Below are 113566 nucleotides of genomic sequence, written 5' to 3'. Positions count from 1 at the left end.
GATGGTCAACCGCTGTGTGGCCGAGACCAGCTGCTCGAATTGCCCGCCCCACCCGATCCAGTAGCCCGCAGGGAGTTTTATCTTCTCCCCGATCTGCCGCTGCGCGTCCCCGACGAAGGAACCCAGGTCGCGTCCACGCACGTTGGCCGACACCACGATCCGCCGCTTACCATCTTCACGACTGATCTGGTTCGGACCCGGTGCGATGTCGATCTGGGCAAGTTCGGATAGGGGAGCATAACGGATCTGGGCCAGCGGCGAGTTCGTCCAGGTCGCGCGGACGGTCTTTGCCTGGTTCTCCAGCGGCGGCAGGGGGATTGGCAACGACCTGATGGCCTCGACATCCAACCGAAGGTGTTCGGGCAGCCGGACGACGAGGTCGAAGCGGCGGTCGCCTTCAAATACCAACCCAGCGGTTTTGCCGCCGACCGCGATTTCAACGAGGTTCTGGACGTCGCCGACACTAATTCCATAGCGCGAGAGCGCCTGCCGGTTGAGCTTGACTGTCAGCACCGGCAAACCGGATACTTGCTCGGTCTTTACATCCGCGGCGCCCTCGATCGTCTGTAGGACGGCTTGCACCTGCCCCGCGACTTGCGCCAGAACGCCGAGATCGTCGCCGAAGATCTTCACACCGACATCGCTGCGCACACCCGATATCAGTTCGTTGAAGCGCAATTGAATTGGCTGAGACAGTTCATAGGCGCTGCCTGGGATTTGTTCCGCGGCTTCCTCGATCTCCTTCACGAGAGCCGACTTGGGCTTTTTAGGGTCCGGCCATTCCTCGCGCGGCTTTAGCATGACGTAGCCGTCTGAAATCGACGGCGGCATCGGATCGGTCGCGACCTCCGCCGTGCCGGTGCGCGCGAACGCTTCCTTCACCTCTGGTAGCTGCAGCAGACGCTTCTCAAGCATCTGTTGCATCTCCAGCGATTGCGTCAGGCTGGTTCCTGGGATGCGCAGCGCCTGCAGCGCGACGTCGCCCTCGTCGAGACTTGGAATGAACTCGCCGCCCATCCGCGACGCGGCGAATCCGCTAATCACTATTAGCGCTGCCGCCACGACAGCGACAAAAGCGCGATTTTGAATCGACAGCGAGAGAAGCGGGACGTAGATGCGCCGAGCACCACGCATGAACCAGTTTTCATGTTCTGAGACACGGCCCGTCACCAGCATCGCCACTGCGGCCGGCACGAACGTCATTGAAAGGATGCTGGCGCCTAGAAGCGCCATCAGCACGGTCAACGCCATCGGCGTGAACATCTTGCCCTCGACCCCTGTGAGCGTGAGGATCGGCAAGTAGACGACGGCGATGATCAAGGTACCGAACAGGCTCGGGCGGATGACCTCCCGAGATCCGGCCAGTATCGTCTCGAAGCGTTCCTCGCGGTTTAGAACCCGTCCCAAACGTTGCTGCTCATGCGCAAGCAGCCGCAGACAATTCTCAACGATGATGACCGCGCCATCGATGATGATCCCAAAGTCGATCGCGCCGAGACTCATCAAATTGGCGCTGACCTTGTTTTCGAACATTCCAGTGATGGTGAAGAGCATCGAAAGCGGGATGACGAAGGCCGTTGCGATAGCGGCTTTGAAATTTCCGAGGATCAGGAATAGAATGACGATGACGAGCAGCGCGCCCTCGACCAGATTTTTTTCGACGGTCTTGATCGTCGCTTCGACCAGGTGGGTTCGGTCGTAGATCGCCCGTGCGATCACGCCCTCGGGCAATGAGCGGCCGATTTCCTTGAGCTTTGCCGCAACACGTTGCGCAACCGCGCGGCTGTTCTCTCCGATCAGCAGCATGGCGGTGCCGAGCACGATCTCTTTTCCGTCGAGAGTCGCGGCGCCGGTCCGTAAGTCTTGCCCTTCCCGGACGTCGGCCACGTCGGCGATGCGGACCGGAACGCCGTTGCGCGATCCGATGACGACCTCCTTAATCTCATCGATATTCGCGACCTGGCCGGGCGTCCTGACGAGATACTGCTCGCCGTTGCGTTCGATGTAGCCCGCACCGACGTTGGCGTTGTTCGCCGCGAGCGCCGTCATCACGTCGCGGAAACTCAGCTTGTAAGCCATCAACTGGGTCGGATCCGGGAGTACATGAAACTGCTTCTCGAAGCCGCCGATGGCGTTGACCTCGATGACGCCGGGCACGTTCCTCAACTGAGGTTTGATGATCCAATCCTGAATCGTGCGCAGGTCACTCGGTGTGTAAGTCTCGCCGCCGGCCTTGCGGGCTTCGGGCTTGGTTTCCACCGTGAACATGTAGATCTCGCCGAGCCCCGTTGATATCGGGCCCATGGCGGTTTCGATCCCGGCCGGCAACTGATCCTTGACCTGCTGGATGCGCTCGTTGACGAGCTGCCGGGCAAAATAGATGTCGGTGCCGTCCTTGAAGACCACGGTCACCTGGCTCAGCCCATAGCGCGACAGCGACCTGGTGTTCTGACGGTTTGGCAAGCCGCCCATGCCGGTCTCGATCGGGAAGGTTATCCGCTGCTCGACCTCGAGCGGTGAGTAGCCAGGCGCGCGGGTGTTGATCTGGACCTGGACGTTGGTGATGTCGGGCACGGCATCGATCGGCAGGCGCGTGAAATTCCACGCGCCGAACGCGGCCATGAGCAGGACGCCGATCATCACCAGCCAGCGCTGGCGGATCGAGAACGAAAGGATGCCGTCAATCATCGCGTTTCTCCGGATGCCGGCCGATCTCCCTGATGCGGGCGAACGTGTGGACCGGCGTCGTGAACACGACACCGTCGCCCTTCCTGCCGGTCCAGGCGGCCGACGCGATGCGATCACAAATCTCGCCGACGAGCTCGCTTCGGCAGACCAGCCGCAGTTCGAGGAATTGGTGGTAGGTCAGATCGGTGTCGCTCGAAACGTAGGAGCCGCCCTGTCCCCGGCCGCTTCCCTGTCCCCGGACCGCGGTGAACGTGAAGCCGGGAAACTCGGGAAGCTCATGAAGGCTTCGCACGACATGTTCTTCCATGTATGGCCTGATGAGAGCGGTCACCAGGATCATTTCACCATCAATGCTCATGTTCGGCCGAGCCTTTCGCCATCTCTGCTTTGACTATGAAACTGTTGCGCGCGGCGTACGTCTCGCCATCGATGACGCCAAAGGTGATTTCGACGAGCTCCTTGTCACGATCACCGATCTCGACATCGCGCGCCTCGAACTTCTCGCCGTTGCGAACGAAAACGACGGTGCGGTTTTCCACCGTCTGCAATGCCGACGATTTCACCGCAACATTGACCTTCTTTGCAGATAGCGTCAGCCGACCGGTGATGAAGAGACCGGGACGTAGACGCTGGTCCCGGTTCGATACGATCGCCCTCGCCAGCGCACTTTGGGTATCACTGCTGCCGACCGGTGACAGATAGGAAATTTTTGCTTCGATTGGCTGCCCGCCATCAGCGGGATCAAGGAGCACCTCGTCACCGATACTGACCCGCTTCAGGTCGCGTCGGTATACCGAAAAATCAACCCAAACAGTCGACAGGTCGGCGATAACGAACGCTGGCTTCTGCTCGGAGACGTATTCTCCCAAAGTGGTCTGACGATCGATCACTGTGCCGGCCAGCGCGGCCTTCAGTTCGTATGGTGTCAAGCTCTGATTGCTTTCGACGATCGCCAGGATATCGCCCCGCTGGACGATATCACCGATGCGCTTGCGCACATCCCTAACAATGCCGGGAAAGCGCGGGGTAACCTGGACCAGCGCCTCTTGGTTCGGCTGAACGATGCCGTTCAGCAACAGGCTGTCTCGCAGCACGCCGGGCGAGGCCTTCGCCAGCTCGATTCCGGCGGCTTCGACCTTGGCGTCGCTTAACGCAATGCCCTCTGATTCCTTATGTTCTTCTTTCCCCGCCTTTTCCGCCGGCGTCGTCTTTGACGTTGCCGGAAACATACGGTAGCCGCCATAGGCGACACCGGCTGCAATTAAGATAAAGGCCAGATACCGAATGAGCCGACTCATCATCTTGAGGTCTCGCGAGTGAGCGTAAACGGGTTACCGACAAGGCCTTCGATCGTGGCAATTGCGATGTGGAAGTTCTGCAGAGCTTCCTGTTCACGGAGCAGTGCCTGCAGGAACGTTCCCTTGGCGTCGAGCAACTCAAGCAGCGTAAACCGACCTTGAAGATAGCCATCCTGAATCGTCTCGGAAGCACTGCGCGCGTTCGGGATGATCGATGACCGCAGCAGCTTGATTTCGGCCAGGGCGCCGGTGAGCGTGTCGTAAGCCCGGCCCACGATGCTGGTCAGGGCGAGTTTGTTAGTTGCGCGTTCTGCATCGGTTTTGGCGAGCGTCTCCTGGGCGGCGATAATGTTGCCCGTATTCCGATCGAACACCGGCAGTGGGACCGATACGCTCAGGCGCACGGCATTGTCATTGGTATCCTGGAAGTTCCGCCAGCCTACTGAAATGCGCGGGTCCTGAATTACCTTCAGGCGCGCGATCAGAAGCTCGGCGTTGCGTTGCGCGGCGACCGCCGTCCAACGCATCAACTGCGGATTGGCTTCGATCGCCTGAAGTATCGACCGGAACGGCGGTGGGTCGCCGATATTGGTCAATCTCCCTACTGCTTTCCCAAAACGAGGGCTGCTGTCGCCCATCAGGATCGCGAGATCGCGGCGCGCCAGGGCCAACTGCGTTTTCGTACGCTGCCGCTCGACGCCAAACAGGTCAGCCGCAACCTGGGCCCGCAACGTCTCTGCTGGAGACGACGCGCCCTCCTGGACGCGCCTTTGAAGCAGCGGTATCAGGGTATCGAAGCTTGCGATCTGCTCGTCGAAGATCTCGATGCGCCGCTGCGCGCTGATGATGGTGATGAACGCAATCGCCGCTTCCGAAAGCACCTGCAAGCGGGTGGCGCGCCGCTGCCAGACGGCCGCGCCGATGCCGGCCTCGCGCGCCGCGATCCGCGCCTCCCGTTTGCCACCCAGTTCAACAAGCTGGCTGAGCTGTAGATTGGTCTCGGCTGAGCGGAGGCCCTTGTAGGGTCCTGAGCCCAGTGCATTGTCGAGCTCGAACTGAACATCCGGATTTGGCAGAACCCCGGCCTGGATCCGGAGTCCACCGGCAATGCCGATGTCCCGTTCGGCAGCCGTCAACCGCGGATTCGCCGCGAGCGCCCGCTGCAGCGCCTGCGGCAGCGTGAGCGCTCGCGCACGCTCCGCCGCCCGGGCGGGAATGGTAACTACAAGCAGCGCGCAAGCGACTCGCAGCGCGAACCCGAATGAATGCATGGCTTAGACCTGAAACGCGAATAGACGACGCGCGGCAGAACCGCACGCAGTGACTGTGTTCAGGTCAGGTGCTTGGGGGGCGGCGTATCAAGCCGCGGATGGTCTTCGACCAGGAAGTTCGGCTCGGCGGAGGCCGTCTTCAGCACGTGGGCCGACGGAGCGGCGACGCGCGCAAACGGGGGCATGAGCATCGGCGCGCAAATGTGACAGTGCTCGGCCACCACCGGAGACTTTTTGGAACCGCCGTCGTCGGATCCTACATTGGAGAGCGATTCGACATTTGCCGCGATCGCGGCGACCGCCTCGTTCGCGTGGGAGACGGTATGGACCAGGCCGACGAAAAGATACGCAAAGGCAAGAAACACCAAGAGCGCCCGACGGGCACGCGAGGTCTTCCGAGAGCTGTATCCAGCGCGGGGTTCCATTTCCCACGGTTAGCAAATCCAATATATGAATACTATCACAATGTTCGCTACGCCTGTGGGGAATCTTTTGGAGGCGCGCCCGAACACCTTCTCGCGCAGCAGTCCTTCGGCTCCGCGCGAGGCCGCTGCCGCCTTGCTCGCGAAGCGAATCTAACGGCCAGTCGAGCTTCTTGAACTCCCCCTGGACTGTCGCCGAGGTAGCGCCGATGGCTCCTGTTGCAGGATTTCCCGCCCCTTCAAGCGCGGCGTCGGGCGATAGCCGACGCGCAAATTTCCAAGGAAACGCCCGGGGGCTGGAGACTTCCTCCATGCCGCCAGCGTGACGCGGCGCAACAACTTTCTGTTGCCAATCTGCTGGTACCGTGTCGAGTTCGAGAACTGGTGGGCGGTCGGCGCAATGAAGAGGATGGTTCTAGGCATATTTCTTGCGGCCGGCGGCGCCGCCGAAGGTCTATCGGCAGACGTAGGCAAGGCGCGCAATCCACAGGCCGTCGATTGGACCGGGCCCTTTGTCGGCAGCCACTTCGCCTATGGCGTCGGAAGCTCGCGATATTCATTGGCCGGACCGGGAACGCCCCAGTCTTTCGGATCCTTGGACCTGACGAACCCGTTCAGCGCGTTCAAGGGAACCGGCTCCTATGCGATCGGACTCAGCGCCGGTTACGACTACATGCTGCCATCGCGTGTGGTTTTCGGTGTCGAAGCCGATGTAACCTTTCCGAATACGATCTCGGGCAGTGCCACCCTCGTCGGCAAGCAGGGCTCGGCAATGTTCAACGAGACCGTTCTGACCTCCGGGACGCTGCGGGCGCGCATCGGCTACGCGCCCGGTTCTTGGCTATTCTACGCGACCGGCGGCTTCGCCTGGAGTTACAACCAATTGAGGCTCGGGCCACCCGACGGAGCCGACGGCGACAAAATCGGTTTCACGCGACTTGGCAGGGCTTTGGGCGCGGGCGCGGAAGTTGCGTTGTCGAGCGATTGGTCGGCTCGTTTTGAATACCTCTACACAGGTTACGGCTCGAAGGACAAAGCGATAGCCGGCGGTGCGCAACTGGCTTCCTCCGATCTCGCCGTCCACGCCGCTCGCTTGGGATTCAACTACCGCTTCGGGAACAATGGGCGGCAAGCCCTGCAGGACGGCTTGAAACCGTTCGAGACCGATTGGTTCAGTCTGCATGGTCAGACCACCTATCTGCAGCAGTACGCGGCGCCGTTCCGCTCGCCTTATCGCGGGCAGAACAGCCTTGCGCCGAACCAGACCCGCCAGACCTGGGACGTGACGCTCTATGCCGGTATCAGACCGTGGGAAGGCGGAGAATTCTGGATAAATCCGGAGATCGATCAGGGCTTCGGTTTGAGTTCGACCGTAGGCGTTGCAGGCTTCACGAGCGGCGAGGCCTACAAGGTCGGCGCCGCTGCGCCATACGCTCGGATTCCGCGCGCCTTTTTCCGTCAGACCTTCTATCTCGGAGGGGAAACGAACAAGGTCGATGGCGACATCAATCAGTTCGCCGGGACGCAGACCAACGATCGCGTCGTCCTGACGGTCGGAAAGTTTGCGGTCACCGACGTTTTCGACACGAACAAGTACGCACATGATCCCCGCAAGGACTTTATGAACTGGTCGGTCGTGGATACCGGCACCTTCGATTACGCCGCCGACTCTTGGGGCTTCACCTATGGCGCCGCGGCCGAGTGGTACAAGGGCGATTGGACCTTCCGCGGCGGCGTGTTCGATCTTTCCAAAGTGCCCAACAGCACCGAGCTGGATCCCGGGTTCGCGCAATTCCAGTGGATCGGAGAAATCGAGCATCGGCACGCAATCTGGGGCAAGCCCGGCAAAGTCGCCGTCACGGGTTTTCTATCGCGCGGCTGCATGGGACGCTTCGACGACGCCGTCGCGCTCGCGCAGGCGACGAACGCGTCGGCCGACATCGCTCTGGTCCGGCGCTATCAAAGCCGGGCCGGCATCAGCGTGAATTTGGAGCAGGAAATCACGTCCGATCTGGGCGTATTCGCTCGCGCCGGCATCGCCGACGGCTCCAAGGAATCGTTCGAATTTACGGACATAGACTCTACCGTGGCAGCCGGTCTGTCGCTGTCCGGATCGCGCTGGAACCGGCCGAACGATACGTTCGGCCTCGCCGGCGTCGTCAACGGAATCTCGCAAGCGCGCCGGACCTACCTCGATGCAGGAGGTCTCGGTATCCTCGTCGGCGACGATCGCCTCCCTAACCCAGGTCCGGAGAAGATCATCGAAAGCTACTACAGCTTCCCGGTCTGGTCGTGGCGCGCGACCTTGAACTATCAACTCGTCGTGAATCCGGCGTACAATCGCGACCGCGGTCCGGCTTCGATCGTCGGCGTCCGGATGCGCGCGCAATTCTGAGGGCGAACGCCTACTTCGGGTCCGACTTTCCACTCCGCCTTTGCTGCGGAGAAGATGACACGACGGGGGCGGGCACCGATCCCCGACCGTCTGAAGAATTCGGTGATCGTCCGCATCTTTCCGTGATGTTGCTCAGGAACTCTCCAGCGGCAAGGAACGTCGGCCGTCTCACGACCACCAGGCGAAACGGGCGCTCCCCAGCGGCAGATCGGTGAGATGTCGCTGATATCGGCTAGGGATCCGCTCAGAACTGGCTCGGAATCCAGGACAGAGACACGTTTCGCTCGTGGGACGGACGCGAGCCGGCGCTTGAACTTCATCAAAAGTGCCGCAACCAGATGCTTCCACCAATTCGACGGCGCCGGGCAACTGACCGGGGCGGCTTCGCGGGTAAACGGTGCCGTCAAGCCAGCCTTAATGGCGGTTGAGGCGTTCGGCTATCCGACGCAGCGGGTCCGCCATCTTGCACATATCGCACCGGTGAAGGCCGCCTTGTCGGGCCTGCAACTCTAATGGAATGAGCCTACTTCCGGGAGGCGCACGCCTCTAACCTGAGGGCGGAGTCGCAAGAAGTAATCGGAGCACGCACTCTGTTCGCTCTAGCAGTCTGCTGAAAAACCTTGAAATGCAGAGTTTTTTTATTCTCACCGGTCGTTGCTGGGGCGGCGCAGTGGAGTTGGATGTCATTTTCAGCCTAGTGTTGGGTGTACCCAACGCGGGGTGGCTAAGCGGCAAGCAGTTTGGGAATGCGGATCAGGTTATAGGCGATCAGATTGAGCAGGAAGTCGGCGGCGACGCGAGCGATGCCACGATGTTTGGTCTTGCGCATGGTGCCATGCTGCTTGCCCCATCCGAAAATGCACTCGACCATCGCCCGTCGCGATTGCGACATGCCATAGCCTTGATGCCGGGTAGTTCGTTCATCGATGGCACTGGTGCGGGTCTTGCCGGTTTTGGTGACGGCTTGGTTCTGTGTCACATGCGGCGTCACGCCGATGGCGCGAAGATTGGCGACATGATCGGCCGTATCGTACGCCTTGTCCTCACCGGCCGTGATGCGGCGGCCTGCGGCTTTGCGTCTCGCCTTCAGCATGGTCTCCGAAGCCCGGCGTTCGGCGGTGCCATTGGCATGCGTGACCCTACCGGCCACCGCCAGCCCATGCCGGTTCTCCATGGTGGCGTGGCCCATATAGCAAAGCTTGGCCTCCCGTCCGGCCGCCTTGCGATAAAGCCTGCTGTCCGGGTCGCTGGTACTCGCATGGGTGTCGTTCTTGCGCTTCTGGCCGTGGAAGTTGGCGCCATCATCATCGTCGCCGCTGCCGTCCTTGGGACGAAAGCTCTTCTGCGAAGCCCAGGCTTCGATCAGCGTTCCGTCCACCGAAAAATGCTCATCCGACAATAGCGGCTTGACCTGCGGATGGTTCAGAAGCCTGGTCATGAACTTCGTGAACACATCGCCGTTCTGCAGCCGTTCCCGGTTCTTGGTGAAGGTGGTCGGGTCCCAGACCGGATAATCCGGCGAAAGCCCCACGAACCAGCGGTACAAAAGATTGTAGTCCAGTTGCTCCATCAACTGGCGTTCCGAGCGATGCCGTAGAACACCTGCAGCAGCAAGGCGCTCAGCAATTGCTCCGGGGGGATCGAAGGGCGTCCTTCGCTGGCGTAGAGCCTCCCAAGGCTGCGGTTCAAATCACTCAAAACATCCCGGACAAGTTCCCGGACCTTCCGCAGCGGATGGTTCGCTGGCACACGCTTATCCGGAGCGATGTACGAAAACAGGCCGCCCTGATCCGTAAACCTCCCGCGCATGATCGTCTCCGCCGATTCGAGATGATAAAGTGAATCATCAAGCCCCCTCCGTGGCGAGGGGGTTCTTCAGCAGACTGCTAGATGCTTGCGGGCCTCTCTCCGCGGCGCAAAAGCCGGCAGCGCGCTCCCGTAGCAACAATCGTGTTTTGCGATTGGTGTTTGCCCTCCTCAGCTTGACCGCCAAGGAACTATTGCGCCAACGTCTGAGACAGTTCACTTCCATCTCGGTCTGGACCATTTTGCCGAAACCGCGCTTGTAACCTTGGTATTGCCGCACTGCTGTCCTCACGAGATTCCATAGACACAGGACCGCGTCAGAGGGAATTCTTGCCTCCGCTTTCAGCTTCGAGAACGTGCTCATGCGATAGGCATTGGAACTGAAGGCATGCGCCGCAATCATCCAGATGCAAAGCGAAATGCGAACCGCTCCAAGACGCCAGAGGCGTTCGTCCGGCCATTCGAACAGCGTCCACGTCAATCCCCTTACACAGGTGTGAAGAGATCATTTTGAAGCAATTTGACGCGCTTCTTATAGGATGGTTTTTATTCGTCTTGGTTCAGTTTGCGTCGGAGAACCTGCGAACTCGAACCTGCTGCGACGTTTGCATGATCGAAGATCACTCCGGCACGCAGTCGCTCGGCTGACATCCCATCGTCATGCATCAACGACGAGCTGCTGGAACAGTTCGATCTGTCCCCTTGTGTGTTGCCGGGTCCGCTTCGAATGCTTGCTTCCCCTTTGCGGCCCATAGCTCGCGCGCCCGTTCGCCCTGATCGCTTTGGAGCTTGTCGGCCATCCAGAGCAGCGCGCCGAGGATGGTGGCGCGATCATCGCCGGTCAGGTCCACGATCCCGGCCTTGACGACAAGGCCGCCCAGTTCGATCAGGTGTCGCGTGCGCTTGCGGCGCTCGACCTGCCAGGCGCGCATATCATGCCGCGCCCTTGCTGCCTGTTGACGGTTGTGCGCCGCCCGGTTGCGCCCGAGCGCCGCCCGTGTGGCGCTCAGCTGCCGGTGCAGTTCGCCGCGCCCGGCTCTGAAAGAACGCGGCCCCACGTTTTGCCCATGCCTCCTTCCTTGCAGTGTCCTTCGTTTCGGCCAGCATGATCAGCGCGCCTGCCAGTTCGTCGGCGCTGAGGCTATCTGCCCCGGTGGCGATGACCAGTTCGCCGAGCTGCTGCACCTTGCGGCTCTTGAGGTCGCGCGCCTTGTCCTGAAGCGCTTTCAGTTCCCCGTCGAAGTCCCGCGGCTTGCGCATCCACGTCCTCCAGCAATGTTGATGGAGCGATGATAGTCGAGCCCTAGGCATAATGCTGTAAGGTTGCCAGGACGGTTTGAGACGGCGTAATCCCGCCCGAGAATTTTTCGAGGGAGGGCGCGCTTATACGTCGTTCCGACGTGCGCTTCGCTGTGCCACTGATCTGATCGCGATGGCGATCTATCATCTTCACGTCAAGGTCATTGGCCGCAAGTCTGGCTCCAGCGCGGTGGCGTCAGCTGCCTACCGCTCGGGCTCGCGGCTGCGCGACGAGCGGCTTGATCGCAGCCACGATTTTTCCGCCAAGCGCGGCGTCGTCCATTCCGAGGTGGTGCTTCCTGAAAATGCGCCGGAGGCATGGAGCGACCGTGAACGGCTCTGGAATGATGTCGAGGCGTTCGAGGTCAGAAAGGACGCCCAACTGGCCCGCGAGGTCGAGTTCGCCCTTCCGCGCGAGATGACGCAAGCACAGGGCATTGAACTCGCCCGCGACTTCGCGCAATCGGAGTTCGTGGACCGGGGTATGATCGCCGATCTCAATGTGCATTGGGATCTGGGCACGGACGGCATGCCCAAACCCCACGCCCACGTCATGCTGACGATGCGGTCAGTGGACGAGAATGGCTTCGGCCCGAAAGTGCGGGACTGGAACCGCACCGAAATGGTCGAGCGTTGGCGGGAACGCTGGGCCGAGCTTGCCAACGAACGGCTAGCCGAACTCGACATCGACGCGCGCATCGACCATCGCAGCTTCGAGGCGCAGGGCATCGCGCTGGAGCCGCAAAGCCAGATCGGCGCACCCGCACAACGGATCGAGGCTCGGGGCATCGAGGACGAAGGGATCGAAGCCGCCGACCGCGCGGAGATGCACCGCGAGATCGCGCGCAACAACGGCGCACGGATCATCGCCGATCCTTCCAGCGCACTGGACGCCATCACGCATCAGCAATCGACCTTCACGCGCCGCGACATGGCGAAGTTCGCGCACCGGCACAGCGACGGGATCGACCAGTTCAACGAAGTGATGGGCGCGATGCGCAGCGCGCCCGATCTGGTCGAGCTCGGCGAGAACGGACGGGGCGAAGACCGCTTCACCACCCGCGACATGATCGAGACCGAACGGCGCCTGCACCATGCCGCTAAACTCATGGCGGAACGGGAACGCCATGAGGTGAACGACGCCGACAGACAGGCGGCCCTGGCGCGTGCCGAACAGCGCGGCCTTGTCCTTTCCGGCGAGCAGTCCGATGCGCTGGTGCATATCACAGACGGCCGCGATCTTGGTGTCGTGGTTGGCTACGCCGGGACGGGAAAGAGCGCGATGCTGGGCGTGGCGCGGGAGGCCTGGGAAGCGGCGGGCTACGAGGTCCGGGGCGTGGCGCTGTCCGGCATCGCCGCGGAAAACCTCCAAAGCGGATCGGGTATATCTTCCCGCACCGTCGCCCGCATGGAGCATGGCTGGGGCCAGGGCCGTGACATGCTCAGCGCGCGCGATGTTCTGGTGATCGACGAGGCCGGCATGGTCGGTACGCGCCAGTTGGAGCGCGTGCTGTCCCATGCGGCTCAGGCCAGTGCCAAGGTCGTGCTGGTCGGCGATCCGCAGCAGTTGCAAGCAATAGAAGCGGGCGCGGCGTTCCGCTCGATCCATGAGCGTCACGGCGGGGCAGAAATCGGCGGGGTGCGTCGCCAGCGGGAAGACTGGCAGCGCGATGCCACGCGCGATCTGGCGACCGGCAGGACCGGCGCTGCGATCCACGCTTATGACAGCCACGGCATGGTGCATGCGGCGGCGACACGCGAACAGGCGCGCGACGATTTGATCGACCGCTGGGACCGCGACCGGCAGGCGTCGCCCGACCGCAGCCGGATCATTCTCACCCACACCAGCGACGAGGTGCGCGCGCTCAACGAAGGCGCGCGCGAGCGGATGCGGACCGCAGGCGATCTCGGCGAGGACGTGCGCGTCACGGTCGAGCGGGGCGAACGCAGCTTCGCCGCGCGTGATCGCGTCATGTTCCTGCAAAGCGAACGCGGGCTTGGCGTCAAGAACGGCACGCTCGGCACCATCGAACAGGTCAGCGAAAAATCGATGTCGGTGCGCACCGACGATGGGCGCAATGTCTCGTTCGACCTGAAGGACTATAATCGCATCGACCACGGCTATGCTGCGACCATCCACAAGGCGCAGGGCATGACGGTGGACCGGACCCATGTGCTGGCGACACCGGGCATGGACGCCCACGGCAGCTATGTCTCGCTGTCGCGGCACCGCGACGGCATGGATCTGCATTATGGCCGCGACGACTTCGCCGGTCAGAACCGACTGGTTCGCACCCTGTCGCGGGACCGGTCCAAGGACATGGCGTCGGATTACGAGCGCGCCGATCCAGCGCAGAGCTATGCCGAGCGGCGCGGTATCACCTTTCGCGAGCGTGTTGCCGAAATTGTCAGGAAGATCGTGCCGGAGAAGGTGCGCGGCATGTTCGACGGCCTGCATCCGCGCGTAGATGGTGCGCCTGGTCCAGACGCGGTGCAGCAGCCGGAAAGAGGAAGCGCGGGTGTGGAGGCGCGGCGCGAACCCGCAGGGCCCGCGAGGGAGACGACCGAGGATCGGGAGGCCGTGCTACGTCGAGCCCGAACCGATGCGCTGAAACGTCATGCCCGCGCTGTGGACGCGATCTTCCAGATGCAGCAGCAGGGTGGCAAGGCCAGCCCGGAGCAGGTGAAGGAATTGCAGGGGGCCCGCAAGGTCTTCGAAGAGGTGCGGCCCTATGGCTCGCACGATGCCGAAGCCGCCTACAAGAAGAACCCGGAACTCGCCCTGGAAGCCGCTTCGGGCAACCCCGCCCGCGCCATCCGCGCACTCCTGTTCGAAACCGAAATCCGTACCGATCCAAACCGGCGCGCCGACCGCTTCGTGGAGCGCTGGCAGAAGCTCGACCAGACCAGCCAGCGCCAGTATCAGGCGGGCGACAAGGCCGGCTACAAGGCCATGCGGTCGGCCATGGGCGACATGGCCAAGAGCCTCGAACGCGATCCGCAACTGGAATCCATCCTCGCCAACCGCAAGATCGAACTCGGAATCCAGTTCGAATCAGGCCGCCGGCTCGGTCTCGAACTCGCTTTTAATCACGGCATCGACCTCGGCAGAGGTCGGGGCCTCGGACTTTAACTCCGCCTATTTTCCGCCGCCTGTACCCCACGGTACGACGACGCGAAAAACGCGCTTGCGCAACCGTCGCTCCTTGTTCTGTCTGGATCAGCAGCAGTCAGAAACAGCCAGCAGGACCCAGCGCAACCATGCGTGAGCCAGACCGTATCATCCGCCTCAAAACCGTCCTTGCCCGCACCGGCCTGTCCCGGTCCACCATCTACCGCAAGATCAGCGAAGGGACATTCCCACCCCAGATCAGGATCAGCATCCATGGCGCTGGCTGGCGCGAATCCGACATCAACCGCTGGGTCGCCGATCCGGTATCCTGGCGTCCGAAAAGCGAGGTCGATGAGTTCTGTTGAGGCCGATACGTACTTCCTGGAAGGGCCGGCACTCATGCCGATGACGACGAGGATGGCAATGTGTCCCATCTCCCGCGCGTTCGGTCCCTTACAGCATCGGAGCCGCTTGAAGCGCTATTGCTATCCTCCTTCCATGCCTATCCGGTTTACACCCAAACGGAGACTGACACGATGGACCAGCAGCTCGTAGCGCGCATCAAGCGACGTAGCAAATACTGGGGCCAGACCGCACCCAATCAATGGTTCGACGTATGTGTCGTAGAGGACACAAGCTACCGCCTCAGAGGCAACAACAATAACTACCGATTGGACGACGTGATTATCGGCGTGCGTCTCGCCAATGGCTTCATCGTCGATCTCGTCAACGGCAAGGTTAGCCGTGGGTGAAAACCAGATAGGCACACTTCCTTCTTGCCGGCGGCAGCGGCGGCACGGCCTCGTCTGCTTGCGGATATGGAACCGGAGCGCCGCCATCCGGTCAATGCCGAGCCGCTTCGCGGTGGCGCTCCGCGCCAGCATTGACCGGATGCCGCCGCCCCGGTGATGGCTTGTCAAGCAGACCAGGGTGGATTGTGAGCGCGGTCGCGCTCCCATCCCGGAACGAAGAAGTAGCGGCGGGGTGGAAATCATCCTTGAAAAATGAGTTATAGGGTGGTACAAAGACTCTGAGTTGGAGTGACGGAATGATCGTTGGCTTTCGGGATGGCTGGTTGCGGGCTTTCTTCGTGGACGATGCCCATTCCCGTAACATCCCGCCCGATCTTGAAGCCCGGTTGTTCAGAAAACTCCAGATGATTGACGACGCCGTGACCGATCAGGACTTGCGCATGCCGCCAAGCAATCACTTCGAGAAGCTGCGCGGCAATCTGGCGGGGTTTCATTCGATCCGTGTCAATCAGCAATGGCGGCTGATTTTCCGCTGGGATGGTGAGCGCGGCGAGGCGGACGGGATTTATCTGGACGATCACAGCTACCGATGAGAGCGAGGCAACCATGCTGACCACCAAACGCAAGCCGGCGACGGTCGGAGAGATTTTGACTGAAGAGTTCATGGAGCCGATGGGCCTGACGCAGGGCGCGCTCGCCGAGGCGATGGGCGTTCAGCGCAAGCACGTCAACGAGTTGTGCGGCGACCGCAGGAACGTTACCGCCGCGACGGCCTTGATTCTGGCCCGCGTCTTCGGCAACAGCCCCGACTTCTGGCTCAACGTGCAGCGGCGCAGTGATCTTTGGGAGGTGATGAACACTCCGAAGGAACGCAAGCGCGTGGAGCGCGCACGTCCGTTGAAGCGCGCGGCATGAGTGACGTGATGCGTATGGAGCGACCTACGCAAATGCCGCCGTTCGCAAGTATTTGCCGGCTCCTGTACGACGAAGGGAAATCAGGTCTTTTCATTCCGGCTTCGCCGCCGCTTCATGCCTGTTTGTCTCGAAAAACAGTGCGGGAAACGGCATGGAAGACGACACCGAGCCGGAACGGTTCAAGCCGGCGAATGACAATATCGGCGAGCCGGACGCCGAGAAGCCGAGCGCGGAGACCTGGCGCAAGATCGACCGGGTAGCGCAGACGCTGGCCCGCATCATTGGCCGCCGCATGGCGCGTGAGGATTACGCGGCGCTCACCGCCGCAAACGACAACCGGTCTGTTGCTTCCGAAGGATCGGAGGGCGAGGCCGACAAGGAGTGAAAGGATCGCCCCGATGACTACCCGTCCAACGCCCCGCGTTGCACTCTATGCCCGCTACTCCTCCGACAACCAGCGCGATGCTTCCATCGAGGATCAGTTGCGCCAGTGCCGCGAGCGCGCCGTCCGCGAGGGCTGGACTATTGTGGATTCCTATTCCGATCGCGCCATATCCGGCGCTTCCCTCATCCGTTTGGGCATCCAGTCGCTGCTTGCCGACGCGCAGGCCGATCGCTTCGACATGGTGCTGTCCGAGGCGCTAGACCGCATCAGCCGCGATCAGGAGGACGTGGCGGGCGTCTTCAAGCGCCTGCGCTTTGCGGGGGTGACGATCTTCACCCTGTCGGAAGGCGAGATCAACGAGCTTCATGTCGGCCTCAAGGGCACCATGAATGCCCTGTTTCTCAAAGACCTCGCCATCAAGACCCATCGCGGCATCAGGGGGCGCATCGAGGCGGGCAAGATTGGCGGCGGCAATGCCTATGGCTACCGCGTCGTCCACCAGCTCGACGCGCGCGGCGAGCCGATCCGGGGCGAACGCGAGATCATCGAGGAACAGGCCGAGATCGTGCGGCGCATCTTCCGCGAATATGTCGCCGGCAAGGGACCGCAACGCATCGCCGCAGACTTGAACCGCGACGGCATCCCGAGTCCGACCGGCAAGCGCTGGAACGACACCACGATCAGGGGCAACCGGATCATCAGTTCCGGCATCCTGAATTGCGAACTCTATGTCGGCGTGATCCGCTGGAACCGGCAGAAGAAGCTCAAGAACCCCGACACCGGCCACTTTGCGTATCGGCTCAATCCTGAAAGCGAATGGATACGCTCCGAGGCTCCCGAGCTTCGCATCGTGCCGCAGGACCTATGGGACGCCGCCAAGGCGCGGCAGGACGAATTGACGGCGCTCTACAAGAACCAGATCGAGGCGTCGCGCGAAGGCACGAAGCGCAGCCTCGCCAGGAATGGCGCACTGAACGCCACCCATCGCCCACGCACCCTGCTTTCCGGCCTGTTGTTCTGTGGCTGCTGCGGAGGCTCCTATGCCCGGCGCGGGCAGGACCGCTACGCCTGCACCAACCACGTATTGGGCAGCGGCTGCGACAATGCCCGAACCATCGCCCGAGAGGCGCTGGAAGCCCGCGTGCTGACCGGCCTGCGCGGGCGCATGATGATGCCGGAAATGGCGGCGGAAGCCATGCGCGCCTATACGCAAGAAACCAATCGGCTCAACCGTGAGCGCCGCAATACAGCCGACGCCACGCGCCGCGAGCTTGCCGAAACCGGAAAAGCCATTGCCGAGATCGTGCGCGTCATCGAGCAAGGCGGCTGGCACCGCGCCCTGTCCGAGCGGCTCACCGAGCTTGAGGCCAGACAGGACAGCCTTACCGCCCGCACGTCGGACGCCCCGCAGGACGCTCCTGACATGCACCCCGGCATTGCCGAGACCTACCGCCGCAGGATCGAGCGCCTGACCGCCGCGTTCGACCACCCCGACGACGCGGCGGAGGCGGCCGAGGCCATCCGCGAGATCATCGACCGGATTGTCATCACGCCCGGCCCGACACGCCGCGACCTCTCCGTCACCCTGCAAGGCGAACTTGGCGCCATTCTCGACTGGATCGACCGCACCGGAAAACCCGGCTACAAACCCGCGCCTGACACCGCCTCATCCCGATTGTCAGTTTCGGTCAAAGCCCGGGCTTGTCCCGGCCATCCACGTCTTTGTGGCAGGCAAAGAAAGGCGTGGATGCCCGGGACAAGCCCGGGCATGACGCTGAGTGTGGGGCACGCCCATCATGCACCGGCCACCTTCAGCCGCAGTTCGACGCTGGCGCGGTGGTGCGCGTGGGTGATGGCAATCGCGAGCGCGTCCGCCGCGTCGGGGGATTTCGGATCAGCCTTGGGCAGAAGAATCTTCAGCATGACGGCGATCTGGTTCTTGTCGGCATGGCCTGCACCGACCACCGTCTTCTTGACCTGGTTCGGGGCGTATTCGGCAACCGATATGCCGAACATCGCGGGCGCCAGCATGGCGACACCGCGCGCCTGCCCGAGTTTCAAGGTGGCGACGCCGTCCTTGTTGACAAAGGTCTGCTCGACCGCGGCCTCAGCCGGCTGGTAGCTGCCGAGCACGGCGGCGAGCCCCTCATGGATGGCGAGCAGGCGGCTTGCCAGCGGCAAATCGTCCGGCGGTTCCACCGACCCGCAGCCGACGAAAGTCAGCCGGTTGCCCTCGGTCTCGATGATGCCCCAGCCGGTGCGGCGCAGGCCCGGGTCGATGCCGAGGATACGGACGGGTTGGCGAATCGGAGGCGGTGCCATGGCGTAGTGATAGCGCCACAGTGACGTGAACGAAACATAAAGAGAACGCCGTCCCCTGCCCCCGGTCGTCATACCCCGCGAAAGCGGGGTATCCACTACGCCGCAGCTTCAGTGGCAATCTCGATGTCCCGGCGTGCTGGGTCGCCCGGTCAAGCCGGGCGACGACAGGCCTACCCGCCCATCTTGGCCATCAGCGCGTCGGACACCTCGAAATTGGCGAAGACGTTCTGCACGTCGTCGTGCTCGTTGAGCAGGTCCATCAGCTTCAACAACTTTTCACCGGTCTCGTCGTCGACCGCGATGGTGTTCTGCGGCTTCCAGGTCATCGCCGCCTTGCGCGGCTCGCCGAATTTGGCTTCCAGCGCCTTCGCCACCTCGCGGAACGTGCCCTGCGAGGCGTAGATTTCGTGGCCGCCCTCGCCGGAAACAACGTCATCGGCGCCGGCTTCGATGGCGGCATCAAGCATGGCGTCGTCGGACGCGACGCCACGGTCAAATTCGATGATGCCGGTGTGGTCGAACATGAAGGACACCGAGCCGGTTTCGCCGAGATTGCCGCCGGATTTGGTGAAGAAGGAGCGGATGTCGGAGGCCGCCCGGTTGCGGTTGTCGGTCAAGGCCTCGACGATCACGGCGACACCGCCGGGGCCATAGCCCTCGTAGCGGATCTCGTCATAGTTCTCGCTCTCCGAGCCCAACGCCTTCTTGACGGCGCGCTCGATATTGTCCTTGGGCATGTTCTCCTGCCGCGCCGCCAGCATGGCCGCGCGCAGCCGGGGGTTCATCGCGGGGTCCGGGGTCCCGAGCTTGGCCGCGACCGTAATTTCCCGCGCCAGCTTGCCGAACAGCTTCGACTTCTGGGCATCCTGCCGCCCCTTGCGGTGCATGATGTTCTTGAATTGGGAATGGCCGGCCATTGCTGGGTCTCGAGATTCGACGGGGAATGTTGGGTGGAAAGCGCGGCCTTATAGGCCGCAGATTGGGCAAAATCAAAGATTGCTGCGGCTTTTTGGCGCCTTAGCCAAAGGTATGCCCAGTAATGGGGCACCGTTAACCATGACTTCATGCACGGATGAGAGGATGCGGCGCGAATTTCAATCACCAAGAGCACCCCATGGCGTTTGGCCTGTTTCGAAAGCGTCCGCTGGAATCTGCTGTGCTTGCCCCGGAATCGAAGAGCGAGCCAAAGTCTGCGACTACCACCATACCGGCGAATGAGCCGGGGGCCGGGGCCGAAGGCGATGCGGCGCGAGCCGTCCTCGAGCTCTTGGAGCTCGAACTCGGCGCCATGATCGGCCAGCTCGAGCGGGCGGCGAGCGCGGTTGCCGGCGGCGCGGAGGCTACGGCCGCCACGCTGACCACCATCCGCCAGCGCACCGATGCGCTGACCGACCGCACCAGCGCCGCGCAATCCACCGCCACTACCTTCTCGCACGCCGCCGACAAGTTCACCCATTCCGCCCAGGGCATCGGCGCGCAGGTGCGCGACGCCGGCAAGCTCGCCGACCAAGCCAGCGCTGCCGCGAGCGAAGCCCGCGCCAATGTCGACCGCCTGCGGGAATCGTCCGCGGCGATCGGCAATGTCGTCAATTTGATCGCGCAGATCGCGCGCCAGACCACGCTGCTGGCGCTCAATTCCACCATCGAGGCGGCGCGCGCCGGCGCCGCCGGCAAGGGCTTTGCGGTGGTCGCCGTCGAGGTCAAGGCGCTGGCGGTGCAGACCCAGAACGCCACCGAAGAGATCACCAAGAAGATCGAGGCGCTGCAGCGCGACGCCGCCGGCTCCGCCGATGCCGTGCACCGCATCTCGCAGGCGATCGAGGCGATCCGTCCCGTGTTCGAGAACGTCAATGGCGCGGTGGCCGAGCAGAGCGAAACCACCGGCGAGATGAGCGGCAACGCCGCGTCGGCGTCCAGCTTCATCGCCTCGGTCGGCGAGAGCGCCGCCGAAATCGACAGCGCGACCAAGGAGGCCGAGGCGCATGGCATGAGCGTCGCCAAGGCCGGCCAGGCCGTTACCACGTTCGCCAAGAAGCTGAAATCGCGTTGCGCCGTGTTGCTGCGGCAGAACGAGCGCGGGGCGCAGAAGCGCGAGCGGATGCCCTGCAGCCTCAAGATCGAGTTGAAGACGCAGCGCGGCACCGTGACGGCGTCGGTCTACGAGATTTCGCTCGACGGCATCCTGATCTGCGGACCGGAGGCGGAGAAGCTGGTCCACGGCCAGAGCTGTGAGGCCACGCTGGCCGAGATCGGCGACTGCCGCATCCGGATCGGCGACAAGACGAAGGGCGGCACGCAGGCGCAGTTCGAGCGGCCCGCGCCCAAGACCATCGAGAACATCGAAGACAAGCTGTGGGCGCTGCAGGACGCCAACACCGAAGCAGTGACGCGGGCGATGGAAGCCGGCCGCGAGCTGACGAAGATTTTCGAGGACGGCGTTGCCAGCGGCGCGGTCTCTCTGGAGGACCTGTTCGACACCAACTATGTCGAAATCGCCGGCTCAAATCCGGTGCAGCACCGCACCAAATTCCTCGAGTGGGCCGATCGCGCGCTGCCGCCGCTGCAGGAAGCGTTCCTCGCCAAGGACAAGACCATGGCGTTTGCCGCCATGATCGACCGCAACGGCTACCTGCCCGTCCACAACAAGATCTACTCGCACCCGCAGAAGCCGGGCGACGTCGCCTTCAACACCGCCAACAGCCGCAACCGCCGCATCTTCAACGATGTCGCGGGGCTCGCCGCCGGCCAGAACACCCGCGCCTATCTGATCCAGACCTATGCCCGCGACATGGGCAACGGCAACACCGTGATGATGCGCGAGATCGACGTGCCCGTGCGCGTGCGCGGCAGGCACTGGGGCGGCTTCCGCACGGCCTACCGGCTGTAGGGTGCAGCGACGATCAGTCGAGCCGTGACGCGAGACACGCAGGGCATCGGATGCCTCGGCGCGTCACTGCAGGCCGTATTCCGTCGCAACCATCTTCGCGACTCCGGGCCAGATCGCCCTTGCCGCGTCGAAATCCTTGCCCGCAGCCAAACTGTCGCCCGCCCTCCGTCTGGCAAGGCCGCGTCCATAAAGCGACACCGCCACCTTCGAATCGATCGTCAACGCGGCGTCGAAGTCCGCGATCGAGCGATCGAGTTCGCCCAGCCTGAGATACGTGTATCCCCGCGAACTCAGAATCCAGTTGTCATTCGGCAGAAGGTTCAGCGCGTTCGTGCAATCGGCGAGCGTGCTTTGCAAGTCGCGGCCAACCACCGAGCGCGTCTGGCAGCGTTTACTCAATGCGGAGGCAGTCAACTGCCCCTGCGGCTGCATTGAAAGTACCAGAGTGAAGTCGGCAATCGCGCGGTCGTATTGCCGTGTCCGATGATAGGCGGTGCCTCGATTGAGGAAAGCGAGCGGCCCAATGGGATCGAGGCGGATCGCTTCGTTGTAGTCGGCAATCGCGCGATCGTACTGTTTCTGATCGGCATACGTCTGGCCGCGGCCAACGAACGCGTTTGCATTCCCCGGCTCCAATCGGATCGCTTCGGTGAAATCGGCAATGGCCTGATTGGTGTCGCCTCTCGCGCGATGCGCCGATCCCCGACTATAAAAGGCCGGGGCCAAGGCAGGATCCAGCCTTATGGCTTCCGAGCAGTCGGCGACGGCGCGGTCGTACTCCTTCTTCAGATAATAGAGGCTGGCTCGGTTGAGGACAGCGCGCGCATCGTTGGGATCGAGGTGGATCGCTTCGGTGCAGTCGACCAGTGCGGATTGCAAGTCGCCGCCAACGAGGGAGCGCGCCTGGCAGCGATTACTCAATGCGGAGGCAGTCCATTGCCCCTGCGGCTGCATTGAAAGTACCAAACTGTAGTCGGCAATCGCGCGGTCGTATTGCTTTTTCTGATGATGGGCGGCACCTCGATAGTAGACAGCGAGCGGCTTATTGGGATCGAGGCGGATCGCTTCATTGAAGTCGGCAATCGCGCTATCGTACTGCTTCTGATCGACATACGTCTGGCCGCGGCCAACGAACGCGTTTGCGTCCCCCGGCTCCAAACGGATCGCTTCGGAGAAATCGGAAAGGGCCTGACTCGTGTCGCCCCTCGCGCGATACGCCGATCCCCGACCATGAAAGGCCGGGGCCAAGGCAGGATCCAGCCTTATCGCTTCCGAACAGTCGGCGACGGCGCGGTCGTACTCCTTCTTCTGAATATAGACGCCGCCTCGATTGAGGACAGCGCGCGCGTCGTGGGGATCGAGGCGGATCGCTTCATTGTATTCGGCAATCGCGCGATCAAAGTCTCCATTGAGCTTGTACACGTTGCCGCGAACGCGGTGACCGGAGGCGCTGTCCGGATCGAGAGCGACCGATTCCTCAAAGTCGCGTATCGCACGATCGCGCTCGCCCTTGTTTTGGTAGGCCACGCCGCGGCCGTCATAGGCGCGTGCGAGGTTCTCGCGTGTTTCGTTACCCGATTCGATGATGCTGGTGCACGCGCTCAGCCGTTGATCCAGGGTCGGGTGACCGCGACCGGAACACCATTCCCAATTCTGTGATTGCCGAGCGGCTGCCGGCGAGCTCAGCAACGACCCGACGCCGAGCAACGCCGCGACAGGAACGCCGAGCAAAGACCGATGCGCGCGGGCAACCATGCTTTCCCCCCAGTCGAAGTGCACCATTCTTGCAGAACTGCCTTGACATGCAAGGCGCGAAGGCGACGGACCAGCCGACGAGGCCATCTTATCGTGTCCTTACGAGCCGCCTCGCAACGCTGGCCGCAGCGTCGATGTAGTTTCGCCCGCCATGTATCAGTGTGAGTGCCATCGCACCTTCCGTCAGCAGCATGATCTCGCGGGAGCGTTCGCGCGCGTTCTTCACGCTCGCTTTTGCCAGCCGTTCAGCCAACCATAATTCGGTCTTCGCCTTGGCGCGGCGGGCGATGGCGCGGGCGGGATGACCGGGCAGATCGGCGAGTTCGACGACGAGCCTGGTGAATCCAGAGCCCGACCAGCGCGGCGTGGCGCTCGCCCATCCGCCCAACTGACCGAAAAAGGAATCGATCAGCCCGATGCGGTCGGCAGGCAGGCGGTCACCAATATGCCCGAGCCGCAGTTCGGCCAGTTCCTCGTATCGCTGCAGCACGGCGGCGAGCAGATCGTCCTTGCTGCGGAAGTAGGCGTAGACGGTGCGCTTGGTCAGTCCGGCACGCGCTGCGATGGAATCAACGCTGGCTCTCCTGAAACCCAGCCGCCAGAACGACTCGTAGGCTGCGTCCACGATCCTCATGCGGACTTCCGCCGTCTGCCTTCGCATCCCGGCCTCCGATCTATAAGTATACCGGTGAGTACATTTACAGTTTATCGGCCGCTTGCAAGACTGAACGCGATATTGCGCCCGGCAATTTTTCCGTCCAGCAGGAGGTGCCTCGTCATGCGACCGGCCTCGCTCACCTTCAGGTCAATCAAGGCCCGGCCCATCGTGCTCAAGCTGAAGCGGCCGGTCGTGGCAAGGATCGCCACCATCACGGACTGGCCACTGATCCTGATCGACCTCGTCACCGAGGAAGGCATCGTCGGGCGCAGCTATCTCGAGCCCTACACCGTCAAGACGATGCGCTACCTGGTACCCGCCTTGCACGATTTCGGCGAGATGCTCCGGGGCCGCCGGGTCGCACCGGCCGAATTGTACGAGCTGGCGCGCAAGTCGCTGCATTTCGTAGGCTACGAAGGCCAATCCATGATTGCCGTTTCCGGACTGGACATGGCGGCGTGGGATGCGCTCGCGAAAGCCGCCGGGATGCCGTTGTGCGTCCTGCTCGGCAGCACCGTCGGACCGGTAAAGGCCTACAACAGCAACGGCCTGTGGCTGCAGCCGCCGGAGCAGCTTGCCTCCGACGCCATCGCGCTTCGCGACGAAGGCGGCTTTGCCGCGTTGAAGATCAGGCTCGGTCGCGACCGGCCGCGCGACGACATCGCCGCCATCGAGGCCGTCCGCTCGACCGTCGGCGATGGCGTCGAACTGATGGCCGACTTCAACCAGGGCTTGAATCTGAGTGAAGCGCTGCAGCGCTGTCACATGCTGGACGATCAGGGACTCGCCTGGATCGAGGAGCCGATCGTCTACGACAATCTGGACGGCTACGCGCAGCTCACCGCCGAGATCGATACGGCGATTCAGATCGGCGAGAACTTTTATGGCCCGCGCGCCCTGCACGCGGCGCTGCAGGCAAAGGCTTGTAACCTCGTCATGCCGGACTTCATGCGCATCGGCGGCGTGACCGGCTGGCTGCGCGCCGCCGCGATTGCCGGTGCGTGGGGGACGCCGATGTCGACGCATCTTTATCCCGAAGTCGCAGCCCATGTGATGCGCGTGACCGAAACCGCGCACTGGCTGGAATGGCAGGATTGGGCCGATCCGATATTGCAGAAGCCGTACGAAATTCGCGACGGGCTATTCCATATTCCCGACGCACCCGGCATCGGGCTGGAGTGGAACGAGGACGCGGTCAGCCGATATCTGGCGGACGCCTGAGTGCTGTCGCGAGGGACGCGTCAGGTCCCGCGCGCGGCCGGCTTTGTGGCCGCAAGTACAATCAGCGCAATCACCGTGAAGGCGGCCCCTGCGAGAAAGGTGCCCTGCGATCCGATGCGATCCCACAACTCACCCGCAAGCACGCTTGCCGCCAGCAGCGCGAGCCCGGTCAGCAGGTTGAACATGCCGTAGGCGGTGCCGCGCAGTTCGGCCGGAGCGGTATCGGCGACCAGGGCCGCCAGAAGGCCTTGCGTGAGGCCCATGTGCAATCCCCACAACGCCACGCCGGCGACGATGCCTTCGAGGCCCGCCGTGAACGCAAGCACGAGATCCGCCGCGACCAGCAATGCAAAGCCGGCCTTGAGCACGGAGACTCGGCTGGTGCGGTCCGAGAGCGCGCCGGCGGGATAGGCCGACAGCGCATAGGCCACGTTCATCAGGACCAGCACCAGCGGCACCAGCATGGTGGCGAGACCAACCGCCTGCGCCCGCAGGATCAGGAAAGCTTCGCTGAAGCGCGCCAGCGAGAACACAACGCCGATGGCAACAATCTGCCAGTAAGCCGGACCCAGCCGCTTCAGCTCCGCAAGGCTGAGCGGCCATCTCGAATCACCCGGCGCGGTGCGCGCGGGTTCGGCCACGGCGAAAACCAGCAGCGCCACGGACAGAAACGCCGGGACCGCCGCCACCCAGAACACGGCGCGAAAATTGTCCACCGTGAGCCACATCAGGGCCATGGCAAGCGCCGGCCCGACGAAGGCACCCACGGTATCGAGCGACTGACGCAGCCCGAAACTCGCGCCGCGCAAATGCGGCGGCGCGATATCCGCGATCAGCGCATCACGGGGCGCGCCGCGAATGCCCTTGCCGACACGGTCGACAAAGCGCGCGGCCACCAGCCATCCGACCGAGGAAGCAAGCGGAAACACCGGCTTGGTGCAGGCCGCCAGGCCATAGCCAATGACGGCCAGCCATTTGCGCTTGCCCATCCAGTCGGACAACGCGCCTGAAAACACCTTGGTGATCGAGGCGGTCGCCTCGGCGATCCCCTCGATCAGTCCGACCGTCGCCATGGAGGCGCCCATCGCGGTAACGAGATAGACCGGCAGCAGGGCGTGAATGATCTCCGAAGAGACGTCCATCAGCAGCGAGACCAAGCCCAGCGCCCAGACGGCCGGGGGCACCTCGCGCAATCCACCAGGCCGGGGGCTTTCAGCATTCGCAGCCATGAGACATCCGCGCGGCCATGCAGTCCGCTAACCGTTCCAGAACTCCGGCATCGCTGGCGCCAGCCGCCCGCCCTTGCGCACCGGCGCGATCTTCGTCGCAAGGCCGGTCGCATCGTCCGTCTCCACCGCCACGGCCGACAGCGTCGCTTCGCCCGCGGCCGGTTCGAATCGCGCCGAAGGGATGCCGGTGGTGAAGCGGCGCAGCGGTTCTTCCTTCTGCATGCCGATGACCGAATCGTAGTCGCCGGTCATGCCGGCATCGCTCATATAGCCGGTGCCGCCGGGCAGGATCTGGTGGTCGGCGGTCGGCACATGGGTGTGGGTGCCGACGACGAGGCTGGCTCGGCCGTCGCAAAAAAAGCCGATGCCCTGCTTCTCGGATGTCGCCTCGCCGTGGAAATCGACCACGATGGCATCGGCCGCCTCGCGCAGCGGACAGGCGGCGAGCTCGCGCGACAGTGCGGCGAAGGGATCGTCGAACGGCGTCATGAAGACGCGCCCGATGGCGTTGACGACGAGCGCGCGCTTGCCGCGCCTCGTGTCAATCAGGGCGGCGCCCCGGCCGGGCGTGCCGGGCGGCATGTTGACCGGGCGGATCAGCCGCGGCGCGCGCTCGATGAAGACCAGCGCCTCGCGCTGGTCCCAGGCGTGATTGCCGAGCGTGACGGCATCGGCGCCGGCATCGAGCAATTCCTGATAGATGGCTTCGGTGATGCCAAAGCCGCCCGCCGAATTCTCGCCGTTGACGATGACAAGATCGAGCGACCAGTCCCTGATCATGCCGGGGAGATAGTCGATGACGGCGGTGCGGCCGGTGCGGCCGACGACATCGCCGATGAAGAGGATACGCAAACCTATTTGCTCCGGAAATCGAACACGTCTTTTTCCGTTAGCACAAAATCCAGCGCCACGTCGTGCGACAGGGCGGGGATGGAGGGGATTTCCTGCACCGAAAAGGCGAGCCCGACGCTGGTCACGTGATGCGATTTGCGCAAATGCGCGAAGGTGTGGTCGTAATGGCCCGCGCCATAGCCGATGCGGTGGCCGGCGCGGTCGAAAGCCGCCAGCGGCACCAGCATGATGTCGGGGATCAGCTCGGCGGCGGCCGGCGACGGCTCGGGAATGCCGAGCGATCCCAGCACCAGGCGATCGCTGGGCGACCAGGCGCGGAACGTCAGCGACTTGCCGCGTGCATTCACCACCGGCAGCGCCAGCCGGGCGCCGGCCAGAGCGAGTTTCAGCATCAGTGGCGCCGGATCGAGCTCGTTGCGGATCGGCGAATAGCCGGACACCACGGCACCCGGGGCGATCTCAAAGGGCAGGCCACGTTTGGCGATCTTGTTCGCCGCCGCCTCGCGCTTCTTGTCCCCCAACGCATCGCGGGCCGCCAGCGCAGCGGCACGCAGGTCGGCCTTGGAAGGTTCAGCCTTGGAAGGTGCTGCGTCCATGGTGCAAACGGCCAATTTGCAAACGGCCAAAGTAAAAGTGCGAAGCCGCAGATGCCGTTGAAGCGCTCGATCCCGGAGTTCCCTACGAAAGTAGGTGGGCACCATATGTCCGAGCCCACGGGCCCGGCCAGGGACAGTTCCCTAAAGGATCGATAAGGCCCCGGGGATATATGGCTCCTGACGCGCAACGCAGCTTCGCGGGGGTAATGTAGCTATGAAGCGGGGGAATCGCCAGCGGTAAGGGGTCGCGGCTGTGTAGCAAGCGGCGGCAAGCCGGTTTTACGCCGGAGCAAGCGCCAGAGCGCCGGAAGCGACGAAGCCCTCTGGGGCTACCGGCTGCTCAGACAGTGTTTCACGAAGCCAAATGGTCAGCAGGTCTATCAGCGCCGCACTTCCGACCAGGGTTATCTGCTCGCCGTTTACTCGGAACGACGAGAAGCTGGAGGCGGCGGCTTAGACGACCTTGAGACCAAGATGCTCTTCCATAGGTGCAAAATCACGATCGTCGTGCAGCAACGCGTGGCGATGTTCGATGCAAAAGGTGCCGATGATGATGTCGGCTGTTTTCCGGATCGTGATGCCCAGCTCTCTCAGCTTGCGGTAATTTCTGGCGGCACGGGGGGCTAGATGGGCATCCAGCAGGGGCACGATCGCGTACTGGCGCAACGCGCGTTCGATGCGCGTGGCATGGGCGTCGTCCCGAGCGCCCTGAAGGATTTCGAGCAGCATCAGATCGCCAACCAGAAGCGGTTCCCGTGCAACGGCTTCTTCCAGTTTGCGGGTCGCCAAAGTGCGCTGCCCGCGCAAATGCGCGATCCAGACGGAGCTATCGACGAGAATCACGGCCGGCGTTGCGGGCGGCCCTGACGCATCGCCCCGAGATCGCCCTCCCAACCCAATCCCTCGAGTTCCGCCAGCGCCTTTGTCTGCTTGCGCAGCCGGACGAGCAGCCGCAAACCCTCTTCAACCGTGGCGCGCTTGGTCGCCAAACCGGTCGCCGTCATCGCCTGGGACAACAACTCATCATCGATTTCGATGTTGGTTCGCATGCGGCTGGCTCGTTCGAGCAGTGTGTATGGATTAACCATTTTATACACACTCAAAGTGCCAATGCAACATCAATTCAGGGATCGTCCGCAGCAGATCGCCCTTCGCCCAAGCAAGGTGCTTGGTCCCGCCTGGTAGACTTGGTCAGACAGTGCCATGTGACGTTTCGGTCTGGAGATTATGAGCGCGATCCGATCGGCTTTCGCGAACGGTCCCAGCGAATGATGTTGGCTAGCGGTTGAGATAAAGCCTCACCCGATCGCGATCCCGCCGCCGATGGTGCGGTTGAGCACCTGCGTGGTCTTCTCGATGCGGTCGGCTGCGGCATTGAGCGCATTGGCCACCGCCGTCTGCGTCGTCCGCGCGCGGTCGACGGCGGCGGCGCGCAGGCTGCGGGCGCTTTCGAGCTCCTGCTCCATCGCGTGCAGGCGCGCGGTGACGTCGAGCAGCTCGTCGCAGACGGTGAGCGCGGCCATCACGGTGAGGCGCGCATCGCCGATCTCGCCGAATTTGCCGCGCAGCTCGGTGACCCGCGTTTCCAGGCTCTCGGCGAGCTTGAGCAGGCGCACCTCCTGCCCCTCCTCGCAGGCCATGCGGTATTGCCGGCCATTGATGGTGACGTTGATGTGGCTCATGCCTCGTCTCCGCCTTCGAGCACGGTGCGGATGGTACCGATCGCCGCGTCCAGCCGTTCGGCGATTTCACGGTTGGTGCGCTCGAGCTTGCGCGTTTTCACCAGCGAATTGTCGAGCTCCTGCGCCAGCCGCGAGCGGTCGACGCCGAGCGCCTGGATGCGGCTGGCCAGCTCGTTCTCGTCGCGGTCGGAATCGCGGCGACGCTCGACTGCGCTCTCCAGCGCTTCGAGCGCCGCCATCAGCCGCCGTGTGGCGGCCTCCAGATCGAAGGCAGAGGTGTCGGCCATGCCGGAACCGTTGGCGGGGCGCTCGTTCATCCCAAGACTACACGCACATTTTGATCGGCCCGCCACTCCGGTAAAACTACGGTTGGGCAAGCGCTTAGACGAAGAACTTTACGTGGCCGAATCGGCCCGCGCAACGAGACTTCCAAGCTATGCACCGATTGATCTGGGGCATGATCTGGTCGGAAAACCGGTCCCCACTTTTTCCGGATCATGCCGTAAGCAACTTTTCCGGCGAATAGCGCGTTTCCTCGCCTTGGACTCGGGGAACCGAGGTGCTATCCAGCGGCCGATCTCCCCGGCCTTCCGGCCCCCAACCAGCGCGTTCGCGAGCGTTGCGTATCACCCACAAGCATCTCATTTCAGGCGGATTTTCATCATGACGCAGGTCGACCACACCCGTATGGCCAATGCGATCCGCGGGCTCGCAATGGACGCCGTGGAGAAGGCGAAATCGGGACATCCCGGCCTGCCGATGGGCGCCGCCGATATCGCCACCGTGCTGTTCACGCAGTTCCTGAAATACGACGCGGCCGATCCGAAATGGCCGGACCGCGACCGCTTCGTGCTGTCTGCCGGCCACGGCTCGATGCTGATCTACGCGCTGCTGTATCTGACCGGCAATGCGGAGATGACGCTCGACCAGATCAGGAATTTCCGCCAGCTCGATTCGAAGACGCCGGGGCACCCGGAGAACTTCCACACCCCGGGCGTGGAAACCACCACCGGCCCGCTCGGCCAGGGCATCGCGACCGCGGTCGGCATGGCGCTGGCGGAGAAGATGCTGGCGGCGGAGTTTTCCAAGAAGGTGGTGAGCCACTACACCTATGTGCTGGCCTCCGACGGCGACCTGATGGAGGGCGTCTCGCAGGAAGCGATCGCGATGGCCGGGCACTGGCGGCTCAACCGGCTGATCGTGCTGTTCGACGACAACGGCATTTCCATCGACGGACCGCTCTCGATCGCCGACTCCGTCGACCAGGTGAAGCGCTTCAAGTCGGCCGGCTGGGCCGCCGAGCGCATCGACGGCCATGATCCCAAGGCCATCGCTGCCGCCATCGCGCGCGCGCAAAGATCCGGCAAGCCGTCGCTGATCGCCTGCAAGACCACCATCGGCTATGGCGCGCCGAACAAGGCGGGCACCGCCAAGGTGCACGGCGAGGCGCTCGGCGCCGACGAGCTGAAGGGCGCCAAGGACAAGCTCGGCATTTCGCAGGACGCCTTCTCGGTACCGGCCGACGTGCTGAAGGCCTGGCGGGCGGCGGGTGCCCGCGGCGCGGCGGCGCGCAAGGAATGGCAGGAAGCGTTCGCCACGCTGTCGAACCGCAAGCAGAACGAATTCCAGCGCCGCATGCGCCACGAGCGGCCGGTGGCGCTCGCCAGGGCGATGCGCGCGCACAAGAAGGCGCTGCTGGAAAAGCCGCTGGTCGCGGCCACCCGCAAATCCTCGGAAGCCGCCATCGAGGCGATCGTGCAGGCCATGCCGGAATTCGTCGCCGGCTCCGCCGACCTCACCGGCTCCAACAACAACAAGGCCAAGTCGGCGGTCGCCTTCTCGCACAAGACGCCGAAGGGCCGCTTCATCCATTACGGCATCCGCGAGCACGGCATGGCGGCGGCCATGAACGGCATCCATCTGCACGGCGGCTTCGCGCCGAACGGCGCGACCTTCCTGGTGTTCACCGACTATGCCCGCGGCGCCATGCGGCTTTCGGCGCTGATGGGCGCCGGCGTGGTCTATGTGATGACCCACGATTCCATTGGCCTGGGCGAGGACGGCCCGACCCACCAGCCGGTCGAGCATCTCGCCGCGCTGCGCGCCATGCCGAACATGCGGGTGTTGCGGCCCTGCGACGCCATCGAGGTGGCGGAGTGCTGGGAGCTGGCGCTGAACCGCACCGATGGCCCGACCGTGCTGGCGCTGACCCGCCAGAACTTGCCGCAGCTGCGGACCACGGCGCCGAACGACAACCCCTGCGCCCACGGCGCCTACGAATTGGTCGCTGCCCAGGGTGACGCCAAGGTGTCGCTGTTCGCCTCCGGCTCCGAGGTGGAAATTGCAGTTGCGGCTCAGAAGCAACTTGCCGAGCGTGGCATCCCAGCGCGGGTGGTCTCGGTGCCCTCGCTGGAATTGCTGCTGGCGCAGCCAGCCGAGCGGAAAAAGGCCATCATCGGCAACGCCCCGGTCAAGATCGCCATCGAAGCCGCCGTGCGCTGGGGCTGGGATGCCGTGATCGGCCCGGATGGTGAGTTTGTTGGCATGACCGGCTTCGGCGCCAGCGCCCCTGCAAAGGACCTTTTCAGGCACTTTGGCATTACCGCCGAGGCTGCGGTTAACGCTGCCCTGAAACGCTTGGGGTGAAGGGCTGATTCGGTTGAGATCGGCGGGAAAAAGGAATAGGAACTCCCCCATCTTGACCGTTCCCGCCCGGCCGAACCGGGCGTTCCGCCGCAACAACTCCGCGAGGGTATCCCTGCGGAGCGGCATCAGCTTTTAGAAGGAGAAACGAGCATGGCACTCCGGGTCGCGATCAACGGATTTGGCCGCATCGGCCGCAACGTATTGCGCGCCATCGCCGAGTCCGGCCGCAAGGACATCGAAGTCGTCGGGATCAACGATCTCGGCCCGGTCGAGACCAACGCGCACCTGCTCCGCTTCGACTCCGTGCATGGCCGCTTCCCCGGCACCGTCACCGTCGATGGCGACTCCATCAGCCTCGGCAATGGCAAGATCAAGGTGTGCGCCGAGCGCGACCCGTCGAAGCTGCCGTGGAAGGACCTCGGCGTCGACATCGCGCTGGAATGCACCGGCATCTTCACCGCCAAGGACAAGGCTTCCGCGCACCTGACCGCCGGCGCCAAGCGCGTGCTGGTCTCCGCGCCCGCCGACAACGCGGACGCCACCATCGTCTACGGCGTCAACCACGACACGCTGACGAAAGCGCATCTCGTCGTCTCCAACGGTTCCTGCACCACCAACTGCCTCGCGCCGGTGGCGAAGGTCTTGAACGACACCGTCGGCATCGAGACCGGCTTCATGACCACCATCCACGCCTATACCGGCGACCAGCCGACGCTCGACACCATGCACAAGGATCTCTATCGCGGCCGCGCGGCGGCGATGTCGATGATCCCGACCTCGACCGGCGCCGCCAAGGCGATCGGCCTCGTGCTGCCGGAGTTGAAAGGCAAGCTCGACGGCGTCGCGATCCGCGTGCCGACGCCGAACGTCTCGGTCGTCGACCTGAAGATCGTCGCCAAGCGCGCCACCGACGTCAAGGAAATCAACGCGGCGATGAAGCGCGCCAGCGAGCAGCAGCTCAAGGGCATCCTGGGCTACACGTCGGCGCCGAACGTCTCGATCGACTTCAACCACGATCCGCACTCCTCGACCTTCCACGAGGACCAGACCAAGGTCATGAACGGCAACCTCGTGCGCGTGATGTCCTGGTACGACAACGAGTGGGGCTTCTCCAACCGCATGGCCGACACGGCTGTCGCGATGGGCAAGCTGCTGTAACTGATTTCGTCGCGGGCATCCTCATTCCGGGATGGTCCGAAGGACCAGACCCGGAATCACGAGATTCCGGGTTCGATGCTTCGCATCGCCCCGGAATGACACCGTCAAAACGCCCAGGGCAAGCGAGCGCCAATGACAAAATCCTTCCGCACCCTCGATGACGTCGATGTAAAGGGCAAGCGCGTGCTGCTGCGCGTGGACCTCAACGTGCCCATGGAGAACGGCCGCGTCACCGATGCCACCCGGCTCGAGCGCGTTGCGCCGACGATCACGGAGATCGCGACCAAGGGCGGCAAGGTCATCCTGCTCGCGCATTTCGGCCGGCCCAAGGGCCGCGACGCCAAGGACTCGCTGAAACCGGTGGCGGAAGCGCTCTCCAAGGTCGTCAAGAAGCCGGTCGCGTTCGCCGAGGATTGCGTCGGCGAGCCGGCCGCGAAGGCCATCGCCGCGATGAAGGATGGCGACATCCTTTGTCTGGAAAACACCCGTTTCCACAAGGAAGAAGAGAAGAACGATCCCGCCTTCGTCGCCGAGTTGGCAAAGCTCGGCGACATCTGGGTCAACGACGCCTTTTCCGCCGCGCACCGCGCGCATGCCTCGACCGAAGGCCTCGGCCACAAGTTGCCGGCCTATGCCGGGCGTACCATGCAGGCCGAACTCGACGCGCTCGGCAAGGCGCTGGAAGCGCCGACCAAGCCCGTCATCGCCATCATCGGCGGCGCCAAGGTGTCGACCAAGATCGATCTGCTGGAAAACCTCGTCACCAAGGTCGACGCGCTCGTGATCGGCGGCGGCATGGCCAACACTTTCCTGCACGCGCAGGGCGTCGCCGTCGGCAAGTCGCTGTGCGAGAAGGACCTTGCGCCGACTGCGCTGCGCATTATCGAGAAGGCGAAGGCCGCCAACTGCGCCATCATCCTGCCGGTCGACGCCGTGGTCGCCTATCATTTTGCCGCCAATGCGCCCTCGCATGCCTACGGGCTGGATGCGATACCCGCCGACGGCATGATCCTCGACGTCGGCCCGCAATCGATCTCGCGGATTCATTCGGCGATCGACGATGCCGCAACGCTGGTCTGGAACGGTCCGCTCGGCGCCTTCGAGATGACGCCGTTCGACCGCGGCACGGTGGTCGCGGCCAAGCACGCCGCGGAACGCACCAGGGCGAAGAAACTGATCTCGGTCGCCGGCGGCGGCGACACCGTCGCGGCCCTCAACCAGGCCGGGGTCGGCGGTGATTTTTCCTATGTCTCGACGGCAGGTGGCGCGTTTCTTGAATGGATGGAAGGGAAACCATTGCCCGGCGTCGAGGTTCTAAGAGCAAGATAGTCCAAGCAAATCAGCGCTGCACACCGCGCGCGACAACCCGGAGAACAGGACACATGGCCCGTATCACGTTGCGTCAATTGCTCGATCACGCGGCGGAACACGATTACGGCGTGCCCGCGTTCAACATCAACAACATGGAGCAGGCGCTGGCGATCATGGAGGCCACGTCCTCGCTCGATGCTCCCGTCATCATCCAGGCATCGCGCGGCGCGCGCTCCTACGCCAACGACGTGATGCTCCGCCACATGATGGACGCCGTCACCGAAATCTACCCGCAGATTCCGGTCTGCGTGCATCTCGACCACGGCAACGAACCCGCCACCTGCATGACGGCGATCCAGGCCGGCTTCACCTCAGTCATGATGGACGGTTCGCTGAAGGCCGACGGCAAGACCCCCGGCGACTGGGACTACAATGTCGGCGTCACCAAGACCGTGACCGACATGGCCCATCTCGGCGGCATCTCCGTGGAAGGCGAACTCGGCGTGCTCGGTTCGCTCGAGACCGGCATGGGAGACAAGGAGGACGGCCACGGCGCCGAAGGCAAGCTGTCGCACGACCAGCTGCTGACCAATCCCGACGAAGCCGTGAAGTTCGTCAGGGAGACCAGGGTCGACGCGCTGGCGATCGCGATGGGCACCTCGCACGGCGCCTACAAGTTCACCCGCAAGCCGGACGGCGACATCCTCGCCATGAACGTGATCGAGGAAATCCACCGCAAGCTGCCGAACACGCATCTGGTCATGCACGGCTCCTCGTCGGTGCCGCAGGATCTGCAGGACATCATCAATGCCAACGGCGGCAAGATGAAGCCGACCTGGGGCGTGCCGGTGTCGGAAATCCAGCGCGGCATCAAGAACGGTGTGCGCAAGATCAACATCGACACCGACAACCGCATGGCGATGACCGGCCAGATCCGCAAGGTGCTCAAGGACCATCCGGAAGAGTTCGATCCGCGCAAGTACCTGAAGCCCGCGATGGAGGCGATGACGAAACTGTGCAAGCAGCGCCTGCAGGAGTTCAATACCGCAGGCCAGGCCAGCAAGATCAAGAAGGTGCTGACCCCTGCGGAAATGGCCAAGCGCTACGCCAAGGGCGAACTCGACCCGCGGGTGGCCTAGTGCCTCCCCCTCGCCCCGCTCTTCGCGGGGAGAGGGTTGGGGTGAGGGGCTGCATCCACGACAACGGAAACAATCGGAATCGCGGAGAGTCCCCCTCACCCGCGCCTCCGGCGCGACCTCTCCCCGCAGGCGGGGCGAGGTGGACCGAGCCAAGCTCACCCCATTGTGTTCCCCACAGTTCTCTCCCCTCCTGCGACGAACGTAAATCTCCTCATTTGCCCGAGAACCGTCTATTTTCAGCGGTCAAAGCACCTTACGCCGGGAGAACGATCCGATGAATCTTGCCGAACTCAACAAAATCGCCGTTGCCATGGTCACGCCGGGCAAGGGCATTCTGGCTGCCGACGAATCGTCGGGCACCATCAAGAAGCGATTTGACGCCATCAAGGTCGAATCGACCGAGGACAACCGGCGCGACTACCGCGAGATGCTGTTCCGCTCGACGGAAGCGATGAGCAAATATATCTCCGGCGTCATCCTCTACGACGAAACCATCTGGCAGAACGCCAAGGACGGCACGCCGCTGGTCAAGCTGATCGAGCAGGCGGGCTCCATCCCCGGCATCAAGGTCGACGAGGGCACGCAGGCCCTGCCGCAATGTCCGGGCGAACTCGTCACCGTCGGGCTCGACAAGCTCGCAGAACGCCTGAAGAAGTATTACGAGCGCGGCGCGCGCTTTGCGAAATGGCGCGCGGTGATCGATATCGGCAGCGGTATCCCCACCATGACCGCGATCAGTGTCAACGCGCATGCGCTGGCCCGCTACGCCGCGCTGTGCCAGGCGGCGCAGATCGTGCCGATCGTCGAGCCGGAAGTGCTGATGGACGGCGACCACGTCATCGACCGCTGCTACGAGGTGACGCAGCGCGTGCTCAACAAGACCTTCCAGGAACTGCGCGTGCAGCGCGTCGAGCTGGAAGGCATGGTGCTGAAGCCGAACATGGCGATCTCGGGCAAGAAGTGCCCGAAGCAGGCTTCCGTCGCCGAGGTCGCGGAGAAGACCGTGCGGATGCTGAAGGCATGCGTGCCGGCAGCCGTGCCCGGCATCGCCTTCCTCTCCGGCGGCCAGAGCGACGAGGAGGCTACCGCCCATCTCGATGCCATGAACAAAATCGGCAATCTGCCGTGGAAGCTGACCTTCTCCTACGGCCGCGCGCTGCAGGCCGCGCCGCAGAAGGCATGGTCGGGCAAATCGGAGAATGTCGCCGCCGGCCAGCGCGCCTTTGCGCACCGCGCGCACATGAACGGGCTCGCCAGCAGGGGCAACTGGGAATCCGGCCTGGAAAAGAAGGTGGCTTGAGCTTGGCCGCCAAACCCCCTCCGCCGCGTCCGACGCCGCGCCTTTATCTGGCGACGCCGGAGGTGGACGATCCGTCGCATCTCGTCAGCGTCCTGCCGGACTTGCTCGCGGCCGCCGATGTCGCGGCCGTGCTGGTGCGGCTGAAAGAGGCCGACCAGCGCAGCATGATCTCGCGCATCAAGGCGCTGGCGCCCGCGATCCAGAACGCCGGCGCGGCGCTCCTGGTGGACGGTCATTTCGAGCTGGTCGCGCGCGGCGGCGCCGATGGCGCGCATCTGACCGGCATCGCGGCGCTGGAAGAAGCGCTTCCGTCGCTGAAGCCGGACCGCATTGCGGGCGTCGGCGGACTGGCGACGCGCCATGATTCCATGGCCGCGGGCGAGCTGGGTGCGGACTACGTGCTGTTCGGCGAGCCCGATGCGAAAGGCGAGCGGCCCTCGGCGGAGGCGATCGCCGAGCGCCTGCAATGGTGGGACGAGCTGTTCGAGCCTCCCAGCGTCGGCTTTGCCGCTTCGCTCGAAGAGGTTTCGGAGTTCGCCGCCGCCGGCGCCGATTTCGTGCTGGTCGGCGATTTCATCTGGGCCGATCCGCGCGGTGCCAAAGCGGCGCTGGTCGAGGCCGCCCAGGCGATACGGCAGGCGCATCGCTCCGCTCACGGACGAGTCCAGGCCGGATGAGAATCTTGCGGCCAATAATGCTTGTTGCAGCGAGCCTAATGCTCACGCCGGGCGCATTCGCGCAGGTGCAGCTCACGCCGCCTGCCGCCGACAGCAAGGGTGCCCCGAAGAAGGAGGGGCCGAAGGAGAAGAAGGCGCCGGCGGCGGCCAAGAAGCCGGCTCCCGCCGCAACACCCAAGGCTGCGCCTGCGGCAACGCCAACTCCGGCGCCGACCGCCACGCAGGCCGCGCCTTCCGTCTTCGATGATCCCAATGTCGATCTCGTCTACGGCGCCTATCAGCGCGGCATGTACAAGACCGCGTTCGACCTCGCGATGACCCGTGCGCAGTACAACGGCGATCCCAAGGCGATGACCATGCTGGGCGAACTCTACGCCAACGCGATGGGCGTCAAGCGCGACTATGCAAGGGCGGCCGAATGGTACAAGCGCGCCGCCGATGCCGGCGACCGCGAGGCGATGTTTGCGCTCGCCATGATGCGGCTTTCGGGCCGCGGCGGCAGCACCAACCGCGAGGAGGCCGTGAAGCTGCTCGCTTCCTCCGCAAAACTCGGCAATCCCAAGGCGGCCTACAATCTCGCCCTGCTCTATCTCGACGGCCAGACGCTGCCGCAGGACGTGCGGCGCGCCGCCGAGCTGTTGCGCGTCGCGGCCGACGCCGGCAATCCCGAGGCGCAATACGCGCTGGCGACCTTCTACAAGGAAGGCACCGGCGTCGAGAAGGACGCGGAGAAGGCGGTGCGCCTGCTGCAGGCGGCCTCGCTCGCCGGCAATGTCGATGCCGAAGTCGAATATGCCATCGCGATGTTCAACGGGTCGGGCACGCCGAAGAACCAGCCCGCCGCCGTGGCGCTGCTGCGCAAGGCCGCCAGGCAGAACAGTCCGATTGCGCAGAACCGACTGGCGCGCGTGCTCGCGTTCGGAACCGGCGTGCAGCAGGACAAGGTCGAGGCACTGAAATGGCACTGGATTGCCAAGAGCGCCGGCAAGGGCGACCCCGAGCTCGACGAGATCCTGGCCAGCGTCCCTGCCGCCGACCGCGCCAAGGCCGAGGAAGCCGGGCGCAAATGGCTCGGCAACAAATGATCCGCCTTGACGGCGCTGGCCCGGCAGGGCACCCAAGGCCGCACGGATCGCCCTTTCCCCTCATTCCTGCCGCGTGATTGCATGCTCTATTCCGCCCTCATCAACGTCATGGTCAAGGCTGCGCGCCGCGCCGGCCGCAGCCTGAAGCGCGACCTCGGCGAGATCGAGCATCTGCAGGTGTCGCTGAAGGGGCCGGCCAATTTCGTCTCACTCGCCGACAAGCGCGCGGAGGAGATGCTCTATACGGATCTGGCAAAGGCGCGGCCCGGCTACGGCTTCCTCGGCGAGGAAGGCGGCACGCGCGAGGGCAACGACAAGAGCCACACCTGGATCGTCGATCCCCTCGACGGCACCACCAACTTCCTGCACGGCATTCCGCAGTTCGCGATCTCGATTGGCCTCGCGCGCGAGGGCACGATCATCGCCGGCGTGATCTACAATCCCGCCAATGAGGAACTCTATATCGCCGAGCGCGGCAAGGGCGCGTTCCTCAACGACCAGCGGCTGCGCGTCGCCGGCCGGCGCAAGCTCAACGAATGCGTGATCGCCTGCGGCCTGCCGCATATCGGCCGCGGCGACCATGAGCTGTCGCGCCGCGAACTGGCAGCGCTGCAGGACGAGGTCGCAGGGCTGCGCCGTTTCGGCGCCGCCTCGCTCGATCTGGCCTTCGTCGCCGCCGGCCGCCTCGACGGCTACTGGGAGCGTAATTTGAGCCCCTGGGACATCGCGGCCGGACAGATCATGGTGCGCGAAGCCGGCGGCATCGTCTCCGGCATCGAAGGCCACGACAACGCGCTCACCACCGGCCACGTCGTCTGCGGCAACGAGTTCGTGCACGCCGAGCTGGTGAAGATATTGAAGCCGTTGTAGCGGATCGCGATGCGCAAGCTCGCCATATCGGCCGCGGCGGTCCTCTCCGCTCTGGCGCTGGCGATCATGCTCTGGCGCATCGAACCGCTGCTGCCCGAACGCGGCGGCACGACCTGCTTTGCCGCCGAGTACAGCCCTCCCCGCCCGATCGACCTGTCCTCGCCGAGGCGCGACCAGAAGAGCGTCGGAGATGTGAAATCGATGCGGGTGGAGATCTGGCTATCGCCGGATGAACGCCCCTTCCGCGGCGAGCGCGCCGGCCGCAGCTACGACTGGCGCTACAGCTTGCGGCTTCAGGCCCGTTTGACCGACGCGAGCCTGCTTTCGACCGGCGCCATCTGCGAATGGAGCGACACCTTCGTGGACCGCCTGATGCCGGTCCTGTCCTGCTACATCGACTGCGACGGCGGCAGCGTCTCCGTGTTCCGCAACATCGGTCAGAACGCGCTCTCGGTGCGGTTCGAGGCCGGCGAACGGCTGCGAACCGGCCAAAGCTGCGACGGCGGCGGCTCGGTGTTCATCGGGGCGGAGCGGGAGGCGCGGAGCTTGCCGGTGGAGCAACTGTCTCGGCAGAAATGCACGGAGTGATTGCTATTCCGCCGGTGCGTGTGCGCGGCTCTCAGCCTCGGCTTTCTTCTCCGCCTTCTCCCGATCCCCCGCCAGCACGCGCTGCACGGACACGAAGAACACGGGCACCATCAGCAGCGCGAGGATGACGACCGCGATCATGCCGCCCATCACGCTGGTGCCGAGCGCCTGCTGGCTGGCGCCGCCGGCGCCGTGGGCGACCACCATCGGCAACACGCCGCAGACGAAGGCAAGGCCGGTCATCAGGATCGGGCGGAAACGCAGCGTGCAGGCCTCGATCGTCGCCTCGACCAGCGGCTTGCCCTCGGCACGCAGGTCTTTCGCGAATTCGATGATGAGGATGGCGTCCTTGGCGGCAAGGCCGATGATGGTGATGAGGCCGACGGTGAAATAGACGTCGTTGGGGAGCCCCCGCATCGTCGCCGCCACCACGGCGCCGGCCACGCCGAGCGGCACGGTGAGCAGCACCGCGAGCGGAATGGTCCAGCTTTCGTAGAGCGCGGCAAGCAGGAGGAACACGACGAATACGGACAGTCCCAGCAGCAGCGGCGCCTGCGAGCCGGAGAGCTTTTCCTGCAGCGATTGCCCGGTCCAGTCATAGCCGAAGCCGCGCGGCAGGCGACCCGCCAGCCGCTCCATCTCCTTGATGGCGTCGCCGGACGTGTAGCCGGGCTTCGCCTCGCCGGTGATGCGCACGGCGGGATAGTAGTTGAAGCCGGTGATCTGCGACGGGCCCTTCGACCAGTCGATCGACGCGAAGGCCGAGAACGGCACGAGCTGGCCGCGGCTGTTCTTGACGTTGTAGTTCAGGAGATCCTCGGCCTTCATGCGGCTACCGGCATCTGCCTGCACGATCACCCGCTGCATCCGGCCGCGGTTCGGGAAGTCGTTGATGTAGTTCGAGCCGAGATTGGTCGAAATCGTGTTGTTGATGTCCTCGAAGGTGATGCCGAAGGCGCCGGCCTTCTCGCGGTCGATCATCAAATTGACCTGCGGCGCCGGCGGCAGGCCCTCGATGAAGACCTTCTGCAGGATCGGGCTCGCATTCGCCTCCGACACAAGCCGGTCGGCCGCGGCCGTCAGCGCGGCAAATCCCTTCTGGCCGCGGTCCTGCAGGCGGAACGAGAAGCCGGAGGAATTGCCGAGATTGTCGATCGGCGGCGGCTGCAGCGCGGTGATCCTGGCGTCGCGGATCGAGGCAAGGTGCTTGTTGATGTCGGCGACGATGTTGGCCGCGGAATCCTTCGGAGGACGTTCCGACCAGTCTTTCAGCGAGATGAACGCCTGCGCAGTGTTCATGCCCTGGCCGAGGAAGCTGAAGCCGGTGAGAAAGGTGACGTCGTCGATGCCGGAACGCTCCAGCAGGTATTTCTCCACCTTCTCGATCGCCTCCTCGGTGCGGGCGTAGGAGGACTCCGGCGGGGTCTGCACGTCGGTGGTGATGAAGCCCTGGTCGTCGACCGGCAGGAAGCCGCCGGGCAGGCGCACGAAGGCCCAGGACAGGCCGACCAGCAGCGCGGCATAGATCAGCATCAGGCGGCCGGTGCGCTTCAGCGAGCCCTGCACGGTGCGTGAATAGTGATGCCGGCTGGAATCGAGCATCCGGTTGAACCAGCCGAACACGCCCTTCTCCGCGTGCGCATGGCCGGCTTGGACGGGCTTCAGCAGGGTTGCGCACAGCGCAGGGGTCAGCGACAGCGCCATCAACGCCGAGAACGAGATCGCGGCCACCATGGTGACCGAGAACTGGCGGTAGATGATGCCGACCGATCCCGGAAAGAACGCCATTGGCAGGAACACCGCAACCAGCACCAGCGTGATGCCGACGATGGCGCTCGTGATCTGCGACATCGCCTTGCGCGTCGCCTCCTTCGGCGGCAGGCCTTCCTCCGCCATGATGCGCTCGACGTTCTCCACCACGACGATGGCGTCGTCGACGAGAATGCCGACCGCCAGCACCATGCCGAACATGGTGAGCATGTTGATGGAATAGCCCATCAGCATCAGCGTGGCGCAGGCGCCCAGCAGGGCCACCGGCACCACGATGGTCGGGATCATGGTGTAGCGGATATTCTGCAGGAACAGGAACATCACGATGAACACCAGCGCCACCGCTTCGACCAGCGTCATCAGTACCTTGTTGATCGAGGCCTTCACCACGGGTGTGATGTTGTAGGGAATGTCGTAGGCGATGTTGGCGGGGAAGAACTTCGACAGCTCCTTCATCTTCTTCTCGACCGCGCTGGCCGTCGCAAGCGCGTTGCCGGTCGGCGCCAGAAGCACGGAGAGGCCCGCGGTCGGCTTGCCGTTGAGGCGGGTCTGGAACTGGTAACTGAGGCCGCCGATCTCGATGCGCGCGACGTCGCGCAGCCGCACCGTCGAGCCGTCGGCGCTGGCGCGCAGGATGATGGCGCCGAATTCATCCGGCGAGGAGAGCTGGCCCTTGACCAGCACCTGGGCGGCAATCTTGGTGCCGGGCGTGCTCGGCTCGGCGCCGACGCTGCCGGAGGCCACTTGCGCGTTCTGGGCCGCAATGGCCTTGTTGACGTCGTCGGAGGTGAGCCCGTAGCCGACCAGCTTTCCCGGGTCGATCCAGATGCGAAGCGAACGTTCGGTGGAATAGAGCGTGGCGCGGCCGACGCCGGGAATGCGCCGCACTTCGCCGAGGATGTTGCGGATCATGAAGTCGCCGAGGCCGACCTCGTCGAGGCTGTCGTCGGTCGAGCGCAACGTGATGATCTGCAGCACGGCGCTGGAAGCTTCCTCGACCAGGATGCCCTGCTGGATCACCGCCCGCGGCAGGCGCGCCTCGACGCGCTTCAGGCGGTTCTGCACCTCGACCGAGGCCGCGCTGGTCTCCGTGCCCGGCACGAAGTTGGCGATGATCTCGACCTGGCCCAGCGAGTCGCTGGTGGATTCGAAATTGAGAATGCCGCTGGCGCCGTTGAGTTCCTCCTCGATCAGCCTCGTCACGCTGTTGTAGAGGTTTTCCGGCGAGGCGCCGGGATAGCTCGTGCTGATCGAGATCGACGGCGGCGCGATGATCGGATATTGCGCGACCGCCAGCAGCGGAATCGAGATCGCGCCGATCAGGCAGATGAAAAGCGCGACGACCCAGGCGAAGATCGGCCTGTCGATGAAGAAGCTCGGCATCGTCTTATCGCCGGAGCGGTTGCTGAATCAGGTCCGCAGATGCGTCCGCCTCGGTCCAGGACTGCGTCCTGACCCTGTCGCCGGGCGTGAATTTCTGGAAGCCTTCGACCACGACCTTGTCGCCGGACTTCAGGCCGTCGGTGACGAACCACATGCCGTCCTGCAGCGACCCGGTCTTCACCGGCTGGACGGTGACCTTGCCGTCGTCCCTGACCACGAAGACTTCGCTACCGCCGCCGCTGTTGCGCTGAATGGCCTGCTCCGGAACCGCAATCGCGTCGCTGTCGATGCCCTGCTCGATCTGGACGCGCACATACATGCCCGGAAGCAGTTCGCGCTTCGGATTGGGGAACTCGGCGCGCATCGTCACCTTTCCGGTATGCGCGTCGACCTTGGCCTCGGAGAACAGCAGCTTGCCCGGCATGGGATAGGGCTCGCCCGCGCCAAGCTCGAGTCGCACCTTCACTGCATCGGGTGCGACAAGCTCACCGGTGTCGAAGGCGCGGCGCAGCTGTTGCATCTCGGTGATCGATTGGGTGAAGTCGGCGTAGATCGGATCGAGTTGCTGGATCGTTGCAAGACTTGTCGATTCGTTCTGCACCACCAGCGCGCCTTCGCTGACATGAGCCGCGCCGACGATGCCGTCGATCGGCGCGCGGATCGTGGCGTAATCGAGATTGAGCTTCGCGCGCGCCACGTCGGCCTTGCGGGCGGCGACATCGGCTTCCGCCTGGCGCAGGGTGGCGATTGCCTCTTCGTTCTTCGCTTCCGGCGCCGCCTTCTCCTTGTACAGCGTGCCGATGCGGTTGGCATGCGACGTCGCTTGATCGAACACCGCCCTGGCACGCGACAGCGCGGCTTCGGTCGATTGCACCTCGACCTCGAACGGACGCGGATCGATGCGATAGAGGGGGTCGCCAGCCTTGACCTCGCTGCCCTGATGGAACAGCCGCTCGACAATGATCCCGGAAACGCGCGGGCGAACTTCTGCGACACGCGTCGGTGCTATCCGGCCCGGCAATTCGCGCACCACGGCGCGCGCGCGCGGCTGCACGACGACGATGCTGACATCTACTTCGGGGATTGCGGGAGCGGCGGTCGCCGTCGGTTCCTTGCATCCGGCAAGCATCGGCGCCAGCACAGCGAGCATCAATGCAATGCAGGCCGATTGCGCACGTAAGCCGGACATCGAAACAGTCGCCCCTAGTTGAACTTCAAAAGCGCGAATGGTGAGCCGCGCCACGCGATGTTTCCGCGTGTTTATGCAGGAAACATACGGCGTACCTACCGCGATGCAACATCTTTCGCGGCGGCTCAATGTCACACAACGCTAGGGGACTGAAACCGCAGACCTTTTTCGGATTCACCGGATTGTGACTCCGCGCGATTCCGGTTCCATTCAGATCAAATGATTAATGCGCCGTCATTTGATTGCTCAGCGAGGCAGCAAGCGGGAAGAATGTTAGGCGCAGTTTGAACGAAACGAATCTATGCAGCCTTCATGCGGTAGTGGCTGACGCCCCATTCGCTGCCGTCGGCGTAGCCGAACAAGCCGGCCGTGGCGAGGAAGAACCAGCGCCAGCGCCGCATCCACAAGGCCGTGTCCTCACCATAGACGCCGTGCAGCACCCGTTCGATCTCATCGCGATGCGCATCGAAATTCTGCAGCCAGTCGAGCGCAGTGCGCCGGTAATGCGTACCGCTCCAGCGCCATTCCTTCTCTACCTCGAGGATGTCGGCATATTGCCGGACCAGGTGATGGCTCGGCATCACGCCGCCGGTAAAGAAGTGCTGCGCGATCCAGTCCTCGCGGACGGTACGATCGAACAGATAGGAGCCCGATCGGTGCGTGAAGATGTGCATGAAGAAGCGCCCGCCTGCGGGCTTCAGCCATGACCGCACGCGGATCATCAGCTCGCGCCAGTTCATCATGTGCTCGAACATCTCGACCGAGACGATGCGGTCGAAGCGTTCATCGAGATCGAGCCGGTTCATGTCGCAGGTGATCACGCGCAGATTGTTGAGGCCGCGCCTCGCCGCCTCGGCCTCGATATGGTCGCGCTGCGAAATCGAGTTCGACACCGCCGTGATCTGCGCGTTGGGAAACTGCCGCGCCATCCACAGCGACAGCGAGCCCCAGCCGCAGCCGAGTTCCAGGATCGACTGGCCGTCGGCAAGCTCCGCATGCTCCGCGGTCTGGCGCAGCGCCTCCTCTTCCGCCTCCTGCAGCGTGGAGGCAGGCTCCCTGTAGAAGCAGGAGGAATATTTGCGGTTCGGACCCAGCACCTTGACGAAGAAAGCCGCCGGTACCTCGTAATGCTGCGCGTTTGCTTCATCGGTGTATTCGGCGATCGCACGCGCGGCCATTCCGTCGGCGAAAGCGGCGTCGGTCCTTGCATCGCATTCGGAGAGCCGCGTTGCCGTGCGTGAGCACAATCGATGGATCGCGGCGCGGATGATCGCGTCGGGCAGCGGCACGCGCTCGGCGGTACCGATGATGGTCGAGATGAAGCTCATGTCGCGGCTCCCCTTGATGGCCATGGAAAGAACCGACTCGTCCGCAGCTGATAGTCGCGATAGCGCTCGCCGCGGGAGCGCAGCATCTGTTCTTCCAGCGGCGGGATGCCGGTCACATGAACCAGGATCCAGTACATGAAGACCGGTGCGAGCAGGGTCGCCCAACCCCAGGGGTAATCGATCGAGAGACCGATCACGGGATAGGCGAGCCAGCCGAACCATTCGAAGAAGTAATTGGGATGGCGCGACCAGCGCCACAGGCCGACGTCGCGGACCCGGCCGGCGTTGGCGGGATTTTCCCGGAAACGTTTCAATTGCGCATCGGCCAGCGCCTCACCGGCAATGCCGACGAAAAGGATCAGCGCCCCGGCATAGTCCTGCCAGCGCAACGCCCCGGAGGGAAAGCGGGCCGCCACGAAAATCGCGAACACCAGCGGGATGGTGCCGAGCGCCTGGTTCTGCAGGAAGATGAACATCCGCCGCGGCGCGTTGGGGCCCCATTCCTTCGCAAACGCCGCATAGCGCGGATCGTCCGATATCCCGGCGGTGCGGACGGCGATGTGGATGCCGAGCCGCAGCGACCAGATCGCGACCAGGCCCGCGACCAGCCATTGCCGGGCGTTCGGTTCAGCGCCCGCGATCGGCCACAACGCGCTGCTGGCGCCGACGAGGCCGAGCGAGAAGGTCCAGATGGTATCGACCCAGCCGGAATTGCCGCTGCGCTGCTGCACCAGGAAGGCGCCAGCCATCAGGATCGAAAGGGAGGCGGCAATCAGAACGAGGGCCGCAAGGTAGGTCAGCGCCATGCAAAATCCCGATATGGCTCAGCCAGGCATCGAACATTGCAAAAATACGCGGGGAGATAATGCCCGGTTTCAATTTCCGGTTCCCCTTTTGGTCTGATCGAAAACCGGGCATTCCGGCCTTTTCTCCCTCCGTTCCTGTGCCATATTGGCGGTCCGACCGCGCTTTTTCGCCATGGATGACGAAGGCCTATGCCCCAAAATCCCTCCCCCCGCGCCGCAATGGAAATCGAGCTGACCAAGCTGTCGTCGCCCCGGATTTTCCTGGTGCGGATGCTGGTATTCCTGGTGCTCTGCGCGCTCGTGATGGTCGTGCTCTACAAGCAGATCATGGTCGCCTTCTTCGCCAATCCCGGGCTCAACGCCCTGATCGGCGCGGTGCTCCTGATCGGCATCATCCTGTCGTTCCGGCAGGTGATCCGGCTCTATCCGGAGGTCGCCTGGGTCAACAATTTCCGCATCGCCGATCCCGGCCTTGCGGTGGAGCGGCACCCGACCCTGCTGGCACCGATGGCCGCGATCCTGGGCGGCGAGCGCACCGGGCGGATGACCATCACGCAGCAGACCATGCGGCACCTGCTCGACTCCATCGCCACCCGCCTCGATGAAGCCCGCGACATCTCGCGCTACATGACGGGCCTGCTGGTGTTCCTCGGCCTGCTCGGCACCTTCTGGGGCCTGATCGAGACCGTCGGCTCCGTCGGCAAGGTGATCGAGGGGCTGAAGGTCGGCGGCGATGCCGGCTCGCTGTTCGATGCGCTGAAGGAAGGTCTTGCCGCCCCGCTCGGCGGTATGGGCATCTCCTTCTCGTCCTCGCTGTTCGGCCTCGCAGGCTCGCTGATCCTCGGCTTCCTCGACCTGCAATCGAGCCAGGCGCAGAACCGCTTCTACACCGACCTCGAAGACTGGCTCGCCACCACCGTGCGCGAATATGCCCGCGACGATGCGACCGGTGCCGGGCCCGGCCTGCAGCAGGCGCTCGACCGGTTGCGGCATGCGGTGGAGGAAGGCGGCAGCAATCGCAACGCCACCGCGGCGATGGCCAATCTGGCGGAGGCGATCCAGGGGCTGGTGGCGCATATGCGCACCGAGCAGCAGATGATCCGCGAATGGGCCGACGGCCAGGGCGAGCAGAACAAGGAGATCAAGCGCCTGCTGGAGCGCATCGCCCGCCAGCCTGAGAAAAGCTGATCCCTGAGGAGAGACACCGATGGCCCTCGCCCGTGCCCGCCGCAGTGAATCCGGTCTCAATTACTGGCCGGGATTCGTCGATGCGCTGTCGACACTGGTGCTGTCGATCGTGTTCCTGCTCACGGTGTTCCTGGTGGTGCAGTTCTTCCTGTCGCAGGAGGTCACCGGCAAGGACAAGGCGCTGGAGCAGCTCTCAGCCAAGATCGCGCAGCTCAACGACCTCTTGTCGCTGGAGAAGCTCGCCAAGCTCAATCTCGACGACCAGCTGACGCAGCTGCGCGCCGGCCTCGCCTCGGCCGAAGGCGAGCGCGACCGCATCAAGGGCCTCTACGACGGCCTCGCCGGCGCCGGCGGCGATGCGCAGGGCCGCGCGAATGAGCTGAACAAGGCGCTGGATTCGGAGAAGCAGGTCACCGCGCGGGCGCTGGCGCAGATCGAGGTGCTGAACCAGCAGATCAGCGCGCTGCGCCGCCAGCTCGCGGCGCTGGAGGAAGCGCTGGAGGCTTCCGAGAAACGCGACAAGGAATCGCAGGGCCGCATCGCCGATCTCGGCCAGCGGCTCAACGTGGCGCTGGCCCAGCGCGTGCAGGAATTGTCGCGCTACCGCTCGGAATTCTTCGGCCGCCTGCGCGCCATCCTCGGCAACCGCCCGGACATCCGCATCGTCGGCGACCGCTTCGTATTCCAGTCCGAAGTGTTCTTCGACACCGGACAGGCGGCGCTGCTGCCGGAGGGCCGCGCCGAGCTCGACAAGCTTGCCGCCGCGCTGGTCGAGCTCGACAAGCAAATCCCCTCCGAGATCGCCTGGGTGCTGCGGGTGGACGGCCACACCGACGTGCGGCCGATCAACAGCCCGCTGTTCAAGTCGAACTGGGAACTGTCCGCCGCCCGCGCGATATCGGTGGTGCAGTATCTGGTTTCGCTCGGCGTGCCCGCGCAGCGGCTGGTCGCCGCGGGCTTTGCCGAGTTCCAGCCGCTCGACACCGCAGCCACGGAAGACGCCTACAGGCGCAACCGCCGCATCGAGCTCAAGCTGACGGAACGCTGAGCTAGCTAACCGCCATCGAACTGCAGCCGCGCCAGCCTTGCGTAAAGTCCGTTGTCGGCGACCAGGGAAGCGTGGGTGCCCTCCTCGACGATGCGGCCGTGCTCCATCACCAGGATGCGGTCGCAGGACAGCACGGTGGCGAGACGATGGGCGATCACCAGCGTGGTGCGGTGACGCATCAGCTCTTCCAGCGCGGTCTGCACCAGGGTCTCGCTTTCGGCATCGAGCGCGGACGTCGCCTCGTCAAGCAACAACAGCGGCGCATCGCGCAGGATCGCGCGCGCGATCGCGATGCGCTGGCGCTGGCCACCCGACAATTTGACGCCGCGCTCCCCGAGTTGCGACTCGAAGCCGCCGGGCAGGCGGCGGATGAATTCGGTGGCATGGGCCAGATCGGCCGCGCGCTCGACCTCGGCGTCGCTGGCATCCGGCCGGCCGAAGCGGATGTTTTCCCGCGCGCTGGTTGCGAACACCACCGAGTCCTGCGGCACCAGCGCGATGCGCGCGCGCAACTCGCGCGGATCGACGGTTTCGATCGCCGTGCCGTCGAAGGAGATAGTGCCGCTCTTCGGATCGTAGAAGCGCAGGAGAAGATGAAACAGCGTGCTCTTGCCGGCACCGGAAGGGCCGACGATCGCGACCCTCTCGCCGGCCTTCACCGACAATGACACCCCGTCGATCACCATCGCATCCGGCCGGGTCGGATAGGCGAAGCTGACGCGCGCGAAGGATACGTCGCCGCGCGGCGGCGACGGCAGCGGGCGCGGCGAAGCGGGTGCAGCTATTTCAGGCCGCACCTGCAGGATCTCGAACAGCCGCTCGGCGGCACCGGAGGCTGCGGACAATTCGCCCCAGACCTCGCTGAGCTGGCCGAGGCCGGCGGCGGCGAACACCGCATAGAGCACGAACTGGCCGAGCCGGCCCGGCGTCATGTCGCCGACCAGCACGTCATGCGAGCCGACCCAAAGGATGATCACCACGCTGGTGAAGATGATGAAGATGATGACCGCGGTCAGGATCGCGCGGGCCTGATGCGAGCGGAGCGCCGCCTCATAGGCCTCCTCGACCTCGCCGCCATAGCGCGCATTGGCCAGCCCCTCGCCGGTGAAGGCCTGCACGGTGCGGCTGGCGCCAACGAGCTCGCCGACATAGGCCGCCGCCGAACCGAGCCGGTCCTGCGCGCGGCGCGTCAGCCGCCGCACCCAGCGCCCGAACGCCACCAGCGGCAGCACGATGGCCGGGATCGCCAGCAGCACGAAGCCGGAAAGCCTCGGGCTGGTGATCACCATCATGGTGACGGCGCCCGCAAACAGCATGATGTTGCGCAGCGCCACCGACGCCGAAGCGCCGACGGCGGACTTGATCTGTCCGGTATCGGCGGTCAGGCGCGATACCAGTTCGCCGCTGCGCGAGGAATCGAAGAAGGCCGACGACAGCGACATCAGATGCGCGAGCACGTCGCGCCTGAGATCGGCGACGATGCGCTCGCCGATGGTCATCACGAGGTAGTAGCGAGCCGCACTGGCTGCCGCGAGCACCGCGACCATCGCCACCATCACGCTGAAGTAGCTGTTGATCAAAGCGATGCCTTCGGGGCTGAAGCCGAAGTCGACCATGCGGCGCACCGCGATCGGCACCAGCAGCGTGGTCGCCGCCGCGACCGTCAGCGCGATGAAGGCAAGGAAGGCCCGCACGCGATAGCGCGCCATATAGGGCGCAAGCGCCAGCAAGGGGCGCAGCTTGGCGCGGCGTGCCGGCGCCTCCGCGAGCGGCGCCTCGATGACGGCTTCCGCCTCCATCAGCGCGTCGCGCGGCGCTGCCGCCTTGCCGCGTCCGTCTTCAAGCTGTTCCGCTACGCTCATCCGGTCCCGACCGTTTTGGGGGCCTCCAGATAGGCCCTCCGCGGGGGCGCTGGCAAATCCGGGACAGCCCTCATCCGGGCCCGCCCGGAGCCGTTCCGCGGCTTGTTTTGGGGTGAGGCATGCGTTATAGAGCCGGCCAAATCCGCATCCCCTTCAGATTTGAGACGGGCGCCGGCGCGCCAGAGGAAAAGCCATGAAAGCCGAAATTCATCCGGATTATCATATGATTACGGTCGTCATGACCGACGGAACCGAGTACCAGACCCGTTCCACCTGGGGCAAGGCCGGCGACAAGCTGAACCTCGACATCGACCCCAAATCGCACCCGGCCTGGACCGGCGGGACCCAGCAGCTGATGGATCGCGGCGGCCGCGTCTCGCGCTTCCAGAAGAAGTTCGAGGGTTTCCTCAAGAAGTAACTCCGCCGCCACGCGGTTGGAAACGCAAAACGCCCCTGCCGAGCAGGGGCGTTTTTGTTTGGCGCTCAATCCATCCGTCATTGCGACGGCGGAGAGAATTATTGCTCGAACGCGGCCTTGAGCCGGTTGAGCTGCGGCACGAGGGGATTGCCGATCGAGGGGTGCTCGGGCGGCGGTGCATGAATGGTGGTGTCGAGGCGACGTACCCGCGATTGCAGGCTCATCGAGCGGGCGATCAGATCCTGCAGCTGCTGCGGCAGCTTTGCGATCATGTCCTCGGGGCCGGGATCGGCGGCGGACAGTTTCACCTTGGTCTTTTCGCGGTTGGCCTGGGTCAGCGTCATCTCGCCTTCCTTGACCGCGCGGTGCAGCAACAGCCAGGAGGCAAGCTGCATCAGCCGGGTCGTGAGGCGCATGCTCTCGGTAGCATAGGTCAGGCTGACGGAACGCTCCAGCGCCTTGGCCTCGGTGCGGCCGTCGCCGTCGAGATAGGCGGCGGTCTCCTCGACCAGATCCATGCCCTCCCGGAACAGATTGCCGAACGCCGCCGAGTTGGTCAGCCGTTCGCTCAATTGAACCAATGCGCCGTCGCCCTGCGGACCCGCCATGGTTAACGCCCTCACACCACCGATTTACGCGAAATGCCGGCTTCTTGAGGCGCCGGCTTATGATGAACAAATCATTGCGCGTCCGGGGGGCCGGAGTCCAGCTGCAACGCGATTTATGGTTTCCGCGCCGGTGAGGAAGACGGCCAAAAAAAGAGCCGCCGAAGGAATCGGCGGCTTTTGAAGTTGATAACAGGGAGGCGTCAAACAGAGTGGACAGGAGCCACTCGGTGTCCAAACGAGGACGATCCCAGTCATATCTGGGAAAGCTTAATTGATCGTAAACGAAGGGATTTGTTGAGGCTTCGTTTGCCATGTCGGCCATTGGCCGAGTTCTCTACGGTCGCCCCGGCGCAGGCCGGGGCCCATAACCACCGCTGGCAGTTGGCGAAACGAAGCCGTCTCCCCGCGTGCCCTTTGCGAGGGCCGCGGCGTATGGGCCCCGGCCTGCGCCGGGGCGACAACTCAGGACTTGAAGAAGCTGTTGGCAGCATCCTTTGAAGCGCGCTTCTTCGTGGCCGCCTGTTGCAGCCGCCCGATCTCGGCCGTGAGCAGCGCGATGCGTTCGGTCAGTTCTTCGAGGGACAAGAGCGACAGATCCTGGCCGATCTCGTGGCTGATCTTCTTGCGCGGGCGGTCGTCGTCTTCGGCTGGCATTGCGCTCCTCCGTGCTATGCGCCCCCCGGGCGGTTGCCAGCCGCCATGCGGCTGGCTAAGCAATCGTCCGGATTTCCCGTATTTCCCAAGGACAAATCATGGAAAAGCTGCCTGCGCAAATGACCGTTGTCGCCATCAGCAAGCCCGGCGGTCCGGAGGTGCTGGTGCCCGAAAAGCGTAACCTCCCCGTGCCCGGCCCCGGCGAGCTGCTGGTCAAGGTAATGGCCGCCGGCGTCAACCGGCCCGACGTCGCGCAGCGCTCCGGCGCCTATCCGCCGCCGCCCGGCGCCAGCGACCTGCCGGGCCTCGAGATTGCGGGCGAAGTGGTGGCCGTGGGCAGCGGCGCTGTCAGGCACAAGATCGGCGACAAGGTGATGTCGCTGGTGGCCGGCGGCGGCTACGCCCAGTATTGCATTGCGCAAGACGGCCAGGCGATCACCGTGCCGCCTTCGCTCACAATGGCCGAGGCCGGCGCCATTCCGGAAACGCTGATGACGGTGTGGCACAACGTGTTCGAGCGCGGCGCGCTGAAGCCCGGCGAGACGCTGCTGATCCACGGCGGCTCCTCCGGCATCGGCACCATGGCGATCCAGCTGGCGAAGGCATTGGGTTCCAGGGTGATCGTCACCGTCGGCGGCGAGGACAAGGCGAATGCCTGTCTCAAGCTCGGCGCCGACGTCGCGATCAACTACAAGACCCAGGATTTCGTCGCCGAGACCAGGAAGGCGACCGACAATGCCGGCGCCAATGTCATCCTCGACATGGTCGGCGGCGACTACATCGATCGCAACTATGACGCCGCCGCCGTCGACGGCCGCATCGTCCAGATCGCCTTCCTGTCCAACGCGCCGAAGGCGACCGCCAACTTCTCCAAGCTGATGGTGAAGCGCCTCACCCACACCGGTTCCACGCTGCGCCCCCGTACGAATGCGGACAAGGCGGCGATGGTGGCGGCCATCGAGGCCAGGGTGATGCCGTTGCTGCGCGAGGGACGGGTCAAACCCGTGATGGACAGCACTTTCCCGCTGGAAAAGGCAGCGGACGCGCACAGGCGCATGGAGACCAGCCAACATATTGGCAAAATTGTGTTGGCCGTTTAACTCTCCCAAACGATGGGCGGGCGGAAACCCTTTGATTTCCCTCGCTTTCATGGCATCTATCGCGAGACGCCGGGCCGGTCGCTTGGCCGGGACGAACGTTTTCGCGGAGTACTGACATTGCGTCTGATCAGGTGCCTTGCGCTGGTTGCGCTGGGCCTCATGATTGTTGCCGCCGCGGCGCCCGCGCGGGCGATCGACGCCGTCAGCGTCCGCAGTGACGCGCCCGCGATCGACCTCACCGCCGTCCTCGACCATCAGCGCAGCGACACCGACCGCATCCAGGTCTCCACCGCACCGGGAACCGACGGCATCGTCCGCCGCATCGAGGTCCGCGCCCGCGAAGGCGGCCAGAACTGGGTGGTGTTCGCGCTCGCCAACAACACCGACGACCAGCTCGACCGCCTGATCGTGGCGCCGCATTACCGCATCGTCTCGTCCGGCCTGCTGTGGCCCGACCTCGGGCTGTCGCGCGTCGCCACCATCACGCCGTCGGTCGGCGACCGCCCCGAGCGGCAGGAGAGCGCCACCGCCGACATCTTCCGCATCACGCTCGATCCCGGCGCCGTCGTCACCTTCGTCGCGGAGCTGCGCACCGACCGGCTGCCGCAGCTCTATCTGTGGGAGCCCGACGCCTACAAGGACAAGGTCAATTCCTTCACGCTCTACCATGGCATCGTGATCGGCATTTCCGGCCTGCTGGCGCTCGTGCTCACCATCCTGTTCGTGGTCAAGGGCTCGATCATGTTTCCCGCCGCCGCGGCGCTGGCCTGGGCGGTGCTCGTCTACATCGGCGTCGACTTCGGCTTCTGGGCCAAGGTGCTCGACGTGTCGAACAATGCCGAGCGCGTCTGGCGCGCAGCGGGCGAGGCGATCCTGGCGGCGACGCTGCTGGTGTTCCTGTTCGCCTATCTCAACCTGTCGCGCTGGCATGTGCGCTATTCGCACATCACCATCGGCTGGCTGACCTTCCTCGGCTCGCTGGTTGCGCTGGCGCTGTTCGATCCCGCGGTGGCCTCCGGCATCGCGCGCATGTCGCTGGTGCTGATCGCCTTCGCCGGCTTTGCGCTGATCGTCTATCTCTCGACCCACGGCTTCGACCGCGCCGTGCTCTTGATCCCGACCTGGTTCCTGCTGGTGGTCTGGGTGATCGCGGCCGGCATGACGGTGGCTGGTTCCGTCACCAACGACATCGTCGGCCCGGCCCTGCTCGGCGGCCTCGTGCTGATCGTGATGCTGATCGGCTTCACGGTCATGCAGCACGCCTTTGCGGGCGGCGGCGCCACCACCGGCGTGGTCTCCGATGTCGAGCGACGCGCGCTGGCGCTGGCCGGCTCCGGCGACCTGATCTGGGACTGGGACGTCTCCGCCGACAAGGTCTTCACCAGCCCCGAGACCGAGGCGCTGCTCGGGCTGAAGCGCGGCACGCTGGAAGGGCCCGCCGCGAAGTGGCTCGAGGTGTTGCATCCGCTCGACCAGGACCGCTTCCGTGCCGCGCTCGACAGCGTGCTCGACCAGCGCCGCGGCCGGCTGGTACAGGATTTCCGCCTGCGTACGCCCGACGGCCATTTCATGTGGTTCGCGCTGAAGGCGCGTCCGGTGGTCGGCTCCGACGGCGAAGTGTCGCGCGTGGTCGGCACGCTCACCGATGTCACCGACAGCAAGAACGCCGAAGAGCGCATGCTGCATGACAGCGTGCATGACAACCTCACCGGCCTGCCGAACCGAAAGCTGTTCCTCGATCGCCTCAACGCGGTGGCGAACTTCGCCAAGACCGTGCCGAGTCTGCGGCCGACGCTGATGGTGATCGATCTCGATCGCTTCAAGCAGGTCAACGATTCCGTCGGCATTGCCGTGGGCGATTCCATCCTGCTGACGCTGGCGCGGCGACTGACGCGCATCCTCAAGCCGCAGGACACGCTGGCGCGGCTTGCCGGCGACCAGTTCGGGCTGATCCTGCTGTCCGAGCAGGATTCCGCGCGCATCACCGCCTTTGCCGAAACCATCCGCAAGACCATCCGCGCGCCGATCGCCTTCAACGACCGCGAGATCTTCCTCACCGCTTCCATCGGCCTTGCGCTGTCCGATCCGCAGACGCAGCTCTCGGAGGAGATCATCAAGGATGCGGAACTGGCGATGTATCACTCCAAGCGCATCGGCGGCGACCGCATCGACGTCTACAAGCCGGCGATGCGCGCGCGCAAGACCGACCGCCTGACGCTGGAATCGGAATTGCGCCGCGCCATCGAGCGCCAGGAGATCTCGATCCTCTACCAGCCGATCGTACGGCTGGAGGATCGTTCCGTCGCCGGTTTCGAAGCGCTGGCGCGCTGGGACCATCCGAAACTCGGCCGCATGTCGCCGTCGGAATTCATCAACATCGCGGAAGAAATCGGCCTGATCGTCGACCTCGGCATGTTCGTGATGGACCAGACCGCGCGGCAGCTCGCGGTGTGGCAGCGCGCGATGCGTGCGCGCGAGCCGATCTTCGCCAGCGTCAACGTCTCCTCGCGGCAATTGCTGCGCCACGACCTGATCCACGACATCCGCACCGTGCTGTCGCGCTCTTCCGTGGCGCGCGGCACGCTCAAGCTGGAATTGACGGAATCGCTTGTCATGGAGAACCCGGAGCACGCGGCGCAGATGCTCACCCGCATCCGCGAGCTCGGCACCGGGCTATCGCTCGACGATTTCGGCACCGGTCATTCCTCGCTGGCCTATCTGCAGCGCTTCCCGTTCGACACCATCAAGATCGACCAGTCCTTCGTGCGCACCACCAGCCGCGGCACCCGCCCGGTGATCCTGAAATCGATCATTGCGCTGGCCCACGATCTCGGCATGGACGTGGTGGCCGAAGGTGCCGAGACCGATTCCGACGCGGTCGAGCTCTACCAATTGGGCTGCGAATACGCGCAAGGCTTTGCCTTCGGCGAGCCGATGGACGCCGATGCCGCGATGCGGCTGTTGACGGAAGAACGGCTGGAAGCGGCGAGCTGAGGGCCGGCGTAAGGTTGCCAAGCCGCGCGGCGCAACATAGCCGGAGTCGCCCCGGCGAACGCCGGGGCCCATAACCACCGGCTCAAGTTGTCAGGACCCGCTGTGGCCCAGCCTTCGCAAGGCCAAAGGCGAGATCGTCGCCGGCGTTCCGCTGCAGCGCGCGGGAAAGCCGTCCGACATCGCAGGCGCCTGCCTGTTTCTGGCATCCGATCTTTCGGCCTACATCACGGGCGCGACGATCGACGTGAACGGCGGCAGCCACATCCATTAGACTTGTTACTCGATGACTTCATCCGCTTGGGCGAGCATCGCCGGCGACACATTAAGGCCGAGCGCCCTGGCGGCCTTCAGGTTGATGACGAGCTCAAACTTGGTCGGCGCCTGCACGGGCAGATCACCCGGTTTTTCTCCCCTGAGAATACGGTCGACGTACCCCGAAGCTCGCTTGAAGATGTCCACCGTGTCAAAGCCATAGGACATCAGGCCGCCGGCAGTCACAAAGTAGCGAAACGGATACACCGCCGGCAGCCTGTGCGACGCCGCCAGACGAGCGAGCAACTCGCGATTGGAAGAGAACATCGGGGCGGGCAACACGATGAGCGCTCCGCCTGGGCGAGCAGCGGCCGTTGCGATGACCTGCTCGATCTCGGTGGCATTATATGCCGGCATCATCGTCGCCGCGACCGACATGGCAGCAGCGGCGGCTTCGGCCTTTTCCCAGAGGAATTCGTATCCCGGGTAGGACAACACGCTGACATGCCTCGTGTCGGGGGCAATCTCCTTGAGAACCTGTATCCACCTTCCGACGATCTCGGGCTCGAACGCGCTGAACCCCGTGACGTTGCCGCCCGGCCGGGACATGCTAGGCACAAAGCCGCTGCCGACCGGATTGCCGACAATCAGAAACAGCGTCGGCACACTGCGCGTTGTCTTGAGGACAGCCTCGATTCCCACCGTCGCATTCGCGACGATGACATCGGGGCCGAGAGCCGCGATTTCTCTCGCATGAGCCTCCGCCCGCTCCGAGCTGCCGCCGAACCATCGGACGTCCATCTGGACATTGCCGCCAATCGTCCAGCCGAGCGTCCGCATCGCTTCCTGAAACGCCGTGAGGCGGGCTCGCATTTCCGAATCGCGCTCCTCTGATGCCAGGAGGAGACCAATGCGGCGAACCGTCTGCGACCGTGCAGCTACCGGCCACGCTGCCGCGCCGCATAGCAGTGCGATGAAGCTGCGTCGCTGCATGTGTCCCCCGGCACGAAGATGCTCATCCTACCGAAACCTTCGCACGCGGACGAGTCGATCAACCCCGGCGATCAGAATCGATCACGTTCGCTCGCACGGCGAGAATCGCGCGCAATTTTCCTGAACTTCACGCTGCTGCCGTCCGCCTGCCGTGTCGCGACATAGCCGCCTTCGAGACAGGCCTCGCGCTGCGGCATCTTCTCCTGCGGGCTGCGCAAGGAGTCCCACCAGGAGGCGCGGTGCGCCGCCCGCGGCAGCGCCGCGTCGATGATTTCCTCGATCTGCTCGAAGGTCAGCACGAACTCGGGAAGCGTTTGTTTCTTCAGGTAATCCCGCAGCGCGTCGTAGTCGTTCACTTCGATCCCCGTTTACCAGGCTTCCCGAAACCGTCCGTGCAGTAAACCAACCGTTAACCCATCGCCGAAGCGTTGTCGCGATTTAAGGCCGCCGCAACGATTCCGGGCGCATTCCGATACTCCCGGGAGCGAGGAATGCCATTCCAGCGGCGGAAATATACGGCGAGGCGGCACTGGCGATTGTCGGTCAAGCTGCTGATCGCCTCGTCGTTCGCCACCGTGATCGGCTTTTCCGCCATTTGCGCCTCCGTCATGCTGGACATGCGCCGCGGCGAGGAACAGCTGGCGCGGCAGATGCTGGAAAATCTCGCCGCCGGCATCGACGCCGACATCGGCCGCAACATCGAGCTGTATGACCTGTCGCTGCGCGCGGTCGCCAACAACATGCTGATGCCCGAGCTCAGGACCGTCAGCAAGCCGCTGCTGCACCTGATCCTGTTCGATCACGCCGCCACGGCCAAGCATTTCGGCGCGATCCAGGTATTCAACCCCAAGGGACAATTGACGATCGACGCGTCCTCGCTCGATCCGAGGCCGGAGAACCGCGCCGACGAAGACTACTTCGCGGTCCACCGCGACAATCCCGGCGCCGGTCTCTTCATCAGCAAGCCGATGCTGCATCGCGGCGCCTATTCGATCGTGCTGAGCCGCCGCATCTCCGGCCCGGACAACGCCTTCCTCGGTGTCGTCGCGGGCGCGATCCGCTTCTCCTATTTCCACGAACTGTTCGAGCGGCTCAATCTCGAGCAGGACGACGTCATCACGGTGCTGCGCCGCGACCGCACCATTATCATGCGAAAGCCGTTCGACCTCGACGTCATCGGCAAGAACCTCGCCGACATAGCGCGCTGGAACGCGAACAACCTCAAGCCCGGCACATCCTTTTCCGGACAAGGCCCGGTGGATTCGACTCCCCGGCTCTATGTCCGGCGCGATACATCGGGCCCGCTGTTCGTCGTGGTCGGCAAGCCGCTCGATGCGGTGTTCCGGCTCTGGCACAAGGAGGTGATGCGGATCGGCGCGATCATGGGCGTGCTGATCCTGTTCGTCTTCGGCACCACGCTTCTCCTGGCGCGCGAGATCGGCCGCCGCGCGCGCGCCGAAGCCAAGCTGGAAGAGCTGGCGATCACCGACGCGCTCACCGGCCTGCGCAACCGGCGCAAGTTCGACGCCGAGATCGACAATGAATGGCGCCGCGCCGCGCGGCAAAAGACGCCGGTGGCGCTCTTGATGATCGATGCCGATCATTTCAAGGCCTTCAACGACTCGAACGGCCACCAGGCCGGCGACCAGGTGCTGGTCGGGATCGCGATCTGCATTTCCGACTCGGTGCGCCGCGCCGGCGATTGCGCCGCGCGCTATGGCGGCGAGGAATTCGCGGTGCTGCTGCCGGGATGCGGGCCGACCGACGCGTTCCAGATGGCGGAGACGATCCGGCAGAAGGTCATGCACTGGTCCGACGGCTCCGATGCGATGACCGTCAGCATCGGCGTCGCCAGCCTGATCCCCGGCCCGTCGATGCCGTGGTCCCTGCTGGTCGAAGCCGCCGACAAGGCGCTCTACGCGGCCAAGGCCAACGGCCGCAACCAGTCGGTGCTCGCCAGCATGCCGAAACTGTCGCTGGTGGCGTGAGCCGTCACTCAAACGTCATTGCGAGGAGCCAACGGGTCGCAATGACGGTATGGGCACCGTCATTTTTCGAGGTATCGCTTCATCTCCGCGCGCAGGCCGTCGCGCAGATCGGTGCGGGCCATGCCATAGGCGATGTTGGCGCGCAGGAAGCCGGACTTCGAGCCGCAATCGTGGCGCTCGCCCTCGAACTCGACGCCGTAGAATTTTTGCGTCTTCGAAAGGCCGATCATGGCATCGGTGAGCTGGATCTCGCCGCCGGCGCCGCGCTCCTGCGTCTCCAGTATCTTGAAGATCTCCGGCTGCAGGATGTAGCGGCCGGTGATGGAGAGATTGGAGGGCGCGGTGCCCTTCGGCGGCTTCTCCACCATGCCGTCGACCTCGAAGATATTGCCGTTGCGCTTGCCGACGCCGCAGATGCCGTATTGATGGGTGAGATGCTCGGGTACCGCCTCCACCGCGATCAGGTTCGACTTGGCGTCGAGCTTGCCCGCATGCGCGATCATCTGTGCAAGACAGCCCGGCGTGTTGAGCACCAGCTCGTCCGGCAGCACCACGGCAAAGGGCTCGTCGCCGACGATGTCGCGCGCGCACCACACCGCATGGCCAAGCCCGAGCGGCGCCTGCTGGCGGGTGAAGCTCATGGCGCCGGCTTCGGGCTGGTTCGCGGCGAGAATTTCCTGCTCGGCCTTCTTGCCGCGCGCGGCCAGCGTGGTGTCGAGCTCGAACATGCGGTCGAAATGATCCTCGATCACGCCCTTGTTGCGGCCGGTGACGAACACGAAATGCTCGATGCCCGCCTCCCTGGCCTCGTCGACCACGTATTGAATGAGCGGCTTGTCGACGATGGTCAGCATTTCCTTCGGCATCGCCTTGGTGGCGGGCAGGACGCGGGTGCCGAGGCCGGCGACCGGGAAGACGGCTTTGCGGATTTTCATGGGAATTTTGAGAGGCCTTGAGAGAGCGGGATTTCGGTTTAATTGCACTGTCGTAGCCGGTTTGCAGCCGGGAACAAAGGCGGATGTGTGGTGCGACGAAAAGACGGCAGGCGGGTCCGGCCTTTGTTAAACTATTGGAAACCGGGGTAGGTCCTGTTGCGGGCGGGGCATTCGAGCGGACGGGTCAGGGAATGAAGCGGCACATAGCATTGACGATCGGCCGGGCGGGCGCCTGGCTGCTCGCCGCCACCCTGCTGGCGCAGGGTCCGGCGATTGCCCAATCTTCCGGCGACGGCGTCTCCAATTTCCTCAACAACATCTTTGCCCCGAAGCCCGGCAACAGCGCGCAGCAGCCGCAGGCGGCGACCGGTACGACGGGTCCGCTCCCCTGGACCGGCGAGGACGGCGCCTCCGGCCATCCCTTGATGACCGCGAGCGCGATTCGCGAGGCGGCTGCGAATTTCGACAATTGCGTCGCCGGCATGTGGCCCGACGCGGCGCGCCGCGGCGTCTCGCAGCAGAGCTTCCGGCGCTATACCGCGGGCCTGCAGCCCGACCTGCGCATCATGGATCTGATGGATTCGCAGCCCGAATTCACCAAGGCGATCTGGGAATATCTCGACATCCTCGTCAACGACAACCGGATGGCCAAGGGCCGCGAGATCCTCGCCAAGTACAAGGCGGAATTTGATGCGGTGGAAAAAGCCTATGGCGTCGATCGCTACATCGTCGCTTCGATATGGGGCATCGAATCGAACTACTCGACGCAGATGGGCGACCGCAGCGTGCTGAACTCGACCGCGACATTGGCCTGCGTCGGGCGCCGGCAAAAATACTTCAAGGACGAGTTCCTGGTCGCGCTGGAAATCCTGCATCGCGGCGATCTCAGGCCCGAGCAGTTGCGCGGCTCCTGGGCCGGCGCGTTCGGGCCGACGCAATTCATGCCGACAGCGTTCAAGCGCTATGCGGTGGACGCCGACGGCGACGGCCGCCGCGACGTCGTCGACAACCCCTATGACCTGATCGCCTCGACCGCGAACAACCTGAAGAAGGACGGCTGGCAGAGCGGGGCGACCTGGGGCTACGAGATCGTCATTCCCCGCGGATTCAATTTCATGCTGGCGGACCGCTCGAAGGCGATGACGCTGGCGCAATGGGACGCGCAGGGGGTGAAGCGCGCCAACGGCAAACCGTTCCCGAACGGCGCCGACAAGGCCTATCTGCTGGCGCCAGCCGGCAGCGAGGGGCCGGGCTTCCTGATGCTGCAGAATTTCCGCGTCATCATGAAATACAACCCGGCGGAGGCCTATGCGCTGGCGATCGGCCATTTCGCCGACCGGCTGCGCGGCGGCCCGCCCTTCGTGCAGCCCTGGCCGCGCCAGGAACGGGTGCTGTCGCGCACCGAACGGCTGGAACTGCAGCAGCTTCTGGCCCAGCGCGGCTTCTACAGAGGCACCCCGGACGGCCAGTTCGGCGGCCAGACCAGGGAGGCGCTGCGCGCATTCCAGGTCTCGGCGGGGCTACCCGCGGACGGATTCGCCACGGCGGCGGTTCTGGATCGCCTCCGCGGGCGCTGAGTCGGCCGGAAAGAAGCCAAAGTAACCTTCAAAAACAATGATTTGGCCCTGCCCTTGACGGGTGGGCCGGCTGCCCCGTTTATGGGGGAAAATCCGCCCGCTTGCGGCCTCTTTCCGCTATTATAGTTGTTGCCTGAGAATCCAGAATTTCCATTGCGACCGAGCCGGATGCGAAAGCCAAAGCCATTCTACAAGGTGTTCACCGAGAGCGGCCCGCTGGTTGCGCTCACGGTCGCCATTGCGATCCTGGTCGGCATCGCGGGACCCGCCTCGGCGCAGTTCTTCAATTTCGGCGGCTGGTCGCGCCCGGCGCCGCCGCGACCCAGCCCCGGCGGCGGTGGCGGCGGATGGTTCGGCGGCGATTTCTTCGCACCGTTCCAGCAGCAGCAGCCCAAGCGGGTGCAGGATTTCTCCAAGGCGCCGCCGCCCGACAAGCGCGATCCCGCCTTCGTGCCGGAGCGCCACGTGCTGGTGCTCGGCGACGGCATGGCCGACTGGCTCGCCTACGGCCTGGAGGATGCCTACAACGAGCGCCCCGACATGGGCGTGATCCGCAAGAACCGCACGACAAGCGGCCTGATCAGGTATCAACCCAAGGGCGAGCCTTCCGACTGGACTGCGGCCGCCAAGCAGATTCTCGCGACCGAAAAGCCCGACGCCATCGTCGTGATGCTCGGCCTCAACGACCGCGCCGCGATGCGCGAGCCGGTAGCGGAGAAATCCGACAAGCCCGCCGAGAAGAAGAAAGACCCGCGCGCCAAGGACGCGAAGCAGGCCGCCAAACCCGATGCCGCAAAGCCGGATGCCGCAAAGCCCGATGCGGCCAAGCCGGACGCGGCCGCAAAGCCCGAAGACAAGCCGGCGGACGACGAGGCTGACAACGCCGACAATGCCGACACGCCTTCGATCGTCGCGCCGGAAAGAACCGCGCGCTCGGCCAGCGGCCTCTACGAATTCCGCGACGAGCGCTGGGTCGAGCTCTATGCCAAGAAGATCGAGGAGCTGATCGCGGTCCTGAAGTCCAAGGGCGTGCCCGTGCTGTGGGTCGGCCTGCCCGCCATCCGCGGCCCCAAGGGCATCTCCGACATGCTGTTCCTGGATGCGCTGTATCGCGACGGCGCCGGCAAGGCCGGCGTCACCTATGTCGACGTCTGGGACGGCTTCGTCGACGAAGCCGGCCGCCTGCTGCAGAAGGGCCCGGACTTCGAAGGCCAGATCCGCCAGCTGCGCTCCTATGACGGCGTATACTTCACCAAGCCTGGCGCGCGAAAACTCGCCCACTATGTCGACCGCGAGATCAGCCGCCTGCTCGCCAGCCGCTCCGGACCGATCGCGCTGCCGAGCGAACCGGCGACGCCCGACCTCAACGCCGTGCCCGGCCAGCCCGCGCCGCGCCCGATGGCGGGACCGATCGTTCCGCTGGTCGCGGCCTCGATCAACAACGATCAGCTGCTCGGCGGTCCAGGCTCGCGACCCGCGTCGGTCGATGGGCTCGCTGCACGCACGCTGGTGAAGGGCGAGGCGCTGGCGCCGCCCGCCGGCCGCGCCGACGATTTCGCCTGGCCTCGCCGCGAGGTCGGCCGCGAACAGGCCAAGGGCGATTCGCCGGTGGCGAGCGTCGCGCCCGACGGCACGGTGGTGCCGCCCGGACAGCGGCAGCAACCCCTGCAGCAACGTCCGCTGCAGCCCGGTCAACCGGGACAACCGGGGTTGGTGCAGCCAGGGCAACCTCCACAACCCGGGCAGCTGCAACAGCAGCAGAGGCGGCCGGCGCAAAACCCGACGCCGTCGCTGCGCGACCTGTTCGGCGGCTTCGGCAACAGCGCGCCCGCGCCGCGTCAGGTCGCCCCGCCGCCTGGCGCTCCGCGTCCGCCGGCCACCAACAACGGCGCACCGCGCCCGCCGGCCAATGTCGGCCGCTCAGCCGCGGTGCCCGCAGCCAATCCGACGCGTTGATTCCTCGACTCGCGCTAACCGTAATACCGCCAGCGTGGCGGCGGACGACGTGCGGAACGCGTCATCATCAGCGCCAGCGCAAAGCCGATGCCGCCGGCGATCAGGAGCGAGCCGAGCGGATTGTCGCGCACGGTCTTGGCGACCGCCTTCGTACCGCTCTCAAGGGTATCGCCGCTGTTCTCGTAGGCATCCCTGGCCATGCTTGCTGCGGCCTCGCCCGCCTCGCGCGCGGCATCCTTAGCCTGGCCGTACAGATTCTGCACCGTGCCCGCCGCTTCGCGTGCGCGGCCGGCGGCCTGCGTCTTCGCGTCGCCCGCCAGCTCGCCCGCCGCGCCTTCAACCTTGCCGGCAAATTCCTTGGCCGCCCCGGCGATCCGATCCTTATCCATCGTGTTACTCCCTGAGTTTTTCAGGGGATGTAACCGGCGAGACCGGTCAGGGTTCCTTCCTACAAAATCAGGCCGCCGTCGACGATGATAGTCTGGCCGACGACGTAGGACGACAACGGCGAGGCCAGGAACAGCGCGACGCCGGCCATGTCCTGCGGCGTGCCGAGCCGCTTCAGCGGAATCCGCTCCAGCGCGCCTTCCAGCCGTTTCGGGTTCGCCGTCGTCACCTTGGTCATCTTGGTGTCGACCAGTCCCGGCGCGATGCCGTTGACGCGGATGCCGTCCTCCGCCCAGGCCTCGCCCAGCGTGCGCGTCAGGCCCATCGCGCCGGTCTTCGACGCGTTGTAGGACGGATTGCCCATGGTGGAGTGATAGGCGGCGGTGGAGCTGACAATGATCAGCGAACCCCCGGCCCTTGCGAGCATGTCGTGAAACTTGGTCGCGCACGCCATCAGGCTCATCAGATTGACTTCCATCACCTTGCGAAAGCCGTCCATCTGGAATTCGCCGCGGCGGTAGATCACCGCACCCTGCGCCAGCACGAGGATGTCGAGCCTGTCGAACGACGGCTTGAACTTCTCTACCGCATGGGGATCGCTGACATCGAGCTGCTGATATTGCAGGCCTTCGAGATGCGAGCCGTCGTCGGGCGAATAATCCGAGGCATTTGCGCGGGTGCCGCAGACATGAACGCGCGCGCCCCTGGCGCGGAAGGCCTGCGCGATGCCGTTGCCGATGCCGCTGGAGCCGCCGACCACCAGCACCTGCTTGCCGCTGAAATCGAGCTCGTTCATCGCGCACCTCCCTTTGTTATTTTGCGCATGATCTTGATCGGAAAACCGGTACCCACTTTTCCGGATCATGCGCCTTGTTTGTTTGACCTGTCTGCGGATTGGTGCCAGCCTTGTCAACCTGCACCCGCCACGAATTTTCCGTCTCGCGAGCATTCCATGACCGCAGTGAAAAAACTCTCCCGCTCGGTGAAAGGCCTCACCGTTCTCGTCACCGGCGCTGCCAGCGGCATGGGCCGCGCCACCGCGCATGCCTTTGCCGATGAAGGCGCCAATGTCGCCGTCACCGACCTTACTGCCGAGGGCACGCGCGCCGTCGCCGACGCCATCACCGCATCGGGCGGCAAGGCAAGAGCCTGGACCCTCGACGTCGCCGACCCGAAGGCGATCGTCTCCGTCGTCGACGATGTCGCCAGACATTTCGGTTCGCTCGATATCGTCATCAACAATGCCGGCCTGTCATTGCGCGCCGCGATCGACGCGGACAATTACGAAGAGGCCTGGGCCAAGGCGCTGGCGGTGATGTTGACGGCGCATCCGCGCATCATCCGCGCGGCGCTGCCCTACTTGCGCAAGTCGAAATGCCCGCGGATCGTCAACATCGCCTCCACCGAGGCGCTCGGCGCAACCGCCACCAACAGCCCCTATTCCGCGGCCAAGGGCGGCGTCACCAGCCTGACTCGCTCGCTGGCGGTGGAGCTCGGCCGCGAGGGCATCACCGTGAACTGCATCTGCCCGGGCCCGATCCGCTCGGCGATCACGGAACGGATTCCGGAGGAGCACAAGACCATCTACGCCAAGCGCCGTACCGCGCTCGGCCGCTACGGCGATCCGGAAGAAGTCGCCCATATGACGCTGAGCCTGTGCCTGCCCGCGGCGTCCTTCCTGACCGGCGCCGTCATTCCCGTGGACGGAGGGCTCATGGCGCGGAACGCATGACTGGCGGCGCGCCTCCTCGTTGACATCGCGCCCTTCGGGAGTAGCCTTTCCGAAAAAGCAACGCAGCAAGGAGAGACGCCATGGCCCTGGCCATCCGTCAGTTGCAGAAGCACTTTGTCGGCGAGGTTTCCGGCCTCGACCTGCGCGTGCCGCTCACCAGGGAGCAGGCGGCCGAGGTCGAAGCGGCGATGGACAAATATGCCGTGCTGGTGTTCCACGACCAGGATATTACCGACGAGCAGCAGCTCGCCTTTGCGCTGAATTTCGGCGAGCGGGAAAAGGCGCGCGGCGGCACCGTGGTGAAGAAGGAAGATTACCGCCTCACCTCCGGTCTCAACGACGTCTCCAATCTCGGCAAGGACGGCAAGCCGTTGCCGCGCGACAGCCGCGCCAACCTGTTCAACCTCGGCAATTGCCTGTGGCATTCCGACAGCTCGTTCCGGCCGATCCCGGCCAAGTTCTCGCTGCTGTCGGCGCGGGTGGTGAACCCGAAGGGCGGCAACACCGAATTCGCCGACATGCGCGCGGCCTATGACGCGCTCGACGACGAGACCAAGGCCGAGATCGAGGACATGATCTGCGAGCACTCGCTGATGTATTCGCGCGGCTCGCTCGGCTTCCTCGATTACAGCGACGAGGAAAAAGAGATGTTCAAGCCGGTGCTGCAGCGGCTGGTGCGCACCCATCCCGTGCACGGCCGCAAGTCGCTGTACCTCTCCTCGCATGCCGGCGCCATCAAGGGCATGAGCGTGCCGGAGGGAAGGCTCTTGCTGCGCGACCTCACCGAGCATGCCACGCAGCTGGAGTTCGTCTACGTCCACAAATGGAAGCTGCACGACCTCGTGATGTGGGACAACCGCCAGACCGTCCACCGCGTGCGCCGCTACGACCAGTCGCAGCCCCGCGACATGCGCCGCGCCACGGTGGCAGGAACAGAGCCGACGGTGGCGCAGCAGGCGGCGGAGTGAGGTTGTCGCCCCGGCGAAGCTGTAGGATGGGTTGAGCCCTTGCGAAACCCATCATGGCTCCGCAGCAATGAAGGTGATGGGTTTCGCTTCGCTCTACCCATCCTATGACAGCCAAGTCTGCCGCGCCGTCAGCGCATCACGCATGCCCGGCTTCGTTCGACAGCATGCCGGGATCGATGCCGATCTTGCGCAGCGCGCGCGGGTATTTTTCCTCAACCGCGGCTCCGAACACCAAATCGGGATCGGCGGGACAATGCAGCCAGCCATTGTGCTGGATCTCGTTCTCCAGCTGCCCCGGCGCCCAGCCGGCATAGCCCAGCGCCAGGATGGCGTGCCTGGGACCCGAGCCCTTGGCGATCGCCTTCAATATGTCGACGGTCGCAGTGAGGCAGATGTCGTCGTCGATGCGCAGCGTCGCGTCCTGGATGAAGAAGTCGCTGGAATGCAGCACGAAGCCGCGGCCGGTATCGACCGGGCCGCCCTTCAGCACCTGCATCGGCTCGCCATGGTCGGGCAGCTTGATCTGGTCAGCGCTCTTGATGATGTCGAGCTGCATCAGCAGCTGCGGGAAGTCGATGCTGCCGGCCGGATGGTTGACGATGATGCCCATGGCACCTTCCGAAGAATGCGCGCACAGGTAGATCACCGAGCGCTCGAAGCGGGGATCGCCCATCACGGGCATCGCAATCAGCATCTGGCCGTCGAGATAGCCCTCGTCCGGCGCATTGTGCCCCATGCCGGCCTTGCGGCCCTGGCGCTTCGGTGCTTTGCCTTCAGGACTCATCCGCAAAGGCCTCTCATCAATCACTTCCATCCTGATATTGGGCGGCGCATCTGTCAATCAAGCTTGAAGTCGTACATCACAAGCAATTCAATGGTTTGCGCCAGTCCCAACCGGTAAAGACGTGCCATGAACGCCATTGTTCCCTGCCGCGCCGCATTCGGCCTCGCCGCCACCTTGTTTGCTGCTTCGCTGGCGGCCGTGGCCAAGGCGGAGGACGCTTCGCCCTGGCAACGCGACGCGCATTCGGCGGTGCGGCTGCTGGCGGGCTCGCGCAGCGGCAACGTGCTGCTCGGCGGTATCGCCATCCAGCTGCAGAACGGATGGAAGACCTATTGGCGCATGCCCGGCGATTCCGGCGTGCCGCCGCGCTTCGATTTCTCCAAGTCGGACAATGTCGAAGCGGTGACCGTTTTGTGGCCGGCACCGATCAAGTTCGGCGACGGCGCCGGCGGCTTCTCGCTCGGCTACAAGAAACAGGTTGTGCTGCCGCTGCGCATCATCGCGAAGAACAACGACAAGCCGGTGACGCTGCGCCTCCACCTCAGCTACGCCGTCTGCGACAAGCTCTGCATCCCCGTCGAGGCCTCGAGCGAGCTAACCTTCGCGAGCGTCGCCAGCACCGAAGACGGCAATCTTGCCGCCGCGCTCGATGCCGTGCCAAAGCCCGCCAATGTAGGCGACCCCCTTCCGGTGACCATCCGCGATGTCAGGCGCGACGGCGACAAGAATGTGCTGGTCGACGTCAGCGCGCCGGAAAACAAGGACGTCAGCCTGTTCGTCGAGGGCCCGACGCCGGATTGGGCGCTGCCCATCCCGAAACTGCTGGAGAACAGTCCGCCCGGGGTGAAGCGCTTCGCCTTCGAGCTCGACGGCCTGCCGCCGGGCGCCAAGCCGGATGGCGCTGCGCTGAAGCTGACGCTGACCGGCGGCGATCGGGCGTATGAGTTCAATGTGAATCTGAATTGACGTCGTTCCGGGCAAACCGGAACGACGTCATTCCGGAATGGTGCGAAGCACCAGACCTCAGATGCGCAATTGCACCGGGGAATCTCGAGGTTCCGGGTTCGGCTCTACGAGCCGCCCCGGAACGACAGGCCACTGAATCTTAACGATTCGTTGATAGATCGGACAATGGCCGCACCCTCGCGGCATTTCCGAGGACGATTTCAGCTGTGGCCATGATGGACAGCCAATCCACAACCGCTTCGCCTGCCGGCATCCTGGCGCGCGTGAAGGAGCTGCTCGGCGGCTCCAGCGAAGCCTCGGTCACCAAGCGCCTTGCCGCCACCATCTTCCTCATCCGTGTGGTCAGCGCCGTCATGGCCTATGGCGCGCAGATCCTGCTGGCGCGCTGGATGGGTACCTCGGATTACGGCGTCTACGTCTATGTCTGGACCTGGGTGCTGCTGCTCGGCAGCATGATGGATTTCGGCATCTCGGCCTCCGCACAAAAGCTCATTCCGGAATACCGCACGCGCGGCGAGTACGCGCTGCTGCGCGGCTTCCTGTCCGGCAGCCGCTGGCTGACCTTCGCGGTGTCGTCCATCGTCGCGCTCGCGCTCGCGGGCCTCGTGAAAACGCTCACACCCTGGATCGACGCGGCCGCCATCGTGCCGCTCTATATCGGTTGCGCCACGCTGCCGGCCTTCGTGGTCGCCAACACCCAGGACGGCATTGCGCGCTCGCATGACTGGATGCGGCTCGGCCTGATGCCGCAATTCATCGTGCGGCAGACGCTGATCATCGGCTTCACCGCCGGCGCCTTCGTGCTCGGCTTCAACCTCGGTGCCACCGCGGCGATGCTCGCGAGCTTTGCCGCGGTGTGGCTCGCCATGCTCGGGCAGATGGTCGTGCTCAACCGCAGGCTCTCCGGCCATGTCGAGGCAGGCAGCAAGTCCTACGACGTGCGCGGCTGGCTGGCGGTGTCGCTGCCGATCCTGCTGGTCGAGAGCTTCTATCTGCTGCTCTCCTACACCGACGTGCTGGTGCTGCAGCAATTCCGCTCCTCCGAGGAGGTCGGCATCTATTTCGCGGTGGTGAAGACGCTGGCGCTGGTTTCCTTCATTCACTACGCGATGTCGGCGACCACGGCGCACCGTTTCGCCGAATACAATGCGCAAGGCGACAAGGACCGGCTCTCGGCCTATGTCGCCCACGCGATCCAGTGGACGTTCTGGCCGTCGCTTGCGGCCACGCTGGTGCTGCTTGCCTTCGGCAAGCCGCTGCTCTGGCTGTTCGGGCCGCAATTCGTGGTCGGCTATGACATCATGTTCATTGCAGCGATCGGCCTCGTCGTGCGCGCGGCGATCGGCCCGGTCGAGCGGCTCCTCAACATGCTCGGCCACCAGCACATCTGCGCACTGGCCTATGCGCTGGCCTTCGTCATGAACGTGGTGCTGTGCGTCGCATTGGTGCCGCGCTGGGGCGGCCATGGTGCTGCGGCGGCCACCTCGATCTCGCTCGCCTTCGAGACCGTGCTGCTGTTCGCCATCGTCCGCCGCCGCCTCGGCCTGCACGTGCTGGCGTTCGGGAAGCGCGCTGCCTAACCGTATCCGTTCCAACCTGCGATTCAGTCGCATCGAGCGGCTGGCATACGGTGCAGCAACTCGCTCAACCGCATCATTTTCTGACATTTTTACCTTTCCGGCGGCGCAGAAGCGGATTCCTCTCCGCGCCGCCGGATTGGGGAAAAACACCATCCGGTTCCATTGCGCGCATGAAATATTCTTATTTTCCCGGCTCCGTTGCGGTCGGGGCTCCTGCGTCGTTACATGTCTGAAACTAAATCAACACCCGCGTGGAAATGATCGATCCGCTTTTCGTCGCCTCCGGCTTCGCCGTCGGCCTGCTCGTGGGAATGACCGGTGTCGGCGGCGGCTCGCTGATGACGCCGCTGCTCATCCTGCTGTTCGGCGTTCACCCGACCACCGCGGTCGGCACCGACCTGCTTTATGCCGCAGCCACCAAGACCGGCGGCAGCCTGGTGCACGGCCTCGGCCGCAGCATCCACTGGCCGGCGGTGATCCGGCTGGCCTGCGGCAGCCTGCCCGCGAGCGTCGTGACGCTGCTGGTGATGTGGCAGCTCAACCTCGACGCCTCGGCGCAACGGACAGTGGTCAACATCGTGCTGTGTTTTGCGCTGCTGCTCACCGCCACCTCGCTGATCTTCCGCAAGGCGATCATGGAGCGCTATCGCAGGCGGCTGGAGCGCATGGATGAAAGGACGAGCGCGATTGCGACCGTCGTGACGGGTGTCGCGCTCGGCATCCTGGTTTCGATTTCCTCGGTCGGCGCCGGCGCCGTCGGCGTCACCGCGCTGCTGCTGCTCTACCCGCGCCTGCCGATGGCGACCATCGTCGGTTCCGACATCGCGCATGCAGTGCCGCTGACCCTGGTGGCGGGCGTCGGCCACTGGGCACTCGGCGCCGTCGACTGGTCGCTGATGGGCGTGCTGCTGCTGGGCTCGCTGCCCGGCATCGTCATCGGCAGCTACAGCGCGCTACGCGTGCCGGAGACCGTGCTGCGCGTCACGCTCGCCGCGGTGCTGCTCCTGGTCGCCGGCAAGATCGGCGCGCAGGAATTGCAGTTGTCGGCATCGACGATCACGGCGTTGTCGAGCGCCGGCAACTAGCCAGCTGTCATCGTCCGCGAAAGCGGGCGATCCAGTATTCCAGAGACGCCGGCCTGGAATCGAGAAGCCGCGGCGTACTGGATGCCCCGCATGCGCGGGGCATGACAACCTCTGAGTTGAGAGAGCATACCCCCCCGCTACGCCGCGGTCCAGCCGCCGTCGATCGAGAGGTTGGCGCCGGTGATCTGGGCGGCGTCGTTGCCGCACAGGAACAACGCCAGCGCTGCGACCTGCTCGACGGTGACGAACTCCTTGGTCGGCTGCGCAGTCAGCAGCACGTCGTTGATGACCTGCTCCTTGGTCATATTGCGCGCCTTCATGGTGTCGGGGATCTGCTTCTCGACCAGCGGCGTCCAGACATAGCCGGGGCTGATGCAGTTGCAGGTGATCTTGAAGGTCGCAAGCTCCAGCGCCACCGTCTTGGTGAGGCCGTCGATGCCGTGCTTGGCCGAGACATAGGCCGACTTGAAGGGTGAAGCGACCTTCGAGTGCGCGGACGCCGTGTTGATGATGCGGCCCCAGCCGCGCTTCTTCATCAGCGGCACCGCGGCGCGGATGGCATGGAACGCGGACGACAGGTTGATGGCGATGATGGCGTCCCATTTCTCGATCGGAAAATCCTCGATCGGCGAGACGAACTGGATGCCGGCGTTGTTGACGAGGATGTCGACACCGCCGAAGGTCTTGTCGCCGAGCGCGATCATCTCGGCGATCTCGGCCGGCTTCGACATGTCGGCCGGCGAATACACAGCACGCACCTTGAAATCGGTTTCGATGCCGGAGCGCTCGTGCTCGATGTCGGCCGGCACGCCGAAGCCGTTGATCACGACGTTGGCACCGGCGCCGGCGAAAGCCCGCGCAATCGCTAGCCCAATGCCGCTGGTCGAGCCGGTCACTACCGCCGTCTTGCCTGTCAACGAACCCATTTCATTCACTCCTTCTTGCCTGCGGCGGCGCCGTCGCCATCCCGCGTGAGATCGTACGTCACCATGGTCTCGCCGGACTGCGGCCGCTCGAGCCAGTGTTTCTGTTTCATCGACTGATGCACGTCGCGCACGCCCGCGTTCCAGTGCTCGACCACGCCGATATGGGAAAAGTCGTAATCCTTCGAGTTGGATTCGTGGTTCTTGCTGCGATAGATCAGGTGCACCACGGTCACCGTGTTCTCCTTCGCGGCCTCGCGCAGATACTCGACCGACGGATCGTTCTTCAGATGGTCCGGCAGCTTGCCGATCAGGTCGCGCAGCGCCATGCGCGCGTTGTGGATCAGCCTGTTCTTGTCGGTGTTCATCCGGGTGCGGCTGGAAAAACGGATGTCCTTTTCGCGCTCGGCGGCTTCCAGCAGCGTCTGCGGCAAATCTCCCCGCGCGGAAAACAGGTCGACCTGGAAGATCAGGAGATCGCGGCTCCTCTCCTCCTCCAGCACGTAGTCGAGCGGTGTGTTGGAGGCGATGCCGCCGTCCCAGTAATGCTCGCCGTCGATCGGCACCGAAGGAAAGCCCGGCGGCAGCGCACCGGAGGCCATGATGTGCTCGGGGCCGATCTTCTTGCCGATCTTTTTGAACTCGTAATTGTCGAAATACTTGAAATTGCCCGAGGTGACGCCGACGGCGCCAACGGACAGCCGGGTCTTGAGGTCGTTGATGCGGTCGAAATCGACCAGACGCTCCAGCGTCGCCTTCAGCGGCGCGGTGTCGTAGTAGCTCAGCGCCGAGGCCGTGCCGGACGGCCACAGCGGCGCCGGCGGAAAACGCGGGCTGAAGAAGCCGGGCACGCCGAAGGTGGCGATGATCGCCGCAGAAGTCTCGTTGAACAGCGAGCGCGCGCGGTCGCCGGGAACGACGGGATTCCAAGAGACGGGCTGGGACACCATGTCCCAGAATTCCTTCAGCCGCTCGACGCGCTTGTCGCGCTCGTTGCCGGCGATGATCGCCGCGTTGATGGCGCCGATCGAGATGCCGGCGATCCATTCCGGCTCGAAATCATGATGGCACAGCGCCTGATAGGCCCCCGCCTGGTAGGAGCCGAGCGCGCCGCCGCCCTGCAGGACCAGCACGCGCTGCGCCTTGGCGGGCGTCGTCGCCGGCGCGGAATGGGAACTGTCCATGTGATCCGTCGATCAGAAGGTCATGCCGGCCGCACGGTGGCGGCTGTTCGCAGTTGCGTCAATCGACGAGAGCGGAACCGAAATCAAGACTGATTTATCTGGCATCCGTTGATGCAAGAATGAGCGTCCAGAACACCTTGTACTTGGTGTTCGGCGCATAACTCGCGGCGATGCCCAATTTTGTGACATCGCGGCTCAGCATATTGGCCCGGTGCGGCGGGGAATCGCGCCAGCCGGAAAAGGCCTCGGCCAGCGTGTGGTATCCGGCGGAGACGTTCTCGACCGCCGATTTGGCCGGGTAGCCGGAGGCGCCGAGCCGCCTGGCCAGCGGCCCCTTGACGTCGTGGTCGAGCTTGTTGCGGCTCGCCATGGCCATGGACTGGGCTTCCGCAAGCTTCACCAGTTCGGGGTCGACCACGACTTTGCCGAGGCCGTTGTTCTGGCGGTATTGCGAGATCATGGAGGCTGCGGCCTGCGGATCCAGCGTGGCGCCGCCATTGGCCATGCTCAGATACATGGCCGGCTGCTCCGGCTGGCTGTCGGACACGCAGCCGGCAAGCGCCAGAAGCGCTGTAATGGCGAGAATCGCCCGCATGGTCGGAAACTACCCCGTGGTCAGGCCGCCGTTGTTGCATATCAACAATGGCTGAATAGTGAACGGCGGGGCCGATTCGGGGCCGTTTCGGCTCAATCCTGCGCGGCGAAAAGCCGGTAGCGGCGGGGTTGCAGGCTGACGGTGTCGCCGGGCTGCAATTCGCGGTCGCGCGGGGCGTCGATCTCGATCACGGTCTTGCCCTCGCCGCGCAGGGCGATTTCGGCGCGCTGGATCGGCCCGAAGCTGCGCACATGCTTGACCGAGCCTTCCAGCGAGCCGCTGCCCGCCGGGCCGATCTGCATGTCGTGGCGGCGGATGAACAGCTTTGCCGCGCCCGGCGCATAGCCATTGGCGGCGATGTTGAGCGCCTTGCCGTCGAGCCGCACCGCGCCGTCGCGCACTTCCACGGGCAGCACGATGGATTCGCCGATGAAGCCGTGCACGAAGGCGGTGGCCGGATTGTCGTAGACGTCGCCGGGCGTGCCGACCTGCTCGATGCGGCCCTTGTCCATCACCACGACGCGGTTGGCGACTTCCAGCGCCTCTTCCTGATCATGGGTGACGAAGATCGAGGTGACGTGGATTTCCGAATGCAGCGTGCGCAGCCATTGCCGCAGCTCTTTCCGTACCTTGGCGTCGAGCGCGCCGAACGGCTCGTCGAGCAGCAGGATGCGCGGCTCGATGGCAAGCGCACGCGCGAGCGCGATGCGCTGGCGCTGGCCGCCGGAGAGCTGGCTCGGATAGCGGTCGGACAGCCAGTCGAGCTGGACGAGATCGAGCAGTTCTTTCACGCGCGCGCGGATCGCCGCCTCGTCCTTGCGGACGGCGCGCGGCTGCACGCGCAGGCCGAAGGCGACGTTCTCGAACACCGTCATGTGGCGGAACAGCGCGTAGTGCTGGAACACGAAGCCGACGTGGCGCTCGCCGGCACCGCGCGAAAGCGCGTTCTCGCCGTCGAAGGAGACCTCACCGGAGTCCGGCCAGTCGAGGCCGGCGATGATGCGCAGCAACGTGGTCTTGCCGGAGCCGGAGGGCCCAAGCAGCGCCAGCAATTCGCCGTCGGCTACCCTGAGATCGACATTGTCGAGCGCGGCGAAATCGCCGAACTTCTTGGTGAGATTCCTGACTTCAATGGTCACTCGGCACCTGTCTTTCGTCCAGCCGCCGTTCGAGGATCGTCTTGGCCAGCAGCGTGATCAACGCCAGCATGGCAAGCAACGACGCGATCGCGAACGAGGCCACGAATTGATACTCATTGTAGAGGATTTCGACCAGCAGCGGCATGGTGTTGGTTTCACCGCGAATATGGCCGGAAACGACGGATACCGCACCGAATTCGCCCATCGCGCGCGCGTTGCATAACAGCACGCCATAGAGCAGGCCCCATTTGATATTAGGCAAAGTGACGCGGAAAAAGGTCTGCAGCCCTGACGCGCCGAGCGAGATGGCGGCTTCCTCCTCCTGCGTGCCCTGCTCCTGCATCAGCGGGATCAGCGCGCGCGCCACGAACGGGAAGGTCACGAAGATGGTGGCGAGCGCAATGCCCGGAACCGCAAACAGGATGCGGACGTCATGCGCCTGCAACCAGGGTCCGAAAAATCCCTGCGCGCCGAACAGCAGCACGAAGACGAGGCCGGAGATGACGGGGCTGACCGAGAACGGCAGGTCGATCAGCGAAATCAGGAACGTCTTGCCGGCGAAATCGAATTTGGCGATTGCCCAGGCCGCAATGACGCCGAAGACCAGGTTGAGGCTGACCGAGATCGCCGCGATCAGGAGCGTCAGCTTGATCGCCGCCAGGGCTTCGGGCTGTCCGAGCGCCGTGAAATATGCCGATATCCCGCGCGAAAAGGCGGAGGCAAACACCACGACCAGCGGCAGCACGACGAAGACGAGCAGGAACAGCACCGCGAGCGCCACGATCACGAAGCGGATCGCGCCGGGCTCGGTATGCACGTCGTCGCGCGGTTGATGGGAAAGCGCTTGCTCGCTCATCGTTTCCTCACTGCGCGGGCATTCGGGTCTGCGCCCAACGTTGCAGGCGGTTGACGGCGAAGATGATGAGGAACGAGGCCATCAGCATGACGACCGCGATCGCGGTGGCATCGGCGTAGCGGAATTCGGACAGCCGGATCACGATCAACAGCGGCGCGATCTCCGAGACGTTGGGCAAATTGCCGGCGATGAAGATCACCGAGCCGTATTCGCCGACCGCCCGCGCGAACGCCAGCGCAAAGCCGGTGAGCAGCGCCGGCACCAGGCTCGGCAGGATTACGCGAAACACCGTGTGCCAGCGGCCGGCGCCCAATGAGGCCGCCGCCTCCTCGATCTCGACGTCGAGGTCCTGCAGCACCGGCTGCACCGTGCGCACCACGAAGGGAATACCGATGAAGACCATGGCGATGAAGATGCCGATCGGCGTGAACGCCACCTTGATGCCGAGCTCGGCGAGCGGCGCGCCCAGCCAGCCCTTTTGCGCAAACAGCTGCGTCAGCGCGACGCCGGCCACCGCCGTCGGCAGCGCAAAGGGAATGTCGACGATCGCGTCGAACAGCCGCCGCCCGGGAAACTTGTAGCGCACCAGCGCCCACACCACGATCATTCCCATCACGAGGTTGACGCAGGCCGCGGCAAACGACAGGCCGAAGGAAATCTTCAGCGCATTCAGCGTGCGGCGGCTGGTAACGATGCCCCAGAACTGCTCGAGGGAAAGATCGAACGTCTTGAGGAAGAGACCCGCGAGCGGGATCAGGATGATGACGGAGAGCCATGTCAGGGTCAGTCCCATGGTGAGACCGAACCCTGGCAACGTGCTGCGCCGTTGCGGCACTCCGTTCACGACATCCCCCGCTTCGTTGCGGCCCGTCTGTTGCGCTTCGTCAGTTCTTGTAGATCTGGTCGAAAATGCCGCCCTCGGCGAAGTGTTCCTTCTGCGCCCTGGTCCAGCCGCCGAACGCCTCGTCGATGGTGAAAAGTTCCACCTTCGCGAAGGACTTCTCGTATTCCTTCGCGATCTCGCTATCGCGCGGACGGTAGGAGTTGCGTGCGGCAATTTCCTGACCTTCCCTGCTGTACCAGTATTTCAGATAGGCCTCGGCAACGGCGCGGGTGCCCTTCTTGTCGGCGACCTTGTCGACGATGGTGACCGGCGGCTCGGCGAGGATCGACAGCGGCGGCGCCACGATTTCGAACTTGTCCTTGCCGAATTCGCGTTGCGCCAGGAACGCCTCGTTCTCCCAGGCGAGCAGGACGTCGCCGACGCCGCGCTCGACGAAGGTCACGGTGGAACCGCGCGCACCGGTATCCAGCACCGGCACATGCTTGAACAGCTCTGCGACGAATTGCCTGGCCTTGTCGGCGGAGCCGAGCTTCTTCTCGGCATAGCCCCAGGCGGCAAGATAGTTCCAGCGTGCGCCGCCCGAGGTCTTCGGGTTCGGCGTGATCACCTCGACGCCCTTCTTGACCAGGTCGTCCCAGTCCCTGATGCCCTTGGGATTGCCCTTGCGCACCAGGAACACGATGGTCGAGGTGTAAGGCGAGGCATTGAGCGGCAGGCGCTTCTGCCAGTCAGGAGCGATGAGTCCCTTGGCGGCGACGGCGTCGATGTCATAGGCCAGCGCCAGCGTGACGATGTCGGCCTGCAGCCCGTCGATCACCGCGCGGGCCTGCGAGCCGGAACCGCCGTGCGACTGCTTGACCTCGACGCTCTTGCCGGTCTCTTTCTGCCAGGCGGCAGCGAAGGCCTTGTTGAATTCCGCGTAGAGCTCGCGCGTCGGATCGTAGGATACGTTGAGCAGCGAGAAGTCGGCGGCGTAAGCGGAGCCCGCAAGCAGCAAGCCTGCGGCGGCGGCGAGAACAGGGCGGATCATCTCAGTCTCCATTCGGCGCGCCGATGGATATCGTCGCACGCTGTCGGAAATAACTCGTGAGAAACCGGCCTCAAGTCAACGGAACCACTTTTCGTAGTTCACGGCGTTGCAGCTTCACTGTGCTACGAAGTCGGCGTGGTGTGAATGCCGCATTCTGTCTTGCCTTTGCCGCGCCAGCGGCCGGCGCGCGAATCCTCGCCCGCCTCACTGCGGCTGGTGCAGGGCATGCAGCCGACCGAGAGGAACCCTTTTGCCACGAGCGGATGCGGCGGCAGATTGCCGAGCCTGTAGATCGCCTCGATCTCCTCGGGCGAGACATTGGCGAAGGGATTGAACTTCAGCCGCGCACCGTCCTGTTCGACCACGGGAATATCGGAGCGGGCGCCGCCCTGAAAGCGCTTGCGCCCATTGATCCAGGCCGCAAACGGCTTCAGCGCGCGCGCCAGCGGTTCCACCTTGCGGATACGGCAGCAGGCATCGGGATCGCTGAACCACAATTCCTTGTCGGGGTCCTCACGTGACAGCGTCTCCTCGAGCGGCTTGATCGAACGCACGTCGGTCAGGCCGAGCTGCCGCGTCAACGTGTCGCGATAGTCCAGCGTTTCCTGGAACAGCCAGCCGGCATCGAGGAAAACCACGGGAATGGCGGGATCGACATCCGCCATCACCTTGAGCAGCGCAGCCGATTCCGTGCCGAACGACGACACCAGCGCGAGATGCGCGCGACCGACGATCTTCAGCGCCGCCGCGATCACCTCGGCGGGCGAGGCGTGCCGGAGCACCTCGTCGAGCGCCGCTGCCGGCGGCAAGGCCGGGGCTGCGGAGATTTCCTGCTGCACGATCGCACTCACGGCTTGGCACTTTCCGAATGGCGCAGCTGGTTGCGCCGGTGCAGCGCCGAGAGATGCCCGTCGCCGGTCGGCTGATAGAATACGGTGTAGCGCCGCGCCGCCTCGCCGAACGCGTCCGCGTCGGCCTGCTTCCTGACATCGAAAGCGTCGAAGCCGGCGCGCAGCATGAACACGAACTGGTCGCGCAGCACCTGGCCGGTGGCGCGCAATTCGCCTTCAAAGCCATGGCGTTCGCGCAAGAGGCGCGCCTGGGTATAGGCGCGGCCGTCGCGGAACGAGGGGAATACCAGCGCGACCAGCGCGAGACGCTCGAGATAAGGCACGAGATCGTCGAGATCGCGGTTGTTCGGCCAGATCACGCCGACCTTGCCGCGCTTCAGCAGCGCCTCGGGATCTTCGAGGAAGCGCGCGGCCGAGACCAGCACCGCGCCGTCGCCCGGCAGTTCGGTGCCGTCGGCGGCGTGGAAGAACACGTCGGTTGCGATGTGGCCGTTCTTAACGAGTGGCATAGACCCGCTCCTTGAAAGGTTCGACGCCGAGGCGCTTCACCGTGTCGACGAAAAGCTCTTCCTGCGAATCGCGCAGCGCCAGATAGGCTTCGACGATGTCCTCGACCACGTCGGCGACTTCGCCATAGGGCACCGCGGGGCCGATCAGCGTGCCCATCTGGGCCTGCTCGTCGGCGCGGCCGCCGATGGTGATCTGGTAGAATTCCTCGCCGTTCTTCTCGACGCCGAGAATGCCGATATGGCCGACATGGTGATGGCCGCAGGCATTGATGCAGCCGGAGATGTTGATGTGCAGCCGGCCGATCAGATTGGCGGTATCGTGGTTGGCGAAGCGCCGGGTCAGCTCCTGCGCGATCGGGATCGAGCGCGCGTTCGCCAGCGAGCAGTAATCCAGCCCCGGGCAGGCGATGATGTCGGAGACGAGGTTCACGTTCGGCGTGGCGAGGCCGATCCGGTCCAGCGCCTTCCACAGCGCCGGCAGATCGCGCTTGGCGACATGCGGCAGCGCCAGGTTCTGCTCGTGGCCGACGCGGATCTCGCCGAAGGAATAGCGGTCCGCGATATCGGCGAGCGCATCCATCTGCTCGGCGGTGGCATCTCCCGGAGGAGCGCCGATCGGCTTCAGCGAGATGGTGACGATGGAATAGCCCTGCGCCTTGTGCGTGAATACCGAGTTGCGCCGCCAGCGCTCGAACAGCGGATCGTGCGCCGCCTGCTTCAGCTCGTCAGGCATATGCGGCAGCTTCTCGTATTTCGGATAGGTGAAGCGCGAGCGGATCTCCTCGATGGCGGCGTCCTCGACGGCGAGCGCGCTGTCGCGGATGTGCTGCCACTCCTCGTCGACTTCCCTGGCGAACTTGTCGATACCGAGCTCGTGCACCAGGATCTTGATGCGCGCCTTGTAGATGTTGTCGCGGCGGCCGTACTGGTTGTAGACGCGCATGATCGCCTCGACATAGCTCAGGATGTCGCGGCGGTGCACGAACTGCTTGATGGTCTTGGCGATGAACGGCGTGCGGCCGAGCCCGCCGCCGACCAGCACCTCGAAACCGAGCTCGCCCTCGTCGTTCTTGTAGAGACGAAGGCCGATGTCGTGGATCTTGATCGCGGCGCGGTCGTGGGCGGATGCGGTGATCGCGATCTTGAACTTGCGCGGCAGGAACGAGAATTCCGGATGCAGCGTGGTGTACTGGCGCAGCAGCTCCGACCAGATGCGGGGATCGTCGACCTCGCCCGGTGCGACGCCGGCCCACTGGTCGGAGGTAACGTTACGGGTGTTGTTGCCCGAGGTCTGCATGGCGTGGATGCCGACCTCGGCGAGATCGGCGAGCGCATCCGGCAACTCGGAGAGCTTGATCCAGTTGTACTGGATGTTCTGGCGCGTGGTGAAATGGCCGTAGCCGCGGTCGTAGCGGCGCGCGACATGCGCGAGCTGCCGCAGCTGCTTCGACGACAGCGTGCCATAGGGAATGGCGACGCGGAACATGTAGGCGTGCAGCTGCAGGTACACGCCGTTCTGCAGGCGCAGGATCTTGAATTCGTCCTCGGTGAGCTCGCCGGAGAGGCGGCGCTTCACCTGATCGCGGAATTCCGAGACGCGCTCGTTGAGCAGCGTGCGGTCGAGTTCGTCATATGCGTACATGGATCAAACCTTTACGCCGGAACCGGCATCTCGATGGTGAGGCCCTTCACGCGGATGCGTTCGCGCAGGTTACCGGGCAGGACCTTGCCGCCGTCCCTGACTTCAACCGGGGCAATATAGGCGCCGATCGCGCCGAGATCGTCCTCGATGGCCTCGGCGAGCAGCGCACGCGCGTCGTCCGCAGTTCGGACGATGGCGGCGTCGGCAAGATCGAGGGACCAGCCTTTTGAGCCGGTGCGCCAGATCACCACGCCGTCGGCGGTGCGGTTCGCGGTCACCACCGACGGACCCGTGATCTTGATTTTTTGTTGTAGCGGAGAGGTCATTCGGCAGCTTCCAGCAGGTTGGAGATCACTTCATTGAGCTCGAAATTGCGCCATGGCGCGGAATGCGCGACCACGTCGCCGATGATGAGGATGGCGGGACCGCCATCGATTTGGGCCACCAGTTCGGGCAGCTGATCGAGCGTGCCGACCGCGGCCTTGGCGTCCGGCCGCGTCACCCGCGCGAATACGCCGACCGGCGTGCGCGGTGAACGGCCGGCGGCCAGCATGCCGTCGCGGATCGTCGGCGCCGCAGTCATGCCCATATAGACCACGACCGTCATCTTCCTGTCGGTCAGCACGGACCAGTCGACATGCTCGGCATCTTCCGCCCTGTGCGCGGTGAGGAAGGTGATGCGCAGCGCTTCCTGGCGATAGGTGAGCGGCGTCTCGAATTGTGCGGCGGCACCGAGGCCCGCCGTGATGCCGGGGATGATGGAATAGCTCACGCCTGCGTTGCGCAGCACGTCCACTTCCTCGCCGCCGCGGCCGAAGATGAAGGAATCGCCGCCCTTCAGCCGCACCGCGCGCTGGCCGGAGCGAGCCGCCTCGACGAGGAGCTTGTTGATCGCATCCTGCCCGATGCCGGGCTTGCCGACGCGGCGGCCGACCGGCACGCGTGCCGCATCGCGGCGGGCGCGGTCGAGCACTTCGGCCGAAACCAGCTCGTCATAGAACACGATATCGGCATCCTGCAGCGCGCGCAGCGCCTTCACCGTCAGCAGATCGGGATCGCCGGGGCCGGCGCCGACCAGCGTGACATGGCCTCTTGCATTGCCCTCTTCGCCACCGGCGAAAACGGACGGATCGGAGATTTCGTCGAGCGCCTTCGCGGCCTCGTCCTTTCGCCCCGCCAGCACCAGCGCGCCGATCGGGCCGTCGATAATGCGCTCCCAGAAGCGGCGGCGCAGCGCGAATTCAGGAATGCGCGCATTGATGGACTTGCGGAAAGCGCCGATGAAACCGGCGAGATCGCCGATGCGCGCCGGCAGCACGGTTTCGATCCGCTCGCGCACGCGGCGCGCCACCACGGGCGAAGCACCGCCGGTGCCGACGGCCACGACGACGTCGCCGCGATCGACGATGGCGGGAAAGATGAATGTGGAATGCGCGAGGTCGTCCATCACATTGACGGGCAGCCCGGCCGCCTTCGCGCGCGCCGACATGGCGACACCGATGTCGCCCGCACCGGCGCAGAGAATTGCGATCACACCCGCGAGGTCGGCGGCGAGCGGATCGCCCTGGGCGATCTCGATGCGCGCGGCATCAATGCCGCCGAGATCATGATTGCCGTCGGTCGCATACCAGCGCACCCGCGCGCCGGCCGACGTCAGCAGGCTCAGTTTCGCACGCGCAAGATCCCCTGCGCCGACCAGCAGGACCGGTCCGCTTTGCAGATCGAGGAAGACAGGCAGGTAGCGCATGCAGTTTTCCCATTCCGGGGTTGACTGAAATTATTTTCTCTCTAAGTGTGTCGCAAGTCCGAAATAGAGAAAATTATTTCTTCTATATTGCGGCTTGCAGATGGAATTTTCGCCTACTCAGGCTGAGGTCGAAGAGATGGATGTTCTCACCACTGAATCCGCGAGAGCGCGGCTACGTCAGGCACCGCTGATTCAAGCATCTTCCTTGCCGGAAATTGCCCCGCCTTCCATGGATCACCTCGACCAGCTCGAGGCCCAGAGCATCTACATCCTGCGCGAGGCCTTTGCACGCCTGAAGAAGCTCGCGCTGCTGTGGTCGCTGGGCAAGGACTCCAACGTCATGATCTGGCTGGCGCGCAAGGCCTTCTTCGGCCGCGTGCCCTTCCCGGCCATGCATGTCGACACCGGCAAGAAGTTCGCCGAGATGTACGCCTTCCGCGACCGCTACGCGAAGGAATGGGATCTCGATATGCGCATCGAGCCCTGCCCGCCGATCGACGCGGTCGATCCGACCCTGCCGCCCGCCGCGCGCTCTGCCGCGCGCAAGACCGAAGGGTTGAAGCTCGCGCTCGCCAAGCACGGCTTCGACGGCCTGATCGCCGGCATCCGCCGCGACGAGGAAGCAACCCGTGCCAAGGAGCGCGTGTTCTCGCCGCGCGGCCTCGAAGGCGAATGGGACGTGCGCGACCAGCCGCCGGAGTTCTGGGATCAGTTCAACGCCTCGCCGCCGCAAGGCGCTCATCTGCGCATCCATCCGATCCTGCATTGGACCGAGGCCGACATCTGGGCCTACACCAAGCGCGAGAACATCCCGATCATTCCGCTCTACATCGCCAAGGACGGCAAGCGCTATCGCTCGCTCGGCGATCAGGACATCACCAATCCCGTCGCCTCGACCGCATCCAACATCGACGAGATCCTCGCCGAGCTCGATGCCACCAAGGTGCCGGAGCGTGCTGGCCGGGCGCTGGACCATGAGACCGAAGACGCCTTCGAGCGCCTGCGCGTCGCCGGCTATCTCTGACGAACCCTTCCCGTGAGCGCCGCCATGAACATGATCGTCTCCCCCGCCCGGTCGGCAACGCCCAACGGCACGACGCGCCCTCAGGTCCGCATCGTCATCGTCGGCCATGTCGACCACGGCAAGTCCACCCTGGTCGGCCGCCTGCTGCACGAGACCGGCAGCCTGCCCGAGGGCAAGCTGGAAATGCTGAAGGCCGTCAGCGCGCGGCGCGGCATGCCGTTCGAATGGTCGTTCCTGCTCGACGCGCTGCAGACCGAGCGCGACCAGGGCATCACCATCGACACCACGCAGATCCGTTTTCGCACCCGCTCGCGCGACGTCGTGCTGATCGACGCGCCCGGCCACGCCGAATTCCTGCGCAACATGATCACCGGCGCCTCGCAGGCCGACGGCGCGGTGCTGATCATCGACGCCCTGGAAGGCGTGCGCGACCAGACAAGGCGGCACGGCTATCTGCTGCACCTGCTCGGCATCAGGCAGGTGGCGGTTGTCGTCAACAAGATGGACCGCGTCGATTTCGGCGCAGCGCGTTTCGAAGAAATTTCCGCGGAAATCACCGCGCATCTCACCGGCCTCGGCGTCACGCCGTCGGCGGTGATCCCGATCTCGGCGCGGGACGGCGACGGGGTCGCCGCGCACACGCCAAATATCGCCTGGTACAAGGGGCCGACCGTGGTCGAGGCGCTGGATGCGCTGGAGCCGGCCCGTGCGCTTGAAGCGCTGCCGCTGCGCCTGCCGGTGCAGGCGATCTACAAGTTCGACGATCGCCGTATCGTTGCCGGCCGCATCGAGTCCGGCAGCCTGATCGCGGGCGACGAAATTGTCATCATGCCCGCGGGCAAGATCGCGAAAATCCGCTCGGTCGAGAGCTGGCCGTTCACGCCGGTCGAGGGCCGCCAGGGCGCGGGCCGTTCCGTCGGCATCACGCTGGACCGCGAGCTCTTTGTCGAGCGCGGCGACATCATCGCGCATGCGGGCGCGAGCCCGCGCGACACCCGCCGCATCCGTGCGCGTATCTTCTGGCTGCACGACAAGCCGCTGGCCAAGGGCGATTCCATCCTGGTCCGCCTCGGCACCCGCGAGGCCCGCGCCAACGTGGTCGCGATCGAAAAGGCGATCGATCCCGGCGCGCTCTCGAACGAGGAAGGCAAGTCGATCGCACGCAACCATGTCGGCGAGATCGACATCTCGCTGGCGCAGCCGATCGCGGCCGATCCGCACGGCGACAACCCGCGCACCGGCCGCCTCGTGATCGAGGTCAACGGCCGCATTGCCGGCGGCGGTCTCGTGCTGTCGGTCGATGCCGGACAGCGCGCCGCCCCGATCGACATCGTGCCGGTGGAATCGGCGCTGCGCCCCGACGAGCGCTCGGCGCGTTATCATCACAACGGCGCGGTGGTGTGGCTGACCGGCCTGCCTGGCGCCGGCAAGTCGACGCTTGCCCGCGCGCTGGAGCGTCGCCTGTTCAACAATGGCGGCTCGCCCATCCTGCTCGACGGCGACACGCTGCGTGCCGGCCTCAACGGCGATCTCGGCTTTTCGCCGCAGGACCGCAGCGAAAACATCCGCCGCCTCGCCGAAGTCGCGACGCATCTTGCGCGCAACGGCCATATCGCCATCGTCGCCGCGGTCTCGCCCGCCAGGGACGATCGCGACGCCGCCCGCCGCATTGCCGACAGCGCGTTCCGCGAGGTTTATGTCTCGACGCCGGCCGAAATCTGCGAGAGCCGCGATCCCAAGGGGCACTACGCCAAGGCGCGCGCCGGCAGCCTGAAGTCCTTCACCGGCATCGGCAACGACTATCAGCCGCCGACCGGGGCCGACCTCGTGCTCGACACCTCGGCGCGCTCGGTGGTGGAGGCGACCGAGGAGATCGAGCGGATGCTGGCCAGGACCGGCATCCTGTTCGACGAACTGACCGACCTCGCTGCCAATATCTGAGGTATCCCCAAAGGTCTTGAGAGGGGTCATTTTACGGCTTTTGGGGGCCTTCTCATCCTCCCGGCTTGTGGCTAAAAGGGCGCCTTGAACGCCGCCCTTTGGCGCGCTTTTTGCTGTTTTCTCCCCGAAAACAGCCACAAAACGCCATTTCTGCCGAGAAAGCCCATCATGAAACGTGTCGATGCCCACGGATTGAAGATCGCCCCTGTCCTGTTCGATTTCATCGCTGCGGAGGCGGCCCCCAAAACCGAGATTTCGCCCGACGCGTTCTGGGCGGGGCTTGCCGCCATCATCAGGAAGCTGGCGCCGAAGAACGCCGAGCTCCTGAAGTTCCGCGACACGCTGCAGGACAAGATCGACGCCTGGCACCGCGCCAACAAGGGCAAGCCGGTCGACATCAATGCCTATACCGCATTCCTGAAGGAGATCGGCTATCTCCTGCCCGAGCCCGCGACGAAAAAAGTCGAGACCGCCGATGTCGACGACGAGATCGGCAAGATCTGCGGCCCGCAGCTGGTCGTGCCCCTCACCAATGCGCGCTATGCGCTGAACGCGGCGAACGCGCGCTGGGGCTCGCTCTACGACGCCTTCTACGGCACCGACGCGATCCCGCATGACCCGAGCGAGTCCGGCAAGGGTTACAACAAGGCGCGCGGCGACAAGGTGATCGCCAAGGCCAAGTCGTTCCTCGATGCCGCCGCGCCGCTCGCCACCGGCAGCCACAGCGACGTCACCGCCTACAGCGTCATCGCGGGCCAGCTCTCGGCCAAGCTCAAGAGCGGCAACGCCACCGCGCTGAAGGCGCCGGCGCAGTTCGCGGGCTATCAGGGCAATCCCGAAGCTCCCTCGGTCGTGCTGCTCGTCAACAACGGCATGCATGTCGAGATCAGGATCGACCGCAACCATCCGATCGGCAAGGACGATCCGGCCGGCGTCGCCGACATGATCATGGAATCGGCGGTCTCGACCATCCTCGACATGGAAGACAGCGTCGCGGCCGTCGACGCCGAGGACAAGGTGCTGGTCTATCGCAACACGCTCGGCCTGATGAACGGCACGCTCGCCGCCGACTTCGAGAAGGGCGGCAAGACCATGACGCGCTCGCTCAATGCCGACCGCGTCTACAAGGCGCCCGACGGCGGCGAGCTGAAGCTGCACGGCCGCAGCCTGCTGCTGATGCGCAATGTCGGCCATCACATGTACACCGACGCCGTGCTCAACGAGAAAGGAGAGGAGATTCCGGAAGGCATTCTCGACGCCGCCGTCGCCGGCCTGCTCGCCATCCATGACCTCAAGGGCAACTCCAGGGTCAGGAACAGCCGCAAGGGCTCGGTCTATATCGTCAAGCCGAAGATGCACGGCCCGGATGAAGTGGCGCTCACCTGCGAGCTGTTCGGCGAAGTCGAGAAGATGCTGTCGCTGCCGGCGGACACCATGAAGGTCGGCATCATGGACGAGGAGCGCCGCACCACGGTCAACCTCAAGGCCTGCATCCAGAATGCGTCCAGGCGCATCTGCTTCATCAACACCGGCTTCCTCGACCGCACCGGCGACGAGATCCACACCTCCATGGAAGCGGGTCCGATGATCCGCAAGAACGACATGAAGGCGCAGCCCTGGATCAAGTCCTATGAGGACTGGAACGTCGACAACGGACTTATCGACGGCCTGCCCGGCCACGCCCAGATCGGCAAGGGCATGTGGGCGGCGCCCGACAAGATGGCGGACATGCTCGCTCAAAAGATCGGCCATCCGCAGGCCGGCGCCACCACGGCGTGGGTGCCCTCGCCGACCGCCGCCACGCTGCATGCGCTGCATTATCACCAGGTCAATGTCGCGGCGCGCCAGCAGGAGCTTGCCAAGGGCGGACCGCGCGCAAAACTCTCCGACATCCTCACCATTCCGGTGTCGCAGTCGAACTGGGCGCCCGATGACGTCAAGCAGGAGATCGACAACAACTGCCAAGGTATTCTGGGCTATGTCGTGCGCTGGATCGATCAGGGCGTCGGCTGCTCCAAGGTGCCCGACATCCATGACGTCGGACTGATGGAAGACCGCGCTACCCTGCGCATCTCCAGCCAGCATCTGGCGAACTGGCTGCACCAGGGTGTCATCACCAAAGACCAGGTCATGGAATCGCTGAAGCGCATGGCCGCCGTGGTCGACAAGCAGAATGCCGGCGATCCCCTCTACAAGCCGATGGCGCCAACCTTCGACGGCGTCGCCTTCAAGGCCGCCTGCGATCTCGTCTTCAAGGGCCGCGAGCAGCCGAACGGCTACACCGAGTTCATCCTGCATGCCCGCCGCAAGGAGGCGAAGGCGGCGGGTTGATCGGTCCGCAATTGTCCAAGATGAAAGCCCCGGCCAGCGCCGGGGCTTTTGTCATGACCGTGCCGGTCAAAACACCGCGAGGTATTTCAGCAGCGAGATCACGCCGAGCACGATCACGATGACCCGGCAGATCTGCTTGGCGCGGCCGTCGAGCGGCAGCAGGTTGATGAGATAGAGAATGAGGATGACGACGAGGAATGTGACAAGCGCACCGACGAGCATCGCAAGATTCCTTCTGAAATGACCGCGCTGTTAACCCATGATTAACTCGGAAGGCGCGCGCCAGTTCCGCAACCGGAACTTTTCGCAAGGTGAAAAATTCCAGCGTTTTCAATGCGCCCCGTAGTTGTACGGCAGTGATGCTGTCTAAGTATTTACCGTTTTCCGTCCAGATGCGTGGAACTCGCCCTGGGGGAATTCCATGCTCAATCGCCTGACCGTTTCCGCGCTGCTGAAGACCGTCATCCTGGCCACCGCCCTTTGCGTCGTGGCCGGCTTCTCGCTCAACGCCTGGGATTCCTGGAATCGCCTGCAGGTGGCCAGCCGCATCTTGCTGGTGGCGGATGCGTCGGGAAGCCTGTTCAAGGCGATGCACAACCTTCGCACCGACCGCTCCACCAGCAACCGGCTGCTCAACGCCGATGCGCCGATGGACCCGGAAATCGAGAAGTACCTCCGCAACATCCGCGACACCGAGATGCCGGCAATGGCCAATGCGCTGGCGCTGCTGCCCTCGCTGGAATTCGCGCAGAAGGCCACGCTGGTGCCCGAGCTCGATCGCCTGTTCAAGCAGATCGGCACCATGCAGAAGGAATTCTGGGAAATGATGGCCAAGCCGAAGGCGCAGCGTCGTCCGGCTCTGCCCAAGGAGTACATGGATACGGTAACCGCCACGCTCGACGTGCTCGAGAAGCTGTCCACGACGCTTGGCGCCGCCGTCAACCACCAGGATGCCACCATCGACCAGCTGCTCGCGATCAAGCAGATGGCCTGGCTGCTGCGCAACACGGCCGGCGAAGCTTCGCTGGCGGTTTCGGTGGGGCTGTCCACCGGCAAGGTGTCGCCGGAGAGCAAGCTTGGCTACACCAAGTATGTCGGCGGCACCGAGGCCGCCTGGAGCGCACTCGAGCTGGTCGCTGCGGGCATGCAGCTGCCGCCCGCGCTGGCAAGCGCCATCGCCGCCACCAAGACCGCCTATTTCGAGCCGCAATATCTGCAGCTGCGCGACCGCCTGCTCAACCAGGTGGCGGCGGGCGAGAAGACCGAGATCACGACGAACCAGTGGACCCCGCTGACGGTCGGCCGCCTCGGCGCCGCGGTCAGCGTTGCCGAGGGCGCGCTGGACGCCGCCAAGGAGCACTCGCTCGCGCAATATGCCTCCGCGCGCAACTCGCTCGTCCTGCAGCTCGCGATGCTGCTCGGCGCGATCGCCTTGACGGCCGGCGCGATGATGCTGGTCACCCGGCGCGTCATCAGGCCGCTGCACAACATGCGCGACGCCATGCTCAAGGTCGCCGCCGGCGACCTCGCGGTCGACACCGGCCAGACCGGCCGCAGCGACGAAATCGGCGCGCTGGCCGGCGCGCTCGACACCTTCAAGCAGCAGGCGATGGACAAGGCCCGCATCGAGGCGCAGGAGCGCGAACGCAACGCCGGCGCCGCCGCGCGCCAGCAGGCGATCGAGAACTATGTCGGCGAGTTCGAGACCATGGTGCGGCAGACGCTGGATCAACTGGGCGACGCCTCGGGCCAGATGCGCTCGACCTCGGACAGCCTCTCGACCGTGTCGCGCCAGACCAACGAGCGCGTCCAGGTCGCCGAAAAGGCCTCCAGCGACGCCTCGATGAGCGTCGACAGCGTCGCGGCAGCCTCCGAGGAACTGTCGGCCTCGATCAACGACATCAGCCAGCAGGTCACGCATGCCGCCGGTATCGCCAGCCGCGCCGTCAAGCAGGCCGCCGACACCGACGGCACCGTGCAGGGGCTCGCCAAGTCCGCAGGACGCATCGGCGAGGTGGTCGGCCTGATCAACACCATCGCCGCCCAGACCAACCTGCTCGCGCTCAACGCCACCATCGAGGCGGCGCGCGCCGGCGAGGCCGGCCGCGGTTTTGCCGTGGTCGCCTCCGAAGTGAAATCGCTGGCGAGCCAGACTGCGAAGGCGACGGAGGAAATCTCCGAGCAGATCGCCGACATCCAGAAGGTCGCCGGCGAAGCCATCGACGCCATCAAGACCATCGGCGGCATCATCGGCGAGGTCAACGAGGTTGCGACCGCCATTGCGGCTGCGGTGCAGGAACAGGGCGCCGCGACCCAGGAGATCACCCGCAGCACGCAATACGCGGCGCAGGGCACGCGCAACGTCTCGGAAAACATCACGGGCGTGAAGGCCGATGCGGATGCGGCGGCTGCCGCTGCCGACGACGTCAAGCAGGCCTCCGATACGCTGGAGCAGCAGAGCCAGGCGCTCGGCGGCCAGGTGACGCAGTTCCTCACGAAGATCCGCGCGGCGTAATCGTTTCTCCTCGTCTCTCACCACGTCATGCCCGGCCTCGTGCCGGGCATTTTCGTTTTGTCAGTCCCTGCCTTTCGCCACCACCGGCGGAGGCCGGTAGCGCGCCTTGATGCGCTCGGAGGCCGGCGAGAATTCGATCGGCGCACCACGCCCGTCGGCACTCTTGTTGGCGACCACGAGGTCGTTCTCGCCCGCGACGATGTCGCCCTTGCGCAGCGTCGGGTCGCGTTCGACGTCGATGCTGGCGAGGCCGGCGGGGTCCTTGCCGTTGCAGCTGCAGCCAGCCACGAGTTCGTTGCGATAGCGGAAGGCGTTGGGCAGTTTGGAGTATGGCTTGCCCTTTTCCGTCGCCGCGTTGTCGATCGTGTTGCCATAAACGATTTCAGTGTCTGCCGTCGGGCAGAGATTCTCGCACGAGTTCGCCCGGGCCTCGCCGCCATTGCCAGTGATCGGGAAATAGCGGCCATCGCAGATACGAACGCACCAGGCCTGTCCGCCGCCAAAGCGCTGCCGCGGCTGGGCCCGCTGGAATTCCTCGCCGGACGGCATCTGGATCGCGGGCGCGTGGGGGCGACCGAAGCCGCCAAAAAAGCCGGAGAAAAAATCCTGCGCCTGCGCGGCAGGAGGGAGCGCGGCCACGGCAAGCACCGCCGCCGCACCCAATTTCCAACACTTGATCTTGGGTACTTTCATCACTTTCACCTCAATTCATGCCCGTCGTCAGGACCATGGCTTGGCGGCCCGAAGGCAGCGCGGTCACGGCCGGACGCGACGGATGGCGCGCTTCCAGTGGCGCGCTCTTCGGCAGCACCACGACCCTGGTGCCGATATCGACGCGGCTGAACAGATCGATCACGTCCTCATTGGTCATGCGGATGCAGCCGGAAGAGACGAACTTGCCGATGGTCGATGGATCGTTGGTGCCGTGGATGCGGTACTGGCTGGAGCCGAGATACATGGCCCGCGCCCCCAGCGGATTGCCCGGACCGCCGGCCATGAAGCGCGGCAGATAGGGCTGGCGCGCGATCATCTCCGCCGGCGGATGCCAATCCGGCCATTCGGACTTGCGGCTGACGGTCTGCACGCCGGACCAGGTAAATCCCTCGCGGCCGACGCCGACCCCGTAGCGGATCGCGCGGCCTCCACCCAGCACGTAATAGAGCGCGGTGCCGCCGGTATCGATGACGATGGTGCCGGGCGCCTCTCTCGTGTCGAAGGCGACGGTAGCGCGGCGCAGCCGCTGAGGCAGCGGCGCTTCCGTGCCCTCATCCGACGTTACGTAGTCCGACGGAAAGTTCTGCTGCCTCGGTGCGTAGCCCAGCGTCTGCGCGCCGGCAGACGTCGCGAAGACGGTCGGCGCGAACAATATCGCCGCAACAAGGAGGTTCGCTCGGCCGGACGGCCGGCGGAGGAAAGTGGCTGACTGTGTCATGTGCTGCCCCATCGGGATGCGCATCGCGCTGATGCTCTTCTTTACAAACGCTGCGCCATTCATTTGCGTTCCGCTGCGGGCGAGCGCGAAGGCGCGACTGTCAAGCGCACCGGAGCCACGATCCCCTGATGGAACCCGTCGCCCTCTCGCGCGTTGAGGCAGTGCAATTTCTGATGGCAGGGCGCGGCAGCGCGACGGAAAACCGCGCGCTTGCGCAGGAGAATGTCTGTGCGGGCCCTTCCCGGTGATCGTCTGCTTCCCAAGGAGAAAGACCGGGAGTCGCGCCGCGACGCCAAAGGCTTGCAGCGCGAGGACAGGCAGGAGGCACAGCGCGAGGCGAGGCAGGAAGCCAGGCAGGAGCAGCGCCGCGACAGCGGCTCGCCGATGCCGGACTCGGCGGCCGAACTGCCGCCGCTGATCCGCCGCCAGGAAGTGGTGGCGATCGCACTGGCCGGGCTGCTTCTCATCGCCGTCACCGCGGTGCTCTATTTCGCCAAGGCCTTCTTCCTGCCGGTCGTGATGGCTTTCGTGGTCGGCACCATGCTGTCGCCGGCCGCGGGCTTTCTGGAGCGCTATCGCGTTCCCCGCGGCGTCGGAGCCGTGCTGATCGTGACCGCCGTCACGGCGCTCGGCATGTTCATCGTTGGCCTGATCGCGTCGCCCGCCCTCGAGTGGAGTTCGCGTCTGCCGGAATTCGCGGCGCAGCTGAAGGAGAAGCTGCACATTTTCGACCGGCCGCTGGCGCTGTGGCACGAGCTGCAGACCATGCTCGGCGGCTCCGACCCGCTCACCAGCCTGAAGATGCCAAAGTTCGATTGGGTGCAGCCGACGCTGGAATTCCTGTCGCCGACCTTCACCGAGTTCCTGTTGTTCGTCGTCACATTGATACTGTTCATCGCGAGCTGGAAGGATCTGCGGCGCGCGATGATCATGAATTTCGGCGACCGCACCTCCCGGCTGCGCACCTTGCGTATCCTCAACGAGATCGAGGAGCATCTCGGCGGCTATCTGCTCACGGTGACCATGATCAACATCGGGTTCGGCATCGCGACCGGCATCATCTGCCTCATCGCGGGAGTTCCGAACCCGGCGGGTCTCGGCGCACTGGCGGCGACACTGAACTACATCCCGATCATCGGTCCCGTCGCGATGTTCGCGGTGCTGGTCGTCGTCGGCATCGTCGCCCTTCCGACACTGAGCGGCGCGCTGGTGGCGCCGATGCTGTTCGTCGCACTGACCTTCTTCGAAGGCCATTTCATCACGCCGACCATCATCGGGCGCCGGCTGGCGCTGAATGCGCTCGCCGTGCTGCTGGCGCTGGCATTCTGGACCTGGCTGTGGGGACCGATGGGCGGATTCCTGTCCTCGCCGCTGCTGATCGTCGCACTGATTCTGAAGGAGCATTTGATGCCGGTCGAAACGCCGCAGCTTCCGGAGGATTGATCGGGTTTCCCGCGAGGAACTTACGCGGCCCGCAAGCGTTCTCCCTGCAACGAATCCTTTCGCAGAAACCAGGATGACCACATGACCGACACCGCGAACATCGACCGACTGGAAAAGGACGTCAGCGCCGTCAAGGGCGACATCTCCGCGCTCGCCCGCCAGATCACCGAAATGATGAACTCGCTGGCCGGCACCGCGCGGAAGGAAGCGCGCCGCGGCTACAAGCAGGCGCGCGCCACCGCGGAAGGCGCCATCGGCGATCTCTCCGAGCGCGGCGGCGCCATGATGGACGCGGCGCAGGAAGCGGCGGCCGGCATCGAGGAGACGGTGGAAGATGCCATCGTCCAGCGCCCGATCGCGGCCATGGGCCTTGCCATTGGCCTCGGCTTCCTGATCGGCGTCACCTGGCGGCGTTGAGTCGCATGGCGACGGCCCGCGGCGAAAAAACACTGTGGCGCGAATGGCGGCGCTGGTGGACGACCATGCACTTCGTTGACGTGCTCTACAGAGCGAGGCGTGCCGATGTTTCAGCGCATGATCGATGACTTCAAGGAATCGACCGGCATTACGCTGCGGCTGACGTCGCTGGCGATCGCCGCCGCCTTTGCGCTGTTGGTCACCACCTGCTTCCTGTGCGCGGCCGCGTTCATCTTCGTGCTCGATCGTCATGGCCCGGTTTATGCCTGCCTCACGGGCGCGGCGGTCTTCCTCGCGGTGACGCTGATCGCGGCTGGCAGCTACATGGTTCGCAAGCATCAGGTTGAGGTCCGCGCCGAGAAGGCCGCGAAGGCGGCGGCGAATTCCATGCTGCTCGATCCGGCGATGGTGGCCGTCGGCATCCAGCTCGCCCGCGCCATCGGCTTCAGGCGGCTGGTGCCGATCCTCGCTATCGGCGGCGTCGCGCTGGGATTTCTGGCGTCCCGCGGCCACACGCAGGCCGAGGAGCCGGCGGAGTAAGCCCCCCGCGGTCGAGATAACTTCCGCTGTCGTCCCGGCGAACGCCGGTACGACCAAGGGGATTGACGCGCTGCCGGTGCGACATCGAAGCCTGCGGTTTCAGCGCCGGGGAAGAGAATTTTCGCATAAAAACACTGGACATCGCCCCTGCAAAAACGCGGAAATGAGCCGGCCCGTGCGGGCAGCCGCCGTGCCGGGCGGTATCGTTGGCGTTTGTCGGGGACGTGTCGTGGGTGGCGGGCCGGTGAAGAAGGTGAGCTTTGCGTTGCAGGGCGGTGGCGCCCATGGCGCATTCGTCTGGGGCGTGCTCGACCGGGTGCTGGAGGACGGCAGGCTCGGCATCGAGGCAATCAGCGCGACCAGCGCCGGCGCAATGAACGCCGTGGCGTTCGCCTCCGGCATTGTGTCAGGCGGACCGGAAGCGGCGCGCGCCGCGCTGTACGATTTCTGGCACCAGGTCTCGCAGATGGACGTGTTGTTCGATTTCTTCTCGCCCTGGAATCAGTGGATCCAGGCGATGAAGCTGCCGCCGGAGTGGCATCCCGTGCATGCCGCGATCCACACGCTGACCCACACGCTGCCGCCGAACCTGCTCAATCCCTTCCATTTCAACCCGGTGCGCGAGCTGCTTGCGCGCGTGGTGGATTTCGAGCGGATCAATCACGACGAGAATGCGCCGCATCTGTTCCTCAACGCCACCAATGTGCGCACCGGCAAGCTGAAGGTGTTCGAAAGGCCGAAGCTGACGGCCGATGCGGTGCTGGCGTCGGCCTGCCTGCCGCCCTATTCCCAGGCGGTCGAGATCGACGGCGAGCATTACTGGGACGGCGGCTATCTCGGTAATCCCGCGATCTATCCGCTGATCTATCGCGCGGGCACCCGCGACGTCATCATCGCGCAGGTCACCGCCCTCAGGCGCGACGAATTGCCAGCCAGCGCGGCCGACGTGCTGCACCGGATCACCGAGATCAGCTTCAACTCCTCGCTGATGCGCGAAATGCGCGCGGTGGCCTTTGCGACCAGGCTGATCGATGCCGGCGAGCTCGACAGCGAAAAACACCGGCGCATGTTCATGCACTGGATCGGCAACGATCCGCTGATGTCCCAGCTCGGCGCCGCCACGCAGTTTCACCCCGAGTGGAGCCTGTTGTGCCGCCTGCGCGACGCCGGCCGCGACACGGCGAAGACGTGGCTCGATGCGAATTTCGAGCACATCGGCACGCGCTCGACCGTCGATTTCGCGGAGATGTTCTTGTGAGAAAAGGGGGCGACGCTGGATGCTTGCGCCCGACGTCATTGCGAGAACGTAGGATGGGTTGAGCGCTTCGCGAAACCCATCGCCTTGCTGAAAGCATGATGGGTTTCGCTTCGCTCTACCCATCCTACTGACCACATCTACCCCGTCACGTCACGCACCTGCCGGGCTGCAGCAGTTTAGCGACTTCGGTCAGCACGCTGACCGGCGGCTCGCACGCCACCGCCATCTTCGCCTTGCCGGGCTTTGCGGCCGGCGGGTCCAGCGGAAGGTTGCGGGCATCCTTCTGCACGGGGATGCGCACCAGCACCGAGGTGTCGGTGAGGCTGTCGATCCTGAGCTGGATGGTGCGGGCAGCGCTTGCTGCCTGCGGCGCGGCCTCGCGGTCGGCCTTGGCGGCGCGGTTGACGCCGGCGGCGACGGCGGGTTCCGTCACAGCCTCGAACCGGTCGGCAAGATCGTTGCCGGAGGCGAGTGTCACCGCGCAGAGCGTCGCGGCGGCGGCCAACGCGCCGAAGATGAGCCTGAACGTGCTCCGGGATTTTTGTGGCATGGGTTTTCGTCCCTCGCCCCGAGGCAATCCCATTGGCGATCCCACAAGCAACGCGCCGGGAACCGCCGGGGTTCTGGCGCGGCCGATCACATAACCGTGTGCGAAAAAATCTTCGGCCAGGCCGGAACGAGTCTGGCGGCCGGGAGTCATCCCGGCAGCCGGTTATCCCCCCTGCCCCATTGACCGGCTACAGAGGGCGCGACCGTGGTGATGCCGGTCGCGCCCTTCTTTTTTGCGCTCACACCCGCTGCAGCGCCAGCGTCACGCCGCCGAGGGTCAACACCATCGCCGCGAGTTCGCGCGAGCCCAGCGGCTCGCCGAGGATGAAGGCGGCGGAGACGACGCCGATCACGGGGACCAGCAGCATGCCGGTCGAGGCCGAGGTGGCCGGCAGGCGGCGCAGCGTCTCGAACCAGGTGAGATAGCACAGGCCCATCGGCACCAGCGTCATGTAGACGAAGCAAGCGATGCCGGCAGGCGTGATGGCGGCGTAGTCCGGATGCTCGAAGGCGATGCCGAGCACCAGCATCACGAGGCAACCGAGGCCAACCTGCCAAGCCACCACCACCAGCGGCGGCATCGGCAAGGCTTCGCGGTTGAGCACGTTGCCGAGCGCGAACAGCACGGCGCAGGACAGCGCCAGCGCGATGCCGGTGAGCTTTGCGGCGGTAAGCGCGAAGCCGTCGGCGCCAAGCAAGAGCGCGACGCCGGCGATACCAAGCACGAGGGCTGCGATATCGCGCAAGCTCGGGCGCACATGCAGGAACGGCCAGGCGAACAGCATGGCCCAGATCGGCATCGTGTAGGCGATCAGCGCGCCTTCGCCGACGGTGACGTATTTCATCGCCATGGTGCCAAAGCCCATCCAGGCGAAGACGTTGGTGAAGGACGCGAAGACCAGCCGCGGGACCGCTTCGCGCGGGACGGCGAGCCGCTCACGGCGGGCGAGCGCGAGCGCGGCGAGGATCGCGGCCGCCAGCACGCCGGCAAGGCCGCGCGCGAACAGCGGCGGCCATTGCTGAAGCAACAGCTTCATCAGGGGCCAGTTCAGCGCCCAGCCGGCGGCGGTCACCACCAGGCAGAGGAAGCCGATCGAGCGGTCGCCGCGGGATGGATCCATGGGGGGAAGCGAATAGCAGCCGGGAGGCGCGGGCTCTACTCCCCTTAGAGTCCGGCTCAAGAAGTGCCGGTAGAATCTTGGCCGTGTGCACCCAACTTTTCGTCATGCCCGGGCTTGGCCCGGGCATCCACGACTTTGTCGCGACAAGCAAGGAAGACGTGGATGGCCGGGCCAAGCCCGGCCATGACGAAAGGTCGTGTCAAGACGACGCCGTCCCTCAGGCCGAGGCCGCCTTCGGCGCGCGGTTGCGCGAGTTGCGCTGGAAGAACAGCGCCTGGCTCGCCACCGCCGACACCATCGCGGGCTGGAACGGTTTCGAGATCAGGAACGCCGGCTCCGGCCGCTCGCCGGTGAGGAAGCGCTCGGGATAGGCGGTGATGAACACCACCGGCACCTCGAAGGCGCGCAAGAGCTCGTTGACCGCGTCGAGGCCCGAGGAGCCGTCGGCGAGCTGGATGTCGGCGAGGATCAGGCCGGGCTTGCGGTTCTTGGCGAGCGCCACCGCATCATTATGCGTGCGCGCGACGCCGATGACGTTGTGGCCGAGATTCTTCACCAAGGCTTCGAGGTCCATCGCGATGAAGGTCTCGTCCTCGATGATGAGAACGTCGGTGGCGATCTCGGCGGCCATCTCGCGGCCGGCGGCATCCGCCAGACGGCGCGTCTCAGCAATTTCGCTGCCGAGGATGAAGGCGACTTCCTCCTCCGAAAAACCTTCCAGCGACAGCAGCAGGAAGGCCTGGCGCGGCAACGGCGTGATGTTGGACAGCCGCCGCTCCGACGGCAGCGGCAGCGGCGTCACGTCTGTCTTGTCGTTGATCGAGACCGAATTCCAGATTCTTGTGAACAGCCGGAACAGCCCGGCGCGCGGACCGTGGCGCTCGTCGAGCAGCGACGCATCCTGGAGCAGCGCCTCCAGCATGGCGGCGACATAGGCATCGCCCGAGGACTGGTTTCCGGTCAGCGCACGGGCATAGCGCCGCAGCAGCGGCAGGTGTTCGGCAACGACCTGTGAACGGGACATCCCCACTCCATTTCTTCTTTGGGTCAGCCCCCCTGACGGGGCGGCCCGGTTCCCTGATGCGGCCACAACGTCCGGTTATGGAAAAAGTTCCCGATAAAAGTTCCGGAAGTGCGGAACCTTTGACCGAACTTTGCATTACCCCTCCTCAATGCGGCCGGAACCCGGAGTTCCCGATGAAAGATAATTTCGAGAATTCAGAGACTTAACTCCAGGGGGAGCGTGGATCGGATCATGAAGGAAGTAAAACCACAAGCAAGCCAACCGGGCGCCCCCCGCAAGCAGGGCGGCCTCAACGCGGAAATCCAGGCCAGGATCGGCCATCAGCTCCGCGCCATGTACGACGACGTGGTGCGGCAAGGCGTGCCGGACCGCTTTGCGGACCTGATCCGCAAGCTGGACGAACCCGGGGGTCAGGGCGGGGGCGATACCGAAAAAAACAGCGGGAGGGACTGATGCCTCTCACCAACCAGCTCCGCGACGACATGCTGGCGTCCGTCCCCAGCCTGCGCGCGTTCGCGATCTCGCTTTCAGGCAATGGCGACCGCGCCGACGATCTGGTGCAGGAGACGCTGCTGCGCGCGATCGCCAACATCGACTCGTTCCAGCCCGGCTCCAACTTGCCGGCCTGGCTGTTCACCATCCTGCGCAACCTGTTCCGCTCCGACTATCGCAAGCGGCGGCGCGAGGTGGAGGACTCGGAGGGCAACTATGCCAAGACGCTGAAGACGCAGCCGTCGCAAAGCGCGCATCTGGAATTCGAGGAATTCCGCGCCGCGCTCGACAAGCTGCCGCAGGACCAGCGCGAGGCGCTGATCCTGGTCGGCGCCTCCGGCTTCTCCTACGAAGACGCGGCGGCGATCTGCGGCTGCGCGGTCGGCACCATCAAGAGCCGCGTCAACCGCGCGCGCTCGAAGCTCTCCGCGCTGCTCTATGTCGACGGCGCGGAGGATTTCGGACCCGACAACACCGTGCGCGCGGTGATCGGCGGGAATGGGTAGAACCGAGGGAAGACGACGGAAAAAGGCGGCCGCGATGGCCGCCTTTTTTTGTTTGTAGTGTTGATCCGTAGGATGGGTAGAGCGAAGCGAAACCCATCGATCATAACGCTTGCCGCAGTCATGATGGGTTTCGCTTCGCTCTACCCATCCTACGAGACTGCGATTCCATGCACTCAGCTCAATCCGCCGAAGGCCCAGATCAGAACCAGGATCGGAATCGGCACGCCAAGCAGCCACAACAACATGTATCGTCCCATCAGCCATCTCCTCAGTGGTGTGATGGGGATTCAATGCGCTCAAGGTGGCGTTGGTTCCGCTATGACAGCGCACCGTGTTACGAACGAACCGGCCTGACCGGCGCGGAAATCTGCTCGGTACGGTCGCGCTCGTTCATGTCGACCACGGTCTGCATCGGCGCGGTGAGTTCGTAGACGTAGCTGACATCGGTGAAGTAGCGCTTCGCGGTGCCGCCGAGCGCTTCCGGCGCGACACGGTCGAGCAGGATCAGGCCGAAATCGCTGTCGGGCCGCCGCGTTGCCTGCGAGGTATTGAACTCCTCCCAGCGGAAATGGAACGTGCTGTCGGGCTCCTCGCCCGCGATCTCCCAATGCGCGACGATGTGCGGGTGCTTGCCGACCAGCGACAGGCCCTCATCGGAATGCGAAGCCAGCTCGAAGAACAGCAGCGACAGGCTCTGCGCGGCGCGCGCGCTGACGGTGATGTCCGGGCCGTTGACGGCGATACGGTCGGCATGCGGGATCGAGCGCGATTCGAACAGGCCCCTCAGCTTGACGCCCTGCCACTGGCTTTCGCTCAGCAGCGTGACGACGTTGGACATGGCGTGGATGCGGCCGATCAGCAGATCGCGTGCGACGTCGATGTCGGCACCATGCCGCAGCGTGCGGGTGACGATCGACTGGATCACCGCCAGGATGTTCTTGACGCGATGATTGAGCTCGTCGATCACGGCGGTGAGCCGACGCTCGAAGCCGATGCGCACCTCGATCTCGCGGCTGAGCCGCAGATTGTTGTAGACGACATAGCCGAACAGGCCGCAGATGATGCCGGTGATGGCAAGCCCGATCGCCGCCACGATGGCGGCGGTCTGCTGCGCGCGCTGCACGGCGTTGTTCCTGGCATAGTAGCCGAGCGACCAGTCGCGGCCGCCGAAGGTGACCGTGCGCACGATCGACGGCACGGGATGCTCCTCGGGAATCGCGCGCGCGGTGACCGCGCCCTGCTCGCTGGCGACCAGTTCGCTGTTGGGTTCCTGCGGATTGCGCAGCACCACCGAGAAAAGCGAGCGGTCGTTGTTGGCCAGCATCAGCGGCCCAAGCTCGTAGGAGAAGCTGACGAAGCCGGCGGGTTGCGACGCGCCTTCCTGCAGCACCGGCGCGGCGAGCACGATGCCGACCGGGCCGTCCCTGCGCAGCAGCGGAATAGGATCGGAAGCCACCGGTTTGCCTTCGGCCATCGCTCGCGCGAGCGTGGGACCGACGATCGAGTGGCCGTCGAGCGCGCGGCCGGGAATCGTGATGGTGTCGGGACTGCGCGGCTCGAGATCCATGACCACGTTGACCGGCTTGTCGATCGCCTTGAGGTCGAGCGGCTGGTCGTCGAAATCGCGGATGATCGGATTGGCAAAGCTTTCGTTGGCGAGCTCGCGCTGGGCTGCGGCGAGTTCGGACGGCTTCAGCCGCGCGATCCAGGCGGCAACGACGAAATCGGTCTTGAAGGCGTAGATCGCCGAGCGCAGCGGCTGCAGCATGTTGGCCTTCACCGCGTCGGGCGCGCGGAATAGCCCGGAAGCGACGCGGGCGAGCAGCTCGCGCTCGGTGAGGCGGTCCTGCACCAGACTCGCATGGACGTCGACGGTGCGCGCAAACGCAATGCCGTCGATCGCGAGCTCCTGCTGATACACGCGCCAGGCCGCGCCGCCGGAGAGCAGAACCCCGATCAACCCGATCAGACCGACGATGAAGCCCAGCCGAACCACACGCCTACTCGGAAATGAGAGAGTGATGACAAATCAAGCGACGCATCCGCATCATGCCGGGACGGCAGCGACGACAGCGAAGAACCGGGCGACAGATTGCGCGGGATATTGGCGGAGCGGTCATCGGGACGCAACTGAACTTCGCCAACGCGGACAGTCACACCGGGTACGACACCTTGGTCACCGCGAGGCCAGAGGTTTCTAACCGCGGCGGCGGGATTTGGTTCCAGCGCCAGTCAAATATTCCCGGCCGGCAGGCGCGGCCGTTCATAATCGTTAACGCGTGCGGTGCGGAGCCGGTCCGCCTTCAGCCCGCCCTGGCTTTCGCAGCCGGCCGCAAGCCGCCCTTGGCCTCGATGAAGGCGACGATGCGCTCGAGGCCCTCGCCCTTCTTCAGATTGGTCATGACGAAGGGTCGCTCGCCGCGCATTCGCCTGGCGTCGGTGTCCATTTTCTCCAGCGACGCCCCGACATGCGGTGCGAGGTCGATCTTGTTGATGACCAGAAGGTCCGACCTGACGATGCCGGGACCGCCCTTGGAGGGGATCTTGTCGCCGGCGGCGACGTCGATGACGTAGATGGTGAGGTCGGCCAGTTCGGGCGAAAAAGTCGCCGCCAGGTTGTCGCCGCCGGATTCGATCAACACCAGGTCGAGTCCGGGAAATTTTGCGCGCATGTCGGCGACCGCGGCAAGATTCATCGAGGCATCCTCGCGGATCGCGGTGTGCGGACAGCCGCCGGTCTCGACGCCCGCGATGCGATCCGGCGTCAGCGAGCCCGAGCGCACCAGGAACTCGGCGTCCCATTTGGTGTAGATGTCGTTGGTGATCGCTGCGATGTCGTAGCGCTCGCGCATGTTCTTGCAGAGCAGGTCCATCAGCGCGGTCTTGCCCGATCCGACCGGACCGCCGACGCCGACCCTCAGGGGACCGTGGGATTTAGGCATCGTCACTCTCCATTGTCGTCCCGGACAAGCGAGCGTCAGCGAGCGCGATCCGGGCCCCATAACCACCAAGAGAAATTGTCGCGCCGCGCTGGGGCACCAGCTTCACAACACCACTCAGACTTGTGGTTATGGGTCCCGGCGTTCGCCGGGACGACGGCGCGGACAAATTCACGACCTGAACAACCTCGTGTATTGCGTCTCGTGGCGCAGCGATGCCAGATCGGCGCGGAAGGTGGCGCTGCCGAGATCGTCGAGCGAGGCGGCAACGGCGCGCTTCGCGGTCGCCGCGACCTCGGCCTCGAGCTGCGCCAGCACGCGCTGGCTGTCGGTCTGGCCGAGCGGGACCAGGCGGGCGCCCGCCGAAATCCAGTTGGAAACGACCGCATGGAGAAAGGCGTGCAGCGCGGGCTCGAGTGGAATGCCGTGGGCCGCACTGACCAGGCCGACGGCAACGGGATAGACGATGGGTCCGCCGCAGGCGGCGATGACCTCATCGAGCCCCTCGCACGACCAGGCCGCGCGCGACGTTTCGATGAAGGCGCGGCCCTGCGTCGTCGTTTCGAGCTGCCGCTCGCGCGAGGGCACGAAGGCGGCGGCGAGCTCGGCGATGTCGCGCAAGGCGGCATCGTCATGAGAAGCGACGGCACGGTGGGTCTGCACCACGAACACGGCGTCGCAAAAACCGGCGCCGTCGGTGAGCATCGCGGCGAGCCAGTCGCGCAGGGTGGCGGCGTCGGCGATGTCGCCGGCTTCCACCGCCCACTCGATGCCGCTGGAATAGGCGAAGGCGCCGACCGGGAAGGCCGGCGACAGCCAGGTCATCAGCCGGTAGAGCGCGGCCGCCTCGGCCTCGCTCATCGCGCGCGGCCCGGCCGGCTCCACGCTATTTGTGGTCATGAGCATGGCTGTCGCCGTGGTGATGCTCGTGGTCGCAATGCTCGTCGTGGTGATGGTCGTGCGGGTGGTCGCCTTGATGATCCGCATGATCGTGGTGATGGTCGTGCGTGGGGTGATGGCCGGTGTGGCCGTGGCCATGATCGTGCGCGCCATGCGCCGCCGCATAGGCGCCGCCTTCGGGATCGAACGGCGCCTCGATCTCGATGACGCGCGCGCCCAATCCCTTCACCATCTCCTCGATGACGTGGTCGCGGCGGATGCGCAAGCCCTTGCCCGTGATCTGCGTCGGCAGATGACGGTTGCCGAGATGCCAGGCGATCCGCACCAGATGCACGGGATCGGCGCCCCTGATCTCGAGCAGCGGCTCGGGCGCCGCCACCACCTCGACCAGCCTCCCGTCTTCCAGCATCAGCGCGTCGCCGCCGCGCAGCGCCACGGCGTTCTCCAGATCGAGCAGGAATTCGAGGCCGCGGGTGCCCGTCATCGCCATGCGCCGCCGGTGGCGGTCGTCGAAGTCGAGCACGACGGTATCCGCCGGCGCTTCCGTCCAGCGATATTGCCCTCGAACCTGCGTCGCCCGGATCATGCCTGGTTACCTGAATGACGGCACGGGCCGGTGGCTTCATCCTTCGAGACGCGGCCGAGAGGCCGCTCCTCGGGATGAGGTCTTGGACCCTCATGGTGAGGAGCGCGGCAAAGCCGCGCGTCTCGAACCACGAGGCCGTTAGGGGCAATACGCATCTTGATCATGCCTTGATGGTATCCACCTTGTCGGCGCTGATGATCTCGATCACCGTCGGAGCGGCCTTCAGCGGCGAGGAATATTCGCGCCATACCTTCATGTGCGGCGCGCGGCCGTGCGCGTTGAGATCGTCGCGGGTTTCCCAGCGCTCCACCACGACATAGGTGTTGGGATCGTGGATGCTGGTATGGCCTTCATAGGCGACGCAGCCCTTCTCCTTAAGCGTCTCGGCGATGCATTTCTTGTGGCCGGCGATGAAGGCGTCGCGGCTATCCGGCTTCACCTGCGTGGTGGCGACGACGTAGATCATGCTTCTCTCCCTTGTTTTTCTTGATTACCGGGTTTCGACCTTTTCCGGGGTGATGTATTCGATCTTCGGCGGCGCCGTCATGCACTTCACGGCGACGCGACCGAACGTCTTCATGTGCTCTGCCGTTCGATGCGGCCCGAGCGCTTCCATGTTCTCCCACTGCTCGACGAACACCATCTTCGCGGGATCGGTGACGCTCTCGTGCAAGTCGTAGGCGATATTGCCCTTCTCCTTGCGCGTCTCCACGATGCAGGCGGTGGCGGCGGCGATGAATTCGGCGCGTGTCTCGGGCTTCACGGTCAGCGTGGCTACGACGTAAATCACGGAAAGTCCTCCCGGCTTTTGTTTTGGGCTATGGCCGGGACGGGTTTTAGAACATGAAGTAGCGCTGCGCCATAGGCAGGACCTCTGCGGGTTCGCAGGTCAGAAGCTCGCCGTCTGCGCGCACCTCATAGGTCTCCGGATCGACCTCGATTTTCGGGGTGGCATCGTTGTGAATCATGCTCTTCTTGGAGATGCCGCCGCGGGTGTTCTTCACGGGATACAGCGTCTTGCCGATGCCGAGCTTCTTCGCCAGCCCGCCGGTGACGGCCGCCTTGGACGCGAACACTACGGACGAAGCGGTGAGCGACTTGCCGAACGCCGCGAACATCGGCTGGTAGTGGACGGGTTGCGGCGTCGGGATCGAGGCGTTGGGATCGCCCATGGGCGCCGCCACGATCGAGCCGCCCTTGATGATGCAATCCGGCTTGACGCCGAAGAAGGCCGGCGACCACAGCACGAGGTCGGCGAGCTTGCCCTTCTCCACCGAGCCGATCAGCTTCGAGACGCCGTGCGCGATCGCGGGGTTGATGGTGTACTTGGCGATGTAGCGCTTGACGCGGAAATTGTCGTTGTCCTTGCCCTTGTCCTGCGGCAACGACCCGCGCTGCTTCTTCATCTTGTCGGCGGTCTGCCAGGTGCGGATGATGACTTCGCCGAGCCGGCCCATGGCCTGGGAGTCCGAGGACATCATCGAGAGCGCACCGAGGTCGTGCAAAATGTCTTCAGCCGCGATGGTCTCCTTGCGGATGCGGCTCTCGGCAAAAGCGAGGTCTTCCGCGATGGAGGGATCGAGGTGGTGGCACACCATCAGCATGTCCAGATGCTCATCGATGGTGTTGCGGGTGAAGGGCCGCGTCGGGTTGGTGGAAGACGGCAGCACGTTCTTCAGGCCGGCAATCTTGATGATATCAGGCGCATGGCCGCCGCCAGCGCCTTCGGTGTGGAAGGCATGGATGGTGCGGCCCTTGAAGGCCTTCACAGTGTCCTCAACGAAACCGGATTCGTTCAGCGTGTCCGAATGCAGCATCACCTGGACGTCGTAATCGTCGGCGACCGCGAGACAATTGTCGATCGCGGCGGGCGTAGTGCCCCAGTCCTCATGCAGCTTCAGCGCACAGGCGCCGGCCTTGACCATCTCGACCAGCGCGGCCGGCCGCGCCGCATTGCCCTTGCCGGAAATGCCGAGATTGACCGGGAAGGCGTCGAACGACTGGATCATCCGCGCGATGTGCCAGGGGCCGGGCGTACAGGTGGTCGCGAACGTGCCGTGCGAGGGGCCGGTGCCGCCGCCCAGCATCGAGGTGACACCGCTCATCAGCGCGTGCTCGATCTGCTGCGGGCAGATGAAATGGATATGGCTGTCGAAACCGCCGGCGGTTAGGATCTTGCCCTCGCCCGCGATCACGTCGGTGCCGGGACCGATCACGATGGTCACATTCGGCTGGATGTCGGGATTGCCGGCCTTGCCGATCGCGGCGATCATGCCTTCCTTGATGGCGACGTCGGCCTTGACGATGCCCCAGTGATCGACGATCAGCGCGTTGGTGATGACGGTGTCCGCCGCGCCCTGCCTGTTGGTCACCTGCGACTGGCCCATGCCGTCGCGGATCACCTTGCCGCCGCCGAACTTCACCTCCTCGCCGTAGGTGGTGAAGTCCTTCTCCACCTCGATGATGAGATCGGTGTCGGCCAGCCGCACCCTGTCGCCGGTGGTCGGGCCGAACATGTCGGCATAAACGGAACGCTTTATCTTCGTGCTCACGGAGAACTCCTTGCAAGCTTGACGGTGTCGTCGAACATCTGGTCGAGCGCAGCATTGCCGCCGCGGCAGCCCGCGACGACCTGCTCGGCCCAGTCGGCGTAATCGGTGAGGTCCGCGCGCTCTTCCGCAGTCGGATCGGAACGGATGCGCGCGCGGATATTGCTGATCTTGTCGGCAATCTTGATGAGTTTGGCGCCCGGCGATTTGTGCGGGGCGCTCTCGATCTGCCTTTGCCGGCGTTGCGCCTTGGGGAGCGACATGTCGTCAGTTACCTCGTCCACGAGCGCGGCGACGTGATCGCCGAATTGTTGTGCGAGTTCGTCGCGCGTCGTACCGGTGTCCTCGATGGTGTCGTGCAGCCAGCCGGCCGCCACCAGTTCGGCATCAGCGCCCTCGGTAACTTCGGCGAGGATGCCCGCGACCTCCGCGAGATGATTGATGTACGGCTCGTTGCCCCGCCCCTTCCGCGCCATGCCCTTGTGCCGGCGCGCCGCGAGATCGGCGGCTTCTGACACCAGTCGGAGGCCGGAGAGCATTGCGTCACAGCTTCCCCATCACGTCGCCGCGGAAGCCGTAGATGGTGCGCTTGCCGGCGAGGGCTACGAGTTGCACGTCGCGGGTCTGGCCGGGCTCGAAGCGGACGGCGGTGCCGGCGGCGATGTCGAGGCGCATGCCGCGAGCCTTTTTGCGATCGAATTTCAGCGCCGGATTGGTCTCGAAGAAATGGTAGTGCGAGCCGACCTGGATGGGACGATCGCCGGTGTTGGCGACCGATAGCGTCACGGTCTTGCGGCCGGCATTGAGCTCGATCTCGCCGTCCTTGATGAAGCGTTCGCCGGGGATCATGCCAAAACTCCTATCGTATCGGCTCGTGCACGGTGACGAGCTTTGTCCCGTCTGGAAACGTCGCCTCGACCTGGATGTCGTGAATCATTTCGGGGATGCCGGGCATCACCTGAGCACGGGTCAGGACCTGCGCGCCGGCCTGCATCAGATCGGCCACGGTGCGGCCGTCGCGGGCGCCCTCGACGATGAAATCGGAAATGATCGCAACCGCCTCCGGGTGGTTGAGCTTGACGCCGCGCTCGAGCCGGCGGCGCGCCACCATCGCAGCCATCGAGATCAGAAGCTTGTCCTTTTCGCGGGGGGAAAGATTCATGTGGCACTCGTCGGTTGGGAACTAGTTCAGCCACAGGCGGGGCAGCGGCGATGGCGACGCGCGGCCGAGCACTGTCATCATGTCGGCGCGCAACGCGGCCGCATCTTGGGCACAGAAACGCGCCATTGCAAAGCCATTCCAGGCGGAGACGCCGACTTCCCCGCCGAACGATTCAGCGGCCTCGCGGATGCGCTCCACGACGGCTTCTGCCCCGGGCACGATCAGCGCGGTGCCGATGGCAACGCCGCCCTTGGCCACCGCCGGCCGCGCCAGCCTGGCGCCGATGTCGCCATCGAGGCGGACGGTCTCGGCAAACACGAGCTTGCCGCCGCGGCGCAGGCGCCAGCGGTCGACGAACTCGCCCCGCTCCATGCGCTCGCCCATGGCGGCGCGGCCGAACACGACGATTTCGCAAAGCAGAAGCGAAGCGGATTCCGCGAGCTCGATATCGATCCGCCGGTAGATTTTGGCGCGGTCGAACAAAATGGTTTCCTGCGGCAGCCAAGCGAGATAGGCGCCGCTCTCGGCCTTCAGGGAAATATCGAGCTGCGCGGGAGCATCCTGGGCGCGGTAGACCTTTTCCGCCGCGGCCGTCGTCAGGGTCAGGCGCGCGCCCTCACCTGCCGAAATTGCGATGCCGAAGCGATCGCCGCCGGCGACGCCGCCTGCCGTGTTGACGAACACGGCCGACAGTCCCTCGTTCTCGGGAGAGGGAAAGCGGACGCGCAGCGAGCCGGATTCATGGAGACGTCCACGCCTTGTGACGCCTTCCTCGCAGCGCACATCGAAGTGCACGGCGCCCCGCGCGCGGTTGGCCGCGAAGATCGCAGAAGCAGCGCGCGTCTCGGTCCGCATCCTTCCCCCAGGGAGCGGCCATGAGCGACCGCGTCAGAATACTTTTGTATTGAGCATGATCTTGTCGGAAAATCGATACCCACTTTTCCGGATCATGCTCTGTCACAGGGCCATCTGGCGGCTGATCTCGGCAGAATCGAGATTCTGGCGATCACAGGCATACTTCACCGCGCCACGGTCCATGACGGCGAAATTGTCGCCGAGCTCGCAGGCAAAGTCGAGATATTGTTCGACCAGCACGATGGCGATGTTGCCGAGATTGCGCAAATAGGAAATCGCGCGGCCGATATCCTTGATGATCGAGGGCTGGATACCCTCGGTCGGCTCGTCGAGCAGCAGCAGCTTCGGCCGCATCACCAGCGCGCGCCCGATGGCGAGCTGCTGCTGCTGGCCGCCGGAGAGGTCGCCGCCGCGGCGGCCGAGCATGTTTTCCAGCACCGGAAACAGCGAGAACACGTCGTCGGGGATGCTGCGCTGGTCGCGCCGCAGCGGCCCGAAGCCGGTCTTGAGATTCTCCTCCACCGTGAGCAGCGGAAAGATCTCGCGGCCCTGGGGCACGAAGCCGATGCCGCGCCGCGCGCGCTCGTAGGATTTCAGCGGGTTGAGGTCCTCGCCGTCGAAGGTGATGCTGCCCGACGAAATCGGGTATTGCCCGACCAGGGCGCGCAACAGCGAGGTCTTGCCGACGCCGTTGCGCCCGAGCACGCAGGTCACCTTGCCGGGCTCGGCCGCCAGCGACACGCCGCGCAGCGCCTGCGCTGCGCCGTAATACAGGTTGATGTTGTCGACCTTCAGCATGTGCGACCTCCGGTCGCGATGACGCGAATGGCGAATTGCGAATGGCGAATAGCACCCGCAGCCGCACTCGTGATCTCGCCCTCTTCCCTACTCGCCATTCGCCACTCGCCTATCTACCGAGATAAACCTCGATCACCCGCTCATTCGCCGAGACGTCGTCGATGGTGCCTTCCGCCAGCACCGAGCCTTCGTGCAGGCATGTCACCTTGACGCCGAGCTCGCGCACGAAAGTCATGTCGTGCTCGACCACCATGATGGTGTGATTGCGGTTGATCTCCTTGAGGAGCTCCGCGGTCAGATGCGTCTCGACGTCGGTCATCCCTGCGACGGGCTCGTCGACCAGCAGCACCTTCGGATCCTGTGCCAGCAGCATGCCGATCTCCAGCCACTGCTTCTGGCCGTGCGACAGGCTGCCGGCCAGGCGGTCGCGCGCGTCGGTGAGGCGGATGGTTTCCAGCACCTTGTCGATCCGTTCGGATTCTTCCGCGTTGCTGCGCCAGAACAGCGTTCCCTTCACGCTGTGATCGACGTTGAGCGCCAGCAGCAGATTGTCCTGCACGGTCTGGCTCTCGAACACCGTCGGCTTCTGGAATTTGCGGCCGATGCCGAGCTCGGCGATGCGGGTCTCGTCCAGCCGGGTCAGGTCGACGGTGCCGTCGAACAGCACCACGCCCTCGTCCGGCCTGGTCTTGCCGGTGATGATGTCCATCATCGTGGTCTTGCCGGCGCCGTTCGGGCCGATAATCGCGCGCATCTCGCCGGGCTCGAGCGCCAGCGACAGATTGTTGATGGCATGGAAGCCGTCGAAGGAGACGTGCACGCCATCGAGATAAAGCATGGCGGAGGTCTTGCGGGTGTCCATGACGTTCATGCGATCACTCCGCCGGATTGGGTTTCGGTTCGGCGCCGTCTTCGCGCGCGGCACTGGCGGCGTCGGCGTCGCGGCCGGCCTTCCACGGCTCCCACCATGCATTGAAGGTGCCGACGATGCCCTTGGGCAGGAGCAGCGTCACCAGGATGAACAGCGCGCCCAGCATGAACAGCCAGTACGGCGCCAGCGCACCCGAGGTGAAGAAGGTCTTGGCGTAGTTGACGACGACGGCGCCGAGTGCAGCGCCCGTCAGCGTGCCGCGGCCGCCGACCGCGACCCATATCACCGCCTCGATCGAGTTGCCCGGGGCAAATTCGCTGGGGTTGATGATGCCGACCTGCGGCACATAGAGCGCGCCGGCCACGCCGGCCATGCAGGCCGACAGCGTGAACACGAACAGCTTGTAGGATTCGACGCGGTAACCGAGGAACCGGGTGCGGGATTCGGCGTCGCGGATCGCGACCAGCACCTTGCCGAGCTTCGAGGTGACCACCGCGCGGCAGATCAGGAAGGCGGCGATCAGCGCGGCGCAGCTCAGGAAGAACAGCGCGCAGCGGGTGCCCTCGGCCTGCACGTTGAAGCCGAGGATATCCTTGAAGTCGGTCAGGCCGTTGTTGCCGCCGAAGCCGAAATCGTTGCGGAAGAAGCCGAGCAGCAGCGCATAGGTCATCGCCTGCGTGATGATCGACAGATACACGCCGGTGACGCGCGAGCGGAAGGCGAACCAGCCGAAGGCAAACGCCAGCAGCCCCGGCACCAGCACCACCATCAGCGCCGCGAACCAGAACATGTCGAAGCCATGCCAGTACCAGGGCAGACTCGGATAATTCAGGAACACCATGAAGTCCGGCAGGATCGGGTTGCCATAGACGCCGCGGCTGCCGATCTGCCGCATCAGATACATGCCCATGGCGTAGCCGCCGAGCGCGAAGAATGCGCCGTGGCCGAGCGAGAGGATGCCGCAATAACCCCAGATCAGATCGATCGAGAGCGCGAGGATGGCGTAACAGGCATATTTGCCCCACAGCGCCACCAGATAGGTCGGCACCTGGAAGAAGGAGCCTTCCGGCAGCAGCAGGTTCGACAGCGGGATCAGGATGCCGAGGCCGGCGACGATCAGGATGAACAGCGTCGAGGCGCGGTCGAGCGAACGGGTGAGGACGTGGGGCATCATGCTTCCACCGCCCGTCCCTTGAGTGCGAACAGGCCGCGCGGCCGCTTCTGGATGAACAGGATGATCAGCACCAGGATCGCAATCTTGCCGAGCACGGCGCCCGCCACCGGCTCGAGGAACTTGTTGGCGATGCCGAGCGTGAAGGCGCCGACCAGCGTGCCCCAGAGATTGCCGACGCCGCCGAACACCACGACCATGAAGCTGTCGATGATGTAGCTCTGGCCGAGATTGGGGCTGACGTTGTCGATCTGCGACAGCGCCACGCCGGCAATCCCGGCGATGCCCGAGCCGAGGCCGAAGGTCAGCGCGTCGACGCGCGAGGTGGCAATGCCCATGGAGGCCGCCATGCGGCGGTTCTGGGTGACTGCGCGCATCTCCAGCCCCAGCGCGGTGTAGCGCAGCATGGCGAGCAGGATCGCAAACACCGCGAGCGTGAAGACGAGAATCCAGAGCCGGTTATAGGTGATGGTGATCTGCCCGAGTTCGAAGGCGCCGCTCATCCAGGAGGGATTGCCGACCTCGCGATTGGTCGGGCCGAAGGCGGTGCGCACCGCCTGCTGGATCACCAGCGAGAGGCCCCAGGTGGCGAGCAGGGTTTCCAGCGGCCGGCCATAGAGGAAGCGGATGATGCCGCGCTCGATGGCGACGCCGATGGCGCCGGCAACGATGAAGGCGAGCGGCACGGCGACGAACAGCGAATAGTCGAACAGGCCGGGGTAGCGGGTGCGGATCACCTCCTGCACGACGAAGGTGGTGTAGGCGCCGATCATCACCATCTCGCCATGGGCCATGTTGATGACGCCCATGACGCCGAAGGTGATGGCAAGCCCGATTGCCGCGAGCAGCAGCACCGAGCCGAGCGAGAGGCCGTACCAGGCGTTCTGCACCATCGACCACAGTGCCAGATTGCCCTGGATCGAGGAGATCGCGCCGGCAATCGCCTTCGCAATCAGCGGCGGCTGGTCGGAACCGAGGCTGGTGAGCAGCGCCAGCGCTTCCTGATCGCCCTTCGACTTCACGACCGCGATGGCGTCGAGCTTGTCGGCTTCGGAAGCGTCCGGCTTGAACAGCAGGATCGCCGCGCGCGCCTCGGTGAAGGCGGCTTTCGCGGTCTTGTCGGTTTCCTTCGCCAGCGCCTCGTCGACGGCTTGCAACGCCGCCTCGTCATGCGATTTGAACACGGACTGCGCAGCGGAGATGCGCTTGGCGGGATCGGGCGACATCAGCGTCAGGCTGCCGAGCGCGGTATCCACGGCGCGGCGCAGGCGATTGTTGAGCCGCACCTCGGCGGCGCCATCGGGCAGCTTGTCGACGGCGGCGCCGGTCGCCGCGTCGATGATCTTGTCGTCGGCCTGCTTGATGAAGACCTTCTTGCTCTCGGGATCGGCGAACAGCCGCTCGTCGTTCAGCGCGCTGATGATCGGGAAGGCGAGCGGGTTGCCGGACGCCGCGACCGCGTCGATCGCTTCGGCAGTATCGGAGAAATCGTCATTGGCGAATTTGGTGACCGCGTCCTCGAACGCGCCTGCAAAGGCCGGCGCCGCGAAGGCCATCAGCAGCAGCAATGAAAAGGCAGCCGCGCGAAGGCGGTCAAAGGCGGTGGCGGACACTGGACTTCCCCGGCAGGAGAGTTGGAGAAGGCGGCGGCATCGCCGCCTCCTCCGTTGTCGTCGGTATTTTGCGGGTGCGTTTCAGATCAGGAGCCCTGACCGCCGCATTTGTTGGTCTTGGTGTTGTAGTTGCCGCACTTCTTGCCGACCCAATCGCCGATCAGATCCTTGGAGCCGTCGAGCTCCTTCGACCATGCATCGCCGGGGACGAGGCCCGGGGTCTTCCAGACCACGTCGAACTGGCCGTTGGCCTTGATCTCGCCGATGAACACCGGCTTGGTGATGTGGTGGTTCGGCAGCATCTTCGAGGTACCGCCGGTCAGGTTCTTGGCTTCGATG

Annotated in this window: 108 protein-coding genes, 1 other RNA gene and 2 pseudogenes (2 of these 111 cut by a window edge); 44 read left to right on the top strand and 67 right to left on the bottom strand. The window is 64.7% G+C overall.

The features are described from left to right. The 5 genes in view from HZB49_RS19430 to HZB49_RS19410 are tightly spaced (at most 59 nt apart) and all read right to left on the bottom strand, a layout consistent with a single transcriptional unit that may run on beyond the window. Positions 1 to 2688 carry the 5' portion of a CusA/CzcA family heavy metal efflux RND transporter gene (locus tag HZB49_RS19430; protein WP_291614301.1) on the bottom strand. The gene continues 522 nt to the left of window position 1, outside the view, so the window shows 2688 of its 3210 coding nt (coding positions 1-2688); the start codon lies at positions 2686 to 2688; the stop codon falls past the left edge of the window. Beyond that, positions 2681 to 3046: a P-II family nitrogen regulator gene (locus HZB49_RS19425; RefSeq protein WP_291614298.1), complete on the bottom strand. Its 366-nt coding sequence runs from the start codon at positions 3044 to 3046 to the stop codon at positions 2681 to 2683. The genes HZB49_RS19430 and HZB49_RS19425 overlap by 8 nt, the downstream gene beginning before the upstream one ends. Continuing rightward, positions 3036 to 3989: a divalent metal ion exporter adaptor subunit IhpB gene (gene ihpB / locus HZB49_RS19420; RefSeq protein WP_291614297.1), complete on the bottom strand. Its 954-nt coding sequence runs from the start codon at positions 3987 to 3989 to the stop codon at positions 3036 to 3038. Before ihpB ends, HZB49_RS19425 begins: the two co-directional genes overlap by 11 nt. Next, positions 3986 to 5257, bottom strand: coding sequence for a divalent metal ion exporter subunit IhpA (gene ihpA, locus HZB49_RS19415; protein WP_291614294.1), 1272 nt, complete (start codon positions 5255 to 5257; stop codon positions 3986 to 3988). Before ihpA ends, ihpB begins: the two co-directional genes overlap by 4 nt. Before the next feature lie 59 nt (positions 5258 to 5316). After that, positions 5317 to 5622, bottom strand: coding sequence for a hypothetical protein (locus HZB49_RS19410; protein WP_291614293.1), 306 nt, complete (start codon positions 5620 to 5622; stop codon positions 5317 to 5319). 379 nt (positions 5623 to 6001) lie between these two features. Between HZB49_RS19410 and HZB49_RS19405 the strand changes: the two genes are divergently transcribed. Then, entirely contained in the window at positions 6002 to 8074 is a 2073-nt protein-coding gene (locus tag HZB49_RS19405; RefSeq protein ID WP_291614290.1) for a carbohydrate porin, read from the top strand. Between the two features lie 309 nt (positions 8075 to 8383). After that, entirely contained in the window at positions 8384 to 8587 is a 204-nt protein-coding gene (locus HZB49_RS19400) for a hypothetical protein (protein ID WP_291614288.1), read from the top strand. 211 nt (positions 8588 to 8798) lie between these two features. On the opposite strand, the pseudogene HZB49_RS19395 reads toward HZB49_RS19400, so the two are convergent. The 3 genes and pseudogenes from HZB49_RS19395 to HZB49_RS19385 form a co-directional block, all read right to left on the bottom strand. Further along, a pseudogene (locus HZB49_RS19395) lies at positions 8799 to 9883 on the bottom strand (IS5 family transposase). Positions 9884 to 10545: 662 nt separating this feature from the next. Then, complete coding sequence (locus HZB49_RS19390) at positions 10546 to 10812, bottom strand: conjugal transfer protein TraD (protein ID WP_291614287.1); 267 nt, start codon at positions 10810 to 10812, stop codon at positions 10546 to 10548. A gap of 1 nt (position 10813) precedes the next feature. Beyond that, the gene (locus HZB49_RS19385; RefSeq protein ID WP_291614285.1) at positions 10814 to 11140 is read right to left on the bottom strand and encodes a conjugal transfer protein TraD; all 327 of its coding nucleotides are present in this window, start codon (positions 11138 to 11140) and stop codon (positions 10814 to 10816) included. A 172-nt stretch (positions 11141 to 11312) separates the two neighbouring features. Here HZB49_RS19385 and traA point away from each other — a divergent pair, with 172 nt between their 5' ends. The 7 genes and pseudogenes from traA to HZB49_RS19350 all read left to right on the top strand — a co-directional run. Beyond that, a complete protein-coding gene (traA, locus tag HZB49_RS19380) occupies positions 11313 to 14312 on the top strand; it encodes a Ti-type conjugative transfer relaxase TraA (RefSeq protein WP_291614283.1) in 3000 nt (999 codons plus the stop codon). A gap of 128 nt (positions 14313 to 14440) precedes the next feature. After that, positions 14441 to 14656 (top strand): AlpA family phage regulatory protein, encoded by a 216-nt coding sequence (locus HZB49_RS19375; protein WP_291614281.1) that lies wholly within the window; start codon positions 14441 to 14443, stop codon positions 14654 to 14656. A 171-nt stretch (positions 14657 to 14827) separates the two neighbouring features. Next, positions 14828 to 15043, top strand: a complete 216-nt coding sequence (locus HZB49_RS19370) for a hypothetical protein (RefSeq protein WP_291614279.1) — start codon at positions 14828 to 14830, stop codon at positions 15041 to 15043. A gap of 296 nt (positions 15044 to 15339) precedes the next feature. Continuing rightward, a complete protein-coding gene (locus tag HZB49_RS19365) occupies positions 15340 to 15636 on the top strand; it encodes a type II toxin-antitoxin system RelE/ParE family toxin (protein WP_291614276.1) in 297 nt (98 codons plus the stop codon). A gap of 13 nt (positions 15637 to 15649) precedes the next feature. Further along, complete coding sequence (locus tag HZB49_RS19360) at positions 15650 to 15958, top strand: HigA family addiction module antitoxin (RefSeq protein ID WP_291614274.1); 309 nt, start codon at positions 15650 to 15652, stop codon at positions 15956 to 15958. A 151-nt stretch (positions 15959 to 16109) separates the two neighbouring features. Continuing rightward, positions 16110 to 16343 (top strand): hypothetical protein, encoded by a 234-nt coding sequence (locus HZB49_RS19355; RefSeq protein WP_291614272.1) that lies wholly within the window; start codon positions 16110 to 16112, stop codon positions 16341 to 16343. A gap of 13 nt (positions 16344 to 16356) precedes the next feature. Further along, positions 16357 to 17487, top strand: a pseudogene (locus HZB49_RS19350) (recombinase family protein); the annotation flags it as partial. Between the two features lie 650 nt (positions 17488 to 18137). Here HZB49_RS19350 and ruvC read toward each other — a convergent pair. Next, complete coding sequence (ruvC, locus tag HZB49_RS19345) at positions 18138 to 18665, bottom strand: crossover junction endodeoxyribonuclease RuvC (protein WP_291614270.1); 528 nt, start codon at positions 18663 to 18665, stop codon at positions 18138 to 18140. A 170-nt stretch (positions 18666 to 18835) separates the two neighbouring features. Continuing rightward, the gene (locus tag HZB49_RS19340; protein WP_291614268.1) at positions 18836 to 19582 is read right to left on the bottom strand and encodes a YebC/PmpR family DNA-binding transcriptional regulator; all 747 of its coding nucleotides are present in this window, start codon (positions 19580 to 19582) and stop codon (positions 18836 to 18838) included. Positions 19583 to 19779: 197 nt separating this feature from the next. Here HZB49_RS19340 and HZB49_RS19335 point away from each other — a divergent pair, with 197 nt between their 5' ends. Next, complete coding sequence (locus HZB49_RS19335) at positions 19780 to 21552, top strand: methyl-accepting chemotaxis protein (RefSeq protein ID WP_291614266.1); 1773 nt, start codon at positions 19780 to 19782, stop codon at positions 21550 to 21552. Positions 21553 to 21615: 63 nt separating this feature from the next. On the opposite strand, the gene HZB49_RS19330 is transcribed toward HZB49_RS19335, so the two are convergent. After that, positions 21616 to 23334, bottom strand: coding sequence for a tetratricopeptide repeat protein (locus HZB49_RS19330; protein WP_291614263.1), 1719 nt, complete (start codon positions 23332 to 23334; stop codon positions 21616 to 21618). A 61-nt stretch (positions 23335 to 23395) separates the two neighbouring features. After that, positions 23396 to 23932, bottom strand: a complete 537-nt coding sequence (locus HZB49_RS19325; protein WP_291614261.1) for a TetR/AcrR family transcriptional regulator — start codon at positions 23930 to 23932, stop codon at positions 23396 to 23398. Between the two features lie 153 nt (positions 23933 to 24085). Between HZB49_RS19325 and HZB49_RS19320 the strand changes: the two genes are divergently transcribed. Beyond that, positions 24086 to 25186, top strand: coding sequence for an enolase C-terminal domain-like protein (locus HZB49_RS19320; protein WP_291614259.1), 1101 nt, complete (start codon positions 24086 to 24088; stop codon positions 25184 to 25186). A 20-nt stretch (positions 25187 to 25206) separates the two neighbouring features. Here the strand turns inward: HZB49_RS19320 and HZB49_RS19315 are convergent, their stop codons facing one another. The 8 genes from HZB49_RS19315 to HZB49_RS19280 all read right to left on the bottom strand — a co-directional run bounded on the left by HZB49_RS19315 (position 25207) and on the right by HZB49_RS19280 (position 29862). Continuing rightward, positions 25207 to 26415, bottom strand: a complete 1209-nt coding sequence (locus HZB49_RS19315) for an MFS transporter (protein ID WP_291614257.1) — start codon at positions 26413 to 26415, stop codon at positions 25207 to 25209. 27 nt (positions 26416 to 26442) lie between these two features. Next, positions 26443 to 27267, bottom strand: a complete 825-nt coding sequence (locus HZB49_RS19310) for a TIGR00282 family metallophosphoesterase (protein WP_291614255.1) — start codon at positions 27265 to 27267, stop codon at positions 26443 to 26445. A gap of 2 nt (positions 27268 to 27269) precedes the next feature. After that, on the bottom strand, positions 27270 to 27863 hold the full coding sequence (locus HZB49_RS19305) for a 5-formyltetrahydrofolate cyclo-ligase (protein ID WP_291614253.1): 594 nt from the start codon (positions 27861 to 27863) through the stop codon (positions 27270 to 27272). 38 nt (positions 27864 to 27901) lie between these two features. Then, positions 27902 to 28062: non-coding RNA, 6S RNA (ssrS, locus tag HZB49_RS19300), on the bottom strand. 254 nt (positions 28063 to 28316) lie between these two features. Beyond that, positions 28317 to 28706 (bottom strand): PIN domain nuclease, encoded by a 390-nt coding sequence (locus HZB49_RS19295; RefSeq protein ID WP_291614250.1) that lies wholly within the window; start codon positions 28704 to 28706, stop codon positions 28317 to 28319. Then, positions 28703 to 28912: a type II toxin-antitoxin system VapB family antitoxin gene (locus tag HZB49_RS19290; RefSeq protein WP_291614248.1), complete on the bottom strand. Its 210-nt coding sequence runs from the start codon at positions 28910 to 28912 to the stop codon at positions 28703 to 28705. The genes HZB49_RS19295 and HZB49_RS19290 overlap by 4 nt, the downstream gene beginning before the upstream one ends. Positions 28913 to 29161: 249 nt before the next feature. After that, entirely contained in the window at positions 29162 to 29545 is a 384-nt protein-coding gene (locus HZB49_RS19285; protein ID WP_291614246.1) for a cell division protein ZapA, read from the bottom strand. After that, positions 29542 to 29862: a DUF4164 domain-containing protein gene (locus HZB49_RS19280; RefSeq protein WP_291614244.1), complete on the bottom strand. Its 321-nt coding sequence runs from the start codon at positions 29860 to 29862 to the stop codon at positions 29542 to 29544. The genes HZB49_RS19285 and HZB49_RS19280 overlap by 4 nt, the downstream gene beginning before the upstream one ends. A 346-nt stretch (positions 29863 to 30208) precedes the next feature. Between HZB49_RS19280 and tkt the strand changes: the two genes are divergently transcribed. From tkt to HZB49_RS19235, 9 genes are all read left to right on the top strand, one after another. Further along, a complete protein-coding gene (tkt, locus tag HZB49_RS19275) occupies positions 30209 to 32191 on the top strand; it encodes a transketolase (protein ID WP_291614242.1) in 1983 nt (660 codons plus the stop codon). Between the two features lie 150 nt (positions 32192 to 32341). Further along, entirely contained in the window at positions 32342 to 33349 is a 1008-nt protein-coding gene (gap, locus tag HZB49_RS19270) for a type I glyceraldehyde-3-phosphate dehydrogenase (RefSeq protein WP_291614240.1), read from the top strand. Between the two features lie 132 nt (positions 33350 to 33481). After that, complete coding sequence (locus tag HZB49_RS19265) at positions 33482 to 34678, top strand: phosphoglycerate kinase (protein ID WP_291614238.1); 1197 nt, start codon at positions 33482 to 33484, stop codon at positions 34676 to 34678. A gap of 53 nt (positions 34679 to 34731) precedes the next feature. Next, positions 34732 to 35799, top strand: a complete 1068-nt coding sequence (gene fba / locus HZB49_RS19260; protein ID WP_291614236.1) for a class II fructose-bisphosphate aldolase — start codon at positions 34732 to 34734, stop codon at positions 35797 to 35799. A 274-nt stretch (positions 35800 to 36073) separates the two neighbouring features. Beyond that, positions 36074 to 37099, top strand: coding sequence for a class I fructose-bisphosphate aldolase (locus HZB49_RS19255; RefSeq protein ID WP_291614234.1), 1026 nt, complete (start codon positions 36074 to 36076; stop codon positions 37097 to 37099). Positions 37100 to 37101: 2 nt separating this feature from the next. Further along, positions 37102 to 37776: a thiamine phosphate synthase gene (locus HZB49_RS19250; RefSeq protein ID WP_291614232.1), complete on the top strand. Its 675-nt coding sequence runs from the start codon at positions 37102 to 37104 to the stop codon at positions 37774 to 37776. Then, entirely contained in the window at positions 37773 to 38861 is a 1089-nt protein-coding gene (locus HZB49_RS19245) for a tetratricopeptide repeat protein (protein WP_291614230.1), read from the top strand. Before HZB49_RS19250 ends, HZB49_RS19245 begins: the two co-directional genes overlap by 4 nt. Before the next feature lie 81 nt (positions 38862 to 38942). Next, the gene (locus HZB49_RS19240) at positions 38943 to 39731 is read left to right on the top strand and encodes an inositol monophosphatase family protein (RefSeq protein WP_291614228.1); all 789 of its coding nucleotides are present in this window, start codon (positions 38943 to 38945) and stop codon (positions 39729 to 39731) included. A 9-nt stretch (positions 39732 to 39740) separates the two neighbouring features. Then, positions 39741 to 40319 carry a hypothetical protein gene (locus HZB49_RS19235; protein ID WP_291614226.1) on the top strand — a complete coding sequence of 193 codons (579 nt, stop codon included), beginning with the start codon at positions 39741 to 39743 and terminating at the stop codon, positions 40317 to 40319. A gap of 3 nt (positions 40320 to 40322) precedes the next feature. Here HZB49_RS19235 and HZB49_RS19230 read toward each other — a convergent pair whose 3' ends face one another. From HZB49_RS19230 to HZB49_RS19215, 4 genes are all read right to left on the bottom strand, one after another. After that, on the bottom strand, positions 40323 to 43472 hold the full coding sequence (locus tag HZB49_RS19230) for a multidrug efflux RND transporter permease subunit (RefSeq protein WP_291614224.1): 3150 nt from the start codon (positions 43470 to 43472) through the stop codon (positions 40323 to 40325). A 4-nt stretch (positions 43473 to 43476) separates the two neighbouring features. Then, complete coding sequence (locus HZB49_RS19225; RefSeq protein WP_291614222.1) at positions 43477 to 44661, bottom strand: efflux RND transporter periplasmic adaptor subunit; 1185 nt, start codon at positions 44659 to 44661, stop codon at positions 43477 to 43479. A gap of 299 nt (positions 44662 to 44960) precedes the next feature. Continuing rightward, positions 44961 to 45989: a cyclopropane-fatty-acyl-phospholipid synthase family protein gene (locus HZB49_RS19220; RefSeq protein ID WP_291614220.1), complete on the bottom strand. Its 1029-nt coding sequence runs from the start codon at positions 45987 to 45989 to the stop codon at positions 44961 to 44963. Further along, a complete protein-coding gene (locus HZB49_RS19215) occupies positions 45986 to 46795 on the bottom strand; it encodes a DUF1295 domain-containing protein (protein ID WP_291614218.1) in 810 nt (269 codons plus the stop codon). The genes HZB49_RS19220 and HZB49_RS19215 overlap by 4 nt, the downstream gene beginning before the upstream one ends. A gap of 189 nt (positions 46796 to 46984) precedes the next feature. On the opposite strand from HZB49_RS19215, the gene HZB49_RS19210 reads away from it, so the two are divergent. Next, complete coding sequence (locus tag HZB49_RS19210; RefSeq protein WP_291614216.1) at positions 46985 to 47983, top strand: flagellar motor protein MotA; 999 nt, start codon at positions 46985 to 46987, stop codon at positions 47981 to 47983. 19 nt (positions 47984 to 48002) lie between these two features. Continuing rightward, positions 48003 to 49031 carry a peptidoglycan -binding protein gene (locus HZB49_RS19205; RefSeq protein WP_291614214.1) on the top strand — a complete coding sequence of 343 codons (1029 nt, stop codon included), beginning with the start codon at positions 48003 to 48005 and terminating at the stop codon, positions 49029 to 49031. A gap of 5 nt (positions 49032 to 49036) precedes the next feature. On the opposite strand, the gene HZB49_RS19200 is transcribed toward HZB49_RS19205, so the two are convergent. Continuing rightward, positions 49037 to 50893, bottom strand: a complete 1857-nt coding sequence (locus HZB49_RS19200; RefSeq protein WP_291614212.1) for an ABC transporter transmembrane domain-containing protein — start codon at positions 50891 to 50893, stop codon at positions 49037 to 49039. Between the two features lie 193 nt (positions 50894 to 51086). Here HZB49_RS19200 and rpmE point away from each other — a divergent pair, with 193 nt between their 5' ends. Beyond that, positions 51087 to 51311, top strand: coding sequence for a 50S ribosomal protein L31 (gene rpmE / locus HZB49_RS19195; RefSeq protein ID WP_291614211.1), 225 nt, complete (start codon positions 51087 to 51089; stop codon positions 51309 to 51311). A gap of 98 nt (positions 51312 to 51409) precedes the next feature. Here rpmE and HZB49_RS19190 read toward each other — a convergent pair whose 3' ends face one another. After that, complete coding sequence (locus HZB49_RS19190) at positions 51410 to 51919, bottom strand: DUF1465 family protein (protein WP_291614209.1); 510 nt, start codon at positions 51917 to 51919, stop codon at positions 51410 to 51412. Between the two features lie 462 nt (positions 51920 to 52381). Further along, positions 52382 to 52573 carry a DUF1192 domain-containing protein gene (locus HZB49_RS19185; protein ID WP_291614207.1) on the bottom strand — a complete coding sequence of 64 codons (192 nt, stop codon included), beginning with the start codon at positions 52571 to 52573 and terminating at the stop codon, positions 52382 to 52384. A gap of 98 nt (positions 52574 to 52671) precedes the next feature. On the opposite strand from HZB49_RS19185, the gene HZB49_RS19180 reads away from it, so the two are divergent. From HZB49_RS19180 to HZB49_RS19170, 3 genes are all read left to right on the top strand, one after another. Continuing rightward, positions 52672 to 53673 (top strand): NAD(P)H-quinone oxidoreductase, encoded by a 1002-nt coding sequence (locus HZB49_RS19180; RefSeq protein WP_291614205.1) that lies wholly within the window; start codon positions 52672 to 52674, stop codon positions 53671 to 53673. 117 nt (positions 53674 to 53790) lie between these two features. Beyond that, positions 53791 to 56667, top strand: a complete 2877-nt coding sequence (locus HZB49_RS19175; protein WP_291614203.1) for an EAL domain-containing protein — start codon at positions 53791 to 53793, stop codon at positions 56665 to 56667. A gap of 70 nt (positions 56668 to 56737) precedes the next feature. Next, positions 56738 to 56938 carry an SDR family oxidoreductase gene (locus HZB49_RS19170; RefSeq protein ID WP_291614512.1) on the top strand — a complete coding sequence of 67 codons (201 nt, stop codon included), beginning with the start codon at positions 56738 to 56740 and terminating at the stop codon, positions 56936 to 56938. Positions 56939 to 56943: 5 nt separating this feature from the next. Here the strand turns inward: HZB49_RS19170 and HZB49_RS19165 are convergent, their stop codons facing one another. Together HZB49_RS19165 and HZB49_RS19160 are read right to left on the bottom strand one after the other, a co-directional pair. Next, a complete protein-coding gene (locus tag HZB49_RS19165) occupies positions 56944 to 57912 on the bottom strand; it encodes an ABC transporter substrate-binding protein (protein ID WP_291614201.1) in 969 nt (322 codons plus the stop codon). A 71-nt stretch (positions 57913 to 57983) separates the two neighbouring features. After that, on the bottom strand, positions 57984 to 58268 hold the full coding sequence (locus tag HZB49_RS19160) for a hypothetical protein (protein ID WP_291614199.1): 285 nt from the start codon (positions 58266 to 58268) through the stop codon (positions 57984 to 57986). A 135-nt stretch (positions 58269 to 58403) separates the two neighbouring features. Here HZB49_RS19160 and HZB49_RS19155 point away from each other — a divergent pair, with 135 nt between their 5' ends. Then, positions 58404 to 59900: a diguanylate cyclase gene (locus HZB49_RS19155; protein WP_291614197.1), complete on the top strand. Its 1497-nt coding sequence runs from the start codon at positions 58404 to 58406 to the stop codon at positions 59898 to 59900. 59 nt (positions 59901 to 59959) lie between these two features. Here HZB49_RS19155 and galU read toward each other — a convergent pair whose 3' ends face one another. After that, entirely contained in the window at positions 59960 to 60835 is an 876-nt protein-coding gene (galU, locus tag HZB49_RS19150; RefSeq protein ID WP_291614195.1) for a UTP--glucose-1-phosphate uridylyltransferase GalU, read from the bottom strand. A gap of 191 nt (positions 60836 to 61026) precedes the next feature. Here galU and HZB49_RS19145 point away from each other — a divergent pair, with 191 nt between their 5' ends. Next, complete coding sequence (locus tag HZB49_RS19145; RefSeq protein ID WP_291614193.1) at positions 61027 to 62412, top strand: lytic murein transglycosylase; 1386 nt, start codon at positions 61027 to 61029, stop codon at positions 62410 to 62412. A gap of 168 nt (positions 62413 to 62580) precedes the next feature. Beyond that, complete coding sequence (locus HZB49_RS19140) at positions 62581 to 64368, top strand: DUF459 domain-containing protein (protein ID WP_291614191.1); 1788 nt, start codon at positions 62581 to 62583, stop codon at positions 64366 to 64368. Positions 64369 to 64382: 14 nt separating this feature from the next. On the opposite strand, the gene HZB49_RS19135 is transcribed toward HZB49_RS19140, so the two are convergent. Continuing rightward, positions 64383 to 64757: a CsbD family protein gene (locus tag HZB49_RS19135; RefSeq protein WP_291614189.1), complete on the bottom strand. Its 375-nt coding sequence runs from the start codon at positions 64755 to 64757 to the stop codon at positions 64383 to 64385. A 59-nt stretch (positions 64758 to 64816) separates the two neighbouring features. Continuing rightward, complete coding sequence (locus HZB49_RS19130; protein WP_291614187.1) at positions 64817 to 65551, bottom strand: SDR family oxidoreductase; 735 nt, start codon at positions 65549 to 65551, stop codon at positions 64817 to 64819. Between the two features lie 156 nt (positions 65552 to 65707). On the opposite strand from HZB49_RS19130, the gene HZB49_RS19125 reads away from it, so the two are divergent. Together HZB49_RS19125 and HZB49_RS19120 are read left to right on the top strand one after the other, a co-directional pair. After that, positions 65708 to 66487 (top strand): SDR family NAD(P)-dependent oxidoreductase, encoded by a 780-nt coding sequence (locus HZB49_RS19125; protein WP_291614185.1) that lies wholly within the window; start codon positions 65708 to 65710, stop codon positions 66485 to 66487. Positions 66488 to 66567: 80 nt separating this feature from the next. Next, positions 66568 to 67455 carry a TauD/TfdA family dioxygenase gene (locus HZB49_RS19120; RefSeq protein ID WP_291614183.1) on the top strand — a complete coding sequence of 296 codons (888 nt, stop codon included), beginning with the start codon at positions 66568 to 66570 and terminating at the stop codon, positions 67453 to 67455. Between the two features lie 136 nt (positions 67456 to 67591). Here HZB49_RS19120 and HZB49_RS19115 read toward each other — a convergent pair whose 3' ends face one another. Then, positions 67592 to 68191, bottom strand: coding sequence for a YqgE/AlgH family protein (locus HZB49_RS19115; protein ID WP_291614511.1), 600 nt, complete (start codon positions 68189 to 68191; stop codon positions 67592 to 67594). 174 nt (positions 68192 to 68365) lie between these two features. On the opposite strand from HZB49_RS19115, the gene HZB49_RS19110 reads away from it, so the two are divergent. From HZB49_RS19110 to HZB49_RS19100, 3 genes are all read left to right on the top strand, one after another. Further along, entirely contained in the window at positions 68366 to 69205 is an 840-nt protein-coding gene (locus tag HZB49_RS19110) for a protein-disulfide reductase DsbD domain-containing protein (RefSeq protein WP_291614182.1), read from the top strand. Positions 69206 to 69420: 215 nt separating this feature from the next. Continuing rightward, positions 69421 to 70785: a flippase gene (locus HZB49_RS19105; protein ID WP_291614510.1), complete on the top strand. Its 1365-nt coding sequence runs from the start codon at positions 69421 to 69423 to the stop codon at positions 70783 to 70785. 257 nt (positions 70786 to 71042) lie between these two features. Further along, positions 71043 to 71870, top strand: a complete 828-nt coding sequence (locus HZB49_RS19100; RefSeq protein WP_291614181.1) for a sulfite exporter TauE/SafE family protein — start codon at positions 71043 to 71045, stop codon at positions 71868 to 71870. A 137-nt stretch (positions 71871 to 72007) separates the two neighbouring features. On the opposite strand, the gene HZB49_RS19095 is transcribed toward HZB49_RS19100, so the two are convergent. From HZB49_RS19095 to cysG, 12 genes are all read right to left on the bottom strand, one after another. Continuing rightward, on the bottom strand, positions 72008 to 72796 hold the full coding sequence (locus HZB49_RS19095) for a 3-hydroxybutyrate dehydrogenase (protein ID WP_291614180.1): 789 nt from the start codon (positions 72794 to 72796) through the stop codon (positions 72008 to 72010). 5 nt (positions 72797 to 72801) lie between these two features. Next, the gene (locus tag HZB49_RS19090; protein WP_291614179.1) at positions 72802 to 73977 is read right to left on the bottom strand and encodes a DUF3734 domain-containing protein; all 1176 of its coding nucleotides are present in this window, start codon (positions 73975 to 73977) and stop codon (positions 72802 to 72804) included. Between the two features lie 94 nt (positions 73978 to 74071). After that, positions 74072 to 74572 carry a CAP domain-containing protein gene (locus HZB49_RS19085; RefSeq protein WP_291614177.1) on the bottom strand — a complete coding sequence of 167 codons (501 nt, stop codon included), beginning with the start codon at positions 74570 to 74572 and terminating at the stop codon, positions 74072 to 74074. Positions 74573 to 74664: 92 nt separating this feature from the next. Further along, positions 74665 to 75711 (bottom strand): sulfate ABC transporter ATP-binding protein, encoded by a 1047-nt coding sequence (locus tag HZB49_RS19080; protein ID WP_291614175.1) that lies wholly within the window; start codon positions 75709 to 75711, stop codon positions 74665 to 74667. Then, positions 75701 to 76567, bottom strand: a complete 867-nt coding sequence (gene cysW, locus HZB49_RS19075) for a sulfate ABC transporter permease subunit CysW (protein ID WP_291614173.1) — start codon at positions 76565 to 76567, stop codon at positions 75701 to 75703. The genes HZB49_RS19080 and cysW overlap by 11 nt, the downstream gene beginning before the upstream one ends. Before the next feature lie 7 nt (positions 76568 to 76574). Then, on the bottom strand, positions 76575 to 77411 hold the full coding sequence (cysT, locus tag HZB49_RS19070) for a sulfate ABC transporter permease subunit CysT (protein ID WP_291614171.1): 837 nt from the start codon (positions 77409 to 77411) through the stop codon (positions 76575 to 76577). Between the two features lie 40 nt (positions 77412 to 77451). Beyond that, positions 77452 to 78441, bottom strand: a complete 990-nt coding sequence (locus tag HZB49_RS19065; RefSeq protein ID WP_291614169.1) for a sulfate ABC transporter substrate-binding protein — start codon at positions 78439 to 78441, stop codon at positions 77452 to 77454. A gap of 122 nt (positions 78442 to 78563) precedes the next feature. After that, positions 78564 to 79292 (bottom strand): phosphoadenylyl-sulfate reductase, encoded by a 729-nt coding sequence (locus HZB49_RS19060; protein WP_291614167.1) that lies wholly within the window; start codon positions 79290 to 79292, stop codon positions 78564 to 78566. Continuing rightward, a complete protein-coding gene (locus tag HZB49_RS19055; protein ID WP_291614165.1) occupies positions 79289 to 79801 on the bottom strand; it encodes a DUF934 domain-containing protein in 513 nt (170 codons plus the stop codon). Before HZB49_RS19055 ends, HZB49_RS19060 begins: the two co-directional genes overlap by 4 nt. After that, the gene (locus HZB49_RS19050) at positions 79788 to 81443 is read right to left on the bottom strand and encodes a nitrite/sulfite reductase (RefSeq protein ID WP_291614164.1); all 1656 of its coding nucleotides are present in this window, start codon (positions 81441 to 81443) and stop codon (positions 79788 to 79790) included. Before HZB49_RS19050 ends, HZB49_RS19055 begins: the two co-directional genes overlap by 14 nt. 11 nt (positions 81444 to 81454) lie before the next feature. Continuing rightward, positions 81455 to 81769 (bottom strand): DUF2849 domain-containing protein, encoded by a 315-nt coding sequence (locus tag HZB49_RS19045; protein WP_291614162.1) that lies wholly within the window; start codon positions 81767 to 81769, stop codon positions 81455 to 81457. Beyond that, a complete protein-coding gene (gene cysG / locus HZB49_RS19040; protein ID WP_291614159.1) occupies positions 81766 to 83190 on the bottom strand; it encodes a siroheme synthase CysG in 1425 nt (474 codons plus the stop codon). The genes HZB49_RS19045 and cysG overlap by 4 nt, the downstream gene beginning before the upstream one ends. A 229-nt stretch (positions 83191 to 83419) precedes the next feature. Here cysG and cysD point away from each other — a divergent pair, with 229 nt between their 5' ends. The 3 genes from cysD (at position 83420) to HZB49_RS19025 (ending at position 88486) form a co-directional block, all read left to right on the top strand. Then, positions 83420 to 84214 carry a sulfate adenylyltransferase subunit CysD gene (gene cysD, locus HZB49_RS19035; RefSeq protein ID WP_291614157.1) on the top strand — a complete coding sequence of 265 codons (795 nt, stop codon included), beginning with the start codon at positions 83420 to 83422 and terminating at the stop codon, positions 84212 to 84214. A gap of 24 nt (positions 84215 to 84238) precedes the next feature. Then, the gene (gene cysC, locus HZB49_RS19030; RefSeq protein WP_291614155.1) at positions 84239 to 86155 is read left to right on the top strand and encodes an adenylyl-sulfate kinase; all 1917 of its coding nucleotides are present in this window, start codon (positions 84239 to 84241) and stop codon (positions 86153 to 86155) included. Positions 86156 to 86323: 168 nt separating this feature from the next. Continuing rightward, the gene (locus HZB49_RS19025; RefSeq protein WP_291614153.1) at positions 86324 to 88486 is read left to right on the top strand and encodes a malate synthase G; all 2163 of its coding nucleotides are present in this window, start codon (positions 86324 to 86326) and stop codon (positions 88484 to 88486) included. A 66-nt stretch (positions 88487 to 88552) separates the two neighbouring features. Here HZB49_RS19025 and HZB49_RS19020 read toward each other — a convergent pair whose 3' ends face one another. Further along, complete coding sequence (locus HZB49_RS19020) at positions 88553 to 88708, bottom strand: Thivi_2564 family membrane protein (RefSeq protein WP_291614151.1); 156 nt, start codon at positions 88706 to 88708, stop codon at positions 88553 to 88555. A gap of 199 nt (positions 88709 to 88907) precedes the next feature. Here HZB49_RS19020 and HZB49_RS19015 point away from each other — a divergent pair, with 199 nt between their 5' ends. Next, complete coding sequence (locus HZB49_RS19015) at positions 88908 to 91001, top strand: HAMP domain-containing methyl-accepting chemotaxis protein (RefSeq protein WP_291614149.1); 2094 nt, start codon at positions 88908 to 88910, stop codon at positions 90999 to 91001. Between the two features lie 60 nt (positions 91002 to 91061). Here HZB49_RS19015 and HZB49_RS19010 read toward each other — a convergent pair whose 3' ends face one another. Together HZB49_RS19010 and HZB49_RS19005 are read right to left on the bottom strand one after the other, a co-directional pair. Next, positions 91062 to 91694 (bottom strand): DUF2865 domain-containing protein, encoded by a 633-nt coding sequence (locus HZB49_RS19010; RefSeq protein WP_291614147.1) that lies wholly within the window; start codon positions 91692 to 91694, stop codon positions 91062 to 91064. Positions 91695 to 91704: 10 nt separating this feature from the next. Then, positions 91705 to 92433 (bottom strand): L,D-transpeptidase, encoded by a 729-nt coding sequence (locus HZB49_RS19005; RefSeq protein ID WP_291614145.1) that lies wholly within the window; start codon positions 92431 to 92433, stop codon positions 91705 to 91707. A gap of 384 nt (positions 92434 to 92817) precedes the next feature. Here HZB49_RS19005 and HZB49_RS19000 point away from each other — a divergent pair, with 384 nt between their 5' ends. The 4 genes from HZB49_RS19000 (at position 92818) to HZB49_RS18985 (ending at position 96091) form a co-directional block, all read left to right on the top strand. Beyond that, positions 92818 to 93876, top strand: a complete 1059-nt coding sequence (locus tag HZB49_RS19000; RefSeq protein WP_291614509.1) for an AI-2E family transporter — start codon at positions 92818 to 92820, stop codon at positions 93874 to 93876. A gap of 81 nt (positions 93877 to 93957) precedes the next feature. Further along, positions 93958 to 94293 carry a DUF883 family protein gene (locus HZB49_RS18995; protein WP_291614143.1) on the top strand — a complete coding sequence of 112 codons (336 nt, stop codon included), beginning with the start codon at positions 93958 to 93960 and terminating at the stop codon, positions 94291 to 94293. 105 nt (positions 94294 to 94398) lie between these two features. Then, the gene (locus tag HZB49_RS18990; RefSeq protein ID WP_291614141.1) at positions 94399 to 94833 is read left to right on the top strand and encodes a hypothetical protein; all 435 of its coding nucleotides are present in this window, start codon (positions 94399 to 94401) and stop codon (positions 94831 to 94833) included. 229 nt (positions 94834 to 95062) lie between these two features. Then, complete coding sequence (locus tag HZB49_RS18985) at positions 95063 to 96091, top strand: patatin-like phospholipase family protein (protein WP_291614138.1); 1029 nt, start codon at positions 95063 to 95065, stop codon at positions 96089 to 96091. 145 nt (positions 96092 to 96236) lie between these two features. Here the strand turns inward: HZB49_RS18985 and HZB49_RS18980 are convergent, their stop codons facing one another. The 3 genes from HZB49_RS18980 to HZB49_RS18970 form a co-directional block, all read right to left on the bottom strand. Next, positions 96237 to 96641, bottom strand: coding sequence for a hypothetical protein (locus tag HZB49_RS18980; RefSeq protein ID WP_291614136.1), 405 nt, complete (start codon positions 96639 to 96641; stop codon positions 96237 to 96239). A gap of 238 nt (positions 96642 to 96879) precedes the next feature. Next, the gene (locus HZB49_RS18975; protein ID WP_291614134.1) at positions 96880 to 97761 is read right to left on the bottom strand and encodes a DMT family transporter; all 882 of its coding nucleotides are present in this window, start codon (positions 97759 to 97761) and stop codon (positions 96880 to 96882) included. Between the two features lie 217 nt (positions 97762 to 97978). Continuing rightward, positions 97979 to 98785, bottom strand: a complete 807-nt coding sequence (locus HZB49_RS18970) for a response regulator (RefSeq protein WP_291614132.1) — start codon at positions 98783 to 98785, stop codon at positions 97979 to 97981. A gap of 231 nt (positions 98786 to 99016) precedes the next feature. On the opposite strand from HZB49_RS18970, the gene HZB49_RS18965 reads away from it, so the two are divergent. Beyond that, positions 99017 to 99238: a NepR family anti-sigma factor gene (locus tag HZB49_RS18965; protein WP_291614131.1), complete on the top strand. Its 222-nt coding sequence runs from the start codon at positions 99017 to 99019 to the stop codon at positions 99236 to 99238. Next, the gene (locus HZB49_RS18960; protein WP_291614129.1) at positions 99238 to 99783 is read left to right on the top strand and encodes a sigma-70 family RNA polymerase sigma factor; all 546 of its coding nucleotides are present in this window, start codon (positions 99238 to 99240) and stop codon (positions 99781 to 99783) included. Before HZB49_RS18965 ends, HZB49_RS18960 begins: the two co-directional genes overlap by 1 nt. Before the next feature lie 334 nt (positions 99784 to 100117). Here the strand turns inward: HZB49_RS18960 and HZB49_RS18955 are convergent, their stop codons facing one another. The 16 genes from HZB49_RS18955 to urtA form a co-directional block, all read right to left on the bottom strand. Then, a complete protein-coding gene (locus tag HZB49_RS18955; protein ID WP_291614127.1) occupies positions 100118 to 101779 on the bottom strand; it encodes an HWE histidine kinase domain-containing protein in 1662 nt (553 codons plus the stop codon). A 307-nt stretch (positions 101780 to 102086) separates the two neighbouring features. Next, positions 102087 to 102725 carry an urease accessory protein UreG gene (gene ureG, locus HZB49_RS18950; RefSeq protein ID WP_291614125.1) on the bottom strand — a complete coding sequence of 213 codons (639 nt, stop codon included), beginning with the start codon at positions 102723 to 102725 and terminating at the stop codon, positions 102087 to 102089. A gap of 168 nt (positions 102726 to 102893) precedes the next feature. Next, the gene (locus HZB49_RS18945) at positions 102894 to 103628 is read right to left on the bottom strand and encodes an urease accessory protein UreF (RefSeq protein WP_291614508.1); all 735 of its coding nucleotides are present in this window, start codon (positions 103626 to 103628) and stop codon (positions 102894 to 102896) included. Then, the gene (locus HZB49_RS18940) at positions 103609 to 104208 is read right to left on the bottom strand and encodes an urease accessory protein UreE (RefSeq protein WP_291614123.1); all 600 of its coding nucleotides are present in this window, start codon (positions 104206 to 104208) and stop codon (positions 103609 to 103611) included. The genes HZB49_RS18945 and HZB49_RS18940 overlap by 20 nt, the downstream gene beginning before the upstream one ends. Positions 104209 to 104368: 160 nt before the next feature. Then, the gene (locus tag HZB49_RS18935) at positions 104369 to 104674 is read right to left on the bottom strand and encodes a putative quinol monooxygenase (protein ID WP_291614121.1); all 306 of its coding nucleotides are present in this window, start codon (positions 104672 to 104674) and stop codon (positions 104369 to 104371) included. A gap of 24 nt (positions 104675 to 104698) precedes the next feature. Further along, complete coding sequence (locus HZB49_RS18930; protein ID WP_291614119.1) at positions 104699 to 104998, bottom strand: putative quinol monooxygenase; 300 nt, start codon at positions 104996 to 104998, stop codon at positions 104699 to 104701. Positions 104999 to 105044: 46 nt separating this feature from the next. Continuing rightward, positions 105045 to 106760, bottom strand: a complete 1716-nt coding sequence (gene ureC / locus HZB49_RS18925) for an urease subunit alpha (protein WP_291614118.1) — start codon at positions 106758 to 106760, stop codon at positions 105045 to 105047. Next, positions 106757 to 107296 (bottom strand): HD domain-containing protein, encoded by a 540-nt coding sequence (locus HZB49_RS18920; RefSeq protein WP_291614116.1) that lies wholly within the window; start codon positions 107294 to 107296, stop codon positions 106757 to 106759. The genes ureC and HZB49_RS18920 overlap by 4 nt, the downstream gene beginning before the upstream one ends. 4 nt (positions 107297 to 107300) lie before the next feature. Continuing rightward, positions 107301 to 107606: an urease subunit beta gene (locus HZB49_RS18915; protein WP_291614113.1), complete on the bottom strand. Its 306-nt coding sequence runs from the start codon at positions 107604 to 107606 to the stop codon at positions 107301 to 107303. A gap of 10 nt (positions 107607 to 107616) precedes the next feature. Next, positions 107617 to 107919, bottom strand: coding sequence for an urease subunit gamma (locus HZB49_RS18910; RefSeq protein ID WP_291614111.1), 303 nt, complete (start codon positions 107917 to 107919; stop codon positions 107617 to 107619). A 21-nt stretch (positions 107920 to 107940) separates the two neighbouring features. Beyond that, a complete protein-coding gene (locus tag HZB49_RS18905; protein WP_291614109.1) occupies positions 107941 to 108774 on the bottom strand; it encodes an urease accessory protein UreD in 834 nt (277 codons plus the stop codon). A 102-nt stretch (positions 108775 to 108876) separates the two neighbouring features. Next, positions 108877 to 109572, bottom strand: a complete 696-nt coding sequence (gene urtE / locus HZB49_RS18900) for an urea ABC transporter ATP-binding subunit UrtE (RefSeq protein WP_291614107.1) — start codon at positions 109570 to 109572, stop codon at positions 108877 to 108879. A 109-nt stretch (positions 109573 to 109681) separates the two neighbouring features. Beyond that, positions 109682 to 110443: an urea ABC transporter ATP-binding protein UrtD gene (urtD, locus tag HZB49_RS18895; RefSeq protein WP_291614105.1), complete on the bottom strand. Its 762-nt coding sequence runs from the start codon at positions 110441 to 110443 to the stop codon at positions 109682 to 109684. A gap of 4 nt (positions 110444 to 110447) precedes the next feature. Beyond that, positions 110448 to 111617, bottom strand: coding sequence for an urea ABC transporter permease subunit UrtC (gene urtC, locus HZB49_RS18890; protein WP_291614103.1), 1170 nt, complete (start codon positions 111615 to 111617; stop codon positions 110448 to 110450). Next, complete coding sequence (urtB, locus tag HZB49_RS18885) at positions 111614 to 113170, bottom strand: urea ABC transporter permease subunit UrtB (protein WP_291614507.1); 1557 nt, start codon at positions 113168 to 113170, stop codon at positions 111614 to 111616. The genes urtC and urtB overlap by 4 nt, the downstream gene beginning before the upstream one ends. Before the next feature lie 143 nt (positions 113171 to 113313). After that, on the bottom strand, positions 113314 to 113566 hold the end of the coding sequence (gene urtA / locus HZB49_RS18880) for an urea ABC transporter substrate-binding protein (RefSeq protein WP_291614100.1). It continues 1064 nt past the right edge of the window; 253 of the gene's 1317 nt are visible here — the last part of the coding sequence; the start codon falls outside the window, past its right edge — the gene reads right to left on this strand; it ends in the stop codon at positions 113314 to 113316.

The organism is Bradyrhizobium sp., assembly GCF_016219575.1.
Lineage (GTDB): Bacteria > Pseudomonadota > Alphaproteobacteria > Rhizobiales > Xanthobacteraceae > Bradyrhizobium.
Note: the sequence above shows the minus strand (reverse complement) of the source record. Positions and strands in the feature narration are given on the sequence as shown.

Coding starts and splice junctions, on each gene's coding strand:
- HZB49_RS19425 (WP_291614298.1), bottom strand. CDS start 3,046: ATGAGCATTGATGGTGAAATGATCCTGGTGACCGCTCTCATCAGGCCA.
- ihpB (WP_291614297.1), bottom strand. CDS start 3,989: ATGATGAGTCGGCTCATTCGGTATCTGGCCTTTATCTTAATTGCAGCC.
- ihpA (WP_291614294.1), bottom strand. CDS start 5,257: ATGCATTCATTCGGGTTCGCGCTGCGAGTCGCTTGCGCGCTGCTTGTA.
- HZB49_RS19390 (WP_291614287.1), bottom strand. CDS start 10,812: ATGCGCGCCTGGCAGGTCGAGCGCCGCAAGCGCACGCGACACCTGATC.
- HZB49_RS19385 (WP_291614285.1), bottom strand. CDS start 11,140: ATGCGCAAGCCGCGGGACTTCGACGGGGAACTGAAAGCGCTTCAGGAC.
- traA (WP_291614283.1), top strand. CDS start 11,313: ATGGCGATCTATCATCTTCACGTCAAGGTCATTGGCCGCAAGTCTGGC.
- HZB49_RS19375 (WP_291614281.1), top strand. CDS start 14,441: ATGCGTGAGCCAGACCGTATCATCCGCCTCAAAACCGTCCTTGCCCGC.
- HZB49_RS19370 (WP_291614279.1), top strand. CDS start 14,828: ATGGACCAGCAGCTCGTAGCGCGCATCAAGCGACGTAGCAAATACTGG.
- HZB49_RS19365 (WP_291614276.1), top strand. CDS start 15,340: ATGATCGTTGGCTTTCGGGATGGCTGGTTGCGGGCTTTCTTCGTGGAC.
- HZB49_RS19360 (WP_291614274.1), top strand. CDS start 15,650: ATGCTGACCACCAAACGCAAGCCGGCGACGGTCGGAGAGATTTTGACT.
- HZB49_RS19355 (WP_291614272.1), top strand. CDS start 16,110: ATGGAAGACGACACCGAGCCGGAACGGTTCAAGCCGGCGAATGACAAT.
- ruvC (WP_291614270.1), bottom strand. CDS start 18,665: ATGGCACCGCCTCCGATTCGCCAACCCGTCCGTATCCTCGGCATCGAC.
- HZB49_RS19340 (WP_291614268.1), bottom strand. CDS start 19,582: ATGGCCGGCCATTCCCAATTCAAGAACATCATGCACCGCAAGGGGCGG.
- HZB49_RS19335 (WP_291614266.1), top strand. CDS start 19,780: ATGGCGTTTGGCCTGTTTCGAAAGCGTCCGCTGGAATCTGCTGTGCTT.
- HZB49_RS19330 (WP_291614263.1), bottom strand. CDS start 23,334: ATGGTGCACTTCGACTGGGGGGAAAGCATGGTTGCCCGCGCGCATCGG.
- HZB49_RS19320 (WP_291614259.1), top strand. CDS start 24,086: ATGCGACCGGCCTCGCTCACCTTCAGGTCAATCAAGGCCCGGCCCATC.
- HZB49_RS19315 (WP_291614257.1), bottom strand. CDS start 26,415: ATGGCTGCGAATGCTGAAAGCCCCCGGCCTGGTGGATTGCGCGAGGTG.
- HZB49_RS19305 (WP_291614253.1), bottom strand. CDS start 27,863: ATGGACGCAGCACCTTCCAAGGCTGAACCTTCCAAGGCCGACCTGCGT.
- HZB49_RS19290 (WP_291614248.1), bottom strand. CDS start 28,912: ATGCGAACCAACATCGAAATCGATGATGAGTTGTTGTCCCAGGCGATG.
- HZB49_RS19285 (WP_291614246.1), bottom strand. CDS start 29,545: ATGAGCCACATCAACGTCACCATCAATGGCCGGCAATACCGCATGGCC.
- HZB49_RS19280 (WP_291614244.1), bottom strand. CDS start 29,862: ATGAACGAGCGCCCCGCCAACGGTTCCGGCATGGCCGACACCTCTGCC.
- tkt (WP_291614242.1), top strand. CDS start 30,209: ATGACGCAGGTCGACCACACCCGTATGGCCAATGCGATCCGCGGGCTC.
- gap (WP_291614240.1), top strand. CDS start 32,342: ATGGCACTCCGGGTCGCGATCAACGGATTTGGCCGCATCGGCCGCAAC.
- HZB49_RS19265 (WP_291614238.1), top strand. CDS start 33,482: ATGACAAAATCCTTCCGCACCCTCGATGACGTCGATGTAAAGGGCAAG.
- fba (WP_291614236.1), top strand. CDS start 34,732: ATGGCCCGTATCACGTTGCGTCAATTGCTCGATCACGCGGCGGAACAC.
- HZB49_RS19255 (WP_291614234.1), top strand. CDS start 36,074: ATGAATCTTGCCGAACTCAACAAAATCGCCGTTGCCATGGTCACGCCG.
- HZB49_RS19245 (WP_291614230.1), top strand. CDS start 37,773: ATGAGAATCTTGCGGCCAATAATGCTTGTTGCAGCGAGCCTAATGCTC.
- HZB49_RS19240 (WP_291614228.1), top strand. CDS start 38,943: ATGCTCTATTCCGCCCTCATCAACGTCATGGTCAAGGCTGCGCGCCGC.
- HZB49_RS19235 (WP_291614226.1), top strand. CDS start 39,741: ATGCGCAAGCTCGCCATATCGGCCGCGGCGGTCCTCTCCGCTCTGGCG.
- HZB49_RS19230 (WP_291614224.1), bottom strand. CDS start 43,472: ATGCCGAGCTTCTTCATCGACAGGCCGATCTTCGCCTGGGTCGTCGCG.
- HZB49_RS19225 (WP_291614222.1), bottom strand. CDS start 44,661: ATGTCCGGCTTACGTGCGCAATCGGCCTGCATTGCATTGATGCTCGCT.
- HZB49_RS19220 (WP_291614220.1), bottom strand. CDS start 45,989: ATGAGCTTCATCTCGACCATCATCGGTACCGCCGAGCGCGTGCCGCTG.
- HZB49_RS19215 (WP_291614218.1), bottom strand. CDS start 46,795: ATGGCGCTGACCTACCTTGCGGCCCTCGTTCTGATTGCCGCCTCCCTT.
- HZB49_RS19210 (WP_291614216.1), top strand. CDS start 46,985: ATGCCCCAAAATCCCTCCCCCCGCGCCGCAATGGAAATCGAGCTGACC.
- HZB49_RS19205 (WP_291614214.1), top strand. CDS start 48,003: ATGGCCCTCGCCCGTGCCCGCCGCAGTGAATCCGGTCTCAATTACTGG.
- HZB49_RS19200 (WP_291614212.1), bottom strand. CDS start 50,893: ATGAGCGTAGCGGAACAGCTTGAAGACGGACGCGGCAAGGCGGCAGCG.
- rpmE (WP_291614211.1), top strand. CDS start 51,087: ATGAAAGCCGAAATTCATCCGGATTATCATATGATTACGGTCGTCATG.
- HZB49_RS19190 (WP_291614209.1), bottom strand. CDS start 51,919: ATGGCGGGTCCGCAGGGCGACGGCGCATTGGTTCAATTGAGCGAACGG.
- HZB49_RS19185 (WP_291614207.1), bottom strand. CDS start 52,573: ATGCCAGCCGAAGACGACGACCGCCCGCGCAAGAAGATCAGCCACGAG.
- HZB49_RS19180 (WP_291614205.1), top strand. CDS start 52,672: ATGGAAAAGCTGCCTGCGCAAATGACCGTTGTCGCCATCAGCAAGCCC.
- HZB49_RS19165 (WP_291614201.1), bottom strand. CDS start 57,912: ATGCAGCGACGCAGCTTCATCGCACTGCTATGCGGCGCGGCAGCGTGG.
- HZB49_RS19155 (WP_291614197.1), top strand. CDS start 58,404: ATGCCATTCCAGCGGCGGAAATATACGGCGAGGCGGCACTGGCGATTG.
- galU (WP_291614195.1), bottom strand. CDS start 60,835: ATGAAAATCCGCAAAGCCGTCTTCCCGGTCGCCGGCCTCGGCACCCGC.
- HZB49_RS19145 (WP_291614193.1), top strand. CDS start 61,027: ATGAAGCGGCACATAGCATTGACGATCGGCCGGGCGGGCGCCTGGCTG.
- HZB49_RS19140 (WP_291614191.1), top strand. CDS start 62,581: ATGCGAAAGCCAAAGCCATTCTACAAGGTGTTCACCGAGAGCGGCCCG.
- HZB49_RS19135 (WP_291614189.1), bottom strand. CDS start 64,757: ATGGATAAGGATCGGATCGCCGGGGCGGCCAAGGAATTTGCCGGCAAG.
- HZB49_RS19130 (WP_291614187.1), bottom strand. CDS start 65,551: ATGAACGAGCTCGATTTCAGCGGCAAGCAGGTGCTGGTGGTCGGCGGC.
- HZB49_RS19125 (WP_291614185.1), top strand. CDS start 65,708: ATGACCGCAGTGAAAAAACTCTCCCGCTCGGTGAAAGGCCTCACCGTT.
- HZB49_RS19120 (WP_291614183.1), top strand. CDS start 66,568: ATGGCCCTGGCCATCCGTCAGTTGCAGAAGCACTTTGTCGGCGAGGTT.
- HZB49_RS19115 (WP_291614511.1), bottom strand. CDS start 68,191: ATGGGGCACAATGCGCCGGACGAGGGCTATCTCGACGGCCAGATGCTG.
- HZB49_RS19110 (WP_291614182.1), top strand. CDS start 68,366: ATGAACGCCATTGTTCCCTGCCGCGCCGCATTCGGCCTCGCCGCCACC.
- HZB49_RS19105 (WP_291614510.1), top strand. CDS start 69,421: ATGGACAGCCAATCCACAACCGCTTCGCCTGCCGGCATCCTGGCGCGC.
- HZB49_RS19100 (WP_291614181.1), top strand. CDS start 71,043: ATGATCGATCCGCTTTTCGTCGCCTCCGGCTTCGCCGTCGGCCTGCTC.
- HZB49_RS19095 (WP_291614180.1), bottom strand. CDS start 72,796: ATGGGTTCGTTGACAGGCAAGACGGCGGTAGTGACCGGCTCGACCAGC.
- HZB49_RS19090 (WP_291614179.1), bottom strand. CDS start 73,977: ATGGACAGTTCCCATTCCGCGCCGGCGACGACGCCCGCCAAGGCGCAG.
- HZB49_RS19085 (WP_291614177.1), bottom strand. CDS start 74,572: ATGCGGGCGATTCTCGCCATTACAGCGCTTCTGGCGCTTGCCGGCTGC.
- cysW (WP_291614173.1), bottom strand. CDS start 76,567: ATGAGCGAGCAAGCGCTTTCCCATCAACCGCGCGACGACGTGCATACC.
- HZB49_RS19065 (WP_291614169.1), bottom strand. CDS start 78,441: ATGATCCGCCCTGTTCTCGCCGCCGCCGCAGGCTTGCTGCTTGCGGGC.
- HZB49_RS19055 (WP_291614165.1), bottom strand. CDS start 79,801: ATGCCACTCGTTAAGAACGGCCACATCGCAACCGACGTGTTCTTCCAC.
- HZB49_RS19050 (WP_291614164.1), bottom strand. CDS start 81,443: ATGTACGCATATGACGAACTCGACCGCACGCTGCTCAACGAGCGCGTC.
- HZB49_RS19045 (WP_291614162.1), bottom strand. CDS start 81,769: ATGACCTCTCCGCTACAACAAAAAATCAAGATCACGGGTCCGTCGGTG.
- cysG (WP_291614159.1), bottom strand. CDS start 83,190: ATGCGCTACCTGCCTGTCTTCCTCGATCTGCAAAGCGGACCGGTCCTG.
- cysD (WP_291614157.1), top strand. CDS start 83,420: ATGGATCACCTCGACCAGCTCGAGGCCCAGAGCATCTACATCCTGCGC.
- cysC (WP_291614155.1), top strand. CDS start 84,239: ATGAACATGATCGTCTCCCCCGCCCGGTCGGCAACGCCCAACGGCACG.
- HZB49_RS19025 (WP_291614153.1), top strand. CDS start 86,324: ATGAAACGTGTCGATGCCCACGGATTGAAGATCGCCCCTGTCCTGTTC.
- HZB49_RS19020 (WP_291614151.1), bottom strand. CDS start 88,708: ATGCTCGTCGGTGCGCTTGTCACATTCCTCGTCGTCATCCTCATTCTC.
- HZB49_RS19015 (WP_291614149.1), top strand. CDS start 88,908: ATGCTCAATCGCCTGACCGTTTCCGCGCTGCTGAAGACCGTCATCCTG.
- HZB49_RS19010 (WP_291614147.1), bottom strand. CDS start 91,694: ATGAAAGTACCCAAGATCAAGTGTTGGAAATTGGGTGCGGCGGCGGTG.
- HZB49_RS19005 (WP_291614145.1), bottom strand. CDS start 92,433: ATGACACAGTCAGCCACTTTCCTCCGCCGGCCGTCCGGCCGAGCGAAC.
- HZB49_RS19000 (WP_291614509.1), top strand. CDS start 92,818: ATGCCGGACTCGGCGGCCGAACTGCCGCCGCTGATCCGCCGCCAGGAA.
- HZB49_RS18995 (WP_291614143.1), top strand. CDS start 93,958: ATGACCGACACCGCGAACATCGACCGACTGGAAAAGGACGTCAGCGCC.
- HZB49_RS18990 (WP_291614141.1), top strand. CDS start 94,399: ATGTTTCAGCGCATGATCGATGACTTCAAGGAATCGACCGGCATTACG.
- HZB49_RS18980 (WP_291614136.1), bottom strand. CDS start 96,641: ATGCCACAAAAATCCCGGAGCACGTTCAGGCTCATCTTCGGCGCGTTG.
- HZB49_RS18975 (WP_291614134.1), bottom strand. CDS start 97,761: ATGGATCCATCCCGCGGCGACCGCTCGATCGGCTTCCTCTGCCTGGTG.
- HZB49_RS18970 (WP_291614132.1), bottom strand. CDS start 98,785: ATGTCCCGTTCACAGGTCGTTGCCGAACACCTGCCGCTGCTGCGGCGC.
- HZB49_RS18965 (WP_291614131.1), top strand. CDS start 99,017: ATGAAGGAAGTAAAACCACAAGCAAGCCAACCGGGCGCCCCCCGCAAG.
- HZB49_RS18960 (WP_291614129.1), top strand. CDS start 99,238: ATGCCTCTCACCAACCAGCTCCGCGACGACATGCTGGCGTCCGTCCCC.
- ureG (WP_291614125.1), bottom strand. CDS start 102,725: ATGCCTAAATCCCACGGTCCCCTGAGGGTCGGCGTCGGCGGTCCGGTC.
- HZB49_RS18945 (WP_291614508.1), bottom strand. CDS start 103,628: ATGCTCATGACCACAAATAGCGTGGAGCCGGCCGGGCCGCGCGCGATG.
- HZB49_RS18940 (WP_291614123.1), bottom strand. CDS start 104,208: ATGATCCGGGCGACGCAGGTTCGAGGGCAATATCGCTGGACGGAAGCG.
- HZB49_RS18935 (WP_291614121.1), bottom strand. CDS start 104,674: ATGATCTACGTCGTCGCCACCACGCAGGTGAAGCCGGATAGCCGCGAC.
- HZB49_RS18920 (WP_291614116.1), bottom strand. CDS start 107,296: ATGCTCTCCGGCCTCCGACTGGTGTCAGAAGCCGCCGATCTCGCGGCG.
- HZB49_RS18915 (WP_291614113.1), bottom strand. CDS start 107,606: ATGATCCCCGGCGAACGCTTCATCAAGGACGGCGAGATCGAGCTCAAT.
- HZB49_RS18910 (WP_291614111.1), bottom strand. CDS start 107,919: ATGAATCTTTCCCCCCGCGAAAAGGACAAGCTTCTGATCTCGATGGCT.
- HZB49_RS18905 (WP_291614109.1), bottom strand. CDS start 108,774: ATGCGGACCGAGACGCGCGCTGCTTCTGCGATCTTCGCGGCCAACCGC.
- urtE (WP_291614107.1), bottom strand. CDS start 109,572: ATGCTGAAGGTCGACAACATCAACCTGTATTACGGCGCAGCGCAGGCG.
- urtD (WP_291614105.1), bottom strand. CDS start 110,443: ATGAACGTCATGGACACCCGCAAGACCTCCGCCATGCTTTATCTCGAT.
- urtC (WP_291614103.1), bottom strand. CDS start 111,617: ATGATGCCCCACGTCCTCACCCGTTCGCTCGACCGCGCCTCGACGCTG.
- urtB (WP_291614507.1), bottom strand. CDS start 113,170: ATGGCCTTCGCGGCGCCGGCCTTTGCAGGCGCGTTCGAGGACGCGGTC.